This window comes from Nocardia speluncae NBRC 108251, assembly GCF_001613245.1.
Taxonomy (GTDB): Bacteria; Actinomycetota; Actinomycetes; order Mycobacteriales; family Mycobacteriaceae; genus Nocardia; species Nocardia speluncae.
Map to the genome: position 1 here is coordinate 1 of NZ_BDBZ01000045.1, position 96,117 is coordinate 96,117.

Annotated in this window: 78 protein-coding genes, 1 tRNA gene and 3 pseudogenes; 41 read left to right on the forward strand and 41 right to left on the reverse strand. The window is 67.3% G+C overall.

The genetic code is table 11. The annotated features are described in order from the left end of the window. A pseudogene (locus tag NS6_RS31025) lies at positions 1-1,130 on the reverse strand (hypothetical protein); the annotation flags it as partial. A 77-nt stretch (positions 1,131-1,207) separates the two neighbouring features. Here NS6_RS31025 and NS6_RS31030 point away from each other — a divergent pair. Beyond that, positions 1,208-2,578 carry a polysaccharide biosynthesis protein gene (locus NS6_RS31030; protein ID WP_371859386.1) on the forward strand — a complete coding sequence of 457 codons (1,371 nt, stop codon included), beginning with the start codon at positions 1,208-1,210 and terminating at the stop codon, positions 2,576-2,578. Here NS6_RS31030 and NS6_RS31035 read toward each other — a convergent pair. The 4 genes from NS6_RS31035 to NS6_RS31045 form a co-directional block, all read right to left on the reverse strand. Next, on the reverse strand, positions 2,538-6,803 hold the full coding sequence (locus tag NS6_RS31035; RefSeq protein WP_084471572.1) for an alpha-(1->3)-arabinofuranosyltransferase: 4,266 nt from the start codon (positions 6,801-6,803) through the stop codon (positions 2,538-2,540). The two genes, NS6_RS31030 and NS6_RS31035, sit on opposite strands and share 41 nt — an antisense overlap. A 68-nt stretch (positions 6,804-6,871) precedes the next feature. Next, positions 6,872-7,042, reverse strand: coding sequence for a DUF2613 domain-containing protein (locus NS6_RS34405; RefSeq protein ID WP_084471573.1), 171 nt, complete (start codon positions 7,040-7,042; stop codon positions 6,872-6,874). 145 nt (positions 7,043-7,187) lie between these two features. Beyond that, the gene (locus NS6_RS31040) at positions 7,188-8,279 is read right to left on the reverse strand and encodes an isochorismate synthase (protein WP_068049518.1); all 1,092 of its coding nucleotides are present in this window, start codon (positions 8,277-8,279) and stop codon (positions 7,188-7,190) included. 156 nt (positions 8,280-8,435) lie between these two features. Beyond that, on the reverse strand, positions 8,436-8,948 hold the full coding sequence (locus NS6_RS31045) for a universal stress protein (protein WP_068049628.1): 513 nt from the start codon (positions 8,946-8,948) through the stop codon (positions 8,436-8,438). Positions 8,949-9,053: 105 nt separating this feature from the next. Here NS6_RS31045 and NS6_RS31050 point away from each other — a divergent pair, with 105 nt between their 5' ends. The 3 genes from NS6_RS31050 to NS6_RS31060 all read left to right on the forward strand — a co-directional run bounded on the left by NS6_RS31050 (position 9,054) and on the right by NS6_RS31060 (position 12,348). Beyond that, positions 9,054-10,226: a glycoside hydrolase family 3 N-terminal domain-containing protein gene (locus tag NS6_RS31050; protein ID WP_068049629.1), complete on the forward strand. Its 1,173-nt coding sequence runs from the start codon at positions 9,054-9,056 to the stop codon at positions 10,224-10,226. Between the two features lie 219 nt (positions 10,227-10,445). Next, entirely contained in the window at positions 10,446-11,063 is a 618-nt protein-coding gene (locus NS6_RS31055) for a TetR/AcrR family transcriptional regulator (protein ID WP_068049520.1), read from the forward strand. Between the two features lie 118 nt (positions 11,064-11,181). After that, on the forward strand, positions 11,182-12,348 hold the full coding sequence (locus NS6_RS31060; protein WP_084471587.1) for a DUF5685 family protein: 1,167 nt from the start codon (positions 11,182-11,184) through the stop codon (positions 12,346-12,348). 11 nt (positions 12,349-12,359) lie between these two features. Here the strand turns inward: NS6_RS31060 and NS6_RS31065 are convergent, their stop codons facing one another. Continuing rightward, the gene (locus NS6_RS31065; RefSeq protein WP_068049630.1) at positions 12,360-13,514 is read right to left on the reverse strand and encodes an acyltransferase family protein; all 1,155 of its coding nucleotides are present in this window, start codon (positions 13,512-13,514) and stop codon (positions 12,360-12,362) included. 289 nt (positions 13,515-13,803) lie between these two features. Between NS6_RS31065 and pgfA the strand changes: the two genes are divergently transcribed. Next, entirely contained in the window at positions 13,804-14,982 is a 1,179-nt protein-coding gene (gene pgfA, locus NS6_RS31070) for a cell envelope lipid trafficking protein PgfA (protein ID WP_068049522.1), read from the forward strand. Between the two features lie 154 nt (positions 14,983-15,136). Here the strand turns inward: pgfA and NS6_RS31075 are convergent, their stop codons facing one another. Both NS6_RS31075 and NS6_RS31080 read right to left on the reverse strand, forming a co-directional pair. Next, the gene (locus NS6_RS31075; protein ID WP_068049528.1) at positions 15,137-16,003 is read right to left on the reverse strand and encodes a MaoC/PaaZ C-terminal domain-containing protein; all 867 of its coding nucleotides are present in this window, start codon (positions 16,001-16,003) and stop codon (positions 15,137-15,139) included. Beyond that, positions 16,003-17,361: a 3-oxoacyl-ACP reductase gene (locus tag NS6_RS31080; RefSeq protein WP_068049634.1), complete on the reverse strand. Its 1,359-nt coding sequence runs from the start codon at positions 17,359-17,361 to the stop codon at positions 16,003-16,005. The genes NS6_RS31075 and NS6_RS31080 overlap by 1 nt, the downstream gene beginning before the upstream one ends. A gap of 282 nt (positions 17,362-17,643) precedes the next feature. Here NS6_RS31080 and NS6_RS31085 point away from each other — a divergent pair, with 282 nt between their 5' ends. Continuing rightward, complete coding sequence (locus NS6_RS31085; protein WP_068049530.1) at positions 17,644-18,936, forward strand: acetyl-CoA C-acetyltransferase; 1,293 nt, start codon at positions 17,644-17,646, stop codon at positions 18,934-18,936. Positions 18,937-19,019: 83 nt separating this feature from the next. Here the strand turns inward: NS6_RS31085 and gnd are convergent, their stop codons facing one another. Further along, on the reverse strand, positions 19,020-20,054 hold the full coding sequence (gene gnd, locus NS6_RS31090) for a phosphogluconate dehydrogenase (NAD(+)-dependent, decarboxylating) (RefSeq protein WP_068049533.1): 1,035 nt from the start codon (positions 20,052-20,054) through the stop codon (positions 19,020-19,022). 374 nt (positions 20,055-20,428) lie between these two features. On the opposite strand from gnd, the gene NS6_RS31095 reads away from it, so the two are divergent. Next, complete coding sequence (locus tag NS6_RS31095; RefSeq protein ID WP_245669585.1) at positions 20,429-22,810, forward strand: VanW family protein; 2,382 nt, start codon at positions 20,429-20,431, stop codon at positions 22,808-22,810. Between the two features lie 60 nt (positions 22,811-22,870). Here the strand turns inward: NS6_RS31095 and NS6_RS31100 are convergent, their stop codons facing one another. Beyond that, entirely contained in the window at positions 22,871-23,962 is a 1,092-nt protein-coding gene (locus tag NS6_RS31100) for a glycoside hydrolase family 183 protein (protein WP_084471575.1), read from the reverse strand. 325 nt (positions 23,963-24,287) lie between these two features. Continuing rightward, on the reverse strand, positions 24,288-26,123 hold the full coding sequence (locus NS6_RS31105) for an acyl-CoA dehydrogenase (protein ID WP_068049538.1): 1,836 nt from the start codon (positions 26,121-26,123) through the stop codon (positions 24,288-24,290). Between the two features lie 353 nt (positions 26,124-26,476). On the opposite strand from NS6_RS31105, the gene NS6_RS31110 reads away from it, so the two are divergent. Beyond that, positions 26,477-27,076 carry an alpha/beta hydrolase family protein gene (locus tag NS6_RS31110; RefSeq protein ID WP_068049540.1) on the forward strand — a complete coding sequence of 200 codons (600 nt, stop codon included), beginning with the start codon at positions 26,477-26,479 and terminating at the stop codon, positions 27,074-27,076. 49 nt (positions 27,077-27,125) lie between these two features. Here the strand turns inward: NS6_RS31110 and NS6_RS31115 are convergent, their stop codons facing one another. The 3 genes from NS6_RS31115 to NS6_RS31125 all read right to left on the reverse strand — a co-directional run bounded on the left by NS6_RS31115 (position 27,126) and on the right by NS6_RS31125 (position 30,258). Then, a complete protein-coding gene (locus tag NS6_RS31115) occupies positions 27,126-27,785 on the reverse strand; it encodes a class I SAM-dependent methyltransferase (protein ID WP_068049638.1) in 660 nt (219 codons plus the stop codon). Between the two features lie 53 nt (positions 27,786-27,838). Further along, entirely contained in the window at positions 27,839-29,095 is a 1,257-nt protein-coding gene (locus NS6_RS31120) for an erythromycin esterase family protein (protein WP_245669586.1), read from the reverse strand. A gap of 80 nt (positions 29,096-29,175) precedes the next feature. Next, positions 29,176-30,258 (reverse strand): glycoside hydrolase family 183 protein, encoded by a 1,083-nt coding sequence (locus NS6_RS31125; protein WP_084471576.1) that lies wholly within the window; start codon positions 30,256-30,258, stop codon positions 29,176-29,178. 334 nt (positions 30,259-30,592) lie between these two features. Here NS6_RS31125 and NS6_RS31130 point away from each other — a divergent pair, with 334 nt between their 5' ends. Next, positions 30,593-32,113, forward strand: coding sequence for a TLP1 C-terminal extension domain-containing protein (locus NS6_RS31130; protein ID WP_068049542.1), 1,521 nt, complete (start codon positions 30,593-30,595; stop codon positions 32,111-32,113). Then, positions 32,113-32,877: a crotonase/enoyl-CoA hydratase family protein gene (locus NS6_RS31135; RefSeq protein ID WP_068049544.1), complete on the forward strand. Its 765-nt coding sequence runs from the start codon at positions 32,113-32,115 to the stop codon at positions 32,875-32,877. Before NS6_RS31130 ends, NS6_RS31135 begins: the two co-directional genes overlap by 1 nt. 245 nt (positions 32,878-33,122) lie before the next feature. On the opposite strand, the gene NS6_RS31140 is transcribed toward NS6_RS31135, so the two are convergent. After that, entirely contained in the window at positions 33,123-33,905 is a 783-nt protein-coding gene (locus NS6_RS31140; RefSeq protein WP_068049546.1) for an alpha/beta fold hydrolase, read from the reverse strand. Between the two features lie 264 nt (positions 33,906-34,169). On the opposite strand from NS6_RS31140, the gene NS6_RS31145 reads away from it, so the two are divergent. From NS6_RS31145 to NS6_RS31155, 3 genes are all read left to right on the forward strand, one after another. Beyond that, positions 34,170-34,502, forward strand: coding sequence for a hypothetical protein (locus tag NS6_RS31145; RefSeq protein WP_068049548.1), 333 nt, complete (start codon positions 34,170-34,172; stop codon positions 34,500-34,502). 271 nt (positions 34,503-34,773) lie between these two features. Next, the gene (locus tag NS6_RS31150) at positions 34,774-35,286 is read left to right on the forward strand and encodes an NADPH-dependent FMN reductase (protein ID WP_068049550.1); all 513 of its coding nucleotides are present in this window, start codon (positions 34,774-34,776) and stop codon (positions 35,284-35,286) included. Continuing rightward, positions 35,283-35,780, forward strand: coding sequence for a flavin reductase family protein (locus NS6_RS31155; protein WP_068049556.1), 498 nt, complete (start codon positions 35,283-35,285; stop codon positions 35,778-35,780). The genes NS6_RS31150 and NS6_RS31155 overlap by 4 nt, the downstream gene beginning before the upstream one ends. Before the next feature lie 438 nt (positions 35,781-36,218). Here NS6_RS31155 and NS6_RS31160 read toward each other — a convergent pair whose 3' ends face one another. The 7 genes from NS6_RS31160 to NS6_RS31190 form a co-directional block, all read right to left on the reverse strand. Further along, positions 36,219-36,734 carry a GNAT family N-acetyltransferase gene (locus NS6_RS31160; RefSeq protein ID WP_068049559.1) on the reverse strand — a complete coding sequence of 172 codons (516 nt, stop codon included), beginning with the start codon at positions 36,732-36,734 and terminating at the stop codon, positions 36,219-36,221. A 124-nt stretch (positions 36,735-36,858) separates the two neighbouring features. After that, entirely contained in the window at positions 36,859-37,953 is a 1,095-nt protein-coding gene (gene rsgA / locus NS6_RS31165; protein ID WP_068049561.1) for a ribosome small subunit-dependent GTPase A, read from the reverse strand. A 592-nt stretch (positions 37,954-38,545) separates the two neighbouring features. Beyond that, the gene (locus NS6_RS31170) at positions 38,546-38,902 is read right to left on the reverse strand and encodes a hypothetical protein (protein ID WP_068049563.1); all 357 of its coding nucleotides are present in this window, start codon (positions 38,900-38,902) and stop codon (positions 38,546-38,548) included. Between the two features lie 113 nt (positions 38,903-39,015). Continuing rightward, complete coding sequence (locus tag NS6_RS31175; RefSeq protein ID WP_068049565.1) at positions 39,016-39,441, reverse strand: hypothetical protein; 426 nt, start codon at positions 39,439-39,441, stop codon at positions 39,016-39,018. Between the two features lie 14 nt (positions 39,442-39,455). After that, positions 39,456-40,046 (reverse strand): hypothetical protein, encoded by a 591-nt coding sequence (locus NS6_RS31180; RefSeq protein WP_068049566.1) that lies wholly within the window; start codon positions 40,044-40,046, stop codon positions 39,456-39,458. 182 nt (positions 40,047-40,228) lie between these two features. Continuing rightward, positions 40,229-40,432, reverse strand: coding sequence for a hypothetical protein (locus tag NS6_RS31185; protein WP_068049569.1), 204 nt, complete (start codon positions 40,430-40,432; stop codon positions 40,229-40,231). A gap of 186 nt (positions 40,433-40,618) precedes the next feature. Further along, positions 40,619-40,861: a hypothetical protein gene (locus NS6_RS31190; protein ID WP_068049571.1), complete on the reverse strand. Its 243-nt coding sequence runs from the start codon at positions 40,859-40,861 to the stop codon at positions 40,619-40,621. Positions 40,862-41,068: 207 nt separating this feature from the next. Between NS6_RS31190 and NS6_RS31195 the strand changes: the two genes are divergently transcribed. Beyond that, positions 41,069-41,674 (forward strand): helix-turn-helix transcriptional regulator, encoded by a 606-nt coding sequence (locus NS6_RS31195; protein ID WP_281211552.1) that lies wholly within the window; start codon positions 41,069-41,071, stop codon positions 41,672-41,674. 187 nt (positions 41,675-41,861) lie between these two features. Here NS6_RS31195 and NS6_RS31200 read toward each other — a convergent pair. Both NS6_RS31200 and NS6_RS31205 read right to left on the reverse strand, forming a co-directional pair. Further along, positions 41,862-41,932 (reverse strand) — tRNA-Gly (locus NS6_RS31200). 93 nt (positions 41,933-42,025) lie between these two features. Then, positions 42,026-42,397: a VOC family protein gene (locus NS6_RS31205; protein WP_068049573.1), complete on the reverse strand. Its 372-nt coding sequence runs from the start codon at positions 42,395-42,397 to the stop codon at positions 42,026-42,028. A gap of 88 nt (positions 42,398-42,485) precedes the next feature. Here NS6_RS31205 and dcd point away from each other — a divergent pair, with 88 nt between their 5' ends. Continuing rightward, on the forward strand, positions 42,486-43,058 hold the full coding sequence (gene dcd / locus NS6_RS31210) for a dCTP deaminase (protein WP_068049574.1): 573 nt from the start codon (positions 42,486-42,488) through the stop codon (positions 43,056-43,058). A 57-nt stretch (positions 43,059-43,115) separates the two neighbouring features. Here the strand turns inward: dcd and NS6_RS31215 are convergent, their stop codons facing one another. Continuing rightward, the gene (locus NS6_RS31215) at positions 43,116-43,685 is read right to left on the reverse strand and encodes a TetR family transcriptional regulator (protein ID WP_068049575.1); all 570 of its coding nucleotides are present in this window, start codon (positions 43,683-43,685) and stop codon (positions 43,116-43,118) included. A 99-nt stretch (positions 43,686-43,784) separates the two neighbouring features. Here NS6_RS31215 and NS6_RS31220 point away from each other — a divergent pair, with 99 nt between their 5' ends. Then, positions 43,785-44,297: a hypothetical protein gene (locus NS6_RS31220; RefSeq protein ID WP_068049576.1), complete on the forward strand. Its 513-nt coding sequence runs from the start codon at positions 43,785-43,787 to the stop codon at positions 44,295-44,297. A gap of 141 nt (positions 44,298-44,438) precedes the next feature. Here NS6_RS31220 and NS6_RS31225 read toward each other — a convergent pair whose 3' ends face one another. Beyond that, positions 44,439-44,885 (reverse strand): hypothetical protein, encoded by a 447-nt coding sequence (locus NS6_RS31225; protein ID WP_068049578.1) that lies wholly within the window; start codon positions 44,883-44,885, stop codon positions 44,439-44,441. Positions 44,886-45,122: 237 nt separating this feature from the next. On the opposite strand from NS6_RS31225, the gene NS6_RS31230 reads away from it, so the two are divergent. The 3 genes and pseudogenes from NS6_RS31230 to NS6_RS31240 form a co-directional block, all read left to right on the forward strand. Continuing rightward, positions 45,123-46,496, forward strand: coding sequence for a helix-turn-helix domain-containing protein (locus NS6_RS31230; protein ID WP_068049580.1), 1,374 nt, complete (start codon positions 45,123-45,125; stop codon positions 46,494-46,496). Positions 46,497-46,578: 82 nt separating this feature from the next. Further along, on the forward strand, positions 46,579-47,832 hold the full coding sequence (locus tag NS6_RS31235) for a pyridoxal phosphate-dependent aminotransferase (RefSeq protein WP_068049582.1): 1,254 nt from the start codon (positions 46,579-46,581) through the stop codon (positions 47,830-47,832). Positions 47,833-48,155: 323 nt separating this feature from the next. Beyond that, positions 48,156-49,421: pseudogene (locus NS6_RS31240) on the forward strand (YibE/F family protein); the annotation flags it as partial. 350 nt (positions 49,422-49,771) lie between these two features. Here the strand turns inward: NS6_RS31240 and NS6_RS31245 are convergent. Further along, positions 49,772-51,700, reverse strand: a complete 1,929-nt coding sequence (locus tag NS6_RS31245) for a DUF7159 family protein (RefSeq protein ID WP_084471578.1) — start codon at positions 51,698-51,700, stop codon at positions 49,772-49,774. 156 nt (positions 51,701-51,856) lie between these two features. Beyond that, entirely contained in the window at positions 51,857-53,179 is a 1,323-nt protein-coding gene (locus NS6_RS31250) for a UDP-glucose dehydrogenase family protein (RefSeq protein ID WP_068049587.1), read from the reverse strand. Positions 53,180-53,371: 192 nt separating this feature from the next. Between NS6_RS31250 and NS6_RS31255 the strand changes: the two genes are divergently transcribed. The 3 genes from NS6_RS31255 to NS6_RS31265 all read left to right on the forward strand — a co-directional run bounded on the left by NS6_RS31255 (position 53,372) and on the right by NS6_RS31265 (position 56,417). Continuing rightward, positions 53,372-53,908 (forward strand): YdcF family protein, encoded by a 537-nt coding sequence (locus tag NS6_RS31255; protein WP_068049648.1) that lies wholly within the window; start codon positions 53,372-53,374, stop codon positions 53,906-53,908. Between the two features lie 134 nt (positions 53,909-54,042). Further along, entirely contained in the window at positions 54,043-55,275 is a 1,233-nt protein-coding gene (locus tag NS6_RS31260; RefSeq protein WP_068049589.1) for an acyl-CoA dehydrogenase family protein, read from the forward strand. Continuing rightward, a complete protein-coding gene (locus NS6_RS31265) occupies positions 55,275-56,417 on the forward strand; it encodes an acyl-CoA dehydrogenase family protein (protein WP_068049590.1) in 1,143 nt (380 codons plus the stop codon). Before NS6_RS31260 ends, NS6_RS31265 begins: the two co-directional genes overlap by 1 nt. A gap of 126 nt (positions 56,418-56,543) precedes the next feature. On the opposite strand, the gene NS6_RS31270 is transcribed toward NS6_RS31265, so the two are convergent. Further along, complete coding sequence (locus NS6_RS31270; protein WP_084471579.1) at positions 56,544-57,323, reverse strand: phytanoyl-CoA dioxygenase family protein; 780 nt, start codon at positions 57,321-57,323, stop codon at positions 56,544-56,546. A 138-nt stretch (positions 57,324-57,461) separates the two neighbouring features. Here NS6_RS31270 and NS6_RS31275 point away from each other — a divergent pair, with 138 nt between their 5' ends. Beyond that, positions 57,462-57,893 carry a PPOX class F420-dependent oxidoreductase gene (locus tag NS6_RS31275; protein WP_068049650.1) on the forward strand — a complete coding sequence of 144 codons (432 nt, stop codon included), beginning with the start codon at positions 57,462-57,464 and terminating at the stop codon, positions 57,891-57,893. A 308-nt stretch (positions 57,894-58,201) separates the two neighbouring features. Here NS6_RS31275 and NS6_RS31280 read toward each other — a convergent pair whose 3' ends face one another. Further along, positions 58,202-61,459: a (Fe-S)-binding protein gene (locus NS6_RS31280; protein WP_068049593.1), complete on the reverse strand. Its 3,258-nt coding sequence runs from the start codon at positions 61,457-61,459 to the stop codon at positions 58,202-58,204. Between the two features lie 452 nt (positions 61,460-61,911). Here NS6_RS31280 and NS6_RS31285 point away from each other — a divergent pair, with 452 nt between their 5' ends. Next, positions 61,912-62,658 carry a DUF8020 domain-containing protein gene (locus NS6_RS31285; protein WP_068049595.1) on the forward strand — a complete coding sequence of 249 codons (747 nt, stop codon included), beginning with the start codon at positions 61,912-61,914 and terminating at the stop codon, positions 62,656-62,658. 324 nt (positions 62,659-62,982) lie between these two features. Here NS6_RS31285 and NS6_RS31290 read toward each other — a convergent pair whose 3' ends face one another. The 3 genes from NS6_RS31290 to NS6_RS31300 all read right to left on the reverse strand — a co-directional run bounded on the left by NS6_RS31290 (position 62,983) and on the right by NS6_RS31300 (position 67,191). Beyond that, on the reverse strand, positions 62,983-64,296 hold the full coding sequence (locus NS6_RS31290; RefSeq protein ID WP_084471581.1) for a S1 family peptidase: 1,314 nt from the start codon (positions 64,294-64,296) through the stop codon (positions 62,983-62,985). A gap of 18 nt (positions 64,297-64,314) precedes the next feature. Beyond that, positions 64,315-65,670, reverse strand: coding sequence for a S1 family peptidase (locus NS6_RS31295; protein WP_068049597.1), 1,356 nt, complete (start codon positions 65,668-65,670; stop codon positions 64,315-64,317). A gap of 144 nt (positions 65,671-65,814) precedes the next feature. Then, positions 65,815-67,191 carry a hypothetical protein gene (locus NS6_RS31300; RefSeq protein WP_068049599.1) on the reverse strand — a complete coding sequence of 459 codons (1,377 nt, stop codon included), beginning with the start codon at positions 67,189-67,191 and terminating at the stop codon, positions 65,815-65,817. A gap of 676 nt (positions 67,192-67,867) precedes the next feature. Here NS6_RS31300 and dnaK point away from each other — a divergent pair. Genes dnaK through NS6_RS31320 form a run of 4 tightly spaced genes read left to right on the forward strand, consistent with a single transcriptional unit; the run spans position 67,868 to position 72,068 of the window. Beyond that, entirely contained in the window at positions 67,868-69,718 is a 1,851-nt protein-coding gene (dnaK, locus tag NS6_RS31305; protein WP_068049601.1) for a molecular chaperone DnaK, read from the forward strand. Continuing rightward, positions 69,715-70,422, forward strand: coding sequence for a nucleotide exchange factor GrpE (grpE, locus tag NS6_RS31310; protein ID WP_068049602.1), 708 nt, complete (start codon positions 69,715-69,717; stop codon positions 70,420-70,422). The genes dnaK and grpE overlap by 4 nt, the downstream gene beginning before the upstream one ends. A 51-nt stretch (positions 70,423-70,473) precedes the next feature. Continuing rightward, positions 70,474-71,643 (forward strand): molecular chaperone DnaJ, encoded by a 1,170-nt coding sequence (dnaJ, locus tag NS6_RS31315; RefSeq protein WP_068049603.1) that lies wholly within the window; start codon positions 70,474-70,476, stop codon positions 71,641-71,643. After that, positions 71,643-72,068, forward strand: coding sequence for a heat shock protein transcriptional repressor HspR (locus tag NS6_RS31320; protein WP_068049604.1), 426 nt, complete (start codon positions 71,643-71,645; stop codon positions 72,066-72,068). Before dnaJ ends, NS6_RS31320 begins: the two co-directional genes overlap by 1 nt. Positions 72,069-72,163: 95 nt before the next feature. On the opposite strand, the gene NS6_RS31325 is transcribed toward NS6_RS31320, so the two are convergent. Both NS6_RS31325 and NS6_RS31330 read right to left on the reverse strand, forming a co-directional pair. After that, a complete protein-coding gene (locus NS6_RS31325; RefSeq protein WP_068049605.1) occupies positions 72,164-72,946 on the reverse strand; it encodes an FAD-binding oxidoreductase in 783 nt (260 codons plus the stop codon). Between the two features lie 34 nt (positions 72,947-72,980). Further along, entirely contained in the window at positions 72,981-74,138 is a 1,158-nt protein-coding gene (locus tag NS6_RS31330) for a globin domain-containing protein (protein WP_068049606.1), read from the reverse strand. A gap of 333 nt (positions 74,139-74,471) precedes the next feature. Here NS6_RS31330 and clpB point away from each other — a divergent pair, with 333 nt between their 5' ends. From clpB to NS6_RS31365, 7 genes are all read left to right on the forward strand, one after another. Next, positions 74,472-77,069 carry an ATP-dependent chaperone ClpB gene (gene clpB, locus NS6_RS31335; RefSeq protein ID WP_068049608.1) on the forward strand — a complete coding sequence of 866 codons (2,598 nt, stop codon included), beginning with the start codon at positions 74,472-74,474 and terminating at the stop codon, positions 77,067-77,069. A gap of 314 nt (positions 77,070-77,383) precedes the next feature. Next, on the forward strand, positions 77,384-78,181 hold the full coding sequence (locus NS6_RS31340; protein ID WP_068049611.1) for a DUF5666 domain-containing protein: 798 nt from the start codon (positions 77,384-77,386) through the stop codon (positions 78,179-78,181). 74 nt (positions 78,182-78,255) lie between these two features. Next, positions 78,256-79,296, forward strand: coding sequence for a TtfA family protein (locus NS6_RS31345; RefSeq protein ID WP_068049613.1), 1,041 nt, complete (start codon positions 78,256-78,258; stop codon positions 79,294-79,296). Positions 79,297-79,421: 125 nt separating this feature from the next. Next, positions 79,422-79,970, forward strand: a complete 549-nt coding sequence (gene pyrE, locus NS6_RS31350) for an orotate phosphoribosyltransferase (protein WP_068049614.1) — start codon at positions 79,422-79,424, stop codon at positions 79,968-79,970. An 81-nt stretch (positions 79,971-80,051) separates the two neighbouring features. Next, positions 80,052-81,110 (forward strand): beta-ketoacyl-ACP synthase 3, encoded by a 1,059-nt coding sequence (locus NS6_RS31355; protein ID WP_068049653.1) that lies wholly within the window; start codon positions 80,052-80,054, stop codon positions 81,108-81,110. A gap of 2 nt (positions 81,111-81,112) precedes the next feature. Then, positions 81,113-81,802 (forward strand): lysoplasmalogenase, encoded by a 690-nt coding sequence (locus NS6_RS31360; protein ID WP_068049615.1) that lies wholly within the window; start codon positions 81,113-81,115, stop codon positions 81,800-81,802. 134 nt (positions 81,803-81,936) lie between these two features. Beyond that, complete coding sequence (locus tag NS6_RS31365) at positions 81,937-82,251, forward strand: hypothetical protein (protein WP_068049654.1); 315 nt, start codon at positions 81,937-81,939, stop codon at positions 82,249-82,251. Between the two features lie 40 nt (positions 82,252-82,291). Here the strand turns inward: NS6_RS31365 and NS6_RS31370 are convergent, their stop codons facing one another. Beyond that, positions 82,292-83,068 carry a TrmH family RNA methyltransferase gene (locus NS6_RS31370; protein ID WP_084471583.1) on the reverse strand — a complete coding sequence of 259 codons (777 nt, stop codon included), beginning with the start codon at positions 83,066-83,068 and terminating at the stop codon, positions 82,292-82,294. Between the two features lie 392 nt (positions 83,069-83,460). On the opposite strand from NS6_RS31370, the gene NS6_RS31375 reads away from it, so the two are divergent. After that, entirely contained in the window at positions 83,461-84,549 is a 1,089-nt protein-coding gene (locus NS6_RS31375) for a glycoside hydrolase family 76 protein (protein ID WP_068049657.1), read from the forward strand. Between the two features lie 96 nt (positions 84,550-84,645). On the opposite strand, the pseudogene NS6_RS31380 reads toward NS6_RS31375, so the two are convergent. Next, positions 84,646-85,281 (reverse strand): annotated as a pseudogene (locus NS6_RS31380) (DedA family protein); the annotation flags it as partial. Between the two features lie 30 nt (positions 85,282-85,311). After that, the gene (locus NS6_RS31385; protein ID WP_084471595.1) at positions 85,312-86,055 is read right to left on the reverse strand and encodes a DedA family protein; all 744 of its coding nucleotides are present in this window, start codon (positions 86,053-86,055) and stop codon (positions 85,312-85,314) included. 208 nt (positions 86,056-86,263) lie between these two features. On the opposite strand from NS6_RS31385, the gene fbaA reads away from it, so the two are divergent. Together fbaA and NS6_RS31395 are read left to right on the forward strand one after the other, a co-directional pair. Beyond that, a complete protein-coding gene (fbaA, locus tag NS6_RS31390) occupies positions 86,264-87,298 on the forward strand; it encodes a class II fructose-bisphosphate aldolase (RefSeq protein ID WP_068049659.1) in 1,035 nt (344 codons plus the stop codon). Between the two features lie 24 nt (positions 87,299-87,322). Further along, positions 87,323-88,438, forward strand: coding sequence for a BTAD domain-containing putative transcriptional regulator (locus tag NS6_RS31395; RefSeq protein ID WP_068049616.1), 1,116 nt, complete (start codon positions 87,323-87,325; stop codon positions 88,436-88,438). Between the two features lie 157 nt (positions 88,439-88,595). On the opposite strand, the gene NS6_RS31400 is transcribed toward NS6_RS31395, so the two are convergent. Then, positions 88,596-89,885: an adenylosuccinate synthase gene (locus tag NS6_RS31400; RefSeq protein ID WP_068049617.1), complete on the reverse strand. Its 1,290-nt coding sequence runs from the start codon at positions 89,883-89,885 to the stop codon at positions 88,596-88,598. A 202-nt stretch (positions 89,886-90,087) separates the two neighbouring features. Between NS6_RS31400 and NS6_RS31405 the strand changes: the two genes are divergently transcribed. Further along, the gene (locus NS6_RS31405; RefSeq protein ID WP_068049618.1) at positions 90,088-90,747 is read left to right on the forward strand and encodes a hypothetical protein; all 660 of its coding nucleotides are present in this window, start codon (positions 90,088-90,090) and stop codon (positions 90,745-90,747) included. Between the two features lie 46 nt (positions 90,748-90,793). Beyond that, entirely contained in the window at positions 90,794-91,573 is a 780-nt protein-coding gene (locus tag NS6_RS31410; protein ID WP_068049620.1) for a site-2 protease family protein, read from the forward strand. Positions 91,574-91,837: 264 nt separating this feature from the next. Here the strand turns inward: NS6_RS31410 and NS6_RS31415 are convergent, their stop codons facing one another. After that, the gene (locus tag NS6_RS31415; protein ID WP_084471585.1) at positions 91,838-92,986 is read right to left on the reverse strand and encodes an FUSC family protein; all 1,149 of its coding nucleotides are present in this window, start codon (positions 92,984-92,986) and stop codon (positions 91,838-91,840) included. Positions 92,987-93,000: 14 nt separating this feature from the next. Beyond that, positions 93,001-93,444 carry a DUF3151 domain-containing protein gene (locus NS6_RS31420; RefSeq protein ID WP_068049662.1) on the reverse strand — a complete coding sequence of 148 codons (444 nt, stop codon included), beginning with the start codon at positions 93,442-93,444 and terminating at the stop codon, positions 93,001-93,003. 502 nt (positions 93,445-93,946) lie between these two features. Between NS6_RS31420 and NS6_RS31425 the strand changes: the two genes are divergently transcribed. After that, on the forward strand, positions 93,947-96,117 hold a 2,171-nt coding region (locus tag NS6_RS31425; RefSeq protein ID WP_218024290.1), incomplete at its 3' end, for a hypothetical protein.

Below are 96,117 nucleotides of genomic sequence, written 5' to 3' on the forward strand. Positions count from 1 at the left end.
GCGAGGGCTACGAACTTCTGTGTATCGCGGAGCAGCCCGGCGCCGGGGACGTGCACGACCAGCCATTCCATGACCCCCAGCCCGGCCGGAGTCGCGGCGAGGGCAGGCAGCGCGACCGCCGCCGCGGCGAGGACGAGCAGGATGCGGCGGGCGCGGGAGCGTTCGGGGTCGCCGTCCGCGGCCGCCACTCTGCGGATTCCGAATGCGACGACGGCCAGCAGCAGGATGGTCGCGACCGCGGCCAGCGGTGTGGTGCGGGAACCGGGGACGGCGTCCGCGTTCCAGATTCCACCCAGCCCGGCGAGACTGCCCACGGTGCCCAGCCAGGGTTCCGCGCGGGCGGCAAAGGCGGGCACACCCGCCGGGTCCGAAGGTTCGGCCGCGACCCCCGATACGGCGGTGGCCAGCAGCCATGGCACACAGGCTGCCGCCACGAGTACGAGTACACCGGCCAACCGTCGCCCACCGGCAATCGTCACGGCGACGATTGCGCCCAGTAGCGCGCCGGTGGGGGTGAGGCCTGCCGCGGCGAGGAGGCCGGCGAGCACGGCCCGGTTCCGGAAACTATCGGATCGGATGTGGGTTCCGGTCCGGTCAGCGGAATGGGGATCGTCTGCGGTGGTGACCGGCGCAAGCGCGGAGTTGCCTCCGGAGCTCGTCCCACCGCGGCGAACCCGCAGGGCTGCCGTGGCGATCCAGGGTAGGGCCGCATATCCGGTGAGCAGGCTCCAATGTCCTTGCAGGAGGCGTTCGGCGACGTAGGGATTCCAGACCGTGAGAGTGGTGGCGACCAGTTGCGCGGCGAGCGGCGCACGCAGCAGGTCGCGGGCCAGGAGTGCGGCGCCGTAGCCGGCCGCCCAGAGCGCGGCCACCAGGATCGCCTTGACCACCACGCCGCCGTCGACGAGTACCGAAAGTGTGGCGAGCAGGGCGTCCTGCGGTACGGCCCGGGGGGCCGCGTCGCCCAGGCCGAGCGCGGTATCTGTGAGGTAGGAGCGGGGGGTGCTCACGGCATCGCGGAGCAGAAGATATCCGGATCGCAGGAGCGGTGCGGTGATCAGGAGTGTGAGCAGCAGGCTGTATCCGGCCGGGAGCCACCGTGTCCACCGGCCCGCTCGTTGTGCACCCACGGCCAGTCACCCTACGTTCGCGGGTCCGGGCGGGGCGGACCGGTCCACTCGGCGCCCCGGGTGGGAGACTTGCCCGCGTGCAGTTCGTTCGCCGTCTTCCCGCCGTGGCGGACATTACCCTGGTCACGGCGGGGGCGATGACCGCGAATATCGCGAGTTATCTGCTCCAGCTGTTGGCCGGTCGCTGGCTGGGTGTGGCCGGGTACAGCGAATTCGCCAGCCTGCTGGCCGTCCAGCTGCTGTGTGCGGTACCGGCGCTGGCCCTGCAGAACGTGGTGGCCCGCGAACTCGTGCACGGATCCGATATCGCTGCACTACGGGCGCTGCGCTGGCGGTGTGCGGTACTGGTGGCGGCCGCGGTGGTGGTACTGGTTCCGGTGGTGAGTGTGCTGCTGGATGTGGGTGTCGCGGCAGCCGCGGCCGCGCTGGGTTCGGCGCCTGCCCTGGTTGTTCTGGCGGGTGAGCAGGGTGTGCTGCAGGGACAGAAACGGTTCCGGGGACTCGCGGTGGTGTTGGGGGTGACCGGTATCGCGAAGGTTGTTCCGGCGCTGGTGGTGCTGGCCGTGGGGGGCGGTGCCACGGCGGCACTGTGGGCGGCGGCGGGCGGTGTCGCCGCAGCGGCGGTGTACGGGCGGATGGTCGCCGGGCCGGGCCGTGTGTACACGACCGGGGACCATGGCGAGACACCGGCAGTGCAAGCGCGCGGTGATTCCGCATCTTCAGGGACTACGCCGGCGGCCGAGGTTCCGATGGGCGCCGGGATCACGGGCGACGATGGCGCCGCGCGATCGAAGCAGGCGAGTACCGGCAACGCGATATCCGATACCGGATCGGGTGTGAATCCGGGGCTGGCGGATGTGGCCGCGGTGTTGCGGGCGGCGCAGGTGCAGGCGGCATTGATGGCGCTGTCGTCGGCCGATCTGATCGTGGTCCGGATGGTGCTCGAGGAACCCGATGCCAGCCGGTATGCGCTGGGCACCATTGCTACCAAGATCGCGTTCTGGCTACCGCAGGCAGTAGGTGTGGTGTTGTATCCGCGGATGGCGCAGCCGGCGTCGTCCGGTTCGGCGATACGTTCGGCGCTCGCGGTGCTCGCTGGTATCGGGGTGGTCGCGGTGTTCGGTGCGGCGATGGCGGCTCCGCTGGCGCCGTTGCTGGCCGGTCGCGACTATGCCCCGGTCCAGGGCTTGCTGTGGTTGTTCGCGCTGCACGGTGCGATTCTGGCCGTTCTCCAGGGCGCGCTGCTCTCCGCGATCGCCGTGAACCGGACGGCATTGGCCACGCTGGCCTGGGTGGGATTGGTGCTCGAGGTGGTGTTGATGCTGGTAGTGGCGAATTCCGTCACCGGCCTCATCATGATCGCCGCGCTCGTCGCCGGCGCGACCACCGCGCTGGTGGCGCTGCTCGTCATTCGGGCGGCGCAGCGTCCGGCCGTTGCTGCCGTGTGATCGGCGGCAGTGCCGCCAGACCCACCGCGATCACCGCGACCAGTGCGGGTACCTGGACCCAGAGTGAATCACCCATATAGCCGCCCGGCATCCGCCAGGGCCCGGTCGACAGTGCGGCCGCCGATACCGCGGTGCCGATTCCGGCGACTGCCGCCAGGGCCCGCCGCGGCAGCCGCGGTACGAACCGCAGAACCGCCAGACCTGCGACCGTGAGCACGGTGGCGGTGGGGCCGGCGATCACCGTGGCCGCGGCCGTCAGCGCCGTCGCGCCTACTGCCCACGGTGTACGCCACACCTGCACCGGGACGGCCGGATCGTGGCGGCGCCCACGCGGAACAGCAAGGGCGAGTAGCGGTATCAGCAGCAATAGGCCACCGGAGATGGCTACCCGGTACCAGGTATCGATCGGGAAAGACACTGTCACCGGTCCGGCGGCGCCGGCGGGTAGCAACCAGCCCTGCTGCCAGCCGTTCACGACGACGGGTTCGAGTTCCTGCCCGTCGGCGGTTTGGGCCCGCCAGCCGATATTCGTGCTGAGCGCGAGGGTGAGCAGCTGGGTTCCGGTATCGGCGACGGGCGCCGCGGGCTGGGGGCCGGTCAGGCGCAATCGGTCGACGAAGAACAGTTCGGTCGGTGCGACCAGCACATCCACCTCACCTGCGGGCAATGAAACCGGCTGGGGCGCACCGGGTTCTGTGTCCGCCACCGGCGTCGCGGTGAGGTCGGCGCAGGTCTGTGCGGGAACGGGTGCGCCGGATCGTAGTTCGCCGGCGGTGGCGGTGATGCTGGTTCGCACCAGGCGCCCGCCGGCCGCGACGGTGGGCCCGCTATCGCAGCCCACGGTGACGATCCGGTCGTCCGGTGCGGGTGGCGGATACTGCGGGCCCAGGACGTTCACCTCGGCCAGCCCGGCAGGTTGGGCCTGGTGGTAGCCCAGGGCTGTCCGGTCCAGGACCGATTCCCAGCTGCGGATACTCAGTTCGATCCGATCGGTCACCGTGGGGTGCAGGTCGATCCGGGACACCTCGTCCGGGTCTTCGAGCTCGCGGATCTGCGGACCGTTGCCGAGGTTCACCGCCACGGAGGTCGGGGCGGCAGGCAACCCGCCGAGCGAGGGCGTCAGCTCGAGCCCGGTCACCAGTGCAGGTTCGGGAAGTTCGATGGTCAGCGTGGGTTTCGGACCGCGGGTATCGCGGGCGGTCTCTTCGGGGGCCGTCCAGCTGGTACCCGGATCGCCGTCGGTGGCGGCGAAGGCCGAGCCGCGTAGGTCGCCGACATCGGATGCACCGCGCGCCACCGGTCGCGCCGGATCGGTCAGCAGCGCTTCCAGCGCGGGTCCCTGCCGCGGCCGGACGGTGAGCTGCGGATCGACCGTCACCGGCGCGGGCACCGAAAGCGTGCGGCTGAACGCGCCCATCTCCTCCGGTGCCAGCGCCAGGCCCTTCCCGCATCGCACACGATCGGGGGCGTCGAAACAGGCGTTGCGGCCGGGGAATTCCTGTCCGAGGTCCCAGCCGGCCACCGTGGCGCCCGGCGGTGGTTCCGGAAGTACTGTGCGGTGCCGGATATCGACCGGGACGGGGAGCTCGGGTACCGAGTAATCCTCGACGGCCAGTTCGCTGATCCCGAATTGGCCACCCGTACTGCCGCGTTCGGTCTGCCGCGCCGTGATCTTCACCCAGTCGGTCGATCCCACCGGCAGCGCCACCGAAACCGGTTCACCGGGTTTACCGATCCGGGCGGAGACACTGCCGTTGTTGGTGCGCACCTCCACCCATTTCACCGGGTCGCCGATGGCGGCGGGCGTAGTGGTGAAACGTAGTAACCCGGACTTGAACGGTTCGTCCATATCGAGCCGCAACCATTGGCCGAGAGCGTATTCCGTCGCATTACTGATCCAGGCGGTAGCGGGGTCGCCGTCCACGGTCGCCGCGGTCGAATTACCCGGTGCGGCACCACCGATCTGGGTGGCGTCGGCGGCCGAACTGGACGCGGTGACGGTGGCTCCGGTCCATTCGCCGCGGACCGGCTCGGTACCGGGGACCTGGTAATCCGGTACGAGGTTGTGCGTGCGGCGCGCGTCGTCGGGGGCGCGCAACGCGGAGTTGTGGTTGTCGACCTTGCCGAAATCGGTTTCCCGGTCCATCGGGGTATCGGTCACCGTGACCGGGCCCACCGGCAGGCCCGCGGCGGCGGCGTCGGCGTCGAGCAGGGTCGGTTCGTGGGATGTGGCGGGGTCGCGGTGGAGTCGTTCCAGTACCTCGGGTCCGCCCTGCACCCTCGGGACCGAGGCGAGCGGAACGGTGTATGCCCCGGGGAATTCGGCGGGTGCGCCGGTGCCGCTGTGTACCTCGGCAGGGGTCCCCGGCGCCGGAGTTTCGACGCGATAGATCTCCACCGCCGGATACTCCGGCCGCAGATCGGCGTCGACCACGAATTCGTCATTATCGGAACTGTGTTCGATCGGCTCGCCGAACTCCGCGACCTTACGCAGCCCCGGCGACCCCTCCACCGCGCTGTGCGCCAGCAGCGGCCGGGTCGACCGCGAGGTGTCCGGATCCAGATCGTTGCGCAGCACCAGCACCCCGATGCCCTGTCCGCGCAGCGCGGGTGCCAGACCGGCCGAGGGTCGGCCGTCAGCGATGAGCCGCTGCACCGAATCCATGGCGCGGATGGTTCCCGGCGGATTCAACGGGACCGCATCCCGCACCGCCCACGGGGTCTCGGCCAGCGCCTGCAACGGTTCGTCCCTGGTCAGACCCCAGACCTGGCTGCCGAAAGGCGCGCCCGGCACCACCAGTGCCCGGGTATCGGCGGCATTGTCGCGTAACCAGCCGGCGGTCTGCTGCCAGTAGCCGGGCACCTCGTCGTAGGCACCCCGCGGCGCGAGTTTGCCGGTCCAGGCCAGGGAGGTGGATAGCGCGAGCGCGGCCAGGATCAGCATCGCCACCGCGACCCGGCGGTCGTGATGCGGGTTGGCGAACGCTGTCCGCCACTGGCCGGAGCGCACCGAACCGGGCAGCGGTACCCGGGCCAGCAGTTGTGCGAGACCCAGTACCAGCGGTAGCCGGATCAGGGGTTCCAGTTTGTGGACATTGCGCAGCGGCGCGCCGCCGGAGTCGAGGAAGATACGGACGGATTCGGCGAACGGGCCGCCCAGCTGGCCCACATAACCCGCGCAGATACCGGTGAGCCCCACACACAGGATGAACACCAGCCGGCCGCGTCCGGGCATCGAACGCAGCGCCAGTCCCGCCATCCCCGCGGCGGCGAGCAGACCGGTGGCCAGCACGGCGGCGGGCTGGGTGACCAGTACCGCGCCCGCGATCCGCTCCGGCGAGACGAACGGGGTCCAGCTGTCGGTTCCACGCAGCACTTCCCCCAGCGACGCCCACTGCGTGGTGACACCGGACGATTCGATGTAGTCGAGGAACGGCGGGCTCACTCGGCCGAGCAGCAGCAGCGGCACCGCCCACCAGGCGACCGCCAGCACGAGCAGCGGCACCCAGGCCAGGGTGAATCGCCACCAGGCCCGGTTGGGCCGGTAACTGGCCCACCACAGCAGCGCGGGCAGGAACGCCGCCACTGTCGCGACCGCGTTCACCGCGCCCATCAGCGCCAAGGCCAGCGCACTTCCGGCCGGCGACCGGGCACCACCGCGCCGGCGTTGCCGGTAGGCCGTACCGAGTGCGGCGGGTGCGAGCAGTACCCACGGCGCCAGCATCATGGGCAGGGTTTCGGAGGAGATGGATCCGAGGGTGGTGAGCACCCGCGGGGACAGCGCATACGCGGCAGCGGCGATGATCCGCGCTCCGCGTGTGCCGATACCCAGGGTTTCGCAGAGCTTGACAACACCCCAGAACCCGGCGAGCAGCAGCAGCGCCCACCAGACCCGCTGGGTCAGCCAGGCAGGAATCGAAAGGAGATCACCCAGCGCGAAGAACGCGCCGTGCGGGAAGAAGTAGCCGTAGGCCTGGTTCTGGACCTGCCCCATCGGGGCCTGGCTGCTCCACATATGCGCGGCGCGGCCCAGGAAGCCGAGCGGGTTTTCGGCCAGGTCGTATTTGGTGTCGGCGACGGTGAGTCCGGGGGCCTGCAGGAATGTGAGCAGGAAGGCGATAACGGCCGATCCGGCGAACCACCGCGGTCCCAGCCGGTCGGTGGCGTCGAGGGTGCCGCCGGTTTCCGCGCGCGGCGAGGCGGCGGTTTCGGACTGCTCGGGCACCGTGGGTCAGGCGTTCGGCGTCCCCGCCGCGACCACCGGGCGGGGACGTAGCGGGTTCGGGAGGGGTCTCAGCGCTTGCCGTATTCGACGTTGTTGAGCAGCGAACTGTCGGCGTTACCGCTGCGATCCACTTCGGGGCGGGTGTTCTGCTGCACTGCGGCGGTGATGGCGAAGACCGCGATCGCGCCCAGCAGGGCACCGCCCACCGCACTTGCAATACCGGGGACAGCAAACTTCATCGCAGCACTCCAAACTCGACGCAGGCAGTATCCGGGCCAACCTAGCAGTATCGCGCCGGTCCGGAAACGTACAGTCCGGCGTTTCACCCTACTGGGTGCAGCCGGGCGGCGGCGACCGCCGGTCCAGCGCTGCCGGTGCGCGCCGTCACTCCCGCCCGACCGGAATATCCAGGGCGTCGAGCAGGGTGTGCAGTTTGCTCGTCGTCTCGTCCAGCTCGGCCTGCGGTTGCGATGCCGCGACGATTCCGCCGCCGGCCCAGGCTCGCAGGGTCAGCCTGTCGGCCGATAGTTGCGCACTGCGGATGGCGACCACCCAGCACCCGTCGCCGCTCGAATCGCACCAACCGACCGCACCGCCGTAGAACCCGCGGTCCTCTTCGTGGGTGGTGATGTATTCGAGCGCCTGGGCGGTGGGAGTGCCGCAGACCGCCGGGGTCGGATGTAGTAGCAGCGCGAGTTCCAGGGCGGTGGGCGCAGGATCACGCAGCACGCCGTGGACCGGGGTGCCCAGATGCCAGACGTCGCGGGTGCTGACCAGTTGTGCGCGCGGCGGCACACTGATCCGCGCGCACACCGGGTTCAACCGCTCGATGATCCAGTCGACGACGAACGCGTGCTCGGCCTGGTTTTTTGTACTCGCCGCCAGCCGCTGCGCCTGAGCGTTGTCCGCTTCGGGGTCGGGCAGTCTGGGCAGTGTTCCGGCCAGCGGATACACCGCGACCGATGTTCCGGTGCGCTGGACCAGGGTCTCCGGGCTCGCACCCACCAGCACCGCGCCGGTGTTTCCCGCGGAAGTCGAGTCCACGGCGAAAACATTCGCGTGCGGATGCCTGGTGAGCAGGTGCGCGGCGAGGATCTGTGGATCGAGGGCGGTATCGGCCGTGGCCAGCACCGACCGCGCGGCGACCACTTTGCGTAGCGGTTGTCGGGGGTCGGCGAGGATTCCGATCAGCCGCGCGACCCGTTCGCGATGCTCGTCCGGGGAAGGGTGTTCGCTCACTACTCGTATGCGGGGGAGTGCGGGCAGCGCGGCCGGCCGCCACGGTCCCGCGGTGTGGGAGAAGCCGGTGGGCTCGATCAGTGCGGCAGGACGGCGTGGGTCGAACGGGAGGGCTCCGGTGATCGCCGCGGTGCCGGCGTGCAGGGCGTCGACGGCCTGCCACGGATCGTGGAACGCGTTGCGTACGCCGCTTGCGCGAACCACGCTGTCGGGTCGTGCCAGCAGGAACCCCGTCATGCTCCGACCGTAGCCCGTCCCGAGAGACCTGGGCCCGTGACCACACCGAGGCCCTGATCTCGCGGGACGAATCGGTGCGCGGTATGGGTTGTGCCGTCGCCGGCCGGCCGAGCGTGCACTTTTCGAGGTTGTGGCCATGTGCGATGGCCCGCAACGTCAGGTTTCGGTGCGCCGGCTGTGCCCGTTGCCCGGCGTGCGATCCGGCGGCACCGGTGGTACCAGGAAGACCGGGCGATGGCAGTGCTTGAGCACCGCGTCGGCCACACTGCTGTGCACCAGGGCACGCAGCCCGGTGGCTCCGCGGGTACCGGCGACGATGATGTCGACATCGAGTTCGTCGGCGACCTCGACGATCGCGTGCCAGATGGTGCCGGTGGATTCCTGGGTGCGGGCTTCGGCATTCAACCCTGCCAATCCCGCGAGGTGTGCACCTTCGGCGTTGATATCGCGGGCCGCCGTATAGGCGATATCTTCCATCTCCTCGTCCGGCACCCATTCGGGTTGCACCATCCCGGAGATTCCCGAAATGCGGGCTGCCTGGAGCACCATCGGTTCCCAGGCGGTGAGCACCACTGCTCTGTTCGCGCTGAGGAAGCGCCCCGCGTATTCGATCGCGCGTTTGGCGTGTTCGGACCCGTCGTAGGCGATGAGCATCAGATCGCAGGGCATGGCGACCTCCGAGGCGGAGTCGGCGAGAAGATGATTCCAGATTACCTCTGTCCCGAAACCGATCCGAGCTTTCCACGCGTGCGGCACGCGGGATACCGTTCAACGATGCGGAAGTTGCCGTTCGTCCTGCTCGCAGTGCTCGCGATGATCGTTTCCGCCTGTTCGGGCGGCGACGGCGGGAGCACCGCCACATCCTCACCCGGGGTGCGTTCCCCGGAGGCCGGGACGAGTGCCGCGCCCGCACCCGGGCCTACCAGCACTCCGGACGATTGCGCCGCCGAGTACCTCGGACAGTTCACTACCCGGGAGAAGCTCGCGCAGTTGCTCACCGTCGGGGTCACCGGTACCGAGGACGCGCTGTCTGTGGTGCGCGACCATCAGGTCGGCGGCATCTTCGTCGGCAGCTGGACCGATCTGTCCCTCTTGACCAGCGGTGAACTCGAACAGGTGCGGGCCGCGGCGAAGGTGCCGCTGATGGTCACCACCGATGAGGAGGGCGGCCGGGTATCGCGGCTGGGCAGCCTCATCGGCACCGCGCCGTCGGCCCGGGAGACCGCGCAGACGATGACGGCCGAGCAGTTCTACAACGCGACTCTCGACCGCGCCCGCGCCATGCGCGATCTGGGGATCACCGTCGATTTCGCGCCCGATATCGACGTGAGTTCGCAGCCCGACGATTCGGTGATCGGCGACCGCTCGTTCTCCGACGATCCGGTGGTGGTCACCGAATACGCCGATGCCTATATACGGGCGATGCACGAGATGGGTCTGGGCACGGTGCTCAAACACTTCCCCGGCCACGGCGCCGGCACCGGCGATTCGCATGTGGGTGCGGTCCAGGTGGCGCCGCTGGAGCAGCTGGCGACTCGCGATCTGGTGCCGTTCCGGGAGCTGATCGACAGTGGTTCGGCGGTGATGGTCGGGCATCTGGATGTTCCCGGTCTGACCACTCCCGGTGTGCCTGCCAGTATCAGTCCGGAGGTCATGAGCTTGTTGCGGGAAGGTTCGGGGTATGGCGCGGCGCCGTTCGACGGCGTGATCTTCACCGACGATCTCAGCGGTATGGCTGCCATCACCGACCGCATGTCCATCCCGGAGGCGGTCGAGGCCACCCTGGTGGCCGGCGCCGACAATGCGCTGTGGATCAGCACCGATGCCGTGGGGCAGGTGCTGGACCGCCTGGAGGAAGCGGTTGCCGCGGGCCGTCTGCCCATGGACCGGGTCGACGCGTCGGTGTTGCGGATGGCCGATTACAAGCAGGTCTCGCGCGGTTGCTGATTTCCCGATGAGGGCCGCTCGGCACCGGCCGGCCCGCGCCGCCGTCCGCTGGGTGTCGGCGTCGCCGGTGGCCGGTATCCGAGTACAGTGCTGACCTTCGCCCGGAATTTCCGGGATCGTCCCGATCGGTGAGCGGCGCACGTGCGCCGCCGGGTGGTTTTCGGGCCCGATGAACTTACTTTGGAGTAATATAAAGGGCTCGATGCGGCAGGAGACGTGATGGCGGGCGGTACGAAAAGACTTCCTAGAGCGGTGCGTGAGCAGCAGATGCTCGATGCCGCGGTCGAAGTCTTCTCGCGCAGAGGCTTCCACGAAACCTCCATGGACGCCATCGCGGCCGAGGCCGAGATTTCCAAACCGATGCTCTATCTCTATTACGGCTCGAAGGACGAATTGTTCCGCGCCTGCATCCAGCGCGAGGGTATGCGATTCATGGAGTCGGTCGCCCCGGCCGGTAACCCGCTGCTCAGCCCGCACGAACAATTGCGCACCGCGCTCGAGGGTTTCCTCGGTTTCGTCGATACCCACCGCAACTCCTGGCAGGTCCTCTACCGGCAGGCGCTCGGCCAGCAGGCCTTCGCCTCGGAGATCGAGAACGCCCGTCAGCGGGTTATCGAACTCACCGCGAAACTGCTGGAATCCAGCGCAAAGCACGCCGAACCCGGCACCAATTTCGATATCGTCGCGGTCGCCGTGATCGGCGCGGGGGAGGCGATCGCCGATTCGGTCGCCGGCGGGCGGATCGATGTGGCCGAGGCAGTGGACTTGCTGGATGCGCTGGCCTGGCGCGGCCTGTCCGGTCGTAAACCCGATTCCGCCGCCGAATCGGGCGAATAGTCCGAATTTCCCAGTGGCCGTGGTTTTCTGCGGCTTGCGACCTCTCCGGGCGCTCCGTATTTTCGGATCAGCGGTTGTTGCGGAGGACAACGGCCGCGGGGAGGACCAGGTGTTCGGGATGTTGCGGCCGTGCCGGCACGGCGCGGCGAAATACGGTATCGATCCCGGACTGTGGCAGTCCCATATGTGTGGTCTGTGCCTGGGGCTGCGGGACGGCGGCGGACAGGTCGCCCGTGCCGCCACCAATACCGATGCGATAGTGCTGAGCCTGCTGACCGAAGCACAGGCCGAAACCCCGGCCCTCCGGCGCACCGCGGGGCCCTGCCCGCTACGCGGCATGCGGGCGGCACGGGTGCCGGTCGGTGCTGCGGCCCCGGTCCGGTTGGCCGCTACGGCATCGCTGCTGCTGGGCTCGGCCAAGGTGCGTGACCATATCGACGACGGCGATCTACCGGCCCGGCTGCACCGGCCCATGCGCCGTATCGCGACCGGTTGGTCGGCGGGTGCGCATGCGCATGCCACGGGGATCGGCCTGGATATCGAGCCGCTGGTCGCGGCGATCGAGGCGCAGGCGAGTACCGAGCAGCGGATCGCTGCCGCACCCGGCCCGTCCGGTACCGCCGATCTGGACGATCTGACAGTGGCCAGTCGGCGCTGTGCCGCGGAATTCTTCGCCCATACGGCAGTGCTGGCCGGACGCCCGGACAACACCGAGCCGCTGCGCGCGGCGGGCGCGGAGTTCGGCCGGATCGCCCATCTCGCCGATGCCCTCACCGACTACACCGCCGACGCCGCCGCGCGCCGGTTCAACCCGCTGGCCGCCACCTCGACCCCACCCGCAGACGCCTACCATCTGGTCCGCGAATCGGACCGCGCACTACGCGAATCGCTGCGCACCGCCGGACTGACCAGGATGCCCGCGCTGCGCTGGGCCCTGCTGGACCCGCTCACCACAGCCGTGCGCCGCCTCGGAGCCGCGTTCACCACTCGCGTCGGCGCATTCCCCGGCGATATCGCGGGAACGCGTAATTCCGCCGGACAAGATGCGCCACCCCGGCGTCCCGGAGCCCGCGAATCCATCCAGCTGGTACTCACCCAGTACTGCACCGGCTACGCCTGCTGCGCCGAGCACACCAATCCCTGCAGCGGTGAACAGCGGCAGTCCTGGGCCGCGCGGTGCTGCGATTGCAAGAGCTGCTGTGACTGTGCCGGCTGCTGTTCGGATTGCGGTGGTTGCTGCGGTGGGGACGGCTGCTGCTGTGGGTGCTGCGACTGTTCCTGCTGACCCTGGCGGACTCAGCCCCGTGGTGGGCGTGGCCCGTCGAAGCGGCGGGCCCACTGCCGGCTGGGTTCCTCCACCAGCGCGTGACTCGCCGCGGCGATCGGCAGCGTGAATGCCACGGTGAGCAGCAGGACCTTCACGAAGTCGCCGTGGAAGGGCAGAATCCCGAAAACCGGGAAAATCACCGACAGCACGGCCAGATGCCAGATGAAGATGCCGTAGGACCATCGGCCGGCCGTCGCCGCGGGGGCCGAGGTGAGCCATCGGTGGGTCTTATCCGCCGGACCCAGCACCAGTGGCGCCAGCAGTGCGAAACCGATCACCGCGCCGAGACCCATTTTGGCCGCGTACTGCCACGGTTCGGCCCGGGTCAATCCGGCGACCCCGCCGAGGTCGGTCGCCGAGAACGCGAACGCCACGCCGGCGATCGTCCACATCAGCCGCTGTTTGCCGAGGATCCGCCGCCATTTCGCCCGCCGCTCGTCGCAGATGAGTTCGGCCAGCAGTATGCCGCCCGCGAACCACGGTATGTAGGCGGGCAGCCAGTTGTCGGCGTGGATCCCGCCCGGGGTCGGCACCGGGATGAAGTTCCAGCTCAGGAACGCAAGGCCGAGTGCCAGCACGGCCGGAACCCGCGCGGCGGCCGCCCGCCCGCGCAGGCCGTGCAACAGCCAGGCCAGCAGCGGCAGCACCAGATAGAAGGCCACCTCCACCGACAGGCTCCACATCTGGGTGAGCCCGTCGGTCAGCGTGAGCGGTATGAAAATCTGCAGGAGTAGCAGGTTGGACAACCACACCTGCACGCCCGCGGTGCCCGCGGCCGCCGGTACCAGGATCAGCACCGCGCACACCACGATCCAGTAGGCGGGCACGATGCGGGCGACCCGGTGGCGCAGGTAGTAGCCGACGGTGGGCGCATCGCCGAGACCGCGGGCTGCTGATGCGTGCGGCCGCCAGAGCAGGAAGCCCGACAGCGCGAAGAACACTGCGACCGCCATATCGAACCGTTCCAGCAGCCGGCCGAGAAAGGGGATTGCGGTGGCGCCGGTCTGGAACGCCACATGGGTGATCAGCACCCCCAGCGCCGCCAGCCCGCGCATACCCTCCAGTGCGGGAAAGAAGGAACGCTGCCGGGCGGCCGCGGTCGTTCCGGGCACGGAAGACCCCATGACAGCGGCCGGTGCCACCGCGGCGGCCGGTTCAGTGCTGCCGATATCGGGCTGATCTCCGGGTTCGGTGGTGGGGGTGGTGGTCATCGGCTCCCAGTCTGCCCGCCCGCTTGTACAGCGGGGAAGGCGGTATTTCACAACGCGCGCTAGACTCCTGCCGATTTGGGTCCGATTCCGGCCTCGCCAATGCCCACGAAACGCCGTGGCTGTTAGTGTCAGGGCTCACGAGTGCCGCGGCGCCCCGCTGTACCCGCGGAACGACCTGTGTTCTACGACGAGGAGACATTGCATGGCACTGAGTGCCGGAACCAGAAGGACGGTTGCCTGCGTGCTCGTGGGTCTCGGCGCGTTGCTGATCGTTGCCGCGCTGATGATCCCTACCTACACCGTCGGCAAAATGGCAAAAACTCCCCTCGATCTCGAGATCACTACCGTCGCGGTCAACCAGCCCGACCAGGAGAGCCTGGTCCTGGACTCGACCTCGCTCACCGAAGAGGGGCGCAGCGCCGAGGTCAACGAGAACGTTCCGCTCGTCTCCCAGCGTTTCCTCACCATCGAAGACCCCTCCGACGCCGATCAGATGACGATCCAGGCCGGTAACACCTTGCGCCGGATCGACAAGCGGGGCGATACCGGTGTGCTGTCGGCCTACGTCGACCGCGTCACCATCGATCGCAAGACCGGTGAACCGGTGTCCACCGACCCTAACGGGTCGATCGCGATGGCAACCAACAGCAAGGGCGAGAGCATCGCCGAACCGGTCCACCGCACCGGCTTGCAGTACCGGTTCCCGATCGGCACCGAGAAGAAGACCTACCCGTACTTCGACGTCTATGCCGAGACCAGCACCGATATGGAGTTCGTGGAAGAGACCGAGATCAACGGCACCACGGTCTACCATTTCCGGCAGAACGTGCCCGCGACCGATCTGTCCAAGGTCTCCAACCTGCCCACCAACAAGCTGAGCCTGCCGGCCGCGAAGTGGGGTGTCGAGGGCGGCGAGGAGCCGGTCACCATGTCGCGCTTCTACAGCAACGTCCGCGATTTGTGGGTCGAGCCGCAGACCGGCACCGTCGTGAAGGGCGGTGAGCAGCTGAACATCTTCTACGCGCGCTCCGCCGACAAGCCCGAGGTTCCCGCGCTCAAATCGCATTTGGTCTTCGATACCGATACCGTCGAAGCCCAGCTCGCGATCGCCAAGGACAATATCGACCAGCTCTCGCTGTTCGGCCGCGTCCTGCCCATCGTCCTCGGCATCGTCGGTCTCATCGCGCTGATCGCCGGCATCCTGCTCGGTGTCATGGGCGGCGGTTCCGGCCGCCCGGCCCGCGCCGGTGGACCCTCCGGTAGCCGTCCCGGCGGCCCGGCTCAGGACCCCGCGGGTTCGGATGCGCCGACCACCACCCTGCCGCGTAGCAGCGGTGCGGACGCACCGACGGAGACCATCAAGATGCCCAAGAATCTCTGAGGCCGGTCGAATACCGAGTCGCCTGAATCAGAGTCGACGAAAAGCTCCCCGGACTTCGGTCCGGGGAGCTTTTTCGTAGGCCGAACTCACCGAAACGACGAAATCCCGCCCCCTTGGATACGGGGCGGGATTCGGTTCGCCGAGTTGCCCCGGGTCAGCGCAGGGTGGCGGTGAGGTGGGGATAGCCCTTCTTCGGGTGCCGCAGGGCGAGCTCCCAGCCGTCCGCGACCCGATCCGCGTATACGTTCACGGTCGAGGGCAGCAGAATCGGTTTACCGAACTTCACTCCATAGGACACCGCACCGGGAATACGGCCCTCCAGCGTGGCCAGGATGGCCGCCGCCGACCACATACCGTGGGCGATGGCCCTCGGAAAGCCGAACGCCTTGGCACCCAATGCCGAGGTGTGGATCGGGTTCTGATCGCCGGAAGCGTTCGCGTAGCGGGTGATCGTCTGCTGGTCGGCTCGCAGGGTGCGCAACGGGGGCGGCGGAACTTCTTCCGGCTTCGGCTCGGGTTTCGGACCGCCCGACAGCGAGGTCTTCTGCTGGTGCAGGAAGGTGGTCACTTGCCGCCACACCAGTTCCCGCCCGACCCGGATCTCGCTGATCGCATCCACCAGAAGGCCTTTGGGATGCTCGCGGAGGTTCTCGATATGCGCGGTGATATCGAGTGGTTCGCCGACCGAGATATCGCGAGTGCGTTCGATCAGGTTCTCCGTGTGTACCGCGCCCATCGCGGCGAACGGGAAATCGCGCTGTACCAGCAATTTCATCACCATCGGGAAGGTGATGACGAACGGGTAGGTGAGCGGCAGGTTGTCGCCGAACCGTAGCCCGGTGGCGCGGCAGTAGGCTGCCAGATGTTCCGGATCCACGCGCAGGCCCTCGAGCCGGACCGCACGGTCCGGGATCGCCGGGGCGCGCCCGGCTACGAACGGCAGCGGGACCGCGCCCAGGGCTGCCTTCACATAGAGGCTGCCGTTCTTCGGGGGGGCATCGAGGGTGATGGTTTCGGTCATCACGCGCCGATCATGCTCTGGCCGCAGACACGAACAATATTGCCGTTCACCGCATTCGACGCCGGGCTCGCGAAGAAGGCGACGGTTTCGGCGACGTCCACAGTCTGTCCCCCCTGGTTGAGCGAGGCCATCAGCCGGCCGCCCTCGCGGGTCGCCAGCGGGATCGCTGCGGTCATGGCGGTTTCGATGAATCCGGGCGCCACGGCGTTGATAGTGATGTTCTTCTCGGCCAACGCGGGGGCTTCGGCGTTCACCATGCCGATGACACCGGCCTTGGAGGCGCCGTAGTTGGTCTGCCCACGGTTACCGGCGATGCCCGCGATGGAGGATACGTCGATCACCCGGCCGCCCGCCTTCAATGCGCCGGCGGACACCAGGCCCTCGGTAATCCGGTGCGGGGCCGCAAGGTTCACGTTCAGCACCGCGTTCCAGCGGCCCTCGTCCATGTTCGCGAGCAGTTTGTCCCGGGTGATCCCGGCATTGTGCACGATGATGTCGATACCACCGAAACGTTCGGTGGCGAATTCCGCGAGCCGCTCGGCCGCGTCGGCGGCGGTCACATCGAGTGCCAGCGCGGTACCGCCGACCTTGTTCGCCGTTTCCGCCAGCGCCTCGCCCGCGGCGGGGATATCGGCGACGATCACGGTCGCGCCGTCCCGGGCGAAGACCTCGGCGATGGTCGCGCCGATACCGCGCGCCGCGCCGGTGACCACGGCGACCTTCCCGTCGAGCGGGCGGCTCCAATCGGCGGGTGCGGTCGAATCGTCCTTGCCGACCCGGATCACCTGCGCATCCACGAACGCCGATTTGGCCGAGAGTACGAAGCGCAGTGTCGAGGCGAGCCCGGTGGCCGCCGGGGAGGCTTCGGGGTGCAGGTACACCAGCTGCGCGGTGGCGCCGCGAAGCAGCTCCTTGCCGACCGAGCGGGTGAAGCCCTCCAGCGCACGCTGGGCGATCTGGCCCTCGACCGATCCGGCGAGTTCCGGGGTGGTGCCGATGACCAGCACCCGGCCCGACGGCGCGATACTGCGCATGGCCGGCTGGAAGAACTGGTAGAGCTGGGAAAGCTCCTCGATGCTGCCGATTCCGGTGGCGTCGAAGACCAGTGCGCCGTACTTGGTGCCGGCGGCCGGTGAATCGGCGAAGGTGTAATCGCCGGCCAGCAGCGCGCGCAGTGGTTCGGCCACCCGACCCTTACCGCCCAGCAGCACCGGGCCGGGCAGGGCGGGCTCGCCGGGGGCGTAGCGCCGTAGCTTCTCCGGCTTCGGCAGGCCCAGCTTGTTCGCGAGGAACCCGCCGGGTGCGGAGTTGACGAACGATCCGTAGAGGTTGGGTGCGCCCTTGCTCTTGGCTGCCACTGTTCCCACCTTTTCTGTTGCTCGAGTGGTGTCGGTACCGGCGTGCACCGGTACCGCCGCACCGGCGCCCTTGCTGCCCGAACTGCGCTCACCCGCGTGGAGCGGGGTCCGCAGGTTGGCCGGCGCACAGTCGCCGGAGGCGGTGTCGACATTGAACTTACTCCGGAGTAAGTTTATCGTAAACCGATCGCGGGCGGGCGTCGGCCGCCGCAGCCGGGTACCGCGTTTCCGGGGCCGGAAACACCCGACCATCTCGCCAACTCGACAACCTGGGAGACCCGAGTGACCACCACACCCCGTTCGACCCGTCCGGTCGCCATCGTCGGCGGCAACCGCATCCCGTTCGCCCGCTCCGACAGGGCCTACGCGCACGCCTCCAACCAGGACATGTTCACCGCGACCCTGGACGGTCTGGTGAGCCGCTTCGGTCTGCAGGGCGAGCGGCTGGGAATGGTCGCCGGCGGCGCCGTTCTCAAGCGGGTCGGTGAGCACGGCATGATCCGGGAGAGCGTGCTCGGCAGCACGCTCAGCCCCTACACACCCGCCCACGACCTGCAGCTCGCTTGCGGCACCGGCCTGCAGGCCGTGGTCACCGTCGGCGACGCCATCGCGGCCGGCCGGATCGAGGCCGGTATCGGCGGCGGAACCGATACCACCTCCGATGCACCGATCGGCGTGAGCGAGCGGATGCGTGAATGGATGCTGAACATCAACCGCGCCCGCACCAACGCCGAGCGACTCAAGCTGGTGGGCCAACTGCGGCCCGGCATGGTCGGTATCGAGATTCCGCGCAATGCCGAACCGCGCACGGGGATGTCCATGGGCGAGCACGCGGCCGTCACCGCCAAAGAGTTCGGTGTGGCCCGCGAGGCGCAGGACGAACTGGCCTACCTGTCGCACAAGAATATGGCCGCCGCCTACGAGCGCGGTTTCTTCGACGATCTGGTGACCCCCTTCCTCGGGCTCACCCGCGACGACAATCTGCGCCCGAACTCCTCGGTGGAGAAACTGGCCACCCTGAAACCGGTGTTCGGTGTGAAACTCGGCGACGCCACCATGACGGCCGGTAACTCGACGCCGCTCACCGACGGTGCCTCGGCTGTTCTGCTGTCCAGCGACGAATGGGCCGCAGAACGCCACCTACCGGTACTTGCGCATCTGGTGGACAGCGAGGTCGGGGCCGTCGATTACATCCACGGACCCGACGGCCTGCTGATGGCGCCCACCTACGCGGTGCCGCGCATGCTGGCCCGCAACGGCCTGACCCTGCAGGATTTCGACTACTACGAAATCCACGAGGCCTTCGCATCGGTGGTGCTGGCGACCTTGCAGGCGTGGGAATCGGATCAGTACTGCAAGGAGCGGCTGGGGCTCGATGGCGCTCTCGGCCCGATCGACCGGGCCAAGCTGAACGTCAACGGGTCCTCGCTGGCAGCCGGGCATCCCTTTGCGGCCACCGGCGGGCGGATCGTCGCTCAGACGGCCAAGATGCTGGCGGAGAAGGGGGCCGGTCGCGCACTGATCTCCATCTGCGCCGCCGGTGGGCAGGGTGTGGTGGCGATTCTGGAGCGCTGAGCGGGGGTATTGCGCCTGCGGTGGCGGGGGTCGGGCTCGTGTCGACCCCCGCTGTCGGAGGTGGGCTTTCTGTGTCTGCGGTCCTAGCCTTCGGCGCCCGGTAATTCGTGGTGCCCGCCGAAGGCCTCGCGCATTGCCGAGAGGGCTTTGTCGGCGTAGCCCGATTCGCCGCGGGAAGCGAAGCGCTGGAACAGGGCGGCGGCGAGCACCGGGGCGGGGACGCCGATATCGACCGCGGCGTCCAGTGTCCAGCGGCCCTCACCGGAATCCGATACTCGACCGCCGAAGGAATCCAGGTTCGGGTCGGCGTGCAGTTGCGCCGCGGTCAGGTCCAGTAACCACGAAGCAACCACCGATCCGCGCCGCCACACTTCGGTGACCTGCGCGATATCTATGTCGTAACGGTAGTATTCGGGGTTCTCCAGCGGCGTTTCCTCAGCGGAGTACTCGCTTGCCGCACGGTTGCCGTAGTCGGCTTTGTGCAGGATGTTGAGGCCCTCGGCGTACGCGGCCATCGCGCCGTACTCGATACCGTTGTGGACCATCTTCACGAAATGCCCCGCCCCGGCCGGACCGCAGTGCAGATACCCGTGTTCGGCCGGGCCCGGTTCACCTTCGCGGCCGGGTGTGCGCGGCGCGGCCGCAACGCCGGGCGCGATTGCTTGCAGCAGTGGCTCCACCTGCCGGAACGGTTCCGGTTCACCGCCGACCATCAGGCAGAAGCCGCGTTCGCGGCCGAAGACCCCGCCGGAGGTGCCGATATCGAGGTAGTGGATGCCGAGCGGATTCAGCTTCGCGGCCCGTGCGATATCGGCGTGGTAGCGGCTGTTGCCGCCGTCGATCACGATATCGCCCGCTTCGAGCAGGTCGGCCAGTTGATCGATCACCGCGCCGGTCGCCCCGGCCGGGATCATCACCCAGACCACCCGCGGGGTGTCCAGCATCGCGAGGAATTCCCTTAGATCGGTGCTGCCGCGGAAGCCGTCGCCGAGTTCGGCGGTGAGGCCGGTGATCACCTCCGCATGGCGTTCGCAGCCCACCGCGGTATGGCCGGCCGCGACGATCCGCCGCACGATATTTGCGCCCATCCGGCCTAGCCCGATCATGCCCAACTGCATCTCGCGTCCCCTTTTCCCTGGGTTGGAGGTCCGGATCGCACGTTGTAGTCGATTGTGCCCGGCGCCGTGGCGGATTTTTGTGTGCGCGGGTGTAACGCCCTGTCGGCGGCACCGATACACCGGTTGGCTCCGTGTATTCGCCTGACCCCCGACCCGGCGACTACACGGGGCCACTTTGCTGTCCGGACCAGAGCCGCGCAGTGGCTGCGCTGTATCACCCGGCTACTGTGCGGTGTCTCAATTGAGCCGCTGCCCGACCGCCAGATGGCGCAGCTGTGATCGATCAGGCACTGAAGATTACAGTTCGGACAACTATCGTTGGCGAAGGCTCGCACCCGCGAGTCCCCGGACATATCGATTGGGGAGGACGGTTCGTGAGCGGCGAATCCACTACCGACCGCGGCGACAAACACGACCCCGGCCGACCACAACCCACCGGCAGCGGCCCGTTTCAGCCGTCGCATACCGGCCGCGACCAGCAGGCGCAGCCGCCCGCACAACCGAATCCGGCAGAAGCCGTCGTGTCCGGCTGGCGCGGCGGCAGTTCGTGGTCGAACCAGGCGGCGAGTACGCCCGGTGCGGATCGTCCCGGCTCCTCCTCAGATTCTGTATCCGCGAATTCGCCCAGCCAAACCTCTGGCCCCGATCCGGCCGGGCCCGATTTCGCCACTCAGCAGTTCCCGCGGAGCGGTCCCGAACCGCAGCCCGGCGCCTATGCCTCCACCGGCCCCGATTCCGACGCTCCCACGGAAGTCTTCGAGTCCGCGGCCCTCACGCAACGCTTGGCCGGCGAGGAAGCAGCCTGGTCGGCCTACTCCGATGACACCGCCGCGACCGATGCCCTCACACAGAGCGGTTCGGTCCCTCCGGCACCACCGCGGCCACCGCAGGGCCGGCCGGGAGGTTCCGGCGGCGAGGGTGGAGACGGCGGGGAAAAGCGTTCACTGTCCGGCATCCGCGACAAGCTCCGCGGTTCCGCGACGGCTCGCCGCGTCCTGCTGGCAGCCGCCGTGGTGTTCGGTATCGCCCTGGTGGGCTACATCGCCGACCTGGTGATGACCTCCGGTAGCGTTCCGCGCGGCGTGGAGGTCGCGGGGGTCGCAGTCGGCGGGATGAACAAGGACGCCGCCCAGGCGAAGCTACAGACCACACTCGATGCCCGCTCCGGCGAAGTGGTGCCGGTGAAGATCGCCGATGTGCAGACCGAGCTGGTGCCCAGCGCCGCCGGCCTCGGCGTGGATTGGGATGCCACCTGGGAGCGGGTGGGTGGCCAGCCGCTCAATCCCGCGGCCCGGCTGCTGTCCTTCGTCGCCACCCGCGAGGTCACAGTGGCCAGCACTGTCGACGAGGCTGTGTTCGGAAGCACCCTCGACGAACTGCGGGTGCACGATCAGCCGCCGGTGGAGGGCGGTATCACCTTCGAGGGCACGCGGCCGGTGGCAGTGAATCCGGTTCCGGGCCGGATTCTGGACACTGCTGCGTCGCGGACCGTGCTGACCGACCAATGGGCCACGGCGAACACCCTGGACCTGCCCGTGATCCCCGCACCGCCCGCGGTCCGGGCCGAGGCCATCGAAAAGGCGCTGTACGAGATCGCCGAGCCCGCGGTGAGCGCGCCGGTGGTGTATTCGGGGAAGGACAGTGGGACCGCGACTCTGAACCCGGAGCAGATCGCCGCCATCGTGAGCTTCGTCCCGGACGGTCACGGCGGTCTGCGGGTCGAATTCGACCACAAGGTCGCGACGGACCTGCTCGCGCCGCAACTCGCGCCGACCGAGGTCGAACCGAAGGATGCGACCTTCACGTTCTCCGGTGCGCCGACCGTGGTACCCGCCGTTGTCGGCGACAAGATCAACTGGCCGAAATCGCTGGATCAGTTGCCGGCGATGCTGGCCGCCGCCGGACCGCAACGCACCACCGCGGCCGTCTACGAGCGCATCGAACCGAAGCTCACCACCCAGGCGGCGGAATCGCTGGGGATCACCGAGGTGATGGGCGAGTTCACCACCGGCGGTTTCTCCGGTCCGTCGGGTGTGAACATCCGTACTGTCGCGCAAGAGGTGAACGGTGCGGTCGTGAAACCCGGTGACACGTTCTCGCTGAACGGGCATACCGGCACGCGCGGCGCGGCCGAGGGGTATGTGGAATCCGGCATCATCGACCACGGCCGTCCCAGCACGGCGGTCGGCGGCGGGATCAGCCAGTTCGCCACCACTCTCTACAATGCCGCGTATTTTGCCGGGCTGGAGGACGCGGGCCACACCGAGCACAGCTATTACATCTCCCGCTACCCGGCTGCCCGGGAGGCAACCGTCTTCGACGGCGCCATCGACCTGCAGTTCCGCAACAACACCCCGCACGGCCTGTACATCCAAACCTTCGCGGACAGCTCGGATGTGACGGTGCGTATCTGGGGCACCAAGACGGTGGAGGTCGAATCCATCACCGGTGACAAGTCCAAACCGACCGAGCCGGAAACCATCACCCTGCCCGAGGGCGACGAATGCATCGCCTCCACAGGTGCACCCGGTTTCACGATCGCCGATACCCGGGTGATCACCGACGTCAATACCGGTCAAGAGATTTCCCGGCATACGCGGACGGTCAAGTACGACCCGGTTCCCGAGGTGAAATGCGTGTCCCCGGACGACGAGAAATCCGACGAGGAACAGCCCGCGGATACCTCGGAGCCGACCGCCGTGCCGAGTAGCGGCAACGAGGGCAGCCGGCCCACCGGTCGCGCGGGCAACCGCTGAATTCCCGGCCGGTAGCAGGTGGCCGACTGCTACCGGCCGCGTTCGTGGGGCTTCAGCGGCCTACAGCGGTGTGCGCATCAGCAGGACGTTGTACTGCCGGTGCACCGTGAGCAGGAAGTACAGGTCGCTTCCCGTCTGGTAGGGGAAGATCATGGGCGCGTAGGCGGTGGGCAGGGAAGCCGCCTCTACCAGCACCCGCGGTGTACTCCAGGGGCCTTCCGGGGTGTCGGCCGTGCGCAGCACCACCGAATTGTGCGGATCGGTCGTCAGCATCACGTATTTGCGCAGATGGTCGTTCCACTGCACCGACAATTCGGCGACACCCTCGACGATCGGCGTCGCGGCTACCGGGTCGTTCATCTTCCAGCCGTGACCGTCCCAGTACTCATATGCGTCCATCTTCGCGATATCCGCTTCGCGCACCCGGGAGATGTAGCCGGTGTTGCTCCGCCCGGCCGCTGTGCCGAACCGGTACACATACCCGTCGGCCTTCACGAACGCGTTCTGCTGAAAACGTTCGTGGCCGCCGCCGTTGGCCCGGCGGGTGGTGGGCAGCTGTGTCCAGGTCCGGCCGCCGTCGGCGGAGGAGGCGAGGGTGGCGAAGTTGGTGGTCCACTTGCCGTGGTCGCCCCATTCCTTCACCGACATCATGCTCATGTACTGCACCCCGCCCACCGCGACCCCGGCGGTCGGGATCAGGCTGATCTCGATACCCGGGATCTTCGGGCTGGGCAGCGGGTTCGGGACGGCACCGTCGAAGATGATGCCCTGCGACGGGTCCTTGGTGCGGCTGTGGAACAGCACATTGCTGCTCCACGCCCATGCGCTGCCGGCCAGCAGGTTGGGGATGCCGAGGCCCGCGGAATCGCCGAACGCGGTGATCATGGTTCCGGCGCCGTCGTCCCACATCACCCCGAGATCGGTGCCGAGCACGTTCACCTGCTCGGTCCGGTTGGGGCTGTCCATCCCGGTGACCTGGAAAACGGCCTGGGTTTCGCCCGGTAGCGGCGGCAGGCCGCGTGGCTGGCCGTTGATCCCGGGGATGGGATTCACATTGTTGGGGTCCGCTGCAGCGGGACCGGCCAGGACGAGTGCCGCGGTAGCACCCACGATCCCGGCGCGTACGAGTACGGACAGCGGGCGGCGAGTCATTCTCGATTGTCCTCCTGCGGAGCTGCGCGGTCTGCGGGCCATCTTGCCACGGCCGCGGTATCGGCGTGCCGATCCGCGCTGCCGAACCACCGCGGGATCCGGTCGAGCAATTCCCGCTGATCCTCTCCGATCAAGGCCGCGTGCCCGTCGGGTCGCAGCAGTACGGCGGGCACATTTGGAACGGCCTTTCGCCGACTTTGTGCCTTCACCGGCTCGTCGGCTGTGCGCGTCCGGCCGGCCTGTCCGGCCGGCCTCCGGTCGGCCCGCACAAAACCGGCGGCCCGGATTATCCGGGCCGCCGGCGGGAGAGCGATTCATCAGCGGATCAGAACGCCGCCTCGTCCAACTCCATGATGTCGTTGTCCAGGTTCGACAGGATGGTGCGGGTGGCCGTCAGCTCCGGCAGGATATTGCGGGCGAAGAACTGGGCCACGCCGACCTTGCCCTGGTAGAAGGCCTGGTCGGCACCTTCCGCGCCGGCATCCAGCGCGGCACCGGCGACCTCGGCCTGCCGCAGCAGCTGCCAGCCGATCAGCAGGTCGCCGACCGAGAGCAGGAAGCGCACCGAACCCAGGCCGACTTTGTACAGCTCATCGGTCTGCTCCTGGGCGCCCATCAGGTGCCCGGTGAGCGTGGCTGCCATGGCCTGCACGTCCTCGAGCGCGGTCGCCAGCAGTTTGCGTTCGGCCTTGAGGCGGCCGTTGCCCGCCTCCGAGTCGATGAACTTCTGCACCTGTCCGGCCACATGCCCCAGGGCGACACCGCGGTCTCGGGCGATCTTGCGGAAGAAGAAGTCCTGCGCCTGGATCGCGGTGGTGCCCTCGTACAGCGAGTCGATCTTGGCGTCGCGGATGTACTGCTCGATCGGGTAATCCTGTAGGAAGCCGGATCCGCCCAGGGTCTGTAGCGATTCGGTGAGGTATTGGTAGGCCCGCTCGGAGCCCACACCCTTCACAATCGGCAGCAGCAGATCGTTGACCCGGGCCGCGAGATCGGCGTCGGCACCGGAAACAGCCGCGGCGACATCGGCGTCCTGGTGGGCCGCGGTGTACAGGTACACCGCGCGCAGGCCCTCGGCGTACGCCTTCTGGGTGGCCAGGCTGCGCCGCACATCCGGGTGGTGGGTGATGGTGACCCGCGGTGCGGTCTTGTCCGACATCTTGGTCAGGTCGGCACCCTGTACGCGCTGCTTGGCGTAGTCGAGCGCGTTCAGGTAGCCGGTGGACAGGGTGGCGATGGCCTTGGTGCCCACCATCATCCGTGCGTGCTCGATGACCTCGAACATCTGCGCGATACCCTTGTGCACCTCACCCACGAGCCAACCCTTGGCCGGGACGCCGTGGCCGCCGAAGGTGACCTCACAGGTGGCCGAAACTTTCAGGCCCATCTTGTGTTCGACATTGGTCACGAACACACCGTTGCGCTCGCCCAGTTCGCCGGTTTCGTGGTCGAAGTGGAACTTCGGTACGAAGAACAGCGACAGACCCTTGGTGCCCGGCCCGGCGCCCTCGGGGCGGGCGAGCACCAGATGCATGATGTTCGGGAAGAGGTCGTCGGCATCGGCCGAGGTGATGAAGCGTTTCACGCCCTCGATATGCCAGGAGCCGTCCTCCTGCTGGACCGCCTTGGTGCGGCCCGCGCCCACATCGGAGCCGGCGTCGGGCTCGGTGAGCACCATGGTGGCGCCCCAGCCCTGCTCGACGGCGATCTTGGCCCATTTCTGCTGCTCTTCGGTGGCGTTGTTGTAGAAGATGTTCGCGAAACCGGGGCCGGCGGCGTACATGAAGGCCGCGGGCTGCGCGCCGAGGATCAGTTCGGCGATGGCCCAGTAGGCGGCGCGTGGGACGTCGATACCGCCCAGTTCGGGGTCGACGGAGAAGCTGTCCCAGCCGCCTTCCTGCAGGGTCCGGTAGCTCTTCTTGAACGACTCGGGCAGGCTCACCGTATGGGTTTCCGGGTCGAAGACCGGCGGGTTGCGGTCGGCGTCGGTGAAGGATTCGCCGAGCGGGCCTTCGGCCAGGCGGCGCACCTCGTTGAGCATCTCTTTGACGGTGTCGGCGTCCAGGTCGCCGTAGGCGCCGGATTCCAGGATCTTGCCCAGGCCGAGGACCTCGAAGAGGTTGAACTCCAGGTCGCGGACGTTGCTCTTGTAATGACCCATTGTGATACTCACTCTCCGTTGAGTCGGGTGCGGTCGGTGTCGTCAGCCGTTCCCGCCCGTTGTTGCCACCGGGTAGCCACCGGAACGCAGCAGGCTACTCGCGGGTAACTTATCACCTATATTACCGACGGGTAAGGCGGGCGGCAAAGGGTCTCGCGGCATTGTGATGAGCGAAACAGGCGGCAGTCCGGTGACCTGCGGAAACAAGACCCGTGATGGGCTCATCGGGCCGTTTTAGCCCGGGATACCTCGGTGGCCCTGGTTGGCGATCGGATGCAGCAGCGCCGAGACCGCGGCCGGGTGCTCCGGTGGAAGATCTCGATGAACCGATACCGGGCCGGATAGGGTGAGGTGTGCGGATCCAGACGAGCGCCGGCCCCGCGGAGGCCCGGATCGACCATCCGGACGACGCGACATTCCTGCTGGTATTCACCCACGGTGCCGGCGGCGGGGTGGACGGCCAGGACATCCTGACGGTGCGCGATACGGCGCTGGCCGCGGGTGGTGTCGTGGCCCGCGTTCTGCAGCCCTACCGGGTGGCCGGCCGCCGTGCGCCCGGCAAGCCGGAGCCGCAGGACAGGGCCTGGGGCGAGCTTGTCGCCGCGCTGCGATCGGACCTCGGCCCCGACCTTCCGCTGATCCAGGGTGGCCGCAGCAACGGGGCGCGGGTCGCCTGCCGGACCGCCGGCGAACTCGGCGCCCGTGGCGTCGTGGCGGTGTCCTTCCCGCTGCATCCGCCCGGAAAACCGGAGAAATCCCGGCGTGACGAATTATTGGCCGCTGCACCGGCCGAGGTGGTGGTGATCAACGGTGGTAGCGATCCGTTCGGAATCCCGGACCCGGCGGACGCCGCGGAGGTCCGGGTCATCGCCGGGCAACCGCATTCCTTCAAGAAGGGGTTCGACACGATCGCCGAAACACTCGAGCCCTGGTTCTTGCGCTGGAGTAGCTGAAGCGGCCGGAATATGGGCTGGTGCACCGTCTTTCCGGGCGGGCAGGATGTCAATGAACCGGTTTGGTGGCGATGACCAGGGCGTCGATCGCTTCCCCTGCCTCGGTCGGCCGCAGGATCTGCTGGGCGGTATCGATCCGGAGACCGCTGTCGTCGCCCAGGTCGGTGACCACATCCTCGGGTGTGAACAGGATCTCCGGATCCTGCGGGCCCCCGTGCCCCCGTTCCGGATTCGCGCTGTCGTGCCCGAGTACCAGCAGCATTCCGCCGGGGGTGAGCAGCCGCGCCGCCCGCCGGACCATCTCGCGACGTTGTCCGGCCGGTAGGTGCAGGAACACCATCAGGACCAGTTCGTAAGGACCGCCGATATCCACACCCGGTTCGGTGAGATCGGCGCACTGCCAGGTGATCCGCTCCCGGATGGACCGGGTCAGCCGTGTCGCCACCGTACGGCCCTTATCGATTCCGACCTGGGAGAAATCCACTGCGTGCACCTGCCAGCCGTGGGTGGCCAGCCACAGTGCGTTGCGGCCCTCCCCGCAGGCCAGATCCAGTGCGCGCGGGAATTCGGGAACTGTCCCGTCCGGGCCGGGCACGCGCGGTATGCGCCGGTCCAATCCGTGCACGAACTCCACCACCGTGTTGTTCGGCGGTGCGCCCCACACCAGTTCGCTCTGCACATACCGCGTATCCCATTCGGCCGCGTCCATACGGGCCAGTGTATGGATGCAGTACCTGCTTCGGAACGCTTCGGCTTCGGATGTCATTCGTCGGCGGGCTCGGGCAGCCACTGCACCGGCGAGGTTTCACGGATATGGACGAGGATGTCGAAGGCCGCTGCCGCCGAAGTCACCTCGAACCGCGCCGCCTCGTCCGCGGCCGGGTCGTACACGCCGCTGATCACCCGCATTCGTGCCGGTGCCGCCCGCCACGCCTGGACCTCCGGTGGTGCGTCGTCGCGTAGGTCGACGAAGTAGGCGGGCAGGTCGACGGCCCCCAGATCGGCGTCGAGGAGGTCCGGATGGGGGTCGGGGGCGATTGCCGTGCCCAGATCGCCGTGATGGAAACCGATCGCCACCGAGAGGTAGCCGGTGCCGAAATATGCGCGCAGCCCGCTGCCCTCACTGTGGAACCGGGTATCGGCCGGGCCGATACCGCTCTCGCCGGCGGCCGTGTGGGCGATCCCGTCCCAGTACACGATCCGCGCGCCGGTGGCATGGTGATGATCGATGATCGTCCGGGCCGGTTGTGGGTCGTCCCCGCCGAAGCCCCCGCGTCCGGCCACGCTGTTCTCGTGGAAGGCCACGATCAGCCGGGCGCGGTCGAGTGCCGTCGAATACGCCGCGGCTGCCTCGGCGGTGGACGGTTGCGGCAGTGCCTGTAAGAGCGTGAGCGCGGCGCGGGCGTCTTCGGCGAACGGGCGGCCGGGGTGGATGCCCTGGTGACGCTGGACATGCTCGTCGATCCGGTGCGCACTGCGGATCGGGGTCAGATATGTGGCGAGTTCGCCGGCACGGTCCGGAGCCCAGCGGTGGGCGTAGGCGAGTACCTCGTCGTAGTCGGCGGATTCGGCGGCCGCCGGCCGGATACCGAACACACCGACCTGATCGCCGGGGTGGTCGATGTTGTAGGCGCGCAGCCATTCGAGCGTCGCGACGGTTTCGGCGGTGCGCAGGGGTCGCCAGGCGCCGGCGAGCGCGGTGTACGGGTCGCCGCTGCCGGTGCGTACGTAGGCGTCGAGCCGGGCACCGGAACGTGCGCTGTCCTGGACGGCGAGCGCACGGAATCCGTGCTCGGTGATCAGGGTGCGCAGGATCCGCTCCCGGATCCCGTAGGTCTGGCGGGAGAAACGGGTGGATTCGCCGAGACCGACCACGGTGGCCGCGGCCAGGTGGTCGGTCAGCGTCCGCAGATCCGTACCGGTATCGGCGGCGTCGGTTCCGTGGACGGGCCGCGCGTTATCGCGCAGCCACCGGTGCACCGTGTCGGCGGTATCGGTGGTTGTCGAGATCGTGTTCACGCCAGGCTCCTGGTGACTCGTGGGAGTGTCGTGAACCAGCCTCCTACCTCAACTATTGTTCAGGTCAACTGTGTGTGGGGTCAGAGGCTGCTGCGCATCAGGACCACGTTGTACTGGTTGTGGACGGTGGTGAGGAAGTACAGATCATTACCGGTCTGATACGGGAAGATCGCCGGCGCATACGCGGTCGGCAGCTCTCGGGCATCGATCAGCACCCGGGGCGGGCTCCACGGGCCCTGCGGGGCGGGCGCGGTGCGCATCACCACCGAATTGAACGGGTCCGTGGTCAGCGAAACATATTGACCCAGATGGTCGTTCCACACAACCGACAATTCGCCGACACCGTGCATGATCGGTTGCGCGGCATTCACGTCGCCGTGTTTCCACCCGCCGCCGTCCCAGTATTCGTAGGCGCCCAGATTCTGGATATCTGCCTCGCGGACCCGGGATATGTAGGCGGCATTGTCGCGGCCCGACGCGGTTCCGTAAACATAAACGTAGCCACCGTCTTTCGCGAAGGCATTCATCTGGAAATTGCGGTTGGCGCCCTCGTTGGGCCGGCGGGTGAATGTCAGGTCGGCCCAGGTTTCGCCGTTGTCGGCGGACGCGGCCAGCCCGGAGTAATTGGTTGTCCAATCGCCGGGAGTGTCCCATGTCTTCACCGACATCAGGCTCATGTACTGCACGCCGTTCACCGCGATACCGGCGGTCGGAATACGGCTTATCTCCAGGAACGGAATCTTCGGGCTGGGGATCAGATCACGCGCCTGACCGAAGACATCGCGGACCACACTGTCGAAGTAGATACCGTGCCGGGGGTCGCGGGTATGGCTGCGGACCAGCACATTGCTGCGCCACGCCCACATGCTGCCGGACAGCAGGTTGGGGAATCCGACGCCGGCGGTATCGCCGAACGCGGTGAGCATTTCACCGTGCCCGTTGTCCCACATGATGCCCAGATCGGTGCCGAGCATGTTGTAGTTGTGGGTGCCGTTCGGGCTGGCCATTCCGGTTACCTGGAAAACGGCCCGGGTGGCTCCGTTCAATTGTGGAAGCCCATTGGTGCCGTTCAGCACTGGAATGGGATTGATGGCGTTGGGATTCGCCGTGGCCGGTGCGGTGGCCGCGATCATTGCGGCCGATGCGCCCGCCAGCAGAGACATAAGTATGGATCCGGTTCTTTTCAAGTCCGTCGGACCTCCGGGTTGCGTCGAGAATCGCCGCGGATAAACGTGGGCACCTCGGGATCTGTTACACGGCTCATTTCGACTGGCTGGCAGATCGCGGGTCATGTTAGCAGTGGATATGGGCTGATCAGAGGCTTTGCGGGGCAGTTCTGTGCTGGTGTCACGCAGGTCGGTGGGGTTGTTGCTGAATTGTCACCAGTGAAGAGTTCGCGGCACTGCTGCTCGAGAGCGCCGTAGATCACTCCATGGTCTAATCGAGAAGTTAACCGCGCATTTCAGCGGTTTACTTCAGTGAGGAAGCGGAGGACGTATGCTGCCAGCCGGAATGGACCCGCGCACACCGGTGCTCGTCGGAGTCGGACAGGTCGTGCATCGGTCCGGTGAACCAGGTCTGCCCGGAGCAGTCGAACTGGCGGCGGAATCGCTGCGCCGGGCAGGTGCAGACAGCGGAACCGGCGATGTGCTGCTGCGATCGGCCGATGTGGTGGCCGCCGTCGCCACGGTCAGCGGCTCCTATCCCAACCTTGCCGCGACGGTCGCCGCGCAGATCGGCGCCTCCCCGAAACGGACCCTGCAATCCGCGCCCGCCGGTGGCGACGCCCCGCAGCGGCTGCTCAACCTGCTGGGCCGGCAGATCGCCGAAGGTCACACCGATATCGCCCTGATCTGCGGCGCCGAGTCGATGGCATCGCTGAGCAAGTCCAAGAAAACCGGTGTGGACCCCGGCTGGCCCGAACAGCACGAGAACGCCCTACCCGACGAGATCGTGGGCGCCACCGACGCCCCCAGCTCCGCGATGGAAACCGCAGCCGGACTCTGGGGGCCGATCTATGTGTACGCGCTGATGGAATCGGCGATGCGCAATCGTCTCGGTCTCGACCAGGAGACGCATCTGGCGCGGATCGGCGGGCTGTGGTCGCGATTCTCCGAGGTCGCGGCCCGGAACCCGTACGCCTGGATGCCGACGCAACGGACCGCGGCCGAACTCGTCACCACCGGGCCCGGCAACCGGATGGTGTCCAGCCCGTACCCGAAACTGCTGATGGCGAATCTGACCGTCGACCAGGGCGCCGGCCTCATTCTGTGCAGCGCCGCGGCGGCGGATGCGGCCGGAGTGCCCCGGGAGCGGTGGGTCTTCCCGCACGGCGGTGCCACCGCCACCGATATCTGGTATCTCTCCGAACGCACCGATATCGCCGCCTCCCCGGCGATCGCCGCGGCCGGCCGGGCCGCGCTGGCGGGTGCGGGGGTAGGTATCGACGATATCGCCCATATCGACCTGTATTCCTGCTTCCCGGTGGCCGTGCAGGTGGGCGCCGCGGCGCTGGGCTTGCCGATCGACGATCCCGCGCGACCCCTCACCGTCACCGGCGGTCTCACCTTCGGTGGCGGTCCGGGCAACAACTACAGCACCCACGGCATCGCCACCATGGCCGGGATCTTGCGCGACAACCCGGGCGACTACGGGCTCACCACCGCGCTCGGCTGGTACGTCACCAAACACGGGGTGGGTGTGTACTCGGCGAAACCACCGGCCGAACCGTTCCGTCCGGTGGAGGCCGAGGTCCCGGTGGCCCGGCGCGAGACGGCCCCGGGCTATACCGGCCCGGCGGTCATCGAGGCGTACACAGTGCCACACCGCAAGGGCGAGGCGGGCGATGAAGCCGAAGCCGTGGTGGTCAGTGCACTGAACCCGGCAGGGGCACGCATACTTGTCCGGGCGACGGACAGCGAAACCATCGCCGCCTGCACCATCGGCGACCGGTTGGGCGCTGCCATCGAGATCACCGCCGCCGACCGTTTCATTCTGCGCAGTGAGAGGACAGCCTGATGACCGATACCGTGCTCCTGGACCGGTGTGATGCGATAACCGTGCTCACCGTCAACCGGCCCGCGGCGCGTAACGCCATCGATCTGGCGACGGCGACGGCGATCGAGGCCGCGATCGACGAATTCGAGGGCGACGATACCGCGCGGGTGCTCGTGTTCACCGGGGCCGACGGAACCTTCAGCGCCGGAATGGATCTGATCGGGATGACCCGCGGTGAGTTCCCCGTAACCGAACATCGCGGCCCGCTCGGTATCACCGCGAAACCGCCGGCCAAACCGATGATATCGGCGGTCGAGGGTTTCGCGCTGGCCGGCGGTTTCGAACTGGCTCTTTCCGGTGACCTCATCGTCGCTGCGCGGGACGCGAAATTCGGTATCCCCGAGGTGAAACGCGGACTCGTCGCGGCCGCCGGCGGCGTCATGCGGCTCACCCAGCGCCTGCCGCGCAGTATCGCGGCCGAACTGGCGTTGACCGGTGGCCGGATCAGCGCCGAACGGTTGCACCAGCTGGGACTGGTCAACCGGGTGACCGACCCCGGTGAAGCGCTGGAAGTCGCGCTGGAGCTGGCGGGCGAGATCGCGGCCGCCGCTCCGCTGGCGGTGGCGGCCAGTAAGCGGATCATCGACGAGTCTCCGGATTGGAGTGCCGCCGAGGGGTTCGCGAAGCAGGGGGAGCTCGCTCTTCCCGCAATCGCTTCCAAGGATGCGGCCGAGGGGGCGCTCGCATTCGCGGAGAAGCGCGACCCGGTTTGGCAGGGCCGCTGAGGTTCAGTGTGCTCGCACGGTAAGGGGCCGACCGTGGTGGTTCGGCCGGTTTTCCAGCAGTCGGCGGCCTCGTCGACTGCCGGAAACCCCTGGCCGTCCGAACGGCACCTTCAGTGGGCGGGCGGAGCGGGCCACATATCTGCTCTCGCCGGGAATTGCCGCGCCCGCCGTCGTTGTCGTCCTGCGTTACCCTCAGCGACAGTCGCGCGTCCCGGCTCGCCTCGGGCGCCGACCTGATGCGTCGGTTACGCGGGCAATTGATCAAGTATTACGCGGGCGCAGGCGGCGGGATCGTCGTAGAACGGCGTATGCCCGCTGCCCCCCAGCGTGATGTGGCGCGCGTGCGGCAGTACCTCGCGGGCGCGCCGGCTCTGGGTCCTGTAGGTGAGCAGGATGTCGCGGTTACCCCAGGCGATGGTCACCGGTAGGTCCGCCAGCGCCGCCGGGTCCGCGAGTTTCGCCTCGGTGAACGAATCCAGTGCCGGTGCGAAACCGAGCGATTTCACCGCACCTTCGGCGGTGTCCAGAGCGGTCCGGGTGTCGACCGCCCAGGGCTTACCGAAGACCAGGCTCAAGAATATGGTGCGGCCGGCCGGCGTGCCGAGCACCTTCGGCATCGCCGGGCCGAGGACGCGACCGAGTTTCTCGGCTCGACCCAGCGATTGCTGACACCAGATGCGGCCCGGTGTGTCCCAGAAGAAGATCGGTGAGAAGGCTGTCACCGAGCGGGCCAGGCCGCGGGCGCCGAGGTTCAGCGAGATCCCGCCGCCCATCGAATTTCCGGCGAGATGGGGCCGGTCGAGCCCCTGGACGGCCAGGAAATCAGCGAGGGCGCCGGTCAGGGTGTCGACCGTGGTGCGGGGTAGCGGTGCGGAACCGCCGAAACCGGGCAGATCGACCGCGATTACCTCGAAATGGTCGGTGAGGGTGCCGATGACCGGTTCCCACACCTGCCACCTGCTGCCCACGCCGTGGACCAGCACGAGAGGTTCACCGCTGCCTTCGCGATGGTACTCGAGAACAGTCATACCCAGCTCTCCGATCAGGATCCGAACTGCGGAATCACACTAACAGCAGGCAGGGGACATCAGTTCGATTCGCGGGGACCGCCGAAGGTACGTCCCCGTTGGACCTGCACCGACGGCAGGTGTGAGTCTTATCGAAATATGCTCCTCCGAGTTGCGGCCCGAGTGTGACTGCGACTACACACATGCGTGGGCGTCACGCGGACGACCGTGGGACGATCCCCGATCACCGCGGCGTCCAGGTGATACATCTGAGAGAGGAACCCGGTGCGGAAGACCCTTTTTGCCGCGACCCTAGTAATTCTGCCGCTGTTGGCGGCCTGCGGTAGCGATACCGAATCCGCGCCCGCGCTGACCGAGGCGGACCTGTCGAAATCTCTGCAGGAGAAAGGCCTCAAGGACCCGGCCTTCGCCGACTGCGCCGCCAAGGTCTACCTGGCGGAAGGTATTTCCCAAGAAGGTCTGCAAACCATGATCAGCGACGAGTTCGATACCCGGATGGCCGATCCGGAGACTCTCGGCCTGAGTCCGGACGACAAGACCAAGGCCGAGGCCGCGACCTCCAAGATCGTCGGTGAATGCCTCGGGGCGTCGCAGTAGGCGGTTTCGGCAGCGAACGCCTGCCGAGCATCGTCGGGCGGCCGTAGTAGGTCTCCGACGGCCGTGGTCGGGCGATCGATATCTCCGGTGCGTAATTCGGAGATGAGTCGGCCGACCGTTGAGATGCTGCCCTGGCCGTGGAGCCGGGGCAGCGCCGTCCGGCCGGTTCCGATCGGTGCGATCCGAACCCTGGCCGAGTGGCACGTCCGGATGGTCAACTGAGGTCACAGCACCCAACGATCCCGGCGCCGGCCGGGGAGGAGGCGCCGACGTGGCCGTAACCGTGGTAGTCGGTAATCCGAAACCGGCATCCCGCACCTTGTCGGCAGGTGTTGCCCTCGCGGCCGCGCTGCGCCCCGATATCGAGCCGGCGGTCGTCGACCTCGTCGACCTCGGCCCAGGACTGCTCGGCTGGGGCGACCCGGCGGTCACCGAAACCGTGCGAGCCGTCGCCACCTCCGAACTGGTGGTTTTCGCCAGCCCCACATTCAAAGCCACCTACACCGGCCTGCTGAAACTGTTCCTGGAACAGTTCGAAGGCGGTACCGGCCTCCAGGGAGTGCTCGCGGTCCCGCTGATGCTCGGTGCGGGCCCCGCACATGCCCTCGCCCCGGATCTACTGCTCAAACCTGTGCTGGTGGAGCTGGGCGCGACCACCGCCCTGCCGGGGCTCTACTTGTCCGACCGGACCTTCGGCGACGACGGTGTACTCACCGCCTATGCCGAACGCTGGCGCCCGGTAGCGCAAGCGTTGTCTCCTGCGAAACCAGAGGTCGAATCGTGAACGAGCTTTTCGAAACTCCCGCCGACGGCACCGGCCTCCGCCGTGCGTTCGCCAACTTCCCCAGCGGGGTGGTGGCAGTCTGCGCCCGGGTCGACGGCAAACCACACGGTCTCGCCGTGAGCACGTTCGTCCCGGTCTCGCTGGACCCGCCACTGGTGTCGTTCTGCATTCAGAACACCTCCGCCACCTGGACCCGCCTCGTCCACGCGGGCCACCTCGGCCTCAGCCTCCTCGGCACCGACCAGCAGGACGCCGCCCGCTCGCTGGCCTCCCGCGACGGCGACCGCTTCCGCGGCCTGGACCTGCACGACGGCACGGGCGAAGCAGTGTTCATCGGCGGCGCCTCCGTCTGGATCGAAGGCACTCCGCAAGCGCACGTCCCCGCAGGCGACCACACAGTGGTCATCCTGCGCGTCCACCGTCTCGCAATCCACCCTGGTCGTGATCCCTTGGTGTTCCACGGCTCCCGCTTCCGCCTCTTGCGCGCCGGCTGAGCCGGGCGATCCCGAACAAGCGCGTGCGGATGATGCGGCCGTCCTCGCCGTCGACGCTATCGGCATCGTGCCTGGCGCCCTGCAGCATCGAGGTACCGGTACCCACGCGCAACGCAACCGCCGGCGTCCGCAACGTCTCGAGCCGGATCGTGTCCCGCTCGCCTTGTTGGATGTTCTCGACGAGCGAGAGCGAAACGTCGCTGAGCTCGGCAAGTTCGGCGTTGGGTCAGCCCACGCCGTTCCCGCACGGCTGCGACGGGGTCCCCCGGATCCGCAGCCGTACCATCGAGCGCACGGCCTCACAGCATCTCGCGATATGAGTCCAGGCCGGTGCGCATTTCGTTCCTGTGATCATGTCGCGGGCCCCCGCCGAGGGCTCGCCTGCGGGTGCGTAGACGAGCCCCCGGGTTCACCGGGTTACCGGCCGAACGGGAGTGCTCAGATGTCGCCGAAGGCTGCCGCGTAGCGGATGACGCCACTGGGCAGGGGCTCGGTGTCCAGGCTCAGTACCATCAGCGCGTCGTCGGGGACAGACGTCTTCATGGTGACGCCGTGGGTGCTGGCGCGGGTGAACCCGAAACGCGGGTAGTACTCCGGATGTCCGAGGACGGTGACGAAATGCTCACCCCTTGCCTTTGCGGCCTCGAACGCCGCACGGATCGCGGCCGATCCGACGCCGGTTTTCTGGTACTGCGGCAGGACCGCGCACGGTCCCAGGCACAGTGCCGGGGTATCACCGATGTGCGCCCGGGTCAGCAGTACATAGCCTACGAGGGCGCCGGCGTCGTCGAGCGTGACCAGTGACAGTCCGTCGATCCAGGCGGGGTCCCGGCGCAGCGCGTCGACGAGGTCGGCCTCCTCGGCTGTGTCGAACGCGGCGAGATTGATCTCGCGGGTTGCGGCGATATCGGCGCCGGTCTCGGCGCGAGTGGTCCAGTCGGTACGGGGATTCATTGTTGTTTTCTTCCTGTGATGAATGATGTTGTGAGCCAAGGCATCCAGTGCCTGAGTACGGCCCGGGCGGTGGCACCGCACGGTGCCTCCGGGTCGCCCGCGGGTGCGAGTGGGCACATCGGTGTCAGCGCTGGCGTTCGCGGAATCGGTAGGTTGCACGCAGATCCCGCGTGATCGCCTTGACGGTCTTGCTGCGTTTGCCGCTCTCGCGGGCGACACCGCGGGTGGCTGCCCACTGGCTTTCCCGCATCAGTTTGCGGTACCGATCGAGCCGCGCCAGGTCCAGCTCGCCGGTCACGATCGCGTCCTGCACCGCGCACCCCGGTTCGCTGCGGTGTTCGCAGTCACCGAAGGTGCAGTTGCGGGCATAGGCCTCTATCTCGGCGAACACCTGCCCGACCCCGTCGGCGACATCCTGAACGCCGATGCCGCGCAGGCCCGGAGTATCGATGAGCACCCCACCGGCGGGCAACGCCAACAACTCGCGATGCACGGTAGTGTGGCGGCCCTTGCCGTCGACGGCACGAACCTCATTGGTGCCCATGTGTTCTCGGCCCAGCAACGCGTTGGCCAGACTGGACTTGCCGGCCCCGGACGGACCCAGCAGCACCGTGGTCCCGGTCACGGTTTCGGCCAGCCGATCGAGGCCTGTACCGGTAGTGGCGCTGGTAGTGAGGATGTCGACGCCGGGAGCCAGCGCGGCCACCACGGCTTCGTCCGCACCAGGGTGCTCGGTCAGATCGGCCTTGGTCAACACGATGACCGGCCGGGCGCCACTATCGAAAACCAGCGCCAGCAACCGCTCGATGCGGCCCGCGTTGACCGGTGCCGCCAGCGAGACCGCGATGACGACGGTGTCGACGTTGGCCGCGAGCACTTGCTGATGGGAGGTGCGGTCCGAGGATGCGCGAGTAATCGCGGTACGGCGAGGCAGCAATGCCACCAGCAGCGGCTGCGAGCCCGGGCGTAGCGCGGCCCAGTCGCCGGTGCACACCATGTGCTCACGGTCCGCGCCGCTGAGCGCACTGCTGTCGGCGCGCACCGGCCCCGAGGCAGTGAGGGTGTCACATAGGCCGCGGTCGACCCGCACGATACGGGCCGGTACCAACCCGGCGTCGGCGTGTTCAGCGAACATCGCCGCGAACGTCTCGTCCCAGCCGAGTGCGGACAGCTCTCGTGAAGACGATGAAGAAGTCGAAGAATGGTGAGGTGAATGCATGATGAGACCCTTGGATGAAGGAGCCCCGTTCGGACACGAAATCCACCGGCGCCATCACCGCGAGCACAGCTCGCAGCGACTACCGGCAACGGGTATCGGGTCTAGACCGGGGCCCGGGACGTGAGGATGGTCCGGGCGCTGCGCACCGCAGCGGTCTTCACCGCAAACATCAACTCACCTCCCATTCTCTCGCACTCCAGGTCGAACATGGACAGCCCAAGATAGCACGTGGCCAACGACCGCCGCGAGAAGATTGTGAACACCTTCATGCCGGATGAGGACGCTACGGCCACGGCGCGCGAGCGGGCTCGATCCCTTCGCGGCCGCGGCGGGCCGATGATCTGTCGCGGATGGCGCAGCAGTATCGCGAGGTCCGCACCGGGCGTAGTGGCATATGTGGGGGACGGCGGCGCTTCGGGTCCCCAGTGGGTCTCACCGACATCTGGTACGAGGCACTGGATGCGCGCCTGGCGATGTGCCCGACGTCGCATGTCAGGGTGCTGAACGAGCTGCTGGAGGCGCGAGCGCAAGAACTGGCGACGCCATCGGTTGGCCGCGCAGCATGAGCGACGGGTGGGCCGCTGGATAGTGTTCAGCGGTCGCGGTCGATCCCCCTCGAGAGATCGCGACGCTGTCCCAGGGACCTGTTCCTGCTGTTCTTGACGACCGGCGCGATCGGCGGGGGCTCTCGTCGTGTCGTCTCCACGTTTGGGGTCGGCGGACCCAGACGCAGCACGTCGGCCGCCTCCCGAGCCGACATCGGGGTTCGTTCTCCGCGATCTGCGGCCTCCCGGCGTTCGACAGCGCGCTGAGCCAGTCGGTCGGCCGCCTCGCGCTGCTTCTGCTGTGGCTCCAGCGCTTTGCGCTCTCGCTCCCGCTGATCGATAGCCTTCCGAGCCGCCTCCTGGACCTGCTGCTTTTCCTGGGCCTTCTCCTGGAGTTCCCGCATCCTCTCCTTTGCGCGCAAGTCCGAGGAGTTGAAAAGCTCCAGTTGATTGGGATTCCGCTCCAGGTCCTTGCCGATCTTTTCGGCTCGGTTCGCCTCCTCTTTTGAGATCTCGATCAGCTGAAACCGGTCTTTGAAGTCCCGTTCAAGCTTCTCGTGCTCTCGTCGGGCCTCCGGGTCCGGGGACCCCTGACGACGACCCAGGCGCCCTTGGCCTTTGGGTCGGTCTGAAGGTGTTCGCGTTCTTTAGAGATCTGTTCCATTACGAACTTGCCACCGACGGCCTGGGCGTTCTTGTACTCCCTGAATTCGTGGTCCTTCAGGGAGCGGGCGCCATCGTGGATTCGCTCACGGCCGGACGGGAGTTTGACGGTTCTCTGGCTCTGCCAGCCTCTTTCGCGCGTCTCGCCGCGGATCTCCGCGATCCCGAGGTGAAACCAGCGCCCGATGTCGTTCGACTTGCGACCCTGTGCGGTCCGCTCGCGCTGCTCTTTGCGGGCGCGCTCGACAGCACGCCGACGCATTTGTTCGTCGTTGGACATCCCCCGGCCCCTGATCAGGCCAGGCCGTGCTCCCGCCGTAGCTCTAGGTGCTCATGGTCCAGCCCGTGAGCCGCAGCGTAATCGACCTCCCGCGAGTACCACGCGGATGAGACAGCCTGCCTGAAGTCTGTCCCGGGGGCGTCGAACAGCATGACGACCGGATAGTCGGTCTCGTCGATCCAGTCGTAGCGGATCGTCGGGCCGAAGCCGTAGAGTCGGCCGTCCCCGGATGAGAGCACTCCGCCCATGTCGGGGTTGTTGATCCAGCGGCCGTCGCACTTCCTGACGAAGAATTCGCCTATGTAGGCCACGAACGCGTTCACGAGTTCGGCATTGCGGGGTTCGAAGAGGGCGTCCTCATCGGGGAAGAAGTAGTCAAAGGCATCGTCAAGCCAATGCAGGGTCAATTCATTGCTGTACCGGTCGAGTCCCTGCGGCATAGGCCCGATCCGGTAAGCCGATCCGGTCTGCGTCTTCCAGTCTGCAGGCACCGTGGGCAGCGTCTCGACGAACAGGGTGTCGACCGCGCGCTGGATTCGCTCCGGGCTCGACCACACCACCCACTCCGGATCGTCCTGCGCAGCCGCATCGATGTCGTCGTTCATGGCCGAGCCTTCCCCTCGTGCTGACCTACTGAGAGTCGCGATGCATTAAACGGTACGGCGCAGCGGTCGGGCATGGCAACGAAATGGGTGCGACTTGCCGGTGTAAGAGAATCTGCGGGGCTGTCAACGGCAGGCCAATCCTGGATCTGGCACAAATTCCGTGATCCGGAACACCGAGATTATCAGTCGCTCAGTAAGATTCGTCTCTGGAGCAGGGAGGGGTCCGTACTCGCGGCCAGGATGGCATCGAGCCGCTGACGATCGCCGGGGTCGAGACGGGCGGGATCGCTCATCATCCAGTTCACCACCCGACGAACCTGCGGCGGTTTGAGTGCCGGGCGGGGAATACGGCCGGTGCTGCGGAAGGGGTGCAGGTAGTTGAGCACGACCTTCTTGCTTCCGCGATAGCCGAGTTCGGAGATCCCGCCGAACAGTTGGGTGGCGTTGGTGCAGCCTTCGTTCCATCGTCGGTGCAGGTGGGTTTGAACTCGTCGAGCAGGCCCCGGCGGCGTGTTGACCAGTAGTTCTTCCGCACTGGCGGCACGGGCGAAACGGGGCTCTGTTCTCCGGGGCTATCCGGCGTTGCGGAAGTCTTCCTGGGCGGTCTGGACGGCCTGCAGTTCCCATTCGAACACGAGGGTGAACTTCTTTGCCGAAGCGCCGCATTGCGCGACCATCTCGAAGGCTGCGCGTTCGATCGCTTCCTTGGTGTCGGCGAATCGTGGCTTGGAGTCCACGAATCGGGATCTGCCGAATGCGGGTGCCTGGATGTAGAACTGGTCGCGATCCTGCCGGACAGTGACGTGATACCACATGTCAGCGGCCTCCTCGGGCCGCTTGGCGGTGTGTCCCCTGCGTCATGTGCGCCCCCTTGGCGGGTGGAATGTGGCAAGTATTGCCACATTCGGCCCCTGAAAGTGGCAAGTTGTGCCACCGATGCTACGACTAATTAGTCGTCTAGAGAAGACTAGTTAGGCAAGTGTCACTATAAGAGTGTGGAGGACACGGCTTTCCGGAATAAGGTGGGAAAGGCGATCCGCGGCGGCCGGGAGCGTCGCAGAATGACCGCGGAAGACCTGGCGGTCCTGGTCGGGGTCACGAAACGCCAGATCGGCCGGTGGGAAAACGGGGAGCAGGCACCGAGTTTGGCTCGGTCCGTGCAGCTGGCGCACGCTCTGCAGGTGCCGATCGCGGAAATCGCGGGGGAGTCCCCCGGGGGAATCGATCTGTCGGGGGATTGGTGCGCGGCGTGGCAATCCCAGAAAGACGGCGTCGGCCGCGTCGATGTCCACGCTCTGACGATCGGTCAGCAAGGCGAGATCCTGAGCTTGAACGGGTCGCTGGCGCGGCCGGTGGGCGAGGGTTCGGTCCAGTGGCTCGGTGAGCTGCGACTGTGGGATAACGAGGCGTTGATGGGCTGGTACCGCACTGCCGATGGCGCGGTCCGGTCGAAGGGCACGATCTACTTCGCGCTGCACCCGCATGGGCAGATGGCGTGGGGGACGTGGGCCGGTCAGAGCTGCGAGGGCCTGGTGATCCGCGGGTGGGGTGCGATCGCCCGCGACCGCGACGAGGTGGAACGAGTCGTTCACGGGCTGATCGAGACTGATGGATCATGGTCGCCATGAACTGGATTCAATGCGCAGGCAGCGGGGGGAGGCAAGCGAGCGGGTGGGTGCCTAATCGATATTTCCGCAGGTCAGGCTGTATCTAGCGATGTGCTGATGCTCACGGCTGTGAGCATGTGGGCGCCCCGGTGCGACTGATTCGAGGGGGTCGGAAACCGGAGATGGAAGAAGTCGACCCTGCATTTTGAGCCGGTGACGGGAATCGAACCCGCGCTGTCTGCTTGGGAAGCAGAAGTTCTGCCATTGAACTACACCGGCAATACGCCTGTCGGCGCGAACGCGAGCTTAGCAGAGGGCCGACCCGGGACCGAAATCTTTCGCCGATCCCGGCCCCGGTGAACGTGGCCTCGGTCAGGTTTCGGACCAGACGCCGAGCTGGTTGCCGCTGGGGTCGGTGAAGTGGAAGCGGCGGCCGCCGGGGAAATCGAACGGGCCTTCGGTGACAGTGCCGCCGGCGGCGCCCACGGAGCGCAGGCTGGCGTCGAGGTCGTTCGAATACAACAGGACCAGGGGGCCGCCGGTCCTGACTTCGGGGCCGGCGGCCAGGCCGCCCGCTTCGCCTTCACTGCCGTCGAAGCGGCGGATTCCGGTGTACTCGGGACCGTAGTCGTTGAATTCCCAGCCGAATGCCGACCGGTAGAAGCTGCGGGCGGCGTCCATATCGGTGACGGTGAGTTCGATGTAGTCGATGCCGTGGTGGGTGTGCGCACTGGTCTCTGACATGGGTGGAGTATGCCCGCGGGGGGTGACAGGAAACAGTGCGGCCGGGCCGGGATCTACCTGCCCGGATCGCGGTCGCTACGCTCGTGGCGTGCTGCTTTCCGATCGTGATATCCGGGCGGAGTTCGCCGCCGGGCGGCTCGGGCTCGAACCGTTCGAGGACGACCTGGTCCAGCCGTCCAGTATCGACGTGCGGCTGGACCGGGTGTTCCGGGTGTTCAACAACACCCGCTACACCCATATCGACCCGGCGCAGCGTCAGGACGAGCTGACGAGCCTGGTGGAGCCGGCCGCGGGTGAACCGTTCGTGCTGCATCCGGGGGAATTCGTGCTCGGGTCCACGCTGGAGGTGTGCAGCCTGCCCGACGATCTGGCGGGCCGGTTGGAGGGTAAATCGAGTCTGGGCCGGTTGGGATTGCTCACCCATTCGACTGCTGGGTTCATCGATCCGGGGTTCAGCGGGCATATCACCCTGGAGCTGTCGAATGTGGCGAACCTGCCGATCACGTTGTGGCCGGGGATGAAGATCGGGCAGTTGTGCCTGTTCCGGCTGACCAGCCCGGCGGAGAACCCGTACGGCAGCTCGGGTGCCGGCTCGAAGTACCAGGGGCAGCGGGGGCCTACGCCGTCCCGGGCGTATCTGAACTTCCCGCTGCCGGGCTGAAGCTGTCGGCGTTCGATCGCCGGGGCGGGCCGTGGCGGCAGGGGTTCGCAATTGTGTTCAGTGGCTGTCGTTCTCGGTCGGGCCGAGCACGATATCGGCGATCTGCGCCATGACCTCGCCGCGGTCCATGCCGTCGGGCGGATCGGCGGCAAGGAAGTGGATACCGATTCGTGCGCTGAAGGCGAGCAGGCTGCGAGCTTCGAGCTCGACCGGGTCGGTGAAGTAGGCACCGATCATCTCGCGCAGTAACCGCATGCGCTGGTTGTCCACCCGGCGCAGCCGGGCGGCGACCGATTCGTCGCGGCGCGCCCAATCCCGGATGGCGAGGTCGATCGGCAGCAGTTCCGGGGAGAGGGTGAGTTCACCGGCTCGCTGGATTCTGGTCCGTGGGTCGCCGCCTTCGCGGGCGACGCTGTCGAGCACTTCGTCGATACTGCGCCGCTCCCAAGTGTTCAGCATGGCCTCCAGCAGGGCGTTGCGGTCGGTGAAGTAGCCGTAGAAGCCGCCCTTGGTGACTCCGAGTTTCTTGGCGAGCGCTTCGACGCGGACTGCGTCGGGCCCACCGCGAGCGAGGGTCCGCAGGCCCTCGTCGATCCAGTCGGCACTAGGTGTGCGTGCCGTTCCCATTGTTGTGTCTCCCTTCTACCGCCGGACATCTATACGCCACCGTATAACTGAGGTAGCTTGTTGTACGCCACCGTATAACAGTCAGAGGGAGATGCGGCAATGACTGACCCTTCCGTGGATCATGTGGCCGAAGGCCACTCCGATCCGATCGCATTTCAGCAGTACGACATCACCGATACGACCCGAGCGCGCAGCGCGATAACCGAATACGACTACAGCGATCAGTTCACGCTGCTCACCGAGGCGGCGGCGACCTGGGCCCCGGAGGCATGGGCACGCGCCGCGCTCGACACCGTCGCCGGGAGCAAGGGGCAGCTGATCTGGCGCGGTCTGCTGGGGCTCCGGCTGGCCCGGCGTTCCGCACCGGCGCAGGTGGCAGGCTGGCCGGTCGTCGAATCCGGCGACAGCTGGATAACCCTCGCGGCCCGGTCGTGGATGCTCACCGGCAGTCTCGTGATCGAGATCGAGGAGAACAGTGTTTCCCTGGCCACCTTCGTTCGGTACGAACGGCCGGTCGGTGAGCGCATCTGGAAACGCGCTTCCCAGGGGCATCGCCGGTTCGCCCCCGAACTGTTACCCGACGCACAGCGAGTCCTGCGGCAACTTCCGTGATACCGAGCCGGCCGGGGCAGAGGCCGGCCCGGTATCCCGGTGGCTGTACTGGACAGCCTTTCCCCGCGGTCACCCGTCGGCGCCGCGGGCGAGCTACGACCGGCCTGCCTTGTGAGCTGCCGGACGTAGCCCCATCCCCGGTCATTCCCGGTTGCCACCTGCCAAGAGTGCGGCATTGATAACCGAGGACAGTGGTGGGAGCAGGCCGTCGCGTTCGGGCGGTACCACCCAGTTGCAGCCTTCCCTGTTCCAGCGGCCCATCCCGGTGGGCAGCATGACCGCGCTGCCCACGCCGGGGATGTCGATATCGATGCGGTGCAGCATCTCCACTACTTCGGGATCGGGCCGGCGATCCGGATAGGCCACGAAGCTCCAGCGAATCTGGCGGGCCAGCACGGGCACCCGGACATCCCGGGAATCCAGCAGTTCGCGGACGGCGCGGGCGCGTTCGGTGGGTAGGTGGATGACACAGGCCCGGCTGGTGATCGGCAGCATCACGAAGCCGCCGCGTTCGGTGGCCGGTAAACCGAATTCGTGACGATAGTAGGTGGCCCAGTCGTCGACCGTTCTGAGCTTTTCCACATTCACGGTGAATCCCCTTGCCTCCCTGGCGTGCCGGGCCTCCCTGGCGTGCCGAGCCACGGCCGGTGGCGGTTTCGCTTCTGCCCTTCCAGGATCCCGCCTGAACCGGCGTGCCGGAACCGCCTCCGCGCTCTCGTTCCACTGCCCTTGCGCTGCCATTCGCCGCGGTAGCGAAATTCCTTGTGGTTGCAGTCACATTCGGCTCGTACCCTTGGGAGGAAATCGTTCGGAAAGGGTGACAACGTGGTCGGCCAATGGTCTGGAAAGGAGGCCCGGGCGCTTCGCGAGGCCAAACGGATGAGCATCCGGGAGTTTGCGGCACATCTGGGTGTGCACGAACGACTGGTGTCCAAATGGGAGGCCGGCGGCGACCGGGTGCATCCGCGACCCGTCAACCAGGCTGCCCTCGACACCTGCCTGGCCAGGTCCGATGACGTCGAGCGGGGCCGGTTCGCCGCGTTGACAGCCGTCGGCCCTGTGTCCGGTGCCGGCACCGGTGGGCATACCGCGGTGCGCGGAAGCTATTCCAATGACGCCGAACTCCTGGCCCTCATCGACAGCGGTGCGGTGCGCGGGGACGGGTCGGCGGCGATTTCGGAGAGGGATCTGATCATGGCGGCAGCACACGAAGCGAGCGATCACACGGGCCGGGCCGAGGCGACGAATATCGGTCCCAGCACGTTGGATCAGCTCGACGCGGATGTCACCCGGATCGCCAACGACTACGTGCACACTCCGCCGATGCCGATGATGGTGGAGATGTTGCGGGTCCGCCGCCGGGTGTACCGGCTGCTGGAAGGGCAGCAGCGCCCGTCCGACACCAGTCACCTATACCTGCTGGCGGGGTCCCTGTCGGGGTTGCTCGCCAACGCGAGCACCGATCTGGGTTACCTGGACGCGGCCGGTGAACAGATCCGGGCGGCCTGGGCGTACGGGGAGATCTGCGGTCACAACGGGCTGCGAGCGTGGGCGCGGGGGATGCACGCGCTGATCGAGTACTGGTCCGAACGGCCACATCGGGCGCTCGCCCTGGCGCAGAGCGGACAGCAGTACGCGGATTCGGCCACCGCCGCGGTGCGGCTGCACAATATCGAGGCGCGGATCTGGTCGAAGATCGGTAGTGCCGTCGATACCGAACGCTGTATCCGCGCTGCCACCGCGGCGAGCGAGGGCCCGGTCACCGACAGCCTGCACGACGAAGTGGGCGGGGTGTTCGGCTTCGCCGAGGCCAAGGCCAGCTACTACGCGGGCGCCACCTATATCCACCTCGGTCTGGCCGAACCGGCGCTGGCCGCCACGGAGCGCACGATCGAGTTGTATCGCAGTGGGCCGGCGCGTCAGCGTTCCTACGGCGCCGAAGCGCTCGCCCGGGTCGATTCGGCGGCTGCGCACCTGATCAACGGCAGCCTCGACGGCGCGGCGGAGGCGCTGTCGCCGGTGCTCGAACTGGCCGAGGACAAGCGCATCGCGCAACTCGAGGAACGGCTCACCGGTGTTCGCCGGCGGATCTGTGCTCCCACCTACCGTGGTGTGGCGCAAGCCAGGTCCTTGGATGAGCAGATCGAGGAATTCTGCGGTTCGACGCCTACCCGTAGCCTGCCCCCGGGCGCCGGGTGAGGGCACCGTACCTGCCTCCTTCGGTAACCGTACGAGCACGTGCCGGGGCCTGGCCGGATATCCCCTTGCCCCTGGTGGCACCATGGATCGGGTGAGTACTGGCCATTCGCATCCCGCCCCCCGGATTCTGGAGCAGTCGAAGAAGCTGCAGAACGTCGTCTACGAGATCCGTGGACCGGTACACGCACATGCGGCACGACTGGAGGCCGAGGGGCATCGGATCCTGAAGCTCAATATCGGCAATCCGGCGTCGTTCGGGTTCGAGGCGCCCGATGTGATCATGCGGGATATGATCGCCGCCCTGCCCAACGCGCAGGGGTATTCCGAGTCCAAAGGGATACTGTCCGCGCGGCGGGCGATTGTCACCCGGTATGAGCTGGTGCCGGGCTTCCCGGAGCTGGATGTCGACAGTGTGTATCTGGGCAACGGCGTCTCCGAACTGATCACTGTCACTATGCAGGCGCTGCTGGACAATGGTGACGAGGTGCTGATCCCGGCCCCCGACTATCCGCTCTGGACGGCCATGACCAGCCTGGCCGGCGGTACGCCGGTGCACTACCTGTGCGATGAGAGCAACGGCTGGCAGCCCGATATCGCCGATATCGAAGCCAAGATCACCGACCGGACCAAGGCTTTGCTGGTGATCAACCCGAACAACCCGACAGGGGCGGTGTACTCGGCGGAGATTCTGCAACAACTGGTGGACCTGGCCCGTAAGCATCGGCTGCTGCTGCTCGCCGACGAGATCTACGACAAGATCCTCTACGACGACGCCAAACATATTTCGCTGGCGACGCTGGCGCCGGATTTGCTGTGCCTGACCTTCAACGGGCTGTCCAAGGCATACCGGGTGGCGGGTTATCGGTCGGGATGGCTGGCGATCACGGGCCCGAAGGAGCATGCGGCCGGCTTTCTCGAGGGCATCGATCTGCTCGCATCCTCGCGGTTGTGCCCGAATGTGCCCGCGCAGCACGCTATCCAGGTAGCGCTGGGTGGTTATCAGAGCATCGAGGATCTGATCCTGCCGGGCGGGCGGCTGCTCGAACAGCGGGATATGGCCTGGGAACGATTGAATGCCATTCCCGGCGTGTCGTGCGTCAAACCCAAAGGCGCGCTGTATGCATTCCCTAGGCTGGATCCCGAAGTCCACGAGATCCACGACGATGAGAAGCTGGTTCAAGACCTGCTGCTCCAGGAGAAGATCCTGATGGTGCAGGGCACCGGCTTCAATTGGCCCGACCACGATCATCTGCGCATCGTGACCCTGCCCTGGGCTCGCGATCTGGCGGTTGCCATCGAGCGTTTCGGCAACTTTCTGGCGAGCTACCGCCAGTAGCCGGACGGCCGATTCTGCACAAAAACAGACCTTTCGTCCGGATTAATGCCAATTTTCTGAACCTACTGGCACAAAACCAGATCGTATGTGTACAGTGGGCTTCGGCACTTCGAGTGCCCGGCCAGGTTGTCTACCCCCCCTGGGCAACCTGGTCCTCGGGTTAGGCCGCCTACCCCCCTGGGCGCCTGCCCCCGGGCGGCGGAGACATCCCCCTGCTCTCCGCCGCCCCTTCCCGAGTTTCTCCGGCAGCTTGCCGAATTCCCAGCGTAGGGCGCTATCCGCACGCCGTAGCGGCGCCCGGTGAATCCTCTAGGCTGAGCCGCGTGAGCGACCACCATCACCATCACGATCACTCTCGGCCGATCGCCATCGGTGCCACCGCCGCCCGCGTGGTGGTCGGATTGCTGATCGCGATCGGCGTCATCGTGGTTGTCGCCACCATCGCATTGTGGCCTGATCGGCAACAGGTCGATATTCCGCTGCCCATGCAGAACGCCGATGGTTCGGCGGTGGTCACCGAAGCCGGAACCGTGATCCGCCAGGACCTCGGAGCCTGCGGTAGCCCCTCCATCGGCCGGGTTTTCGACGGTGAACCGGCACCGCCTCCCATGCAGGTCTACGACTGCCAGCGCAGCCTGATCGCCATCGAGTCGGGGCCACATGCCGGTAAGCACACGCTGCTGGAAATCGCGCCGGGGCCTGGCCAGCCCGATCTGGCCGCCGGGGACGGACTGCGCATCGTGCGGCAGGAGGCGCCGGACGGGACGCCCCTGTATTCGTTCGACGACTACTCCCGTGGATTCCCGCTCAGCATCATCTTCCTCGTATTCGTAGTGGTGATCGTCGCGATCGCGCGTTGGCGCGGTGTCCGGGCAATCCTCGGCCTGGGTTTCGCCTTCGCTGTCCTGGTGATGTTCCTGCTGCCCGCTCTACTGGACGGAAAACCCGCGATACCTGTTGCACTGGTGGCCGGTTCGCTGATTCTGTACGCGGTGCTGTACCTGGCACACGGGGTGAATCTGCGCACCAGTTCGGCACTGCTGGGGACATTGACGTCGATGGTCATCGCCGCGGTGCTGTCTTGGGCTGTCATCGAGGCGACCACGCTCACCGGTCTGTCCGAAGAACAGAACACGAACGTCGCCACCTATATCGAACACGTGAGCATCACCGGGTTGCTGCTGGCCGGTTTCATCATCGGCTCGCTCGGTGTGCTCAACGATGTCACCATCACCCAGGCATCGGCCGCCTTCGAACTCGCCGAACTCGACAAGAGTGCCACCCGGGGAGAGATTTTCGCGGCGGCGATGCGAGTCGGGCGCGATCATATCGCCAGCACCGTGTACACCCTGGTACTCGCCTATGCGGGTGGTGCGCTGCCACTGCTGCTGTTGTTCAGTGTGGCCGGTCGGCCCATCCGCGATGTGCTGGTAGGCGACGCCGTCGCGATCGAAATCGCGAGATCCGCGGTAGGCGGTATCTGTCTGGCGCTCTCGGTGCCGCTGACCACTGGGATCGCGGTGCTGCTCGCCCGTCCGTTCGGTACGCGGAAACCAGCCGCACCCGCGCGTAAGGCCAAGGGCCGGCACACCGATACGGGCAGCCACCGCGCGGTGCCGCGGCCGGAAGCAGGTCCCGAGACCGGGTCGCGGCGCCGGGCCGAACGCGACTATCAACCGTGGCCGACCACCGGCGACCAGCCCCGCGTCCGGCCCCCGGGCTCCTCCGACCGCCGTTCGGGTCCACGCTCGCCCACCGACTCCCGGCAACCTGATGCACCGAGGTCGCCGCGCACCGGCCCGCAGAATCCCGGCCGGCAACAACAGGGTCACCCACGGCCGGGGCCCCAGCAGCCGTGGAATCCGCAGCAGCGGCCCGGCGGTGGGCCTCCGTCTCCGGGGCGGCGCCCCGAGCCGGGCTACGGCCGGGGCTGACGGGCTCAGCGCTCAGCGGGGGTGGGCCGCGGGAAGGGAAGGGCCTCCGGAGGAATGGTCGGTACGACGATCGGCGGCAGGCCAGGGACCTGGAAGGTGTTCGGGCCGGCGGTGGTCGTCGGCGCCTCGGTCTCCGACTGGTAGACCGGCGGCGGTTCGGCCAGAGGGGCGTGCTCGGCCCCCGTCGTGGACACCGTCGGTGGGGCAGAGGTTGCCGGTGGTGTGACCGCCGAGGTGGTCTGCCGTTGTGAAGTGCCTTGTACGGTGGCGGAATCCTGGCTGAACATCTGCTGCCCGTACCCGAGGCCGATACCGATCGAGGCCACCACAACCAGCGCACTCACCGCCACCATCGCCGCGCTGATCTCCCGGGTGGGGCGTTGCGGTGGCTCACCGAACGAACGACGCGGCAACAGTTTCGCCGGCAGCCGCAACGCAACCGTGGGGGGATCCTCGTCCGGAGACAGCCGCGGCGCCGCGGCGCCGGTCGGGCGAGGCAGCACGGAAGCCGGTGCGGGATGGTCGTTGTTCGGTTCGTCGCCCCAACGGGAACCTGTGGATCCGGCGCTCGGATACGTGCTCGGAGGCCCGGTCGGTGGGCCGAAGATGCCCTCCTGCGGTATCGGTAGGTCGGGGCGGGAATACTGCGAACCGGGCGCGGGCGGTCGATCCGCGGAGGAAGGCCGGGAATCCGAGTGGGTAGCCACGGTGGTGGCCGACCCCGGGCTCGGCTGGAGACCGGTGGGCGCGGATGCCTGCCTGGTAGGGGAGGCGGCAGGGCCGGACTGTGCCGTAGTGACGCCGGGCAGCGCGGTGCCGGAGCCGGGCGGTGCCGGGTCGGCGCCGGGCGGCGTTGTGCTGGAGCCGGGTAACGCCGGGTCTGTGCCGGAGATCGGGGCGGCGGTGCCCGGCTCTGCATCGGATTGCAGTGGATACGCGCCACTGTCATCCGGATGCCCGGGAACTGCGCCGGACCGCGGGGCGCCTTCGGCGGCGGCTTCGCGGACTTCGGAATCCGGGGCGATATCGCTCGCGGCCGCCGGTTCGGGGGCCCGCGGCGAGCGGGCCTTGCCCGCCAGCAGCGCCGCGCCGCGGGCGGTTGCGGACTCCGGCTCCGGCGGTACCAGGACCGGCATATCAACGGCGTCGCGCAACGCCCGGCTCACCAGCGGAATACGCATACCGCCGCCGACTGCCAGCACTGCCTGCACCGGCCGACCCGATCGTTCGACGACCTCGCGGGCGGAGCGGGCGGCGGTTTCGACGGCGCGAGAGATGAGCGCGGTGAAATTCTCCTGAGTGAGCAGTACCGGCCCGTAACTGCTGGGCAGGGCGACGGCGTTCCCCGCCGAGAGGCGCTCCTTGGCCGACCGGCACAGTGCGTCGAGTTCGGCGAGCCCGGACGGGTCCGGCGGATGAGCGATCCGGCCGGAGTTGATCTGCTGTTCCCGGATCAGCGAATCGAAATATTCGCCGCTGATATCGCCGGTGCGTTCGGTATGCCGGACCTGCCGGGTGGAAACATCCACCACCGTCACGGAGAGGCCGGAGGCGCCGAGATCGAAAACAGCGAGCGAGGACACGTCCTTCAGGGCGCCGGAGGCCGCGGCGAACTCCACGACGGCGTCGATATCGGGGACGAGCTCGTAATCGCTGAGGGCATGTTCGGTCATCGCCGTATGCAAGGCCCTGGCCTGCTGCTCGTCACGGCAGGCCAGAACGGTGGAGGTAATGGCGGGGTTCGAGTTCAGGGCGGCCGCGACCGAAAGTGCGGCGCGTTCGGCACTCGGGGTTTCCGGTGGCACCACGAAGGTGCGCAGTTCGAAGGATTCGGGTACGGCGGAACCGGGTATTGTGCCGGGCGCTGTGCCCGAAGGTGGGCGCGCCAAGCGGATCGCGCCGGCCCCCACCGACACTCCCAGTACTGAACTCATCGGCAGCCCATCCGTACTTCCCGCTTCACGATATGCGAGTGCCGGCCAGTCGGCGATGACGGCTCGTCCCCCGAACCGGGCGGCTCGTCCGAGAGTACCGCCCGGTCCCGTTCTCACGGGAGGCCGGAACCGTACGTCCGGCTCGCTCACCAGACTCTACGGTGTGCCCAGCCCTGCGTACACCCATCCGGCAGACCGCCAAGCGGCTCGATCGAGACAATTTCGTCCGTCGATGACAGATCGAGTTCGGACCACCGAGTCCAGGTCCTGCGGCCGCAGTTCGACGAATTCCTTCCATTCGGTGAGAACGAGGACCACGTCGGCGCGTTCACAGGCCTCCCGCACCGAGGTCGCGTAGCTCAGAGTCGGGAAGACGCGGCGGGAGTTTTCCAGGGCTTTCGGGTCGTAGACGGTGACCACGGCGCCGTGTAGCTGGATCATTCCGGCCACGTTGAGCGCCGGGGAATCCCGCACATCGTCGGATTCGGGTTTGAATGCCGCGCCCAGTACGGCGACATTGGCGCCCAGCAGGGAGCCGCCGCAGGCGCGGGCCGCCATATCCACGATCTTGGTGCGGCGGCGCATATTGATGTTGTCGACCTCGCGGAGGAAGGCGAGGGCGTGGTCGGCGCCCAGCTCGCCGGCGCGTGCCATGAACGCCCGGATGTCCTTGGGCAGGCAGCCGCCGCCGAAACCGGCACCGGCATTGAGGAACCTGCGGCCGATCCGTTCGTCGTACCCGAGTGCGTCCGCCAGGACGGTGACATCCGCCCCGGTGGCCTCGCAGACCTCGGAGACCGCGTTGATGAACGAGATCTTCGTGGCGAGGAACGCATTCGCCGATACTTTGACCAGTTCGGCGGTGGCGAGATCGGTCAGCAGGAACGGGACTTCGGCGGCGAGCAGATCGGCGTAGAGCTCTTCGACCAGTCCGCGTACCCACGGCGCCCGCTCGCGGGCCCCGTCGACGCCGAGTACCAGCCGATCCGGGCGCAGGGTGTCGCGGACCGCGTAGCCCTCCCGCAGGAATTCCGGGTTCCAGGCGACCTCGATATCCACCGCGCTCAGCGCCCGCGCGCGTTCGCCCAGCGTGGCGGCGGTACCCACCGGCACCGTGGATTTGCCGACGATCACACAGGGGCGGGTGATCAGCGGCGCCAGCGTATCCACCACGGCATGCACGTATTTGAGGTCCGCGGCGTATTCACCCTTCTTCTGCGGTGTGCCCACGCCGAGGAAATGCATGTCGGCATGCTCGGCGGCCTCGGTGTAGGAGGTGGTGAATCGGAGCCGGCCGGCGTCCAGGTTGCGGCGCAGCACCGCTTCCAGGCCCGGTTCATAGAAGGGCGTGACCCCGTCGGAGAGTTTCGCGACCTTGCCCGGGTCGATATCGACCCCGAGAACCTCGTGGCCGAGTTCGGCCATACACGCTGCGTGCGTGGCCCCCAGGTACCCGGTGCCGAAGACTGTGCATCGCATAGATGATTGGTAATCCGTGCTGGTGGCCACTCCAGAAAACCGAGGCGAGATGCCGGGCAACAGCAGGTGTACACCCGACGACGCAACCGGATGACCTGCGCAAACATATTCGTCGCCGATCATTGCGACGGGTTCGCTGCGGCCCGGTGCGTACTTCGCTGGCGGGTGCCGGTGGCCCGTAGGATCGCGGCGATGCGCCGCCGAACGACCCTCCTCGCCGCCGGGATGGTCGCCGTCGTGGTGTTGGTGCTCGCGCTGTGGCCGGTCTATGTTCGCCCGCAACGCGAGGAGCCCGCGCCCGCCGATGCGATCCTCGTGCTCGGTGGCGCGCACGACGGCCGGGAAGCGCTGGGGTTACGGCTGGCGCGGGAGGGTTACGCGCCGCGGGTGCTGATCTCCAACCCGTACGAGGACAGCCCGCTGATCAACCGGATCTGTCATGGGGGTTACAGCTTCGAGGTGGTGTGCTTCGATCCGTCGCCGCGGACTACCCGGGGTGAGGGCCGGTACTTGGCCGACCAGGCGCGTGTGCACGGCTGGGACCGGGTCATCGTGGTGACCTTCACTCCGCATATCTCGCGTGCCCGGTATGTGCTCGGCAAATGCTGGGATGGGGAGTTGCTGTTCGTGGACACCCGCCCGGATCTATCGCTACCGCGGTGGGCCTACGACTACCTGTATCAATCGGCGAGCTATGTGAAAGCGGCTTTCGAGGGCTGCGGCCAGTGAGCGGGAGCAATTTCCCGGCCTTTGATGGCACATGCCTTCAGTTTGACGCGATGAGAGAGAACTGGCTAAATTCTCTCTAGCACCGGTAGTCGCCGGACCTGCTGTGACAACGCATGAAGCCTTCGGGAGCGTGTATGGATTACGACTGGTCGGAGGCCGACAGGGCCTTCCGAGACGAGGTACGGGCGTTCCTGGCGGAGAAACTGACGCCCGAGATCAGCACCGCGGGCCGGTTGATGACAAGTGTCTACTCCGACCATGAAGCCGGCTTGGAATGGCAGCGCATCCTGCACGAGCAGGGCTGGGCGGCGCCGCAGTGGCCGGTCGAGTACGGCGGCTGCGACTGGTCGCTCACCCAGCACTACATCTTCAGCCGCGAACTCACTCTGGCCGGCGCGCCCGCGCTCTCGCCGATGGGCATCCGGATGGTGGCCCCGGCGCTGATCGCGTTCGGCACCGAAGAGCAGAAGAACTACTTCCTGCCCCGAATCCTCACCGGCGAGGTCTTCTTCTGTCAGGGGTACTCGGAGCCCGAAGCCGGCTCGGACCTGGCCGCGCTCAGTATGGCCGCAGTCGACGACGGCGACGATTTCCGCTGCTCCGGCAGCAAGATCTGGACCACCCACGCCACCGAGGCGAACTGGATCTTCGGCCTGGTCCGCACCTCCCGCGAGGGTCGGAAACAGCAGGGCATCACCTTCGTGCTGATGGATATGACCGCCCCCGGCATCGAGATCCGGCCACTGGTCATGAGCTCCGGCGAACAGGTACAGAACCAGATCTTCTTCGACAACGTGCGGGTCCCCAAGAGCAATGTGCTCGGGCGGATCGACGACGGCTGGACCGTCGCCAAGTACCTGCTGGTCCACGAACGAGGCGGCGGCGCGATGGCGCCCGCGCTCCAGGCCATGGCCGAAAACATCGCCACCGCCGCAGCCGCCCAACCCGGCCGCGACGGGAAACCGCTGAGCGCCGACCCGCATTTCGCCGCCCAGCTCGCCGACGCCCGCATCCGCACCGAGGTCCTCGAAGTGCTGGAATTCCGGACGCTGGCGGCCATGGCCTCCGGCAAGGACCTCGGCAGCTCCTCCTCGATGCTGAAAATCCTGTCCACCGAACTCAGTCAGCAGCTCACCGAGCTCGCGCTCACCGCGGCCGGACCGCGCGGCCGGGTCTACCAGCCGCACGCCACGGCACCCGGCGGCCCGATCGCGGAATACACCCCGCCCGCCGACGGCTACCTCAGCGGCGAGAACTGGCAGGCCGTCGCGCCACTGCGCTACTTCAACGACCGCGCGGGTTCGATCTACGCAGGCAGTAACGAAATCCAGCGAAATATTCTCGCCAAGGCAGCATTGGGGCTCTGATGGACTTCACCTTCACCGATGAACAGCAGATGCTGCGCACCGCGCTCGCCGGGTTTCTCGCCGCCCGCTACGACCTCGAGAAAAGCCGTAGCGCTGTCAAAACCGGGGCCGGCCGGCAGCCCGAGATCTGGCGCGGCCTGGCCGAGCTGGATGTGCTCGGGCTGACCTTGCCGGAGGAAACCGGCGGATCCGGCGGCGGGCCGGTCGAATCCATGATCATCACCGAGGAATTGGGTCGCGCGCTGGTCGTGGAACCCTATGTCGACACCGTGGTGGTCGGTGGCGGGCTGCTACGCCGCTCCGGCGGCGAACCCGCCCAGGAGCTGCTGCGCAAGATTGCCCAGGGGAGTGCGCGGATCGCCTTCGCCGCCCTCGAACCCGGCTCCGGCGAAGTGCGCCACGATGTTTCGGTCACCGCTCGCCGCGACGGTGAGAGTTGGGTGCTCGACGGTGCCAAGATCGTGGTCACCGGCGCGCCCATCGCCACCCATCTGATCATCTCCGCCCGCACTGCAGGTGAACGCCGCGACCAGGACGGAATCTCGCTGTTCCTGGTGGAATTCGATGCGGCCGTGCCGCCGGCGGGCATCGAAATGCACCGCTACCGAACCATCGACGACCGGACCGCCGCCGATCTCACCTTCACAGGTTTCCGCATTCCCGTCGGCGCCCTACTCGGGACCGAAGGCCGGGCGTGGTCGATCATCGACGCCACCGTCGACGACGCCATCGCCGCGGTTGCCTCCGAAGCGGTCGGGCTGATGCGCAAGGTGCTCGACGATACTGTCGAATACACCAAGCAACGCCAGCAGTTCGGCGTTCCGATCAGCAGTTTCCAAGCGCTGCAACACCGTATGGTCGATATGCTGATCGAACTCGAGCAGAGCATCGCCGCCGCCTACCTGGCCGCTTACGCCCTCGATGCCGAACCCGCCGAGCGGGCCCGCGCCATTTCCGCGGCCAAGGTAACCATCGGCCGCGCGACCCGCTTCATCGGCCAGAATTCGGTGCAATTGCACGGCGCGATGGGTATGACCGAGGAATTGGCCATCGGTCATTATTTCAAACGGCTCACCGCCATCGAGTACGAATTCGGAAACAGCTCCGATCATCTCGCCCGCTATATCGCGTTGACGGGCTGATCGGCCCGCACCCCACTCACCTGTGCCCGAGTGGAGTGCGGAAAATCCGTGCGGGGCCGTGCGGTGGCTCGTCAGAGGGGGATCACCGCGCGGTCCGGTATGCCGGTAGTGCGCTGGCAGGCCGGACTATCGCCGGATCGCGCGCAGGACAGCAGTCTCGACCGGCGAGGCCGAGCCCGGCTCTGCCGGCCGCGGCGCGCCGGCGGGGCCGAGGTTCGGCTGGGCGAGGAAACGGGGTTCGGTGCCGCGGTGTGGTTGACCCGCGTGGACGAGGAACGGGTGGCACAGGTACACATCGCCTGCTCGGCCGGTGGCGTAGGAAAGTGGGCGGTGCGCGGTGGCCCGTTCGGCGCGGCCGGCCAGTTCCCGGGCGTCGAGGCCGGTATCGCCCTCCGGTTCCAGAATTCGAGCCACGTCCAGGTGGGAGCCGACCCGGAGCCGGGTCGGAGCGTCGGAGTCGCCGGTGTCGGAGAAGAGGAACAGCATGAGCAGCGCCCGGTCCTTCGAATGGATATTGACCCGCCAAGTGAGATAGTCGGTGAAGCTCGATTGCGGGCCCGGAAAGCTGGCGTCCACATGCCAGCCGTCGAGTACGGCGGGCTCATTGCCGGGGAACCGTATTACGAATCCGCCCAGGCCGGTCTTCGGCGCCCAGCGCTTCGGGCCGACAAGCCGATCGTAGGCGGCATGCAGCCGCGGCGTGTTCGCGGCAGCCACGAACGGTGCGCAGGAGTAGTCGGGTCGGGTGGCGACCGGGTTGGGCCAGGAACCGGGCGCGTCCGGCGATGCGTTCAGATCGCTCCAGACGACCGCGCGGCACTGCTCTGCCAGGGCACGAGGAAACGCCTCCGGCAGGTGCACGAAACCGGTGTCGATGAACGAGGACACCTGATCATCGTTGAGCATGGCTACCATTCGAACCTCCACCCGGGCGGCTGCGCCAGTGATTTTCGGGTGGCGTCTCGTGTTCGGTGGTTGGGTCCGCCTGTTGTCACTGAGTTCATGCTCGGAATAGCAGAGGCCGCCTACGACTTGGACCGGGATATGACGAACCCACAGTTCGATCCGCGTACGCTGCTCACCGAAAGCCGCCTGGGCATACTGGCCACGATCAAATCGGACGGCCTGCCGCAGCTCTCGCCCGTGACTCCCTACTACGACCGGGACACAGACGTCATCTACGTCTCGATGACCGAGGGCCGGGCCAAGACCGTGAACCTGCGTCGTGACCCGCGTGCGGCCCTGGAAGTAACCCGCGCCGACGGCTGGGCCTGGGCAACTGCGGAGGGCACGGTCACGCTCACCGGTCCGGGTACCGACCCGCACGGCCCTGAGGTCGAGGCACTCGTCGACTACTACCGTGCCGCCGCCGGGGAGCATCCGGATTGGGACGAGTATCGGTCGGTTATGGTCTCCGACCGCCGAGTGCTCATGAAACTTTCGGTCGAGCACGTGTACGGCGCGGCCCTGCGCTGAGCCGCGCAACGCCGGTCGGTGCGTGGACCATCTACCCATGGCGCACCCGATATGTTGCCGACACCGGTTCGACGCCGTGATCCACCAGGTGGCCGAGCTTATGACCGGGTGATCAACCGCTCCTCGGGACCCGGCACCGTCCGGGCGAACGGGAGGAGTTCGATCGCATGAAACCGGCAGCAGCGCGAGGGCCCGGGTCCGGCACGGTGCCGGGCCCGGGCCCTGGTCGATCGAACTCCTACCCGGCCGTGCCGATGTCGTGATCGCCCGACACTCGCCGGAGTTCGTTCCGTTCTGCTGCTATTCGGTCAGCTCTTGCGTCCCGGGGCCTTCGCGCCGGATTTGAATCCGAGGGCGCCCGGTTTGGCGGCCGGAGGAGTCGCACCGGACCCGTTGCCGGCGGTGCCGTTGTCCGGCGATTCGGCGGCCTCGGCCGCGGAATCTGCCGGTGCAGGCTCCGCGGTTTCGGCGACGGGTGCCGTTTCGGCGGCTGCCGGCTCGTCGGCGGCGGGTGCCTTCGCGCCGGGCGCTTTCGGACCCGGGCGCTTGAACCCGGACTTCATTGCCAGACCCTTGGCCGGCTTCGAGGGCTTGCTCTCGGCCGGTGCTGCCGCGGTGGGCTGCTCGGTTTCCGTGGGTTCGGCCGGTGCCGTGGATTCCGCCGGAGCGGTATCGGCTGCCGGGGCCGATTCCGCTGCTGCCGGAACGGCGGTCGTGGCTCCCGGGGCTTTCGGGCCCGGGCGTTTGAACCCGGACTTCATCGCGAGACCCTTGGCGGCGACCGTGGGTTTGCTCTCGGTCGGGGCCGAGCTCGCGGTGGAATCCGCCTCGGTGGTGGGTTCGGCCTTAGCCGGTTCCGCCGCAGGTGCCTTGGCGCCGGGTGCCTTGGCGGCCCCCTTCATGGCGAGCCCCTTGCCGCCGGGTGCTTTGGCGGCGCCCTTCATGCCCAGACCCTTCACGGGCGGAGCCGCCTCGGCTTCTCCGGCTTCGGCCGGGGCGGTTTCCGCGGGAGCGGTTTCCGCTTTGGCACCAGGGGCCTTCGCCGCGCCCTTCATGGCGAGCCCCTTGCCGCCGGGTGCCTTGGCAGCGCCCTTCATTCCGAGACCCTTGGTGGCAGGCGCGGCCGGGGCGGCTTCGCCGGCATCGCTTTCGGCAGCGGGTGCTTTGGCGCCGGGTGCTTTGGCGGCGCCCTTCATGCCGAGGCCCTTACCAGGTGCCTTCGCCGGACCCTTCATAGCCAGGCCGCCGCCCTTCGGAGCCGCCTTCTCCGCAGCCGGGGCCGCCGCTTCGGCAACCGGTTCGGGCTCGGGTTCGGGCTCGGGTTCGGCCTTGGGTTCCTGGATGACCGTCAGGTTGGCGGTGAGCTGTTCCGGCTGCTGCCGCTCGATGGATTCGAGCATCAGCTGCGCGACGTCGACGACCTCCACGCCCTCGCCCTGACCGGACTCCTGGCGTGCGGTGACACCGTCGGTGAGCATGACCCGGCAGAACGGGCAGCCCGTGGCGATCTTGGCGGGTGAGGTGGTGAGTGCCTCGTCCACGCGGTCGATATTGATGCGCTTGCCCAGCTGCTCCTCCATCCACATCCGGGCGCCGCCGGCGCCACAGCACATGGACCGTTCACCGTGGCGGGGCATTTCCACCAGGTTCGAGCCGGAGGCCGCCATCAGTTCACGCGGCGCGTTGTAGACCTTGTTGTGGCGGCCCAGGTAGCAGGGGTCGTGATAGGTCACGTTCTGCGCGACCGGAGCGACCGGGACGAGCTGTTTACCGCGCACCAGCCGGTTCAGCAGCTGGGTGTGGTGCACCACCTCATAGGTCCCGCCGACCTGCGGGTACTCGTTGTTGAGCGCGTTGAAGCAGTGCGCGCAGGTAACGACGATCTTCTTCTGTTTCTGCTCCACGCCCTCGAACACCGAATCCAGCATTTCGATGTTCTGCACGGCCAGCTGCTGGAACAGGAATTCGTTACCCGCACGCCGCGCCGAATCACCGGTGCAGGTCTCTTCCTGACCCAGGACCATGAACTTCACCCCGGCGGTCGCCAGCAGTTCCGCGACGGCCTTGGTGGTCTTTTTCGCGCGATCCTCGTAGGCGCCGGCGCAGCCGACCCAGAACAGGTATTCGTAACCGTCGAAGCTGTCGGCGTCTTTACCGAATACCGGGATATCGAAGTCGACTTCGTTGATCCAGTTGAGCCGGTCCTTGGCGTTCTGGCCCCACGGGTTGCCCTTGTTCTCCAGGTTCTTGAACAGACCCGCGAGCTCGGACGGGAACTCCGATTCGATCAGCACCTGGTAGCGGCGCATATCGATGATGTGGTCGACATGCTCGATATCGACCGGGCACTGTTCGACGCAGGCGCCGCAGGTGGTGCAGCTCCACAGCACCTCGGGGTCGATGATGCCGCTGACATCCTCGGTGCCGACCAGGGGACGCTCGGCCTCGGCGCGGGCGGCCTCGGAGATCTGGGCGAGCTTCGCCTCGTCGGGGTTGCCCTCGGCATCGACCAGGCCGACCTCGTCGCCTGCCGAATCCCTGCTGCCCCCGGCGAGCAGATACGGCGCCTTGGCGCGGCCGTGGTCGCGCAGCGACATGATCAGCAGTTTGGGTGAGAGGGGCTTACCCGTGTTCCACGCCGGGCACTGCGACTGGCAACGGCCGCATTCGGTGCAGGTGGTGAAATCCAGCCAGCCCTTCCACGAGAAATCCTCCACCCGGCCGGCACCCAGCGTGTCGGTATCGGGGTCGACATTCTCCATATCCAGGGCGCGGCCCTTGGACATCATCGGCTTGGCTGCGCCCAGAGCGACGTCGCCGTCGTCCTCACGCTTGAAGTAGATGTTCGGGAAGGCCGAGAACCGGTGCCAGGCCACACCCCAGGTGATGTTTCGGCCGACCAGGTACAGGAAGGCCATTCCGGACATCAATTTGATGAAGGCGAAGATCGACACCATGGTCGGGCTGGCCGGCAGTAGTTCGGCCACTCGCATGGTGAAGAAATCGGTCGCGCCGTTGGCGTGGCCGTAGGTCGCGATCTTGCCGGCTTTCACGAAGACCATGCCCAGGCCCTCGAGAAGGACGATCGCCTCGATCACATAGGCCGGACCGAAGGCGGAACCGCTGAAACGGGAGAGCCGTTCCGGGACCCGCGGATGGTTCAGCTGCCGGATCACGATCAGCGTCACGATGCCGACAACCGTGCCGATACCGAGAATCTCGTCCCACAGGTGGTAGATCGCGGTGTTGCCGATGAGCGGCCAATGGAAGGCCGGATCGAAGGTCTGTCCGTACGCCTCGAACCAGAGGATCGCGCCGCCCAGGAAGCCGATCATCACGAGCCAGTGGGCCCAGCCGACTGTCCGGAACTTGTTCATCCGGGTATGCGCCAGGAACTCTACGAGCATCTGCTTGAAACGCGGGATGAACGGACGCCAGCGATCAGGTGCGGGCTGGCCCAGCATGATGGCGCGGACGATATCCCGGACGCCGCCGAAGAACGACGCCCAACACAGCAGGCTGAGCGCCGCTCCCAAGGTGCCCAGCGTCACTGTCAGGGCATTCATGTCGCGACCTTTCTTTCGAGGCAACACGAGGTGTGAGCAACAATTGATTACCTCGTCCGGCTCGTATCGTAACTGCCGGTAAGTTACTCGCCGGTAACAACTGGGGTCCAGTGTACGATCGCCGCGGCGCCACCACCCCATCTGCCTGGGCTTTCCCATGTTCGGGGTGCCGTGATCAATGTCACCTTATTCGGTTGGCGGTCCATAACTGTTCTGGCTGATGAACACCGTAAAGGGCCCGCTGTCGACGGCCTTGCTAAGGCCAGGCTTACCCGCCCGGGTTCTCACGTTTGGGATACGAATCTCGCCTTTCGCCAACGCATTCGATTACGCTCAGCGAGATCTGTCAGGACAGCGTGACATCTCATAACGCTCGGGGAGGAAATCAGGGTCGCGGCCCCCGCGATCCCCTCGCGTGCAGACGTTGCGCTGGATACCCCGATTGGAAATGGATGAAACTCGCGAGACCCACTGCCGTCGCGGCAATGGTCATTGGTTCACTCACCCTGAGCTTCGGCACATCACACGCCGAGCCTGCGGCTCCGGCGCCGAAAGAACCGATCAACTACGCCGTGCAGCTCGTCGAGAAGACTGTCGTCGCCACCCTCGGCGGCGGAACCTTCTCGATCGTCGAGAAGGAGCTGGAGCCCGAAGCGGCTGCGCCCGGCACTCCGCAGGGAGAGCCGATTGCCGAAGCGGCCGAGACTCAGGTACTCGAAATCAAGGATGACGCCGGTGCCCTCGTTGCCTCGGTGCCGTTGAAATTTACGGCGAACGGCGTCGACATCCCGGTGGCGTCCGAGGTGAAGAACGACGGAAAGATCGTCGAGATCACCCCGGAGAAGCCCGAGGGTCTGGACACGACCCAGCCGCTGGCCGTGCAGCCGATTGCCTCGCCGATGGAAAACCAGAAAGCTCAGAGCGAGTTCGTCAGCAACTTCAGCATCGCTACCGCGATCGGTGGCTTCGTCGGCACCGCTATCGGTGCTGTGATCGGGTGCGTGGTGACAATCGTTGCCGGTTGCATTCCCGGCCTGATAACAGGTGCCGGTGTAGGCGGAATCCTCGGCACCATCGCAGTTGGTGGACCGACTCTGGTCGGTGCAGGGATCGAGCTGTTCAACACGCTCCAGGCGCCGGACGGCACGACCAAGTGGGCCAACGGCGGGGCTCCGGTGAACGTCGAGCCGCCGAAGTAACGAACCGGCGACAGCCCATTCGGATCGGCCCGCACGGCATGCCGTGCGGGCCGATCTCTGTCTGCACCATGCGAACGCCGTCGTCGACAATCACCCGACCGCATCGATCAATGCATGCGCGGTGCGTCGGCTGCCTGGGCAGGGAGGCCGAACTCAGAGGTGGCGGACAACGCAAGGGCTCGATGTTTTCGCCGGAAGCTGCCCAGGCACAGGTGAAGGGCCGGCAGCGTTGTGCTGCCGGCCCTTCATCAGCTCTATGCCCGGGCGAGTGACACCCGCTGCTGCTCACCCTCCGCGATTGCGGGCGAAGGGTGAGCGTGCCGTCTAGCTTGTGCGGATACGCAGGCCCGGATTGTCGGAGAGCACTACGCTCACCGGCTGGGCGAACAACTGCGGGGCGTTACCCGTGAGCACACCCAGAATGTTGGGGATCTCGCAGATCGGGTAGTCGGCGACCGAGGAGGCGCTGGAGATGCCCAGGGCCAGCCGGCCCGTGACGATCGCGCCGCCACTGTCACCGGGCAGGGCGCAGATATTGGCGGAGAAGCTCTGGGTGAGCTGGCGATCGCCGACCTGCACCGTCTGATCGACGGCATTCACGACACCACAGCTGAAGCCGGTGCGCGAACCGGACTTGCAGACGGGAGCACCGACCACCGGGGTGGCCACGCCTTCGACCGGCACCGGCCCGGCGCCGGGCACCTTCACCTGGTTGTTCTCGAAACGTCCCGCGGCCCCGTCCTCGATGTCGAGGATCGAGTAGTCCTGGTTGCCGAGGACCGATTTCTGGAAGGTGGCGATCTTCGGGCCGACACGGTTACCGCCGAGGGATTCGTGCACGCCGGCGGCACCGACATTGTCCAGGTCCGGATTGCAGTGGCCGGCGGTGATGTTCACGGCGTTACCGGCCGGGCCGACCCCGTTGAACCCGAAGGAACAGCGCAGCGAACCGTCACCGGCCACCGAGGCGTACCCGTCGCCACCACCGAGCGGCGCCGCGGCACCGCCTTCGGCGATATCGGCGGCGGGCAGCGTTTCCGCCGCAACCGGCGGAGCCATCACGATGACGCGGGCCGGGTCGATGAAGTTCGGCATCGGCAGGCCGACCTGGTCGACGCGGACGGCGATGCTGTTGTTGACGGTATCGACGACCACACCGCGAACGAGCGCGGAGACCGCGGCGGGCTGGCCGTCGAGCCAGCGTTCGAAGGCGCTCTTCTCGCCGCGCAGGGTTTGTTCGCTCTTGGCGACATTGCGGACGACGAAACCGGTCGACTCCGCTGCGCTACGCGCTTCCTCCCCGCCGGGGCCGGGTGCGAGGGCGACCACGCCTTTGCCGTGCTCGTCGAGCCAGGCGCCCGCGAACACCTGCGGGAACTGGCGCTGAGCGGTGGTGGCGAACGCGGCCACCTGCTGGGCAGTATCGGCGCGCTGCAGGTACTGCTCGGGGGAGATGTGCAGATCGCGGCTGAGTGCCGCGACGAGGTCGGCGGGCAGGCCGGGACCGGGGTCGGGGGCGGCGGAGGACACCGCGGTGGGGCCGAACAGCAGCACTGCCGCCGAGGCGGCCGCCGCGGCCCGGAAAGTGCGGGTTCTGAACGGCGCCGTTCGCCGTTTACCTATGCGTGGCATGAGCATGCAGAGACTATATCGGGATCACCCGGCATTCGGCCTGGTTCGTACGCTGATACCGCTGCCGAGGCCGCCGCCGGAGGTGGCCTCGATATCGGCGAGTACCGCGCGGATCGGAATGCCCAGCGTGGCGGTGCCGCCGTACTGGGCGAGGGCGATATTGGCCTCCCCGCAGTCGGGAGCGTCGGCGGCGTTCGAACCGCTGGTGATCCCGAGGGCCAGGGTGCCGGTGACGATGGCGCCGCCGCTGTCGCCGCCCAGGGTGCAGGCGGTGCTGGCGAAGCCGCGAATGGTCTTGGCGTCACCCTCGGTGGTGAAAAGCTGTGTCTCGACCCGGTCGGCGACAACGAATCCGCAGGTGAAAGTGGATGACTGGCCGGATTTGCAGACCGGTGCGCCGACCACCGGTTCGGCGGTGCCGGTGATATTCAGGGTGGTGCCGTTGGCGCCGCGAACCGAGGGCTGATCCATTCCGGCGCCCACGGCGCGTTCGTTCAGCTGGATCACCGAATAGTCGAGAGTGGCGGGGCCACCCAATTCGGATTTCACGAAGGTGCCCAGTTCTGGGCTGGCCGGAATGTTGTGGACATTCGGGCTGTACACGGCCGCGCGCTCGTCGCCTTTATCGAGGTTCGGATTGCAGTGCCCCGCACTGATATTCAGCGCGTTTCCGGCGGAATCGACGCTGTTGAAGCCGAACGAGCAGACATCGACGCTGCGCAGCTGGGCATCATCGAGGGGGCCTGGTGCGCTGATATAGGTATCGCCGCCCATCGGCCGTCGATCGACCGGGCCGCCGCCGTCGGGGCCGAGGACCACTTTGATATTGGCGATGAGCGTCGGCAGATTGAGCATATGCGCCAGCGGCGTGTTGGCGACATTCACAATCAGCTGGCTGTTGAGGAAGTCGATGGCGATCGAATTGATCACCTGCGAAATATCGCGTGGCTGCCCGGCAACCCATTGATTCAGTTGCGTCAGAGAGGTTTCCAGCGCGGCGGCCGAAACCGGGGCCAGCCGGGTGTGGTAACCGTCGGCGCTGGCCACCTTGGCGGCGTCCGGCGAGGTCACGGCGACGATCGGTTTACCTTCCGGGGTCATCCACGCGCCTGCGAATACATCGGGGCGTTCGGCGCGGAACTCGGCCGCGTAATCCTGGAGCTGCTGAGCGCGGGCCGACCGGTCCAGATATTCGGTCGGGGTCATTTGCAGATCACGGGACAGCGCTTGGGTGAGTTCGGCCGGCAGATCCTCGGCTCTCAATTGTTCCGGGGCGGGCTCCGCGGTCGCCGGGACCGCACCGAACAGGGGAGTCAGGAGAACGGCAGAGCTGATGACGGCAGCTTTGACCGCGGCGCGACGCGCCACCGACTTGCGCATGGAGTCCCTTCGTCGGCACGGTGTGCCGGTTAATCCATGGCCACGGGATTTAATCCGTTGGCGCACAGGTGTGGTCGAGCTGACCGAGGTTTCCGGGGTGGCCGGGAGAACACCGGTCAGGCGAACACTCTAGGCCACAAAACGCTATCTGGCTTCCTGTCGGCGGCCTTCCTGGGAACCGGTGTCGGGAAGGTCCGGATCTTCGCTGCGGAACGGCATGGGAAACGGGAAGAATTCGTATCCCGGCCGTGCCCGGGTTGTCGTGGTTTCGGTATTGCTGGTGGTGGGCTCGGTGAGCGTCGGGCCGCTCGGTTCGGTGGTGCCGGGCACCGAAGTCACCGGCGGCGGCTCGGATTGCCCCGTGGTGGTCACCGGCGGCGGTGTGGTGACGGCCGGCTCGGTGGTTTCGACCGGCTCCGGCTCGAAGGTCGGTTCGGGGATGTAGGTCGGTTCGGCGGGCGGCGGGGCCACCGGCTGTGGCGGCATGGGGGGTGGCAGAGCGGGGGTATCGGTCACCGGGCTCGTCACCGGTGCGGGGCCGGGTTCGGCGGCTCCCGGCCGTAGGAACGCGGTAACCCCGAGGGCGCCGATCAACAGGCCCGCGAGCGCGGCGACGGCAATCAAGGCGGCCGTACGCCGGGAGCCTTTCGGCTCGGCCGGGGCCGGGGTGCGGGCGGAGCCTTTCGGCGGTGTCGTGGCGGGCCCCGAAGTCTGTGCGCTCGCCTCCGGGGTGCCCGGATCGGCCGCCGGCAGGGCGCCCGCGGCCGCCGACGTGACTCCCAATCCGGCGGCGAGCACGCCCAGACTGGGCCCGCCGTAGGTGGCTTCCGGGTCTGCCTGGGGATCGGCCTCCGCATACGGGTCGGCGGTCGCCGCCGGATAGGCCGGGTCGGGGTCCACTGCGGAATACGCCTTCGCCGGAGTGTCGCCGAGCTTCGGCATGACCACGGTGTCGAGAAAGGAGTTCTCGGCGGTACCGGGGTCGGGTGGGGTCGCACCGGCGGGGGTTTCGAGCACCACGGCCAGGGCGGCGCGTCCGGCGCTCTCGGCGAAGTATCGGCCGATTTCGTCGGCGCTGTGGCCACCCGGCCGCGGAGGGAGTTCGTCCTCGCCGATGAGGGCGACGGATTTGAGACCCAGATAGTCGAGTGCGCCGCGTAGCGCGAAGACCTGCGCGGCGGGCCAGCCGCCGGGGTGTGTGGCGTAGAACTCGGCGGGGCCGTTGAGGTAGTCGGCGGTGAGGTTGATCAGGCAGAACATCGCGGTGGCGAGTAGGTCCTCACCGCGGTAGGCCTCGCCGTCGTCCACGGTCACGCCGGCGGGGTCTGCTACGGCGGAGACGAAACCGGTGATCGTATGGGTGTAGCCGGGTGGGGTGGTGACGCCGCCGAGTTCGGCGTCGCCGTCGTCGGACATGTGCAGGATCGGTTCGCGGATGATGAAGTGCGGATCCCCGTCATCGCCGACGACCGCCGCGGTGCACGCATACTCGGCGATGTGCAGGCCCACCCCAGTGGCCATCCTCGGATCCTCGCTTCGACTTCCTCATCCAACAACGACGCTACGGGTTCACGTACGCATCGCGCGGCGCGGCGCGCAGCGACCGTGTGCGGAGCATTGACAATAGCTGCGATCGGGGCCCGGCGTGGATCCGGGCGCGGGGTACACGACCGCATCGGGGGGGAGGCGGGTGCGGACACGCGCGCGGCCCGGTACGGGCTCGGGCGCGTGTAACGATCCGGTACCTGGGTGTGCCTCGCAATTTTCTCCGTATGGGTCCGGACCCGGTACCGAACACGAACCCTGGCGTGGCCCGAGTGATCCGGGAGTGGTCGGTGTGGCTCGCGGCGTGGCGGTCGTCCAGGGCGGCACAGCTGGGTCACGATGTCGTACCGGCGGGGTTTTTGCGACGTGGTGCCGGTAAGAATGGCGGAGGGGCGGCGGTGCGGGGTGGGAATAGATCGCCGGTGTCCGAGGTTGAGCTGATCGACAAGGTTGAGTGGGTTCGACTCAAGTTTGACTTGACGGCCCGCGCTGACGCGGGCAGGATTGAGCCGACCACGCTCAGTATTGCTGGGGCCGTGCTCTATGTCGTGCCTGGGGCTGGTCCGAGCGTCGCAAGCCCCCCCGGGCTTCGGCGTATTGGGGCGGACAGCCCGTACAGACACAAGCAGTCGAAAATGAGGAGGAACAACAAATGGCTCGTGCGGTCGGAATCGACCTCGGGACCACGAACTCGGTCGTCGCCGTTCTCGAAGGTGGCGAGCCGGTCGTCGTTGCCAACTCCGAGGGTTCGCGCACTACGCCCTCGGTTGTCGCGTTCGCGAAGAATGGAGAGGTTCTGGTCGGCCAGCCCGCCAAGAACCAGGCAGTAACCAACGTCGACCGTACGATCCGCTCGGTCAAACGCCATGTCGGCACCGACTGGACCGTCGAGATCGACGACAAGAAGTACACCCCGCAGGAGATCAGCGCGCGCACGCTGATGAAGTTGAAGCGCGATGCCGAGTCCTACCTGGGCGAGGAGATCACCGACGCGGTGATCACTGTGCCCGCCTACTTCGAAGACGCCCAGCGTCAGGCCACCAAGGAAGCCGGCCAGATCGCCGGCCTCAACGTGCTGCGCATCGTCAACGAGCCCACCGCCGCGGCCCTGGCCTACGGCCTGGACAAGGGCGACAAGGAACAGACCATCCTGGTCTTCGACCTCGGCGGCGGCACCTTCGACGTCTCGTTGCTGGAAATCGGCGAGGGCGTCGTCGAGGTCCGTGCCACCTCCGGCGACAACCACCTCGGTGGTGACGACTGGGACGAGCGGGTCGTCTCCTGGCTGGTCGACAAGTTCAAGTCGAGCTCGGGTATCGACCTGACCAAGGACAAGATGGCCATGCAGCGGCTGCGTGAGGCCGCCGAGAAGGCCAAGATCGAACTGAGCTCCTCGCAGAGCACCTCGATCAACCTGCCCTACATCACCGTCGACGCGGACAAGAACCCGCTGTTCCTCGACGAACAGCTGACCCGTGCCGAATTCCAGAAGATCACCTCGGATCTGCTGGACCGCACCCGTGCGCCGTTCCAGTCCGTGGTCAAGGATGCCGGGATCAAGGTCGCCGATATCGACCATGTCGTGCTCGTCGGTGGCTCCACCCGGATGCCCGCCGTCACCGATCTGGTCCGCGAGCTCACCGGTGGCAAGGAACCCAACAAGGGGGTCAACCCGGACGAGGTCGTCGCCGTGGGCGCCGCCCTGCAGGCCGGTGTGCTCAAGGGTGAGGTCAAAGACGTCCTGCTGCTCGATGTGACCCCGCTGTCGCTGGGTATCGAGACCAAGGGCGGTGTGATGACCAATCTCATCGAGCGCAACACCACCATCCCGACCAAACGCTCGGAAACCTTCACCACGGCCAACGACAACCAGCCGTCGGTGCAGATCCAGGTGTTCCAGGGTGAGCGCGAAATCGCCGCGCACAACAAACTGCTCGGCTCCTTCGAGCTCACCGGGATCCCGCCGGCTCCGCGTGGTGTGCCGCAGATCGAGGTCACCTTCGATATCGATGCCAACGGCATCGTGCACGTGACCGCGAAGGACAAGGGCACCGGTAAAGAGAACACGATCAAGATCCAGGACGGCTCCGGCCTGTCCAAGGAGGAGATCGACCGGATGGTCAAGGACGCCGAGGCGCACGCCGCCGAGGACAAGGAGCGGCGCGAGGAGGCGGAGACCCGCAACCAGGCCGAATCGCTGGTCCACCAGACCGAGAAGTTCATCGCCGACAACGAGGACAAGGTGCCGGCGGATGTGAAATCCAAGGTCGAGGCCGCGATCGGCGAGGCCAAGGAGGCGCTGAAGGGCACCGACACAGCCGCGGTGAAAACCGCGGTGGAGAAGCTGGCCTCCGAATCCCAGGCGCTGGGTCAGGCGATCTACGAGGCCTCGGCAGCCGAGGGCGCGGCGTCCGGTGACGGTGCCGCAGGCAGTGACGCCGGCGACGACCAAGTGGTCGACGCCGAGGTCGTGGACGAACCGGTCGACACGGAGAAGAAGTGACGAACGCGGGTAACAATTCCGAGGAACCGATCAGCTTCGTCGACAAGCGCAAGATCGATCCGGAAACCGGCGAGGTCCGGGATCCGGCCGGGGCGGCGGATGCTGCCGCCCCGGCCGGGGCCGAGACCGCCGCGGACGCCGAGGAGCGGGTCGCCCCGCAGGCTCCGCAGTCGGGTCTGGACGGCGCCGAGGCCGCGACGGTAGCCGATCCGGCGTCCGAGCTTGCCGAGCGCACCGCCGATCTGCAGCGGCTCACGGCGGAGTACACCAACTACCGGCGCCGGGTCGAACGCGATCGCAAGACAGCGATCGATACGGCGAAGGCCGCCGTGGTCACCGAGCTGTTGGGTGTACTCGACGACCTGGACCGCGCCAGAGCGCACGGCGACCTGGAATCCGGACCGTTGCGTTCGGTGGCCGACAAGCTGATCGAGGCACTGCGTAAACAGGGGCTCGAGGAATTCGGGGCCGAGGGCGATGCCTTCGACCCGAACCTGCACGAGGCCGTACAGCACGAAGGTGCCGGGCACGATCCGGTGCTCGGCATGGTGATGCGTAAGGGTTACCGCTTCGGCGAGCGGGTGCTGCGGCACGCGATGGTCGGAGTAACCGACGGCGTGGGTGATACCACCGCCGATGCCGCTCCCGCGGCCGAAACCGCGGCAGCGGAGGCATCGGATGCGGATGCCGGTTCGTCGAACTAGTGATCCCGCGGCGCGGGGTCGCGCAGCAATGGGGAAAGGAGGAGATGCCCGGTGAGCCAGCGGGAGTGGATCGAAAAGGACTTCTACAAGGAGCTGGGCGTCTCCTCCGACGCCTCCACCGACGAGATCAAGAAGGCGTATCGCAAACTCGCCCGTGATCTGCACCCGGACGCCAACCCGGGGGATGCCAAGGCCGAGGAGCGGTTCAAAGCCGTCAGCGAGGCCCACACCGTGCTGTCGGATGCGGCCAAACGCGCCGAATACGACGAAACCCGCCGCCTGTTCGCGGGCGGCGGGTACGGCCGGGGCGGTGGCGGTTTCACTCCGGGTGCCGGTGGCGGTGGCGGTTTCACCCAGGGGTTCGACCTGGGCGATATCTTCGGGCAGCAAGCCGGCGGCGCCGACGGCGGCCTCGGCGATCTGTTCGGTGGGCTGTTCAACCGGAGCGGGACCCGCACCAGCCGTCCGCGCCGGGGTGCCGACGTGGAGGCCGAGACGACCCTCGGTTTCCGCGAAGCCGCTCGCGGCGTGACGGTTCCGCTGCACCTGACCAGTCCGTCGCCGTGCACCACCTGCCACGGCAGCGGCGCAAAACCGGGCACCAGCCCTCGGGTGTGCCCGATCTGCAACGGCAGCGGTGTGGTGAGCCGGAATCAGGGTGCGTTCGGTTTCAGTGAACCGTGCGACGAATGCCGCGGCACCGGGTCGATCATCGACGACCCATGCGTGGACTGTCACGGCAACGGAATCCAGAACCGCACCCGCACCATCAATGTCCGGATCCCACCGGGTATCGCCGACGGTCAGCGGATCAGGCTGGCCGGGCAAGGCGAGGCCGGACTGCGGGGCGCCCCCTCGGGCGACCTCTACGTCACTGTGCGCGTCGGTCAGGACAAGGTCTTCGGCCGGAACGGCGACGACCTCACCCTGGCACTGCCGGTCAGCTACAGTGAATTGGTGCTCGGCACGACCGTATCGGTGCCCACCCTGGAGGGCCGGGTCGGTGTGAAGGTGCCACCGGGCACCGCGGACGGGCGCACCCTGCGGGTGCGTGGCCGCGGAGTTCCCAAACGTGGTGGCGGAGCCGGTGATCTACTGGTCACCGTGAAGGTCGCCGTGCCGCCGAAGCTGGACGACGATGCCATGGCCGCGCTACGCGCGCTGCAGGAGGCGGAGAAGGCCAGCGGCTTCGATCCGAGAGCAGGATGGGCAGGTGCGTGATGTCCGACGATCCGAAACGGGCATCCGAAAGTAGTTCGGCGCGGGCGGAAGCGCGCGCCGAATACTTCGTGATCTCGGTGGCCGCCCAGTTGTCGGGTATGCATGCGCAAACACTGCGCACCTACGACCGGCTGGGATTGGTGACACCGCAGCGCACTTCGGGTGGCGGTAGGCGCTATTCGGAACGGGACGTGGCGCTGCTGCGAGAAGTGCAGCGGCTGTCCCAGGACGAGGGCGTCAACCTGGCCGGGATCAAACGGATCATCGAACTCACCAACCAGGTGTCCGAACTGCAGGAGCGGGTTGTCGAACTGGCCGCGGCGCTGGAACGGGAACGGGCCCGGCCGGACTACCGGCCGGAACTGATCCCGCCGCAGCGCAATACCGCATTGGTTGTCTGGCAGCCGCGCAACCGGCGGCGGTAATATCGCTGAACTCGGCTCCGCCGCTGGGCACGTCGAGTTCGGGGTGGGGCGGATGCTTCCGTGCTCGGTTGACGCGGGCGACGTGGCGAGAGTTTTCAGGCGCCTTCGAATTGGATGCGTTCCGGCGGGGTTCCGGCGTCGAGTAACTTCTCCACCGTGGACCGGGTCATTGCGGGTGATCCACACACCAGGACCTGGTGCCGGTTGAAACTGCCGTAGGAGCCGACCACTTCGGCGAGGGTGCCCTGGATCAGGTCTTCCTCGTCGAAGCCGATATCCACCCGGTGCCGGTCGTGCCAGTCGTCGGGCCAGGACGGGTCCTCGAGGCGTTCCACTACCGGTACCACGGTGAGCCACGGCAGGTCCGCTGCCAGGAGGACCAGCATATCGGCGGCGTATAGGTCGCGGGGGGAGAAACCACCGAAGAAGAGGTACGTGGTCGGGGGGTATTCGTGCCTGGCCAGCTCGAGGAGCTGGGACCGTAGCGGCGCGAGTCCGGTGCCGCCGGCGATCATCACGACCTCGTCGCCGTCGGGATCCACGCTGAACATGCCCTCCGGGGCGGCCAGTTTCCAGCGATCGCCGGGCCGGGTGTCGGCGACGATCCCGCTACTGCACCAGCCGCCCGCCACGGTGCGGATATGGAATTCGAGCTTGCCGTCCAGCGAGGGCGGTAGCGCCGGGGAGAAACGGCGGCGCATCCCCGGGAACTGCGGAGCCTCGACTTCCAGGGATTGTCCCGCGGTGAAGGGTATGTATTCGCCGATCAGCCGGATCACCGCCAGATCGTGGCGCAGCCGGTGATGTTCGACCACCTCGGCGAACCACTGGGTCGGCTGGTCGCGACGGTGCGGGTCGGCGCGAGGGCCATTGCTCACTGGCACTCCTTGGGAGCAGGTTCATTCGGTCGGTTCAGACCGGATCGGTGCTGATGATCTCCTCCGGCGTGCCGACCGCGAGGAGCGCGCGCCGGGTATCCGCGATCATCTTTGCCGAACCGGCGATCTGGATCTGCCGATCCTCCCACGCACCGAAGCTGGCCACCACGGCGCCGAGGTTTCCGACCAGGCGCCGGTGCATCCCATAGGGTGCGTCCTCGGTGGGATGCGGGTACCACCACGGGTTGGTCTTGTGCTCGCAGACCGGGACGATGGTGAGCCACGGGTTGCTCTGCGACAGCTGCCACATGTTCTCCACGTCGTACAGGTCGCACGGGTAGGCCCCGCCGATGAAGAAATGTACCCGCGGATTGATTCCGCGGCGGCCCATTTCGATCAGCTGCGCGCGCAGCGGTGCGATACCGGTGCCGGAGCCGATCATCAGCACATCGCGGCCATTGTCCTGGTCTACCTGGAGTCCGCCGAGCGGCCCTCCGATGAGCCAGCGGTCGCCGACCTCGGTTTCGTTGACGATGGAGGGGCTCACCCAGCCGCTGCGGACCTTGCGCACATGGAATTCGATCTCGCCGTACGGGTTCGACGGGATGGCGGGGGAGAGATAGCGCCACATCCGGGGCCGCTGCGGGACCGAGACGGGAACGTACTGACCGGCCAGATACGGGATCGGGTCGTCGGACTGCAAACGTACGATGGCCAGGTCGTCGAGGACGTGGCGGTGCCCGACAACGGTGGCTTCCCAGTAGGGCGGGGAATCGTCGGAATTGGCGCCTATCGCCATGGCGGCGGAGATGAGCAGGCAGACATCGCGCCATCCTCCGGCGAGTTCCCTGGTCCAGTTCGGGCCGTTGTAGGTCTGGAAGGCGGCAAAGAGCGCGGGACCGGCCTGATCGTAGTGCGCGGCCTCGACCCCGTATTTGCGGTGATCGCGTGCCAGTTGTTCCAGGAACTTCTGTGCACGGTCCCAGTCCTCCAGGTGATCCAGCATGTACTGGATCGCAGTGGCCAGCCGCTTCGCCTGCATATCCATGGTCGGCGGGAACAACTCCCGCAGCCGTGGATTCTCGGCGAAAAGGTGACCGTAAAAAGCGCTGACCAACCGCTCGGGTCCATGCGGTGCGTCGAGCACCGACTGGAAATTGGCGCGGACCAGCGCTGCCGAACGCGCATCCACGGCGTGGAGCTTCCTTTCCCTGATGTCTGCCCGATCAGGACGTTGCCGTTGCCGGCAGTCCTTCATCCGACAGTATCCCCGAAAATTGTGATGATGGTGGATGTGAAATACGAGTACGTGGTTTGACCGATCTTGTCCGCGGGTATTGCCGCGGCGGCGTGAGTCGGGAGCGGGCATCTTTCCGGCAACCCGCGGGCGAGGCCGGCGGCGGAAAAATCCCGGACTTGAGCGGAACAGACTCAACTTTTCGGACGTTGAACCGAGCAGAACGGCACGAGTCCCCGGAACGGGCGCGGGTGCCGGAGGAGATGTCGACTAGCAGGAAGGTGCTTCGTGGACTCGTTCAACCCCACCACCAAGACCCAGGCCGCCTTGACTGCCGCCCTCCAGGCGGCGTCGGCGGCCGGTAACCCGGAGATCCGCCCGGCCCACCTGCTGGTGGCGCTACTCGACCAGACCGACGGGATCGCCGGGCCACTGCTGAAAGCGGTCGGCACCGATCCCGCCGCAGTGCGTCGTGAGGCCCAGGACATCGTCGATCGGCTGCCCCGTGCCACCGGCGCCACCACCACCCCGCAGCTCGGCCGGGAAGCGCTGGCCGCGATCACCGCGGCACAGCATCTGGCCACCGAACTCGGCGACGAATACGTCTCCACCGAGCATGTGGTCGTCGGGCTCGCCACCGGCGATACCGATATCACGATGCTGCTCGAGAAATACGGTGCCACCGCGGCCGCGCTGCGCGAGGCATTCACCGCCGTCCGGGGTAACGCCAGGGTCAGCAGCCCTGATCCCGAGGGTAGCTACCAGGCACTGGAGAAGTACTCCACCGACCTCACCGATGCCGCGCGCGACGGCAAGCTCGATCCGGTGATCGGCCGCGACACCGAGATACGCCGCGTGGTGCAGGTGCTGTCGCGGCGTACCAAGAACAACCCGGTACTCATCGGGGAACCCGGTGTCGGTAAAACCGCCATCGTAGAGGGCTTGGCCCAGCGCATCATCGCGGGTGACGTGCCCGAATCGCTGCGCGGCAAGAGCGTGATATCACTCGACCTCGGTGCGATGGTCGCGGGCGCGAAGTATCGCGGCGAATTCGAGGAGCGGCTGAAGGCGGTCCTGGAGGAGATCAAGTCCAGTGCCGGCCAGATCATCACCTTCATCGACGAACTGCACACCATTGTCGGCGCCGGTGCGACCGGCGAATCCGCAATGGACGCCGGAAATATGATCAAACCGATGCTGGCCCGCGGCGAACTGCGGCTGGTCGGCGCCACCACGCTCGACGAATACCGCAAGCACATCGAGAAGGACGCAGCCCTGGAACGCCGCTTCCAGCAGGTGCTCGTCGGTGAACCCTCGGTCGAGGACACCGTAGGGATCCTGCGCGGGATCAAGGAGCGGTACGAAGTGCACCACGGCGTGCGGATCACCGATTCCGCGCTGGTGGCGGCGGCCACGCTCTCCGACCGATACATCACCTCCCGGTTCCTGCCCGACAAGGCGATCGACCTCGTCGACGAATCCGCGTCCCGGTTGCGTATGGAGATCGACTCGCGGCCGGTGGAGATCGACGAAGTCGAACGCGCTGTGCGCCGCCTCGAAATCGAAGAAGTCGCGCTGGCGAAGGAAACCGACGAGGCCTCCAAACAGCGGCTGGAGAAGCTGCGCGGTGAACTCGCCGACGGTCGCGAGAAGCTCAACCAGCTGACCACCCGCTGGCAGAACGAGAAAACCGCGATCGACGAGGTGCGGGTGCTCAAGGAGCAGCTCGAGGGCCTGCGTGGCGAATCCGAACGCGCCGAACGCGACGGCGATCTGGGGAAGGCGGCCGAACTGCGGTATGGCCGGATCCCGGCGCTGGAGAAGGACCTCGCCGAAGCCGAGCAGGCCTCCGGGGCGGCGGCCGACGGCGAGGTGATGCTCAAGGAGGAGGTCGGACCGGACGATATCGCCGAGGTGATCTCGGCCTGGACCGGAATCCCGGTCGGCCGGCTGCTCGAGGGCGAAACCGAGAAACTGCTCCGGATGGAGGCCGAACTCGGGCGGCGCGTGGTCGGCCAGACCGAGGCAGTGCAGGCGGTTTCCGATGCGGTACGCCGTGCCCGCGCCGGGGTCGCGGACCCGAACCGGCCCACCGGGTCGTTCATGTTCGTCGGCCCTACCGGCGTCGGCAAGACCGAACTGGCCAAGGCACTCGCCGATTTCCTGTTCGACGACGAACGCGCCATGGTCCGCATCGATATGAGCGAGTACAGCGAGAAGCACGCAGTAGCCCGGCTGGTGGGTGCGCCGCCCGGATACGTCGGCTACGACCAGGGCGGTCAGCTCACCGAGGCGGTGCGGAGGCGGCCCTACACGGTGGTGTTGTTCGACGAGATCGAGAAGGCGCACCCGGACGTTTTCGACATCCTGCTCGCGGTGCTCGACGAGGGCCGGCTCACCGATGGTCAGGGCCGTACGGTGGACTTCCGCAACACCATCCTCATCCTGACCTCGAACCTCGGGGCCGGCGGCGACAAGGATTTGGTGATGAACGCGGTGCGTTCGGCGTTCAAACCGGAATTCCTCAACCGCCTGGACGATGTGGTCATGTTCAGTTCGCTGGACGAGGAACAGCTCGCCCACGTCGTCGATATCCAGCTCGATCAGTTGCAGCGGCGGCTCGCTCAGCGGCGGCTCACCCTCGAGGTCAGCGATTCGGCGCGGTTCTGGCTCGCGGTTCGCGGCTACGACCCGGTGTACGGCGCCCGGCCGCTACGCCGGCTGATCCAGCAGGCGATCGGCGACACCCTCGCCAAGGAACTGCTGGCCGGGGAGGTCGCCGACGGTGACATTGTCGAGGTCGGCGTGAGCCCCGACGGGGACGGCCTCATGGTGGGGCGCCGGGTCCGCGAACCTGTGGCCGTGGACAGCTCGCCGGCACCGTAAGGTCCCCGACCGGCCATTACCGCGCCGGTCAGCGATTTTCCGGGTACACGCGAAGCCGTCCCCGGCGAGTGTGTGCTCGCTCGGGACGGCTTCGGCGCATGTTCGCACCGGGAATGTTCACGCCGGGGCGGAACGAGCACGGAAGTTCGAGCAGGGGTGTACCGAAGCGAGTCCGGGCCGGACTCGATGGGGGCGGAACACCGGCCTGTGCCCGGCTTCGCCGGGATCCACGATGGCCTGCGGTGCAGGGTCGCGCCCGCATGTTTACCCGCAGCGCCCGAACCATCGCGGAGATACCGCTTAGTCTGGATGTTATGACCAACCCGAACGATCCCTGGGCAAGGCGGCCGGACGACGATCCGACCCAGCGCCTGGGTCAGCCGGGAGAATCGGCGACCGAGAAACTGCCCACGGCCGACGACCCGGGCTTCGTGGAGCCGACCACGGCCTACCCGGGTACCGATCCCTACGGAGGTTGGGGCCAGAACCCGAACCCGACCCGGGAGATGCCGACCTACGACAGCTACGCCTGCGGCAATCCGCAATGGGGCGCCGGCGGGCCGGGCCCGCAGGATCCCTACGGGCAATCCGGCGGGCTTGCGCCCGGGCAGGAACCGCCCCGGCCGCCGTCGAACAAAACCGGTATCTGGCTCGGCGTCGGACTGGCCGCGATCGTGCTGATCGGCCTGGCCGGTGTGGGCGCCGGAATGCTGTTCAGCGGTGGCGATTCACAACCCACGGCGGGCGACAACACGACGACCGGCCGGACGCTCGGCCGGCAGGTGCCGCCGCAACCCGAGCAATCGTTCCCCGAGCTGCCGCCCCTGCCGGGCGACCCGGGTACGCCCGATTCGGGGGACCCGAACGCCGGCGACACCACCATGGGCACGATCAGCTCCAACAGTGGTGGCACACTGACCCTCAGCACTCTCACCGGCACCGAGGTCACGGTGCATACGACCGAGGCCACCCAGGTGATATCGCTGGCGGGCGCCACGGTCGACGCGCTGCCCGCCGGGGATCTGGTGATCGTGCAGGGGCAGCAGAGCCCGGACGGATCCATTCAGGCCGAGGTGATCATCAGTACCGCCCTCGACGGGGGCGGCCGATGAGAAATCCGCGGCGCGCAGTGTGGGTGCCCGGCATTACGCCGGGCGGGTGGATAGGCTAGGCGACGATGACGGCAATGTGGTTCGGGCTGGCGGCAATCACCCTCGCGGGTGCGATCGTGCTGCTCTATTTCGACCGGCGCCAGCGACAGCGGACCGGTCACGCGCGCCAGGTGTGGGCGAAAGCCCAGGGATACACCTATGTGTCGGTGGAACCGGCGCTCGCTTCGACCTGGCGGCGCGGTGCGCTGGCCAAGCTCGGGTATCTGACGGCGGTCGATGTGGTGACCGGTATCCGTAAGGGCGAGAAATTCGTGCTGCTGGATCTGGAGGATTCCGCGACGCTGGTCGCGGTGCGCCGGCAGATCGGCTCGGATATCGACGTCGATATGCGGGTGAAGACGATGAATCCGCCCAAGGACGCCGATCTGGAACTGCTCGGTGCCATCGGCGACCGGGTGGTGTTCGCCACCAATCCGGAGATCGCCCGGCACGCGGTGGATCAGCGGATGGTCGCGTTCATCGAATCGCTGGCCGATACGGTGCAGATGTTGTGGAGCGAGGGCAATTGGACCCTCGGAATGCTCCCCGTCGGCACATCTGCCAAGGACTGGGAGACCGGTATCGACGCCGTTCTGCGGTTGTCCGGTCTGCTGCATGTGCTGCCGCCGGTCAACGAGAACCGTAACGACGAGCAGGACCCCCACCCCGCGCATCCCCGGGCCCGGATCCGCTCGACGGAGTACGACGACGACGCTCCGGACGGCGACTACGACGAGTACCCCGACGACAGCGACGAGGATTACGGTCGCCCGGGGCCCAACGTCCGCTACCGCCGTGATGCCCCGGAAGTAGCCGCCGGCCAGGATGACCGGAGCATTCCCGGTGACGAGGTACCGCCGCGCCGGCCGAGCCTGGCCGTGGTGCCCGACTCCCGGCCCGCGAATCGTGCTCCGCGTCCCGAACCGGCCGGTGCGCGGTCCGGCGGAGCCGAGGAACCGGATCGGCCCGTCCCCGACCGCCGTGGTTCCGTTGCCGACGACGAGCACGACCCCCAGTTGCCCGGAGGACCCTTCCACCCCGGTTTCCGCCCCTACCAGGGGCCGGTGCCGCAGTAGCTCCGTGATGACTCGCGACCTGCGGTAACCGTTGTAGCGGTGCCCCCGTATCCTGCTCGCAGGGCGCCGAGCATGCGCCGCGACCGTACTCGCCGCGACTCGCCTCCACGGGCGGAAGGACACCGATGATCGACCAGGCAACGACCGACCGGGATGTCTTGGCCGGGCTGGTGCGCGATTTAGCCGTCGTGCACGGCAAGGTGACATTGTCTTCCGGAAACGAGGCCGACTACTACGTCGACCTGCGGCGGGCGACCCTGCACCACCGCGCGGGTCCGCTGATCGGCAAACTCCTGCGAGAACTCGTCGCGGACTGGGAATTCGACGCGGTCGGCGGGCTCACCATGGGTGCCGATCCGGTCGCGCTGGCGGTGATGCACGCACCGGGCCGGCCCATCGACGCCTTCGTGGTGCGCAAGGCCGCGAAAACCCACGGGATGCAACGGCAGGTCGAGGGCCCCGATGTGGTCGGCAAGCGGGTCCTGGTCGTAGAAGACACCACGACCACCGGAAATTCCCCGCTGACCGCTGTACGCGCCTTGCGCGAGGTGGGCGCGACGGTGGTCGGGGTGGCCACCGTGGTCGACCGGGAAACCGGCGCGGATCGCGTGATCGCCGACGAAGGGCTGCCCTATCGCTCCATACTCGGTCTGAAGGATCTGGCACTGGGCTAAACCGACGGGCTGTTCGACGTCGTGTGCGGCTCCGTTAGCCTGGGAATCCGTCAGAACCGTGAGTGAAGGGTCGTGAGCGTCGTGGTGAGCATTGCCGGCAAAAAGGGGCATGACAACGTCGCGATGCTCGGAATCGGTGCGTACCGGCCGCAGCGCGTGGTCAGCAACGACGAGGTGTGCCAAGTCCTGGATTCCTCGGACGAGTGGATTTTCGAACGCAGCGGTATCCGGAATCGGCGTTGGATCAGCGGCGACGAATCGCTGCGGTCGATCTCGGTGGCTGCGGGCGGGCGGGCGCTGCGCAACAGCGGCGTGGATCCGTCGCGGATCGGCGCGCTGATCCTGGCCACGTCCAGCTGGCCGATGCTGACCCCGCACGGTGCTCCCATCGTCGCCAGCGATCTGGGGATGAACGGTATTCCCGCCTTCGATCTCACCTCCGGCTGCGGCGGATTCGGTTACGGGCTCGGTGTGGCCGCGGATATGATCCGCGCCGGTTCCGCCGAATACGTCCTGCTCATCGGCGCCGAGACGATGACCATCGGGATCGACCCCACCGACCGGGGTACGGCGTTCATCTTCGGTGACGGTGCGGGTGCCGTGGTGATCGGGCCGGTCGAGGAGAACGGGATCTCGCCGACGGTCTGGGGCAGCGACGGCGAGAACGCCGACGCCATCAAACAGGACATCAACTTCGTCGATTACATGCAGCGGGCGCAAGATTTGCAGGGCACCGATCCCGAAGTGGAGCCGGTCGGCCGGATGGCGCTGCGGATGGAGGGTCCCAAGGTTTTCCGCTGGGCGGCAGTTACTTTGCCGCGTGCGCTGTCCAGCGCGCTGGATATGGCCGGGGTTTCGAAGGAAGATATCGAGGTCTTCATCCCGCATCAGGCCAACGCCCGGATCAACGAGCTGATGAGGAAGAATCTCGGCCTGGCCGACGATATCCCGATGGCGGCCGATATCGAGAACACCGGAAACACGTCTGCGGCCTCGATCCCGCTGGCCATGGAGGAGATGCTGGCGACCGGTAAGGCCAAGGGCGGTCAGCTGGCCTTGCTGCTCGGTTTCGGCGCGGGGCTCAGCTATGCGGGGCAGGTTGTTACTCTGCCGCCCGCGCCCGCCGAGGCGAGCCTGTAGTGATGCGGCCGTTCCGTGCGGGATACCTGGCCGCAACGGCCGTCACTGTGGCGGGTGCGCTGACCGGCCGGCAATCGTTGCAGTGGGCGGCGAAGCCGCTGATGATGCCGTTGCTGGCGGCCGATATCGCCACCGGTCCAGCGGATATCGCTCCGCCGGAGCGCACCTTGCTGCTGAGTGCGCTCGGCGCCGCGACCGTGGGTGACGTGCTGCTCATCGAACCCGACGACGATCGTCGGCTGATCGCCGGTGCGTCGTCGTTCGCGGTGATGCAAAGCGGATACGCGGCCCTGTGGTGGCGCCGGGGTGCGCGGCCGCGAGCGCATATCGTCGTACCGCGGGTACTGGCCTGGGCAGGCGCCGCGGGGTTGTTGCGTACCAAGGCGCCGGTGCTCGCCGTGCCGTTGAGCGCCTACGGTCTCACCCTGGGCAGTGCGGCGGTACTGGCCTCCGATCCAGCGCTGGCCCCCGGGGCGAAAAATATTGCCGGGGTCAATATTCCCGACGCCGACCCGTGCAGCCGGCTCGGTCTGGGCGCCCTGTTGTTCACGGTTTCCGACGGTCTCATCGTGGCGCGGCGGTTGTTCGCCCGCGGGCAGCGCTCGCGCCGTGTGATCGAGGGGATAATTCTGGCGACCTACGGTTGTGCCCAGTTCCTGCTCGCCGATCCGGAGGCACACGCCCGGCACTGATCCGGAGGCGAACCCGCGGGACCGATCCGGACGCGAACCTGTGGCACCGATCCGGACGTGCACCTGTGGCACCGAGCTCCCGCCTGCGGTTTTTCCGGTCGTGCGGTTTCGGCCGGTGCGGTTACTATCCACGCATGAGTTACCCCCCGCCGCCGCCCGGGTACGGATATCCCGGATATGGTCCGCCGCCGCCGGACCATCCGCAGACCACCACTGTGCTCGTCCTCGGGATCGTCAGTCTGTTCTGCGCTCTCAGCGGTCCGTTCGCGTGGGTGATGGGTAAGAAGGCACTCAACGAGATCGACGCCTCTGGCGGCACTGTCGGTGGCCGCAGCAATGTGATGATCGGCTACGTACTCGGTATCGTCACTTCGGTCGTGCTGATCCTCTATCTCCTCCTGATCATCTTCTTCATCGTGCTGGCGATCATCGGGGCGGCTTCGGCCTGATATCCGTCGCCCGGTTCACGAAAGGTCAGGGCGGTAATCCTCACCAGGCGGTGGTGAGGTCGGCGTGCTGCCGGATCCAGGTGTGCATGGCGATACCCGCAGCTACCCCCGCGTTGATACTGCGGGTGGACCCGAACTGGGCGATGGATACGGTGAGCACCGCGGCATCGCGGGCGCCGTCGCTCACCCCGGGGCCCTCTTGACCGAACAGCAGCATGCACCGCCGTGGTAGGCGCACCGTTTCCAGCGGCACCGAGCCCGGCACATTATCCACCGCAACCACACTCAGGTCCTCGGCGTTGGTGTACTCCAGCAGCGCCTCGATATCGGAGTGGTGGACGATGTGCTGGTAGCGGTCGGTGACCATGGCCCCGCGGCGGTTCCAGCGGCGGCGGCCGACAATATGTACCGCGCCGGCGGCGAAGGCGTTGGCAGTGCGGACCACCGTGCCGATATTCGCGTCGTGCCCGAAATTCTCGATCGCGATATGGAAGGGGTGGCGGCGCCGGTCGATATCGGCGACGATCGCCTCTCGGGTCCAGTATCGATACGCATCGACGACGTTGCGGCGATCGCCTTCTGCGAGTAGTACCGGATCGAGCCGCTCGTCCTCCGGCGGCGGGCCGGTGTGCTCCTCGGCCCATGGCCCGGCTCCGTGCGGGTGTTCGCCCCATTCGGTGGGGCCGGGGTCGTCCTCGGTGGGTTGGGCTGTCGCATCGTCGTCGCGCCCTGCGTCCGGATTCGGTGCGACCGCCGCGGTGGCCTCGGTCGGGCGATGGTCGGGGTCGGGGCCGGCCGATGGCGCTGCGTTCGTCACGGCACGATCGTAGTTCGGTGCGGTGGGCGGGCCGCTGTTCGGCCTGGTCCGGCCGAAATTGCCTGTGCTGATTCGATTTACTGCCGGCTTGCCTTCTCGGGGCGAGGGCACGCGCGGACGGCCGCCCTTTTGTTAACCCGTATTGACATAGCCGGTGGACATTGCTCCGCGCCCTGTCCGGCAGCAATTCACCTCGGACCCGACGCAAACGCCGGTGAATCGAACGGTTCCGCCTCGACTCGGTAACAATTGAGCGGCGAGAATTCCGTTTTTCCTGGCAATATGGATATATGACCTCGCCCAGCGACGATCTCGACGTTCCCCGGCGCGCGTCCGGGCAACAGCGTAGGCCGCAGGGCAACCCCGCGTCACTCTGGTCCGACCGTGCCGATATGGCCGAGGCCGCCATCGTGTCGCGGCATATCCAGGCGGTGTGGTTGCTGCCCGGTACCGCGCTCGGCGTGGTGGGCTGGCCTTCCGTCCGGCGGGAACGTTTCTTCCTGACCTGGCACTATTGGTGGCAGGCCCATCTCATCGATTGCACGGTCGACGCCGCCAACCGGGCGCCGACGATCGAACGGCGCAAACGGATCAATGCACTGGTGCGGTCACATCGAATGCGCAATATCACCGGCTGGACCAATCGCTACTACGACGATATGGCCTGGCTCGCTATTGCCCTGGAGCGAGCGGCCCGGGTGCAAGACAACGACGAAGCTCGCGGAGGTCTGGGCCCGCTGGAACAGAAATTGTTCGGTGCCTGGGACCCTGCGCGGGGTGGCGGGATTCCGTGGCGGGTCGGGGACGATTTCTACAATGCCCCGGCCAACGGCCCGGCCGGTATAGCGCTGTCCCGGTTGGGGCGCTACGAGCGGGCCGCCGAAATGGCCGAATGGATCGATCTCACGCTGCGCGATCCGGAGACCGGCCTGATCTTCGACGGTATCCATCTCCCGTCCGGCGCGCTCGAGAAGACGATCTACACCTACTGTCAGGGCGTCGTACTCGGGTTGGAAACCGAGCTGGCGATACACACCGGTGATCCGGTGCACCTCGACCGTGTGCACCGGCTCCTCGACGCCGTCGAGGTCAACCTCACGACCGACGGTGTGATCCGGGGTGGTTCCGGCGGCGACGGGGGATTGTTCAACGCTATCCTCGTCCGCTACCTCGCCCTGGTCGCGCTCATGTTGCCCGGTTCCGAACACGAACAACTCGCCGATCGGCGCATCGCCGCCCGTATTGTCGAGCAGTCCGCGGCCGCGGCCTGGGCCAACCGGCTCGACGTGGAGGGCGAACCATTGTTCGGGCACGACTGGACCCGTTCGGCCGAATTGCCGGGTGGGACCTCAGGCGCCGGTGGCCTCAACTCGAACGGTGCGGTGACCTCGTCCCGGGTCCCCGAACGCGACCTATCGGTGCAGCTCTCGGGTTGGATGCTCATGGAGGCTGCTCATATGGTCACCGCGGCGGGGCTGTAGCTCCCAGCGTGCGGCACCGGTGCCGTACGAGCGCGGCTTCGGGTTGCATTCCCCGCCGCTCACGGCTGGGAGTGGTGTGGTGTCGGCGGTGGCCGAATCGACCTCGAAATCCTCCACGGGCTGCGCCATTTCGTGGCGGTACTGCCGGATGCCGATTACGGTGCCCACAACCAGGAACACCACCAGCGAACCGGTCACGATGGGCATGAGCCAGGAGAACTGCAGAATGAAATTACCGGCGTAATAACCCATCAACAGCAGGACCGGCGCCCAGATGATCGCGCCGATGGTACTGGCGATGGTGTAGCGGCGATGGTCCATACCCGCGGCGCCCGCCACCATCGGGCACAGCGTGCGCACCCACGGGATCCAGCGGGCGACGAGCACCGCGAAGAATCCGTGCCGGTGCAGCAGGTCCGCCACTCTGGTCAGGTTCTCGGTGTTGATATAGCGCCCGTTCTTACGGGCGACGAGTTTGTGCCCGGTCCGGCGCCCGACGACATAGCCGACCTGGTTACCGGCGATCGCGGCGAGCATCGCGCCCACCGAGAGTATCCACACCTGGCTTTCCCCGGTCGTATGCGAGGCCATCACTATTCCGGCTGTCAGCAGCATCGAATCACCGGGCAGGAAAAGCCCGAGTATGAAAGCGCATTCCAGGAATACGAAGGTCAGGACCACTATCCAGACCAGCGCCGGACCGGCGGAAATCAGTGGATCGAAACTGCCCATCGCGTAGGGCTCGGCCGAGACGGACACCACTTACCGGACAGGGATCTCGTTTGTGGCGGCCGTCGCATGGTTCGGCACAACCGGCAGGGGCATGGTGCTGATGACCGGGCTCGCCGTATCCACGGCCGGCATTTCGGCGGTGGAGACCAGGTTGTGGTCGGCGACCGGCGCCCCCTCGGCCTTGCGGTTCATCAGCTTCTTGGCCACCGCGCTGATACCCGGCAGGATCGAGACGAACACGATGAGCAGGAAGATCCCTTCGACGTGGTCGCGGATGAAGGCCACATTTCCCAGGAAATAGCCGAGTATGGTCACGCCGCCGCCCCAGGCGACAGCGCCGACGATATCGAAGGCGACATAGCGCTGGTAGTTCATCTTCGACACCCCGGCGAGGACGGGCATGAAGGTCCGGACGATCGGGACGAATCGGGCGATGATGATCGTTTTGGGGCCGTGCTTCTCGAAGAATTCGTGCGTTTCGGTCACATAGCTCTTCTTGAAGAAGCGCGTGTCCTCTTTGCTGAACAGTGCCGGACCGATCGCGCGGCCGATCCAGTAACCACATTGATCGCCGGCGAAAGCGATGAAGGTAACCGCGGGAAGCAGAACCCAGATCGAAACCGGGGGGTTCTCCTGCGCCGCCAGCAGACCACCGGTGAAAAGCAGCGAATCACCGGGCAGCAGCGGGAACAGCAGTCCCGTTTCGATGAAGACGATTACCAGGATCGCCGGTAGCACCGCGTTCTTCAGCCAGGTTTCGGTCAACAGGTGCATCGGGTCGAGCAGTTCGGACAGAGCCAGATTGCTCGTCACCGCGTCGGTAGCTGCCAGCGCAATCACCCGGCCCACAGTACCGGTTACCGCCGGGCCCGCAGGGTGCAGCAGCGCAAACAATCCCCTTATACCGGATGGAATCCGTCTGCCTTAGGGTATGTGCAGAAACAGACAATCCTGTCTGCCGCACTACACGGAGGTCTTCACAGTGCCGATCGCGACTCCGGAGGTCTACGCCGAAATGCTCGGTCAGGCCAAGGCGAACTCCTTCGCCTTCCCGGCCATCAACTGCACATCGTCGGAGACGATCAACGCGGCGATCAAGGGCTTCGCCGAGGCGGGCAGTGACGGGATCATCCAATTCTCCACTGGTGGTGCGGAATTCGGTTCCGGCCAGGGTGTGAAGGATATGGTCACCGGTGCTGTCGCGCTGGCCGAATTCGCGCATGTGGTGGCCGAGAAGTACGGCGTCACCATCGCGCTGCACACCGATCACTGTCCCAAGGACAAGCTGGACGGTTTCGTCCGCCCGCTGCTGGCCATCTCCCAGGAGCGGGTGAACGCAGGTAAGAATCCGCTGTTCCAGTCGCATATGTGGGACGGTTCGGCGATTCCGATCGACGAGAATCTGGCCATCGCTCAGGAGCTGCTGGCGGCCGCGACCGCCGCGAGGATCATTCTCGAGGTCGAGATCGGTGTCGTCGGCGGTGAAGAGGACGGTGTCGAGGCCGAGATCAACGACAAGCTCTACACCTCGCCCGCCGATTTCGAGAAGACCATCGATGCGATCGGTACCGGTGAGAAGGGTAAATACCTGCTCGCCGCCACCTTCGGCAATGTGCACGGCGTCTACAAACCCGGCAATGTGGTGCTCAAGCCCGAGGTGCTGGCCGAGGGCCAGAAGGTCGCCGCGGCGAAACTGGGCCTGGGTGCCGACGCGCAGCCCTTCGATTTCGTCTTCCACGGGGGCTCCGGCTCGCTGAAATCCGAGATCGACGATTCGCTGCGCTACGGCGTGGTGAAGATGAACGTCGATACCGATACCCAGTACGCCTTCACCCGGCCCATCGCCGCCCATATGTTCAGCAACTACGACGGTGTGCTGAAGATCGACGGCGAGGTGGGCAACAAGAAGACCTACGACCCGCGTAGCTACCTGAAGAAGGCCGAGCTCTCGATGGCGGCCCGAGTGGTGCAGGCCTGTGAAGACCTGCACTCCGCGGGACGTTCGATCAGTGCCTGATCGCGCCTTCGCGCCCACTGCGAGATGACGCTGGATCTCCACGTGCTGGGGCCCGTCCGGCTATCGGTCGGCGACGAGCCGGTCGCCGTCGGCGGGCCCAAACCGCGAGCGTTGCTGGCCGCGCTCGCGGTCAACCGGCGGCGTGCCGTGGCCTCGGCGACCCTGGCCGATATGGTCTGGAACGAGTCGCCGCCGGACGCCTACGCCGCGAGCCTGCAGGTATTCGTCTCCAACATCCGCAAGGCACTGCGGAATTCGGGGGTGGACCCGGCCGCGGTGTTACGCACGGAATCCGCCGGGTACCGGCTCGAGATCGCGGACGACGCCTGCGATCTCGGCCGGTTCGAGGCGGCCCGCGACGCGGGTAATCGTGCCGCGGGCGCCGGCGATCATGCGTCGGCGTCGCGGTTGTTCACCACCGCACTGCGGGAGTGGAACGGCCGCGCGCTTTCGGATCTGGGTGGTCTGGCATTCGCGGACAGTTTCGCCACCGCGATGGAAGAGGAACGGCTGCTGGCGGTTTCGGCGCGCTTCGACGCGGAGATAGCGTGCGGACGCGCCGCCGCGACGATCGGCGAACTGGTCGCACTGACCAATGAGCATCCGCTGCGTGAACCGCTGTGGGGGCAGCTCATCACCGCGCTCTATCTCTCCGAACGGCATGCCGACGCGCTCGAAGCATGCCGGCGGGTGCGTTCGGTTCTGGCCGAGGAACTCGGAATCGACCCCGGGCCCGCCCTGGTCGAACTGGAGCGCCGGGTGCTGCGGCAGGAGCCGCTGAGCACCGTGGAGTTCAAAACCGCAGAGCGAATGGCCGCCGCGATGACCGATACTGTCACCGAGGTGCCCCGCTCGGTACGAAGCGGACAGCTGCTGCTGCCGGACGGACGGCTGGTGCTGGTCGCACACGGCGGTTTCAAGATCGGCCGGATGACCGATAACGATCTGATCCTCGACGACCCGAAAGCCAGCCGCTATCACGCCCAGATCAAACTGGGGCGGGCCGGGCTACTGATCGAAGACCTGGATTCGGCGAACGGGGTCTATGTCAACGAGCAGCCGATAGATACCGCGTTGCTCGCCGACGGCGACGCCATCCGCATCGGAACGACTGTCCTGGCTTTCCAAGCCGCACGCTGAACAACCCGGGCGCCTCCCGGCCGAGTACCCCACCACCCGCCGGGGTGAGGGTCGGCCGGTGCGCCTTACCGCCGTAGCGAGCGACTCGGCCATAGACCGACGAACCTCTGCATCTCGCCGCCCACCGTGTCCCTCGGTCCACTCCGGCGCCCGGCCTCTAACCCAGGACGTCGTGGCGGACGATGGTCTGCTCGCGACCCGGCCCCACGCCGATGCAGGAGATGCGGGCCCCGGAGAGTTCCTCGAGCCGATGCACATAGGCCTGCGCGTTGGCGGGCAGCTCCTCGAAGGTGCGGGCCCCGGAGATGTCCTCCCACCAACCCGGCATCTCCTCGAAGATCGGTTTGGCGTGGTGGAAACCGGTCTGGGTGGTCGGCATCTGCTCGACCCGCTCGCCGTCCACCTCGTAGGCCACACAGATCGGAACCCGGTCCAGGCTGGACAGTACGTCGAGCTTGGTGAGGAAGTAGTCGGTGATGCCGTTGACCCGGGTGGCGTAGCGGGCGATCACCGCGTCGAACCAGCCGCAGCGGCGGGCCCGGCCGGTGGTCACGCCCACTTCACCCCCCGCTTTCGCCAGGTAGGCGCCCGATTCGTCGAACAGTTCGGTCGGGAACGGGCCGGAACCCACGCGGGTGGTGTAGCACTTGAGGATGCCCAGCACCGTATCGATCTGGTTGGGTCCGATACCGGCGCCCACCGCGGCGCCGCCGGCGGTCGGGTTGGATGAGGTGACGTAGGGGTAGGTGCCGTGGTCGACGTCGAGCAGTGTGCCCTGCGAGCCTTCCAGCAGCACCGTCTCGCCGCGTTCGAGCGCCAGGTTGAGCTCCAGCCGGGTATCGCTGATCCGGTGCGCGAATTTCTCCGCCTGCGCCAGCACCTCGTCGACCACCTGCTGCGGTTCGAGTGCGCGGCGGTTGTAGATCTTCACCAGCACCTGGTTCTTGAACTCGAGTGCCGCCTCCACCTTCTGGGTGAGGATCTTCTCGTCGAGCACATCGGCCACGCGCACGCCGACCCGCGCAACTTTGTCCTGGTAGCAGGGGCCGATACCGCGGCCGGTGGTGCCGATCTTGTTGTTGCCGAGGAACCGCTCGGTGACCTTATCGATGGCCACGTGGTACGGCATGATCAGGTGCGCGTCGGCGGAGAGCAGCAAGCCCGAGGTGTCGACATCGCGCTCCTCCAAACCCGCGAGTTCGTCCAGCAGCACGCCCGGGTCGACCACGACGCCGTTGCCGATGACGTTGCGGACGCCGGGTGTCAGGATTCCGGAGGGAATGAGGTGCAGTGCGAAGTTGTCCCCGTTGGGCAGCACCACGGTATGGCCGGCGTTGTTGCCGCCCTGGTACCGCACTACCCACTGCACGCGGCCGCCGAGTAGATCGGTGGCTTTGCCCTTGCCCTCGTCGCCCCACTGGGCGCCGATGAGGACGATTGCCGGCATGGTCGTGTCTCCTACGGGTCGACGCGCAACACGCACTTCGTGTTGCGGCTTACCTGCCGTAACGGGGAGGAAGCCGGGAGCACAGTCTACTCGAGGCACCGGAGGACACCGGGAACGGCCGCTGTACCAGGCCCGTTGTGCGAGTCGGCGCGGCGCACCCTCTACACTCGTGGGTGACCGGTCCGAGGAGGGTGTTGGGCGTTTGAGTACCCATGTTCTCCGCTGTGCCGATGCTCCGGTACCCATTGCGCTCGCCGCCCAGCCCACCAGCCAAACCGCGGCTGTTCCCGATACCACTCTGATCGACGAGCTGTTGCCGGTGCTGGCAGCGGATAGCCTGCCGCGGCTGATCGTGCTCGGTGACGATGCCGCACTGGCGGCTGTCCTCACCCATCTGATGCGGACCGAGCGTCTGCACGTTGAGGTGGGCTATGTGCCGCCGGATCACACCTGTGCGGCGCGGGCCTATCAACTCGATACCGGGAGCGCCGCGGCGCGCCGCGCGCTGGAGGGCACACCCGAAGAGGTGCCGCTGATCCGTGACGACACCGGCACAGTACTGGTGGGCCGGGCCGAGATCACCGGTGTGAACGGGACGCCGCTCACCGGTGAGGCCTACGTGGACGAGACACAGCTGTTCTCCGGCGAGGTCCGGGCGATGTTCGTGACCCCGACCCTGGAACTGCCCGGCGTCCGGGCCGGTGTGCCGCGCCGTTTCCGGCGCCCGCGCTGGACCGCAGGACGCGCCGCCCAGCTCGGTACTCCCGCTGCCGTGATCAACCGCGACGGTGTGCAGAGCGACCGGACGGTGCCGCGGGCGAGTTTCTACCGCCACCATGAGTCCTGGTTGCTGGTCCGATGAACGGCGACCGTCCGGCAGTGGCTCCGGCATCGACCGCGGTGCAACTGTGAGCGGCGGTGTCACGGCGCTGCGCCGGGGTGCGGTCCGGCCCAGCCCGGTCTTCCTGCTGGTGGTGCTGCTGGCGGTGGCCGGCGGTGTGCTCGCCTGGAACGCGGAACTGGATTCGGCCTGGGCGAAGGCCGGGGTTTTCGTCCTGGTCGTCTTCGGCTGGGTGGTGAGCTTGTGTTTGCACGAATTCGCCCACGCATATCTCGCGTGGCGCGCCGGGGACCGTGAGGTCGAGCTGCGCGGGTATCTGACGTTGAACCCGCTCAAATACAGTCATCCGCTGCTGTCGATCGTGCTGCCGATGGTGTTCATCGCGCTCGGCGGTATCGGGCTGCCCGGCGGAGCCGTGTACATCCACGCCCATCAGGTGCCGCCGCGGACCCAGCGGCTGATCAGCGCCGCGGGTCCGGCGGTGAATGCGCTGTGCGCGCTGGTGTTGCTGCTGATCGTGCGACTGTTCGGCAGCGCGCAGGACAATCCGGCGTTCTGGTTCGGACTGAGCTTTCTGGCGTTTCTCCAGGTGACGGCGACGCTGCTGAATCTGCTGCCGATACCCGGTCTCGACGGATACGGGATTGTGGAACCGTCGCTGAGCTACCGGACCCGGCGCGGGCTGGATCAGTTCAAACCGTTCGGCATGCTCATCCTGTTCGCCCTGTTGTTCACTCCCGCGATCAACGAGGTGTTCTTCGACGCCGTGTACGCCCTGTACGACTTTTCCGGGGTTTCGGAACAGTGGTCCCGGTACGGCGGATATCTGACCCGGTTCTGGGCGTAGCCCGGATAAGCTGGGCCCGCCCGGCGCGGCTCCGGCCGGACGGGCCCGGATACCCCGCCCGGCCTGCGTCCGGGTATCCGAACGTGCGGCGCGCGGCAGCGCCGTCCGTCGGCAACGCGGCGTGTGGGTGGGGTCCCGACCGTACCGGCATAACCGATTCGGCCATGTTTCACATTAGTTCACGACCCTGCGAACGGTAACGGGTAGTCCACTACGCGGAAAACCGGCGCGTGCGCGCGGCCGATCCGCGTAGCGGCACCGCACTCAATTCTGGGGCGTGACATATGGGTTGGGCACGGTCGGCGGCAGCAGGGCCATCGCCGAAATCCGCTGCACCCCGCAGACCTGCATGAGATCCACCAGGGTGGATCGAATCTGCGCGAAAACCACATGCGACGACAAACCCGAACCTGCGACCAGTTCCGGCCGAGCCTGTTTGGCCACCGACCGCAGGGCGCGGGCTGCTTCGGCCCGGTCGGGTTGTTCGCCGCGATCGGCCAGCACCATGCGCCGGACCACATCGACCGCCTCCGCCAGCCGCTCCACCTCGTCGATCAGCCCCGGATTGAGGATTTCGTCGTCACGCACCAAGGTCAGCGAACGCCGCAGCAGTACGCGGGTGTTGCGGACCGCGTTGTCGAGCGGATCGGCCGCCGCGCGTAATCGCTCCAGCCGGTCCCGGGAATTCCAGTAGAGCGGCGAGAGACGGATCACCTCACGCCCGCCCTCCAGCGATTTGCGCAGCGAATCCAATTGCTGCTGGGTGGCGCGGACCGCGGTGAGCGCATCGCGGATCTTGCTCGGATCCTGTTCCAGCAGACCCTGCCCGCAATCGGCGAGCGATTTGCCCATCACGCCGAGAATTGCCGCCGCCTGCTCCCGGGCCCGGCGCACCGGATGAAGCGGTAGTGCGGCGACAACCACTACCCCCACCAGGCCGCCGATCAAGGCGTCGACCATCCGGGACAGGCCGGCCCCCGATTCCGGCGGCATCAAAGTCGCCACCAGTACCGCCGAACCGGACGCCTGGATACCGATGATGGGCCCGCCGTCCAGGAAGATCGCCAGCGCCATGGCCGCGGCCACCACCAGTGCGATCTGCCACACCCCGGTCCCGACCTGGGAAATGAACAGATCGCCGACGCCGATCCCGAGGGCCACCCCTACGACGAGCTCGAGTGAACGCCGCAACCGTGCCCCGAGGGCGGTGCCGATCGAGACGATGGCGGCCGTGGGTGCGAAGAAGGGCAGTGGATGGCCGACCACATCCTTGGCCAGGAACCAGGCCAAGGCCGCGGCCAGCGAGCACTGCAGAATCGGAAGCGCCGACAGGCGCAGCCGGGTCCAGGAACGCTGAAGGCGCTTGGTGCCCCGGTCCCGGGCTCGGGATACTCGAGAGGTCGGGTCGCTCACGGGCGCGGATGCGTTCAATCCAGACCGAGTGCCCCGGCCGCCCGCGGATCACAATCCTCGAGCAGGTCCAGGCAGCGGGCGTACTCGTCGGTTTCGCCGACGGCCTGCGCCGCCTTCGCCAGCGCTCCCACGCTGCGCAGGAAACCACGGTTGGGTTCGTGCTCCCACGGCACCGGGCCGAAACCCTTCCAGCCGTTGCGGCGCAGCAGATCCAATCCGCGGTGGTAGCCGGTACGGGCGAATGCGTAGGCGGCGACAACATCGTGGTTGATCGGTTCCGCGGCGTCCGCGGCACGATCCAGGGCGGCCTCGGCCAGCGCCGCCCAGGCGATCGAAGCGGCCGGATTTTCGGCGGCCACTTGCACCGGGTCGGTGCCCGCGTCGAGCGCGTCTTCCGCCGCATGCAGTTCAGGAAGGAGTACAGGTTGCGGTCCGAGCAGATCACCGAACGAGGTCATGCGGTTCATTGTGCACGGCCGCCGGGAATGCTCGATAGGCTGGCCTTCTACGTCACATTTTGTTTGCCAGCAACGAGGGGTACAGGTGCCGCACCCGACCGACGACGAGAAACCGACGCGCTCCGAATCCGGACCCGGCTCGCCCACCGCGCCGCCGGACACAACGGACACCGGAACACAGCTGTCGCAGGCAGCCGGCGCGGTGACCTCCCGGATCCGCCGGACGCTCGGTCGAGGAAGCGGTGCCGACCCCGCCCCTGGGGAGAGCAACGCCCCCACCGAGGCCATTCCGCGGGCGTCGGCGTGCGGTTCCGACACCGCCGAAGCTGCGGACGTGGCATCGGAAGGTGACGCCGAGACGCAGGCCATCCGGACCTCTTCCGCGGAGCGAGCTGCCGGAGCCCGCAGTGGATCTCCGGCGTCCACGGAAGGCGATGAACCGGGACCGAAGCGGGGCGCCGACGTGTCGGATGAAAAGCCCGGGCGGGCAGATGTTTCCGCGGTGAATTCGGGTTCGGCCGAGGAGAGCAGTGCCGAGCCGGCGGGCGGGAAGAAGGATTCGAGCGGCAGGCCGGCGGGGAGTGACTCCGCCGAGGACGCTTCGGATTCGACGACCGAGCCGGACGAGCGGTCCGAGGCAGAAGCCGCTCCGACCGGTGCCAAGACCCCTGAACAGGCAGATCGTCGGCCGGAGGGTGCCGATCGGCCGGCCGAAGACGGTGCAGCCGCCGACTCGGCAGAGCCGGGCGCACCGAACGCTTCCGAGGATCCATCCGATACGGAGGCTTCCGCAGAAACCGAAAGCGCTGTTCCAGCAGCCGCGGGCACGCCTGCCGGCGAGACACCGACGGCGTCCGGCACCGCGAAATCTGCGAATGCTGCCGCGCCGGAGGCGTCCGGCGAATCGGCCACCGGTACCGCACAAGCAGAAGCAGAACGAGCGGCCGGCGGACCACCGGAAGCCGCTGCGAAGGACGCCGACGGGCGCGCGGGCTCCGGCCGCCCGGCCGGTACGACCGAAGCTGCCGCGGATTCGGCCTCCGATGCCGCCGAGCCGGGGCAGGCCCGGTCGAATGATTCGACAGCCAAGGGCACCGACCGGGCTGCTGGTGCCCCGGGTACCGCAGGCCGGGGGGATCCGAAATCGGCTGCTGAGAAGGAAACGGACGATCCGCAGGTTCTGGCCGGTGAACCGGTTGGTGGATCGGCCGTTTCGGCCGGGTCGGCCGATGAGTCCGGCAGCGCGGTTGACGGACCAGCCGGGTCCACTGCCGCGGCGGCCGACGCCGCGGACTCCGGGGCCGATTCCGAAACGGCAGAACCGACCGAAGCCTCGAAGAAGGCGACTGCCTCCGGTGGTGCCGCAGCCGCGGTTGGTGGCGCCGCAGTGGCGGCGAGCGTCGCGGCGACGTCCGCCGCTGGGAATGCCGCCGCAGATGGTGAAGCCGCAGAGGGTGAAGCTGCTGGGGATGCCGGCGCAGAGGGGGAAGCTACTGGGGATGCCGGCGCAGAGGGGGAAGCTACTGGGGATGTCGCCGTAGACGGTGAAGCCGCCGGCGATGCCGCCGCTGCCGGGGATGGCCGGTCGCTCGTCGGTGGTTCCGGGGAATCGGTGACAAACTCCGCGACTACGCCCGGTACTGCGGGGCAGGCCGATGGCAGCGCAGATCCGGTGCAGCCGGAAACCGGGGACGACTCCGGAACGCCGGAAACAGTCGCGGGGGCGGGTACCGGGGAATCCGGAGCCGTTTCCGGGGTCGCGCCCGGTAGCGAAGGCGGTCCCGCGGGGCAGCCCGGCGGCGGGGAAGATGCGGCCCGGTCGGCCGAAGGGGACAGTTCAGGCGAATCGGAAGGGGCTACCGAGGCCGCGCCCGGAGGCGCCGGGAGTTCGCCGGAACAGACCGGCGGCAAACAAGACGCGGAGCAGGTGGAAGCTGCGGAGTCGGGTAAAAATGCCGGGGTCCGGGCGGATAGTGCGGAGGGTTCCGGGGCGCCGGTCGCCGGAAAGGCCGGTGCGGCACAGCCGGTCGACGGGAGTAGCTCCGGGCGGACAGATACGGATGCCGCTACGCAGTCCGGCGATGCGGGCCCTGCCCCGGATGCGGGTGGCAAGCAGGACGCGCCGTCGGCTCCTGCGACCGGTTCCGTCGTATCGGAAGCGGGTACCGCTGAGGCGCTCCATACCGAGGAACAGGCGGACGACCGGCAGGTGGCGTCCGGCGATGTAGTTGCGGGCGGGTCGGAAGCCGGCGCCGCAGCGGAAGGCAGCGAGGCCGGCCGGGCGGGGTCCGACGAGGCCGGCACCGGTGATTCGGAAGCGGAGGATCGCCCTGGTGCGTCCGGCGAGTCCGAGCCGGGGCCGGGCAACGGGGAGGCACGGACGGTCGTGATTCCGCGGCAGCCGCGGCCGGACGAGGCGCGCACCGTCGCTATGCCCGTGCAGAAGCCGGATCCCGACGCGACCGCGCGGATCGATATGAACGAGGTGCGCAAGGCCGGCAGGCCGGCCCAGGCACCCGGTGGCCCGCAGGGGCCCGGCCGGACCGATCGCGTCGGGCCGGGGGCGGCGGCGCTGTCGAAACCCCCCGCCACCCCGCGGCCGCAGTCGGGTCCGAAACGGCCCGGGCCGCAGGCGCCGGGCCGGCCCGATCAGCCCGCGCCGCAGCGTGCGGG

Bases quoted from the DNA above. Each gene is read 5' to 3' on its own strand.
- NS6_RS31295 (WP_068049597.1), bottom strand. From the start codon at position 65,670: ATGCGCAAGTCGGTGGCGCGTCGCGCCGCGGTCAAAGCTGCCGTCATC.
- NS6_RS31265 (WP_068049590.1), top strand. From the start codon at position 55,275: ATGGACTTCACCTTCACCGATGAACAGCAGATGCTGCGCACCGCGCTC.
- NS6_RS31100 (WP_084471575.1), bottom strand. From the start codon at position 23,962: ATGACTCGCCGCCCGCTGTCCGTACTCGTACGCGCCGGGATCGTGGGT.
- pyrE (WP_068049614.1), top strand. From the start codon at position 79,422: ATGATCGACCAGGCAACGACCGACCGGGATGTCTTGGCCGGGCTGGTG.
- NS6_RS31170 (WP_068049563.1), bottom strand. From the start codon at position 38,902: ATGCGGGAACTCCAGGAGAAGGCCCAGGAAAAGCAGCAGGTCCAGGAG.
- gnd (WP_068049533.1), bottom strand. From the start codon at position 20,054: ATGCAGTTGGGCATGATCGGGCTAGGCCGGATGGGCGCAAATATCGTG.
- NS6_RS31255 (WP_068049648.1), top strand. From the start codon at position 53,372: ATGCGCCGCCGAACGACCCTCCTCGCCGCCGGGATGGTCGCCGTCGTG.
- NS6_RS31285 (WP_068049595.1), top strand. From the start codon at position 61,912: ATGAAACTCGCGAGACCCACTGCCGTCGCGGCAATGGTCATTGGTTCA.
- NS6_RS31395 (WP_068049616.1), top strand. From the start codon at position 87,323: ATGACGCTGGATCTCCACGTGCTGGGGCCCGTCCGGCTATCGGTCGGC.
- rsgA (WP_068049561.1), bottom strand. From the start codon at position 37,953: ATGCATTCACCTCACCATTCTTCGACTTCTTCATCGTCTTCACGAGAG.
- NS6_RS31320 (WP_068049604.1), top strand. From the start codon at position 71,643: ATGTCCGACGATCCGAAACGGGCATCCGAAAGTAGTTCGGCGCGGGCG.
- NS6_RS31045 (WP_068049628.1), bottom strand. From the start codon at position 8,948: ATGCCCTGCGATCTGATGCTCATCGCCTACGACGGGTCCGAACACGCC.
- NS6_RS31270 (WP_084471579.1), bottom strand. From the start codon at position 57,323: ATGCTCAACGATGATCAGGTGTCCTCGTTCATCGACACCGGTTTCGTG.
- NS6_RS31140 (WP_068049546.1), bottom strand. From the start codon at position 33,905: ATGACTGTTCTCGAGTACCATCGCGAAGGCAGCGGTGAACCTCTCGTG.
- NS6_RS31105 (WP_068049538.1), bottom strand. From the start codon at position 26,123: ATGGGTCATTACAAGAGCAACGTCCGCGACCTGGAGTTCAACCTCTTC.
- NS6_RS31055 (WP_068049520.1), top strand. From the start codon at position 10,446: ATGGCGGGCGGTACGAAAAGACTTCCTAGAGCGGTGCGTGAGCAGCAG.
- NS6_RS31275 (WP_068049650.1), top strand. From the start codon at position 57,462: ATGACGAACCCACAGTTCGATCCGCGTACGCTGCTCACCGAAAGCCGC.
- NS6_RS31260 (WP_068049589.1), top strand. From the start codon at position 54,043: ATGGATTACGACTGGTCGGAGGCCGACAGGGCCTTCCGAGACGAGGTA.
- NS6_RS34405 (WP_084471573.1), bottom strand. From the start codon at position 7,042: ATGAAGTTTGCTGTCCCCGGTATTGCAAGTGCGGTGGGCGGTGCCCTG.
- NS6_RS31420 (WP_068049662.1), bottom strand. From the start codon at position 93,444: ATGACCTCGTTCGGTGATCTGCTCGGACCGCAACCTGTACTCCTTCCT.
- NS6_RS31040 (WP_068049518.1), bottom strand. From the start codon at position 8,279: ATGACGGGGTTCCTGCTGGCACGACCCGACAGCGTGGTTCGCGCAAGC.
- NS6_RS31400 (WP_068049617.1), bottom strand. From the start codon at position 89,885: ATGCCGGCAATCGTCCTCATCGGCGCCCAGTGGGGCGACGAGGGCAAG.
- pgfA (WP_068049522.1), top strand. From the start codon at position 13,804: ATGGCACTGAGTGCCGGAACCAGAAGGACGGTTGCCTGCGTGCTCGTG.
- NS6_RS31280 (WP_068049593.1), bottom strand. From the start codon at position 61,459: ATGAATGCCCTGACAGTGACGCTGGGCACCTTGGGAGCGGCGCTCAGC.
- NS6_RS31160 (WP_068049559.1), bottom strand. From the start codon at position 36,734: ATGAATCCCCGTACCGACTGGACCACTCGCGCCGAGACCGGCGCCGAT.
- NS6_RS31125 (WP_084471576.1), bottom strand. From the start codon at position 30,258: ATGTCTCTGCTGGCGGGCGCATCGGCCGCAATGATCGCGGCCACCGCA.
- NS6_RS31075 (WP_068049528.1), bottom strand. From the start codon at position 16,003: ATGACCGAAACCATCACCCTCGATGCCCCCCCGAAGAACGGCAGCCTC.
- NS6_RS31365 (WP_068049654.1), top strand. From the start codon at position 81,937: ATGAGTTACCCCCCGCCGCCGCCCGGGTACGGATATCCCGGATATGGT.
- NS6_RS31300 (WP_068049599.1), bottom strand. From the start codon at position 67,191: ATGGCCACTGGGGTGGGCCTGCACATCGCCGAGTATGCGTGCACCGCG.
- NS6_RS31060 (WP_084471587.1), top strand. From the start codon at position 11,182: ATGTTGCGGCCGTGCCGGCACGGCGCGGCGAAATACGGTATCGATCCC.
- NS6_RS31340 (WP_068049611.1), top strand. From the start codon at position 77,384: ATGACCAACCCGAACGATCCCTGGGCAAGGCGGCCGGACGACGATCCG.
- NS6_RS31245 (WP_084471578.1), bottom strand. From the start codon at position 51,700: ATGAGTTCAGTACTGGGAGTGTCGGTGGGGGCCGGCGCGATCCGCTTG.
- NS6_RS31065 (WP_068049630.1), bottom strand. From the start codon at position 13,514: ATGGGGTCTTCCGTGCCCGGAACGACCGCGGCCGCCCGGCAGCGTTCC.
- NS6_RS31130 (WP_068049542.1), top strand. From the start codon at position 30,593: ATGCTGCCAGCCGGAATGGACCCGCGCACACCGGTGCTCGTCGGAGTC.
- NS6_RS31205 (WP_068049573.1), bottom strand. From the start codon at position 42,397: ATGTCAGAGACCAGTGCGCACACCCACCACGGCATCGACTACATCGAA.
- dnaK (WP_068049601.1), top strand. From the start codon at position 67,868: ATGGCTCGTGCGGTCGGAATCGACCTCGGGACCACGAACTCGGTCGTC.
- NS6_RS31215 (WP_068049575.1), bottom strand. From the start codon at position 43,685: ATGGGAACGGCACGCACACCTAGTGCCGACTGGATCGACGAGGGCCTG.
- NS6_RS31175 (WP_068049565.1), bottom strand. From the start codon at position 39,441: ATGTCCAACGACGAACAAATGCGTCGGCGTGCTGTCGAGCGCGCCCGC.
- NS6_RS31345 (WP_068049613.1), top strand. From the start codon at position 78,256: ATGTGGTTCGGGCTGGCGGCAATCACCCTCGCGGGTGCGATCGTGCTG.
- NS6_RS31220 (WP_068049576.1), top strand. From the start codon at position 43,785: ATGACTGACCCTTCCGTGGATCATGTGGCCGAAGGCCACTCCGATCCG.
- NS6_RS31375 (WP_068049657.1), top strand. From the start codon at position 83,461: ATGGCCGAGGCCGCCATCGTGTCGCGGCATATCCAGGCGGTGTGGTTG.
- NS6_RS31360 (WP_068049615.1), top strand. From the start codon at position 81,113: ATGCGGCCGTTCCGTGCGGGATACCTGGCCGCAACGGCCGTCACTGTG.
- NS6_RS31135 (WP_068049544.1), top strand. From the start codon at position 32,113: ATGACCGATACCGTGCTCCTGGACCGGTGTGATGCGATAACCGTGCTC.
- NS6_RS31385 (WP_084471595.1), bottom strand. From the start codon at position 86,055: ATGCACCTGTTGACCGAAACCTGGCTGAAGAACGCGGTGCTACCGGCG.
- NS6_RS31235 (WP_068049582.1), top strand. From the start codon at position 46,579: ATGGATCGGGTGAGTACTGGCCATTCGCATCCCGCCCCCCGGATTCTG.
- NS6_RS31050 (WP_068049629.1), top strand. From the start codon at position 9,054: ATGCGGAAGTTGCCGTTCGTCCTGCTCGCAGTGCTCGCGATGATCGTT.
- NS6_RS31290 (WP_084471581.1), bottom strand. From the start codon at position 64,296: ATGCTCATGCCACGCATAGGTAAACGGCGAACGGCGCCGTTCAGAACC.
- NS6_RS31250 (WP_068049587.1), bottom strand. From the start codon at position 53,179: ATGCGATGCACAGTCTTCGGCACCGGGTACCTGGGGGCCACGCACGCA.
- NS6_RS31190 (WP_068049571.1), bottom strand. From the start codon at position 40,861: ATGTGGTATCACGTCACTGTCCGGCAGGATCGCGACCAGTTCTACATC.
- NS6_RS31180 (WP_068049566.1), bottom strand. From the start codon at position 40,046: ATGAACGACGACATCGATGCGGCTGCGCAGGACGATCCGGAGTGGGTG.
- NS6_RS31115 (WP_068049638.1), bottom strand. From the start codon at position 27,785: ATGGACGCGGCCGAATGGGATACGCGGTATGTGCAGAGCGAACTGGTG.